At 65.2% G+C, this 115343-nt stretch carries 93 protein-coding genes, 1 other RNA gene and 15 pseudogenes (1 of these 109 cut by a window edge); 47 read left to right on the forward strand and 62 right to left on the reverse strand.

Annotated elements, in window-relative coordinates:
* The 7 genes and pseudogenes from ACVWW1_RS17155 to ACVWW1_RS17185 all read right to left on the reverse strand — a co-directional run.
* A protein-coding gene (locus ACVWW1_RS17155; protein ID WP_456656779.1) for a branched-chain amino acid ABC transporter ATP-binding protein/permease crosses the window boundary here: on the reverse strand, nt 1–240 show its beginning. Its footprint begins 1560 nt before the window's first position; the window shows 240 of its 1800 coding nt (coding positions 1–240); the start codon lies at nt 238–240; the stop codon falls past the left edge of the window.
* The gene (locus ACVWW1_RS17160) at nt 240–1097 is read right to left on the reverse strand and encodes a branched-chain amino acid ABC transporter permease (RefSeq protein WP_456656780.1); all 858 of its coding nucleotides are present in this window, start codon (nt 1095–1097) and stop codon (nt 240–242) included. The genes ACVWW1_RS17155 and ACVWW1_RS17160 overlap by 1 nt, the downstream gene beginning before the upstream one ends.
* Nucleotides 1098–1116: 19 nt before the next feature.
* Nucleotides 1117–2313: an ABC transporter substrate-binding protein gene (locus ACVWW1_RS17165; protein ID WP_224943442.1), complete on the reverse strand. Its 1197-nt coding sequence runs from the start codon at nt 2311–2313 to the stop codon at nt 1117–1119.
* A gap of 163 nt (nt 2314–2476) precedes the next feature.
* The gene (locus tag ACVWW1_RS17170) at nt 2477–3460 is read right to left on the reverse strand and encodes an NAD(P)-dependent oxidoreductase (protein ID WP_456656781.1); all 984 of its coding nucleotides are present in this window, start codon (nt 3458–3460) and stop codon (nt 2477–2479) included.
* A 13-nt stretch (nt 3461–3473) separates the two neighbouring features.
* Nucleotides 3474–5330: a TRAP transporter large permease gene (locus ACVWW1_RS17175; protein ID WP_456656782.1), complete on the reverse strand. Its 1857-nt coding sequence runs from the start codon at nt 5328–5330 to the stop codon at nt 3474–3476.
* The gene (locus tag ACVWW1_RS17180; RefSeq protein ID WP_456660602.1) at nt 5293–6015 is read right to left on the reverse strand and encodes a TRAP transporter substrate-binding protein; all 723 of its coding nucleotides are present in this window, start codon (nt 6013–6015) and stop codon (nt 5293–5295) included. The genes ACVWW1_RS17175 and ACVWW1_RS17180 overlap by 38 nt, the downstream gene beginning before the upstream one ends.
* Before the next feature lie 10 nt (nt 6016–6025).
* Nucleotides 6026–6373, reverse strand: a pseudogene (locus ACVWW1_RS17185) (TRAP transporter substrate-binding protein); the annotation flags it as partial.
* Nucleotides 6374–6554: 181 nt separating this feature from the next.
* On the opposite strand from ACVWW1_RS17185, the gene ACVWW1_RS17190 reads away from it, so the two are divergent.
* A complete protein-coding gene (locus ACVWW1_RS17190) occupies nt 6555–7298 on the forward strand; it encodes a FadR/GntR family transcriptional regulator (RefSeq protein ID WP_456656783.1) in 744 nt (247 codons plus the stop codon).
* Between the two features lie 121 nt (nt 7299–7419).
* On the opposite strand, the gene ACVWW1_RS17195 is transcribed toward ACVWW1_RS17190, so the two are convergent.
* Entirely contained in the window at nt 7420–9465 is a 2046-nt protein-coding gene (locus ACVWW1_RS17195) for an adenylate/guanylate cyclase domain-containing protein (RefSeq protein WP_456656784.1), read from the reverse strand.
* A 191-nt stretch (nt 9466–9656) separates the two neighbouring features.
* Here ACVWW1_RS17195 and ACVWW1_RS17200 point away from each other — a divergent pair.
* The 9 genes and pseudogenes from ACVWW1_RS17200 to ACVWW1_RS17240 all read left to right on the forward strand — a co-directional run bounded on the left by ACVWW1_RS17200 (nt 9657) and on the right by ACVWW1_RS17240 (nt 18478).
* Nucleotides 9657–10389, forward strand: a pseudogene (locus tag ACVWW1_RS17200) (cytochrome c biogenesis CcdA family protein).
* Nucleotides 10390–10523: 134 nt separating this feature from the next.
* On the forward strand, nt 10524–10988 hold the full coding sequence (locus ACVWW1_RS17205) for a DoxX family protein (protein WP_456656785.1): 465 nt from the start codon (nt 10524–10526) through the stop codon (nt 10986–10988).
* Nucleotides 10989–11085: 97 nt separating this feature from the next.
* Entirely contained in the window at nt 11086–12876 is a 1791-nt protein-coding gene (locus tag ACVWW1_RS17210; RefSeq protein ID WP_456656786.1) for a thioredoxin domain-containing protein, read from the forward strand.
* 321 nt (nt 12877–13197) lie between these two features.
* Nucleotides 13198–13461 (forward strand): BufA2 family periplasmic bufferin-type metallophore, encoded by a 264-nt coding sequence (gene bufA2, locus ACVWW1_RS17215; RefSeq protein WP_176529856.1) that lies wholly within the window; start codon nt 13198–13200, stop codon nt 13459–13461.
* Nucleotides 13462–13642: 181 nt separating this feature from the next.
* Nucleotides 13643–13900, forward strand: coding sequence for a BufA2 family periplasmic bufferin-type metallophore (gene bufA2 / locus ACVWW1_RS17220; RefSeq protein ID WP_456656787.1), 258 nt, complete (start codon nt 13643–13645; stop codon nt 13898–13900).
* Nucleotides 13901–14001: 101 nt separating this feature from the next.
* Nucleotides 14002–14901, forward strand: coding sequence for an MNIO family bufferin maturase (gene bufB / locus ACVWW1_RS17225; RefSeq protein WP_456656788.1), 900 nt, complete (start codon nt 14002–14004; stop codon nt 14899–14901).
* Nucleotides 14898–15683: an HvfC/BufC family peptide modification chaperone gene (locus ACVWW1_RS17230; RefSeq protein WP_456656789.1), complete on the forward strand. Its 786-nt coding sequence runs from the start codon at nt 14898–14900 to the stop codon at nt 15681–15683. Before bufB ends, ACVWW1_RS17230 begins: the two co-directional genes overlap by 4 nt.
* Nucleotides 15684–15702: 19 nt before the next feature.
* Entirely contained in the window at nt 15703–16692 is a 990-nt protein-coding gene (locus ACVWW1_RS17235) for a hypothetical protein (RefSeq protein WP_456656790.1), read from the forward strand.
* 97 nt (nt 16693–16789) lie between these two features.
* Nucleotides 16790–18478: a SulP family inorganic anion transporter gene (locus ACVWW1_RS17240; RefSeq protein WP_456656791.1), complete on the forward strand. Its 1689-nt coding sequence runs from the start codon at nt 16790–16792 to the stop codon at nt 18476–18478.
* 272 nt (nt 18479–18750) lie between these two features.
* Here the strand turns inward: ACVWW1_RS17240 and ACVWW1_RS17245 are convergent, their stop codons facing one another.
* Together ACVWW1_RS17245 and ACVWW1_RS17250 are read right to left on the reverse strand one after the other, a co-directional pair.
* Nucleotides 18751–19143 (reverse strand): hypothetical protein, encoded by a 393-nt coding sequence (locus ACVWW1_RS17245; RefSeq protein WP_456656792.1) that lies wholly within the window; start codon nt 19141–19143, stop codon nt 18751–18753.
* 30 nt (nt 19144–19173) lie between these two features.
* A complete protein-coding gene (locus ACVWW1_RS17250) occupies nt 19174–20598 on the reverse strand; it encodes an FAD-binding oxidoreductase (protein WP_456656793.1) in 1425 nt (474 codons plus the stop codon).
* A 133-nt stretch (nt 20599–20731) separates the two neighbouring features.
* On the opposite strand from ACVWW1_RS17250, the gene ACVWW1_RS17255 reads away from it, so the two are divergent.
* Nucleotides 20732–21247, forward strand: a complete 516-nt coding sequence (locus ACVWW1_RS17255) for a thioesterase family protein (RefSeq protein ID WP_456656794.1) — start codon at nt 20732–20734, stop codon at nt 21245–21247.
* Nucleotides 21248–21258: 11 nt separating this feature from the next.
* Here the strand turns inward: ACVWW1_RS17255 and ACVWW1_RS17260 are convergent, their stop codons facing one another.
* Complete coding sequence (locus ACVWW1_RS17260) at nt 21259–21432, reverse strand: DUF1328 domain-containing protein (RefSeq protein ID WP_176534919.1); 174 nt, start codon at nt 21430–21432, stop codon at nt 21259–21261.
* Between the two features lie 2 nt (nt 21433–21434).
* Complete coding sequence (locus ACVWW1_RS17265; RefSeq protein ID WP_456656795.1) at nt 21435–21620, reverse strand: hypothetical protein; 186 nt, start codon at nt 21618–21620, stop codon at nt 21435–21437.
* Nucleotides 21621–21716: 96 nt separating this feature from the next.
* Between ACVWW1_RS17265 and ACVWW1_RS17270 the strand changes: the two genes are divergently transcribed.
* The 5 genes from ACVWW1_RS17270 (at nt 21717) to ACVWW1_RS17290 (ending at nt 27617) form a co-directional block, all read left to right on the forward strand.
* Nucleotides 21717–24299 carry an ATP-dependent helicase gene (locus ACVWW1_RS17270; RefSeq protein ID WP_456656796.1) on the forward strand — a complete coding sequence of 861 codons (2583 nt, stop codon included), beginning with the start codon at nt 21717–21719 and terminating at the stop codon, nt 24297–24299.
* A 90-nt stretch (nt 24300–24389) separates the two neighbouring features.
* Complete coding sequence (locus ACVWW1_RS17275; RefSeq protein ID WP_176529847.1) at nt 24390–24803, forward strand: hypothetical protein; 414 nt, start codon at nt 24390–24392, stop codon at nt 24801–24803.
* Entirely contained in the window at nt 24800–25588 is a 789-nt protein-coding gene (locus tag ACVWW1_RS17280) for an OmpA family protein (protein ID WP_456656797.1), read from the forward strand. Before ACVWW1_RS17275 ends, ACVWW1_RS17280 begins: the two co-directional genes overlap by 4 nt.
* 347 nt (nt 25589–25935) lie before the next feature.
* Entirely contained in the window at nt 25936–26859 is a 924-nt protein-coding gene (locus ACVWW1_RS17285) for an ABC transporter ATP-binding protein (protein WP_456656798.1), read from the forward strand.
* A complete protein-coding gene (locus tag ACVWW1_RS17290) occupies nt 26856–27617 on the forward strand; it encodes an ABC transporter permease (RefSeq protein WP_092115897.1) in 762 nt (253 codons plus the stop codon). Before ACVWW1_RS17285 ends, ACVWW1_RS17290 begins: the two co-directional genes overlap by 4 nt.
* A 57-nt stretch (nt 27618–27674) precedes the next feature.
* Here the strand turns inward: ACVWW1_RS17290 and ACVWW1_RS17295 are convergent, their stop codons facing one another.
* On the reverse strand, nt 27675–28004 hold the full coding sequence (locus ACVWW1_RS17295) for a hypothetical protein (RefSeq protein ID WP_176529844.1): 330 nt from the start codon (nt 28002–28004) through the stop codon (nt 27675–27677).
* Between the two features lie 289 nt (nt 28005–28293).
* On the opposite strand from ACVWW1_RS17295, the pseudogene ACVWW1_RS17300 reads away from it, so the two are divergent.
* Together ACVWW1_RS17300 and ACVWW1_RS17305 are read left to right on the forward strand one after the other, a co-directional pair.
* A pseudogene (locus ACVWW1_RS17300) lies at nt 28294–29089 on the forward strand (L,D-transpeptidase).
* Nucleotides 29090–29349: 260 nt separating this feature from the next.
* Entirely contained in the window at nt 29350–30204 is an 855-nt protein-coding gene (locus ACVWW1_RS17305; protein WP_456656799.1) for an alpha/beta hydrolase, read from the forward strand.
* Between the two features lie 113 nt (nt 30205–30317).
* Here the strand turns inward: ACVWW1_RS17305 and ACVWW1_RS17310 are convergent.
* Nucleotides 30318–32584: pseudogene (locus tag ACVWW1_RS17310) on the reverse strand (spermidine synthase).
* 241 nt (nt 32585–32825) lie between these two features.
* Here ACVWW1_RS17310 and ACVWW1_RS17315 point away from each other — a divergent pair.
* Nucleotides 32826–34428 (forward strand): annotated as a pseudogene (locus ACVWW1_RS17315) (phytoene desaturase family protein).
* 279 nt (nt 34429–34707) lie between these two features.
* On the opposite strand, the gene ACVWW1_RS17320 reads toward ACVWW1_RS17315, so the two are convergent.
* Nucleotides 34708–34872: a Flp family type IVb pilin gene (locus tag ACVWW1_RS17320; protein ID WP_229169912.1), complete on the reverse strand. Its 165-nt coding sequence runs from the start codon at nt 34870–34872 to the stop codon at nt 34708–34710.
* Between the two features lie 171 nt (nt 34873–35043).
* On the opposite strand from ACVWW1_RS17320, the gene ACVWW1_RS17325 reads away from it, so the two are divergent.
* Nucleotides 35044–35931 carry a 50S ribosomal protein L11 methyltransferase gene (locus ACVWW1_RS17325; RefSeq protein ID WP_456656800.1) on the forward strand — a complete coding sequence of 296 codons (888 nt, stop codon included), beginning with the start codon at nt 35044–35046 and terminating at the stop codon, nt 35929–35931.
* A 1-nt stretch (nt 35932) separates the two neighbouring features.
* On the forward strand, nt 35933–36439 hold the full coding sequence (locus ACVWW1_RS17330; RefSeq protein WP_456656801.1) for a hypothetical protein: 507 nt from the start codon (nt 35933–35935) through the stop codon (nt 36437–36439).
* Nucleotides 36440–36457: 18 nt separating this feature from the next.
* Here the strand turns inward: ACVWW1_RS17330 and ACVWW1_RS17335 are convergent, their stop codons facing one another.
* Nucleotides 36458–36643 carry a hypothetical protein gene (locus tag ACVWW1_RS17335; RefSeq protein ID WP_375788285.1) on the reverse strand — a complete coding sequence of 62 codons (186 nt, stop codon included), beginning with the start codon at nt 36641–36643 and terminating at the stop codon, nt 36458–36460.
* A gap of 186 nt (nt 36644–36829) precedes the next feature.
* On the opposite strand from ACVWW1_RS17335, the pseudogene ACVWW1_RS17340 reads away from it, so the two are divergent.
* A pseudogene (locus ACVWW1_RS17340) lies at nt 36830–38662 on the forward strand (aminopeptidase P family protein).
* 263 nt (nt 38663–38925) lie between these two features.
* Nucleotides 38926–40218, forward strand: a complete 1293-nt coding sequence (locus ACVWW1_RS17345; RefSeq protein ID WP_456656802.1) for a multidrug effflux MFS transporter — start codon at nt 38926–38928, stop codon at nt 40216–40218.
* Between the two features lie 159 nt (nt 40219–40377).
* Here ACVWW1_RS17345 and ligA read toward each other — a convergent pair.
* From ligA to murB, 10 genes and pseudogenes are all read right to left on the reverse strand, one after another.
* Nucleotides 40378–42527, reverse strand: a pseudogene (gene ligA, locus ACVWW1_RS17350) (NAD-dependent DNA ligase LigA).
* A gap of 7 nt (nt 42528–42534) precedes the next feature.
* On the reverse strand, nt 42535–44205 hold the full coding sequence (gene recN, locus ACVWW1_RS17355; RefSeq protein ID WP_456656803.1) for a DNA repair protein RecN: 1671 nt from the start codon (nt 44203–44205) through the stop codon (nt 42535–42537).
* A 13-nt stretch (nt 44206–44218) separates the two neighbouring features.
* A complete protein-coding gene (locus tag ACVWW1_RS17360) occupies nt 44219–45127 on the reverse strand; it encodes an outer membrane protein assembly factor BamD (RefSeq protein ID WP_409334627.1) in 909 nt (302 codons plus the stop codon).
* Nucleotides 45128–45372: 245 nt separating this feature from the next.
* The gene (gene lpxC, locus ACVWW1_RS17365; protein ID WP_456656804.1) at nt 45373–46335 is read right to left on the reverse strand and encodes a UDP-3-O-acyl-N-acetylglucosamine deacetylase; all 963 of its coding nucleotides are present in this window, start codon (nt 46333–46335) and stop codon (nt 45373–45375) included.
* 352 nt (nt 46336–46687) lie between these two features.
* Complete coding sequence (ftsZ, locus tag ACVWW1_RS17370; RefSeq protein WP_456656805.1) at nt 46688–48472, reverse strand: cell division protein FtsZ; 1785 nt, start codon at nt 48470–48472, stop codon at nt 46688–46690.
* Between the two features lie 89 nt (nt 48473–48561).
* The gene (ftsA, locus tag ACVWW1_RS17375; protein ID WP_092115917.1) at nt 48562–49878 is read right to left on the reverse strand and encodes a cell division protein FtsA; all 1317 of its coding nucleotides are present in this window, start codon (nt 49876–49878) and stop codon (nt 48562–48564) included.
* Nucleotides 49875–50882: a cell division protein FtsQ/DivIB gene (locus ACVWW1_RS17380; RefSeq protein ID WP_456656806.1), complete on the reverse strand. Its 1008-nt coding sequence runs from the start codon at nt 50880–50882 to the stop codon at nt 49875–49877. Before ACVWW1_RS17380 ends, ftsA begins: the two co-directional genes overlap by 4 nt.
* Nucleotides 50822–51090 (reverse strand): annotated as a pseudogene (locus tag ACVWW1_RS17385) (hypothetical protein); the annotation flags it as partial. The pseudogene ACVWW1_RS17385 and the gene ACVWW1_RS17380, both read right to left, overlap by 61 nt.
* Before the next feature lie 125 nt (nt 51091–51215).
* Nucleotides 51216–52202, reverse strand: a complete 987-nt coding sequence (locus ACVWW1_RS17390) for a D-alanine--D-alanine ligase family protein (protein WP_456656807.1) — start codon at nt 52200–52202, stop codon at nt 51216–51218.
* Nucleotides 52202–53122, reverse strand: coding sequence for a UDP-N-acetylmuramate dehydrogenase (gene murB, locus ACVWW1_RS17395; protein ID WP_456656808.1), 921 nt, complete (start codon nt 53120–53122; stop codon nt 52202–52204). The genes ACVWW1_RS17390 and murB overlap by 1 nt, the downstream gene beginning before the upstream one ends.
* A 20-nt stretch (nt 53123–53142) precedes the next feature.
* On the opposite strand from murB, the gene ACVWW1_RS17400 reads away from it, so the two are divergent.
* Nucleotides 53143–53478 carry a GIY-YIG nuclease family protein gene (locus tag ACVWW1_RS17400; protein WP_456656809.1) on the forward strand — a complete coding sequence of 112 codons (336 nt, stop codon included), beginning with the start codon at nt 53143–53145 and terminating at the stop codon, nt 53476–53478.
* A gap of 56 nt (nt 53479–53534) precedes the next feature.
* Here the strand turns inward: ACVWW1_RS17400 and murC are convergent, their stop codons facing one another.
* The 14 genes and pseudogenes from murC to rsmH form a co-directional block, all read right to left on the reverse strand.
* Nucleotides 53535–54938 carry a UDP-N-acetylmuramate--L-alanine ligase gene (gene murC, locus ACVWW1_RS17405; protein ID WP_456656810.1) on the reverse strand — a complete coding sequence of 468 codons (1404 nt, stop codon included), beginning with the start codon at nt 54936–54938 and terminating at the stop codon, nt 53535–53537.
* 187 nt (nt 54939–55125) lie between these two features.
* The gene (locus tag ACVWW1_RS17410) at nt 55126–55956 is read right to left on the reverse strand and encodes a class I SAM-dependent methyltransferase (RefSeq protein WP_456656811.1); all 831 of its coding nucleotides are present in this window, start codon (nt 55954–55956) and stop codon (nt 55126–55128) included.
* Nucleotides 55957–55993: 37 nt separating this feature from the next.
* Nucleotides 55994–57094: an undecaprenyldiphospho-muramoylpentapeptide beta-N-acetylglucosaminyltransferase gene (murG, locus tag ACVWW1_RS17415; protein WP_456656812.1), complete on the reverse strand. Its 1101-nt coding sequence runs from the start codon at nt 57092–57094 to the stop codon at nt 55994–55996.
* Nucleotides 57095–57198: 104 nt separating this feature from the next.
* On the reverse strand, nt 57199–58350 hold the full coding sequence (gene ftsW / locus ACVWW1_RS17420) for a putative lipid II flippase FtsW (protein ID WP_176529825.1): 1152 nt from the start codon (nt 58348–58350) through the stop codon (nt 57199–57201).
* 663 nt (nt 58351–59013) lie between these two features.
* Nucleotides 59014–60019, reverse strand: a pseudogene (locus ACVWW1_RS17425) (IS630 family transposase).
* A gap of 658 nt (nt 60020–60677) precedes the next feature.
* The gene (locus tag ACVWW1_RS17430) at nt 60678–61643 is read right to left on the reverse strand and encodes an IS110 family RNA-guided transposase (protein WP_456655983.1); all 966 of its coding nucleotides are present in this window, start codon (nt 61641–61643) and stop codon (nt 60678–60680) included.
* A 298-nt stretch (nt 61644–61941) separates the two neighbouring features.
* Nucleotides 61942–62604 (reverse strand): DUF4291 domain-containing protein, encoded by a 663-nt coding sequence (locus ACVWW1_RS17435; protein WP_456656813.1) that lies wholly within the window; start codon nt 62602–62604, stop codon nt 61942–61944.
* Between the two features lie 63 nt (nt 62605–62667).
* Nucleotides 62668–64068 (reverse strand): UDP-N-acetylmuramoyl-L-alanine--D-glutamate ligase, encoded by a 1401-nt coding sequence (gene murD, locus ACVWW1_RS17440; RefSeq protein WP_456656814.1) that lies wholly within the window; start codon nt 64066–64068, stop codon nt 62668–62670.
* Nucleotides 64069–64076: 8 nt separating this feature from the next.
* The gene (mraY, locus tag ACVWW1_RS17445) at nt 64077–65183 is read right to left on the reverse strand and encodes a phospho-N-acetylmuramoyl-pentapeptide-transferase (RefSeq protein ID WP_016846578.1); all 1107 of its coding nucleotides are present in this window, start codon (nt 65181–65183) and stop codon (nt 64077–64079) included.
* A 10-nt stretch (nt 65184–65193) separates the two neighbouring features.
* Nucleotides 65194–66627: a UDP-N-acetylmuramoylalanyl-D-glutamyl-2,6-diaminopimelate--D-alanyl-D-alanine ligase gene (locus ACVWW1_RS17450; RefSeq protein WP_456656815.1), complete on the reverse strand. Its 1434-nt coding sequence runs from the start codon at nt 66625–66627 to the stop codon at nt 65194–65196.
* Nucleotides 66624–68081 carry a UDP-N-acetylmuramoyl-L-alanyl-D-glutamate--2,6-diaminopimelate ligase gene (locus ACVWW1_RS17455; RefSeq protein WP_456656816.1) on the reverse strand — a complete coding sequence of 486 codons (1458 nt, stop codon included), beginning with the start codon at nt 68079–68081 and terminating at the stop codon, nt 66624–66626. Before ACVWW1_RS17455 ends, ACVWW1_RS17450 begins: the two co-directional genes overlap by 4 nt.
* A 102-nt stretch (nt 68082–68183) precedes the next feature.
* Nucleotides 68184–69943: pseudogene (locus ACVWW1_RS17460) on the reverse strand (peptidoglycan D,D-transpeptidase FtsI family protein).
* Between the two features lie 14 nt (nt 69944–69957).
* Nucleotides 69958–70407, reverse strand: coding sequence for a cell division protein FtsL (ftsL, locus tag ACVWW1_RS17465; protein WP_456656817.1), 450 nt, complete (start codon nt 70405–70407; stop codon nt 69958–69960).
* 2 nt (nt 70408–70409) lie between these two features.
* Entirely contained in the window at nt 70410–71405 is a 996-nt protein-coding gene (rsmH, locus tag ACVWW1_RS17470) for a 16S rRNA (cytosine(1402)-N(4))-methyltransferase RsmH (RefSeq protein WP_456656818.1), read from the reverse strand.
* A gap of 477 nt (nt 71406–71882) precedes the next feature.
* Between rsmH and ACVWW1_RS17475 the strand changes: the two genes are divergently transcribed.
* Nucleotides 71883–72755: an N-acetylmuramoyl-L-alanine amidase gene (locus ACVWW1_RS17475; RefSeq protein ID WP_456656819.1), complete on the forward strand. Its 873-nt coding sequence runs from the start codon at nt 71883–71885 to the stop codon at nt 72753–72755.
* A 93-nt stretch (nt 72756–72848) separates the two neighbouring features.
* The gene (locus ACVWW1_RS17480; RefSeq protein ID WP_176529818.1) at nt 72849–73073 is read left to right on the forward strand and encodes a hypothetical protein; all 225 of its coding nucleotides are present in this window, start codon (nt 72849–72851) and stop codon (nt 73071–73073) included.
* A gap of 81 nt (nt 73074–73154) precedes the next feature.
* On the opposite strand, the gene ACVWW1_RS17485 is transcribed toward ACVWW1_RS17480, so the two are convergent.
* Together ACVWW1_RS17485 and ACVWW1_RS17490 are read right to left on the reverse strand one after the other, a co-directional pair.
* Nucleotides 73155–74390 (reverse strand): RNA polymerase sigma factor, encoded by a 1236-nt coding sequence (locus ACVWW1_RS17485; RefSeq protein WP_456660603.1) that lies wholly within the window; start codon nt 74388–74390, stop codon nt 73155–73157.
* 69 nt (nt 74391–74459) lie between these two features.
* A complete protein-coding gene (locus ACVWW1_RS17490; RefSeq protein WP_176529817.1) occupies nt 74460–74819 on the reverse strand; it encodes a YciI family protein in 360 nt (119 codons plus the stop codon).
* A 147-nt stretch (nt 74820–74966) separates the two neighbouring features.
* Between ACVWW1_RS17490 and rnpB the strand changes: the two genes are divergently transcribed.
* An RNA gene (rnpB, locus tag ACVWW1_RS17495) (RNase P RNA component class A) lies at nt 74967–75382 on the forward strand.
* 101 nt (nt 75383–75483) lie between these two features.
* A complete protein-coding gene (locus ACVWW1_RS17500) occupies nt 75484–75663 on the forward strand; it encodes a hypothetical protein (protein ID WP_176529816.1) in 180 nt (59 codons plus the stop codon).
* Between the two features lie 19 nt (nt 75664–75682).
* Here the strand turns inward: ACVWW1_RS17500 and ACVWW1_RS17505 are convergent, their stop codons facing one another.
* Nucleotides 75683–76414 (reverse strand): alpha/beta fold hydrolase, encoded by a 732-nt coding sequence (locus ACVWW1_RS17505; protein WP_456656820.1) that lies wholly within the window; start codon nt 76412–76414, stop codon nt 75683–75685.
* Nucleotides 76415–76603: 189 nt separating this feature from the next.
* On the opposite strand from ACVWW1_RS17505, the gene ACVWW1_RS17510 reads away from it, so the two are divergent.
* The gene (locus ACVWW1_RS17510) at nt 76604–77347 is read left to right on the forward strand and encodes a sulfite exporter TauE/SafE family protein (protein WP_207840248.1); all 744 of its coding nucleotides are present in this window, start codon (nt 76604–76606) and stop codon (nt 77345–77347) included.
* Nucleotides 77348–77397: 50 nt separating this feature from the next.
* Here the strand turns inward: ACVWW1_RS17510 and ACVWW1_RS17515 are convergent, their stop codons facing one another.
* The 3 genes and pseudogenes from ACVWW1_RS17515 to ACVWW1_RS17525 all read right to left on the reverse strand — a co-directional run bounded on the left by ACVWW1_RS17515 (nt 77398) and on the right by ACVWW1_RS17525 (nt 82497).
* Nucleotides 77398–79197, reverse strand: a complete 1800-nt coding sequence (locus ACVWW1_RS17515; RefSeq protein WP_456656821.1) for an ABC transporter ATP-binding protein — start codon at nt 79195–79197, stop codon at nt 77398–77400.
* Nucleotides 79198–79563: 366 nt separating this feature from the next.
* Nucleotides 79564–81154 (reverse strand): annotated as a pseudogene (locus ACVWW1_RS17520) (DHA2 family efflux MFS transporter permease subunit).
* Nucleotides 81155–81204: 50 nt separating this feature from the next.
* On the reverse strand, nt 81205–82497 hold the full coding sequence (locus ACVWW1_RS17525) for an HlyD family secretion protein (protein WP_456656822.1): 1293 nt from the start codon (nt 82495–82497) through the stop codon (nt 81205–81207).
* Between the two features lie 241 nt (nt 82498–82738).
* Between ACVWW1_RS17525 and ACVWW1_RS17530 the strand changes: the two genes are divergently transcribed.
* Nucleotides 82739–83386 (forward strand): TetR/AcrR family transcriptional regulator, encoded by a 648-nt coding sequence (locus ACVWW1_RS17530; RefSeq protein ID WP_456656823.1) that lies wholly within the window; start codon nt 82739–82741, stop codon nt 83384–83386.
* Nucleotides 83387–83524: 138 nt separating this feature from the next.
* A complete protein-coding gene (locus tag ACVWW1_RS17535; protein WP_456656824.1) occupies nt 83525–84595 on the forward strand; it encodes a helix-turn-helix transcriptional regulator in 1071 nt (356 codons plus the stop codon).
* 12 nt (nt 84596–84607) lie between these two features.
* Here the strand turns inward: ACVWW1_RS17535 and ACVWW1_RS17540 are convergent, their stop codons facing one another.
* From ACVWW1_RS17540 to ACVWW1_RS17550, 3 genes are all read right to left on the reverse strand, one after another.
* Complete coding sequence (locus ACVWW1_RS17540; protein ID WP_456656825.1) at nt 84608–84964, reverse strand: hypothetical protein; 357 nt, start codon at nt 84962–84964, stop codon at nt 84608–84610.
* Nucleotides 84965–85049: 85 nt separating this feature from the next.
* Nucleotides 85050–87437, reverse strand: coding sequence for an Ig-like domain-containing protein (locus ACVWW1_RS17545; protein WP_456656826.1), 2388 nt, complete (start codon nt 87435–87437; stop codon nt 85050–85052).
* Entirely contained in the window at nt 87343–87987 is a 645-nt protein-coding gene (locus ACVWW1_RS17550; RefSeq protein WP_456656827.1) for a hypothetical protein, read from the reverse strand. The genes ACVWW1_RS17545 and ACVWW1_RS17550 overlap by 95 nt, the downstream gene beginning before the upstream one ends.
* A 372-nt stretch (nt 87988–88359) precedes the next feature.
* Here ACVWW1_RS17550 and ACVWW1_RS17555 point away from each other — a divergent pair, with 372 nt between their 5' ends.
* The 3 genes and pseudogenes from ACVWW1_RS17555 to ACVWW1_RS17565 all read left to right on the forward strand — a co-directional run bounded on the left by ACVWW1_RS17555 (nt 88360) and on the right by ACVWW1_RS17565 (nt 90821).
* Nucleotides 88360–89202 (forward strand): GNAT family N-acetyltransferase, encoded by an 843-nt coding sequence (locus ACVWW1_RS17555; RefSeq protein WP_456656828.1) that lies wholly within the window; start codon nt 88360–88362, stop codon nt 89200–89202.
* A 162-nt stretch (nt 89203–89364) separates the two neighbouring features.
* Nucleotides 89365–89658, forward strand: a complete 294-nt coding sequence (locus tag ACVWW1_RS17560) for a hypothetical protein (protein ID WP_092115942.1) — start codon at nt 89365–89367, stop codon at nt 89656–89658.
* 76 nt (nt 89659–89734) lie between these two features.
* A pseudogene (locus ACVWW1_RS17565) lies at nt 89735–90821 on the forward strand (IS5 family transposase).
* A gap of 298 nt (nt 90822–91119) precedes the next feature.
* Here the strand turns inward: ACVWW1_RS17565 and ACVWW1_RS17570 are convergent.
* Complete coding sequence (locus tag ACVWW1_RS17570) at nt 91120–93792, reverse strand: flavin-containing monooxygenase (RefSeq protein WP_456656829.1); 2673 nt, start codon at nt 93790–93792, stop codon at nt 91120–91122.
* Nucleotides 93793–94063: 271 nt separating this feature from the next.
* Here ACVWW1_RS17570 and ACVWW1_RS17575 point away from each other — a divergent pair, with 271 nt between their 5' ends.
* Nucleotides 94064–94945 (forward strand): AraC family transcriptional regulator, encoded by an 882-nt coding sequence (locus ACVWW1_RS17575; protein ID WP_456656830.1) that lies wholly within the window; start codon nt 94064–94066, stop codon nt 94943–94945.
* Nucleotides 94946–95025: 80 nt separating this feature from the next.
* Here the strand turns inward: ACVWW1_RS17575 and ACVWW1_RS17580 are convergent, their stop codons facing one another.
* The 3 genes and pseudogenes from ACVWW1_RS17580 to ACVWW1_RS17590 form a co-directional block, all read right to left on the reverse strand.
* The gene (locus tag ACVWW1_RS17580; RefSeq protein WP_456656831.1) at nt 95026–95730 is read right to left on the reverse strand and encodes an SDR family oxidoreductase; all 705 of its coding nucleotides are present in this window, start codon (nt 95728–95730) and stop codon (nt 95026–95028) included.
* A gap of 80 nt (nt 95731–95810) precedes the next feature.
* Nucleotides 95811–96130, reverse strand: a pseudogene (locus tag ACVWW1_RS17585) (DoxX family protein).
* A gap of 1 nt (nt 96131) precedes the next feature.
* On the reverse strand, nt 96132–96512 hold the full coding sequence (locus ACVWW1_RS17590; protein ID WP_456660604.1) for a DUF4267 domain-containing protein: 381 nt from the start codon (nt 96510–96512) through the stop codon (nt 96132–96134).
* A 123-nt stretch (nt 96513–96635) separates the two neighbouring features.
* Here ACVWW1_RS17590 and ACVWW1_RS17595 point away from each other — a divergent pair, with 123 nt between their 5' ends.
* Nucleotides 96636–97226 carry a TetR/AcrR family transcriptional regulator gene (locus ACVWW1_RS17595; RefSeq protein ID WP_456656832.1) on the forward strand — a complete coding sequence of 197 codons (591 nt, stop codon included), beginning with the start codon at nt 96636–96638 and terminating at the stop codon, nt 97224–97226.
* 87 nt (nt 97227–97313) lie between these two features.
* Here the strand turns inward: ACVWW1_RS17595 and ACVWW1_RS17600 are convergent, their stop codons facing one another.
* A complete protein-coding gene (locus tag ACVWW1_RS17600) occupies nt 97314–97688 on the reverse strand; it encodes a hypothetical protein (RefSeq protein WP_456656833.1) in 375 nt (124 codons plus the stop codon).
* Nucleotides 97689–97736: 48 nt separating this feature from the next.
* Between ACVWW1_RS17600 and ACVWW1_RS17605 the strand changes: the two genes are divergently transcribed.
* Nucleotides 97737–98555, forward strand: coding sequence for an extracellular solute-binding protein (locus tag ACVWW1_RS17605; RefSeq protein ID WP_456656834.1), 819 nt, complete (start codon nt 97737–97739; stop codon nt 98553–98555).
* On the opposite strand, the gene ACVWW1_RS17610 is transcribed toward ACVWW1_RS17605, so the two are convergent.
* The 4 genes from ACVWW1_RS17610 to ACVWW1_RS17625 form a co-directional block, all read right to left on the reverse strand.
* Complete coding sequence (locus ACVWW1_RS17610) at nt 98529–99227, reverse strand: ABC transporter permease (protein WP_456656835.1); 699 nt, start codon at nt 99225–99227, stop codon at nt 98529–98531. The two genes, ACVWW1_RS17605 and ACVWW1_RS17610, sit on opposite strands and share 27 nt — an antisense overlap.
* Before the next feature lie 71 nt (nt 99228–99298).
* Nucleotides 99299–99682 carry a response regulator gene (locus ACVWW1_RS17615; RefSeq protein ID WP_092115949.1) on the reverse strand — a complete coding sequence of 128 codons (384 nt, stop codon included), beginning with the start codon at nt 99680–99682 and terminating at the stop codon, nt 99299–99301.
* 113 nt (nt 99683–99795) lie between these two features.
* Nucleotides 99796–101010 (reverse strand): extensin-like domain-containing protein, encoded by a 1215-nt coding sequence (locus ACVWW1_RS17620; protein ID WP_456656836.1) that lies wholly within the window; start codon nt 101008–101010, stop codon nt 99796–99798.
* Between the two features lie 741 nt (nt 101011–101751).
* Nucleotides 101752–102585, reverse strand: a complete 834-nt coding sequence (locus ACVWW1_RS17625; RefSeq protein ID WP_456656837.1) for a DUF2147 domain-containing protein — start codon at nt 102583–102585, stop codon at nt 101752–101754.
* A 183-nt stretch (nt 102586–102768) separates the two neighbouring features.
* Here ACVWW1_RS17625 and ACVWW1_RS17630 point away from each other — a divergent pair, with 183 nt between their 5' ends.
* The 7 genes and pseudogenes from ACVWW1_RS17630 (at nt 102769) to ACVWW1_RS17660 (ending at nt 107761) form a co-directional block, all read left to right on the forward strand.
* Nucleotides 102769–102987: a hypothetical protein gene (locus ACVWW1_RS17630; protein ID WP_456656838.1), complete on the forward strand. Its 219-nt coding sequence runs from the start codon at nt 102769–102771 to the stop codon at nt 102985–102987.
* 49 nt (nt 102988–103036) lie between these two features.
* Nucleotides 103037–103531, forward strand: a complete 495-nt coding sequence (locus tag ACVWW1_RS17635; protein WP_456656839.1) for a DUF2147 domain-containing protein — start codon at nt 103037–103039, stop codon at nt 103529–103531.
* Nucleotides 103532–103685: 154 nt separating this feature from the next.
* Nucleotides 103686–104018 (forward strand): hypothetical protein, encoded by a 333-nt coding sequence (locus tag ACVWW1_RS17640; RefSeq protein WP_456656840.1) that lies wholly within the window; start codon nt 103686–103688, stop codon nt 104016–104018.
* A gap of 416 nt (nt 104019–104434) precedes the next feature.
* Nucleotides 104435–104797, forward strand: a pseudogene (locus ACVWW1_RS17645) (helix-turn-helix domain-containing protein); the annotation flags it as partial.
* A 144-nt stretch (nt 104798–104941) separates the two neighbouring features.
* Complete coding sequence (locus ACVWW1_RS17650; RefSeq protein ID WP_456656841.1) at nt 104942–105556, forward strand: inner membrane-spanning protein YciB; 615 nt, start codon at nt 104942–104944, stop codon at nt 105554–105556.
* Nucleotides 105557–105711: 155 nt separating this feature from the next.
* A complete protein-coding gene (locus ACVWW1_RS17655; protein WP_229172423.1) occupies nt 105712–106038 on the forward strand; it encodes a hypothetical protein in 327 nt (108 codons plus the stop codon).
* 70 nt (nt 106039–106108) lie between these two features.
* Complete coding sequence (locus ACVWW1_RS17660) at nt 106109–107761, forward strand: FecR domain-containing protein (RefSeq protein ID WP_456656842.1); 1653 nt, start codon at nt 106109–106111, stop codon at nt 107759–107761.
* A 94-nt stretch (nt 107762–107855) separates the two neighbouring features.
* On the opposite strand, the gene ACVWW1_RS17665 is transcribed toward ACVWW1_RS17660, so the two are convergent.
* Nucleotides 107856–108683: a class I SAM-dependent methyltransferase gene (locus ACVWW1_RS17665; RefSeq protein ID WP_456656843.1), complete on the reverse strand. Its 828-nt coding sequence runs from the start codon at nt 108681–108683 to the stop codon at nt 107856–107858.
* Between the two features lie 91 nt (nt 108684–108774).
* Between ACVWW1_RS17665 and ACVWW1_RS17670 the strand changes: the two genes are divergently transcribed.
* On the forward strand, nt 108775–109197 hold the full coding sequence (locus ACVWW1_RS17670; RefSeq protein WP_456656844.1) for a hypothetical protein: 423 nt from the start codon (nt 108775–108777) through the stop codon (nt 109195–109197).
* An 88-nt stretch (nt 109198–109285) separates the two neighbouring features.
* Here ACVWW1_RS17670 and ACVWW1_RS17675 read toward each other — a convergent pair whose 3' ends face one another.
* Nucleotides 109286–109591 carry a nickel-binding protein gene (locus ACVWW1_RS17675; protein WP_456656845.1) on the reverse strand — a complete coding sequence of 102 codons (306 nt, stop codon included), beginning with the start codon at nt 109589–109591 and terminating at the stop codon, nt 109286–109288.
* Between the two features lie 156 nt (nt 109592–109747).
* Between ACVWW1_RS17675 and ACVWW1_RS17680 the strand changes: the two genes are divergently transcribed.
* Nucleotides 109748–111553 (forward strand): winged helix-turn-helix domain-containing protein, encoded by a 1806-nt coding sequence (locus ACVWW1_RS17680; RefSeq protein WP_456656846.1) that lies wholly within the window; start codon nt 109748–109750, stop codon nt 111551–111553.
* On the opposite strand, the gene ACVWW1_RS17685 is transcribed toward ACVWW1_RS17680, so the two are convergent.
* Together ACVWW1_RS17685 and asd are read right to left on the reverse strand one after the other, a co-directional pair.
* Entirely contained in the window at nt 111554–112369 is an 816-nt protein-coding gene (locus ACVWW1_RS17685; RefSeq protein WP_456656847.1) for an NUDIX hydrolase, read from the reverse strand.
* Between the two features lie 196 nt (nt 112370–112565).
* Nucleotides 112566–113433, reverse strand: a pseudogene (asd, locus tag ACVWW1_RS17690) (archaetidylserine decarboxylase).
* Nucleotides 113434–113467: 34 nt separating this feature from the next.
* On the opposite strand from asd, the gene ACVWW1_RS17695 reads away from it, so the two are divergent.
* On the forward strand, nt 113468–115132 hold the full coding sequence (locus tag ACVWW1_RS17695; protein ID WP_456656848.1) for an aminotransferase class III-fold pyridoxal phosphate-dependent enzyme: 1665 nt from the start codon (nt 113468–113470) through the stop codon (nt 115130–115132).
* Nucleotides 115133–115343 lie beyond the last annotated feature (211 nt).

The raw sequence follows: 115343 nt of genomic DNA on the forward strand, positions 1-115343 counted from the left end.
CGTCAGCAGCGCGACATAGCCGATCGCGAGATGCCCCGCGAAGCCGACGACGAGATTGAGGCCCGACACCAGCACCCAGTAGATCGCGGCGCGGGTGCCGATCAGCACCCAATAATCATTGCTGACGAAGGGCAGCAGCACGGCCAGCACGAGGATGCCGAGGAACGGCACGATGTGCGGCAGCGCCGCGCGCCATGCGGCGCTGTCGGTTCGGGGCGGCGTGGCTGCGACCGACGTCATCACACTCTCCGCGCGGTCGAGGCGCCGAACAGCCCTTGCGGCGCGGCGAGCAGCACCACGATGAACAGCGTGAACACCGCGACCGAGGAGAAGATGCCGCCGACCAGGAAGTTCGCCGCCTGCTGGAACAGGCCGAGCGCCAGCCCGCCGATGATCGCGCCTCTGTTATTGCCGAGCCCGCCGAGCGCCACCGGCACGAAGCCGTAGAAATTGAGCAGCGCGCCATTGGCGAAGAAAGCGAGCAGCAACTGCCCGCCGGAGAATCCGGCGATGCCGCCCACCACGCCGGCGAGCGCGTAGCTCGCGATACGCAGATTGCGCTCCGGCAGGCCGAGCGCCCGCGCCGCGAAATTGTCCTCCGCGATGGCGAGGAACGCGCGGCCGACCAGCGTGCGGCGGTAGAGATATTCAAGGCCGATGATGGTGACGGCGCAGGCGGCGACCGGCAGCCAGAACTTCTCGTCCCAAACACCCTCGCCGAATCCTGCGATGCGCGGGAACGGTTGCGGCTCGGTGCCCCATTTGATTGCCGTGACCTGCTGGATCATCAGCGCGACCGCCAGGGTCGAGAGCACGTAGAGATGCTGGTCGAGGCTCTTGAGCACCGGCCGCACCGCGACGAATTCGGTGATGATCCCGATCACCGCGCAGCAGAGCAGGGTCAGGACGAAGCCGACAGCGATCGGCAGGCCGAGCTTCAGCGTGAACATCGAGCCGAACACGCCGCCCAGCATCGCGAGCTGGCCGGCGGTGAAGCTCATCACCCGCGAGGTCGAGAACATCGTGTTGTAGGTGACGCCGACCAGCGCGTAGATCGCGCCCGCCGCGAGACCGGATGCAAGGATCGAGGCCAGCATCGGCTGCGCCCTCGCCCTGCTATGTGTATCCCGGCGCCAGCGCGAAGGTGCCGTCCTTGGCGGTCGAGGCTTCCGACATCACGATCTCTTCGGTCAAATAGCCGTTGTGCTGGGTCGGCGAGAAGCGGTAGTTGCCGAAATAGCCGGGATAGGTCGACAGCGAGTTCCAGTAATTGACGATGCCGGCGCTGTCGGTCGAGCCGCTTTCCGCGACCGCCTTGGCGATCAGTTCGATGCAATCGATGCCGCCCGCGATCCACCACAACAGCGTGTCGTTCAGCGCGATGTTGGCCTTGGTCAGCCGCGCGACCAGATCGGCGCTTTTCGGCGGCAGCTTGCCGGCGCTGTCATAGCTGCAGCTCTTGTAGCCGATCGCATAGACCTTCTTCCAGTTCTCCGGCTTTGCAACGAGGCTTGCAAGTTCACCAGACGCCAGCGAGGGATGTCCGACGAAGGGAACATCCCAGCTCATCGCGGCGCGGGTGTTGAACATGCGCGCCTCCATGCCGGTCGAGACGCTCCACACCACGATCGCCTCGGCGCCGGCGTTCTTGGCGCGCAGCATGTCCGGCGTCATGTCGGGCTGGGTGGCGTCGATGTTGGCCTGATAGACCACCTCGGCGCCGTCCTTCTTGAACGCCGCGACGGAGGCGCCGACCGCGGTGACGCCATAGCCGGTGGTATCGCCGATCACGGCGACCTTCTTCACCTTGAGGATCTTGAGGCAATAGTTGCGCACGGCGTCGTCCCATTGATTGTTCGACGGCGCGATGCGGAACGCATTGGGGAACTTGACCGGATCGATCAGGGTCTCGACGACGCAGGGATGCAAGTCCGGCATCTTGGCGCGCGCCATGATCGGCGTCGTGGCCAGCGCCTCACCCGAATTCAGCGGCCCCCAGATCGCGTGCACCTTGGCCTGGCTGATCAGCTCCTGCGTGGCGTTCACCGCCTTGGTCGGGTCGCCCTGGGTGTCGCGCATCACGAGCTCGATCTTGCGACCCTTCACCCCGCCCGCGCCGTTGATGGCATCGACCGCGAAGTTGACGCCGCGGTTGAACCCGACGGTCGGCGCCGAACTCGGGCCGGTAATCGCCGCGAGACAGCCGATCTTGATCGGTTCCGATTGTGCGATGGCAGGAGCCGGGAAGGAGAATGATGCGGCGCCCAATGCACCGGCGCTGCCCAACAAGACGTCACGGCGAGAAATGGCCATGTGATGCACTCCCTGTTTCCCTCTCGGCGCCCGTCATTTGTTGCGGAACGTCCGTTGATTGATTGTCCGCACGCTCTGGGGCCGCGGTTTGACAGCCTCAAGTTTGGGCCGGATGCGAAGGTCTTGTCCAGTCCCGCGGACGGCATTGGGATCAGCCGAACTTTCATGGCCTCGGCCGCCGCGTCCAGTGCTCGGCATTGACCGCGCCGACAGGGATCTCTCCGGCGACGATCTTTGCGACCTGACGCACGGTCTCCGACGATTGATGCTCGATGGCTTGCGGCGTCAGGCCGCCGACATGCGGGGTTGCAATGACATTGTGCAGCTTCGCGAGCTCCGGCGCCGGCATCTGATCGGGCGCGCGGCCGACATCCATCGCGGCGCCGGCGATGCGGCCCTCGCGCAACGCGGCCGCCAGCGCCGTCTCATCGACGAGGTTGCCGCGCGACAGGTTGATGAAGAAGGCGTGCGTCTGCATTCGCGCCAGCGCGGCCTGCCCGATCAGGTTCTCGGTCTCCGCATTGGCGATCGCGAGGCAGACGACGTAATCGGCGCGCGCCAGCAGATCGTCGAGCGGCACATGCCGGATCGCGGCATCGTCTGGCGTCACGAAGGGATCGGCGACCAGCACATTCATGCCGAGTACCTTGGCGATCCCGGCAAGATAGCGCCCGATGCTGCCATAGCCGATGATGCCGATCGTGCTTCCCGCGAGCTGGCGGCCCATCACGACCTCGGGCGCCCTGCCCGCATGATAGTCAGCGGTGGCGCGCGAGACGCCGCGCGACAGATCGACCATGAAGCCGAGCGCGAGCTCGGCGACCGACTGGACAAAGCCGGCGCTCGCCTGCGTCACCAGCACGCCGGCGGCGGATGCTGCCGCAACGTCGATATTGCGGATATCGACCGCACAGCGCACGAAGGCGCGGAGCTTCGGCAGCAGCGGAAAGATCTCCCCTCGCCCCTCCGTCATGCGATCGGCGACGATGATGTCGACATCGGCTGCGGCCTCGACGAGGGCAGCCGCGTCGAGCGCCGCGTCTCCCTCATACAGCCTGACGTTGGCGACCGCGCGCAGACCGTTCAGGCTGCGCTCGCCATAATAGTCGCGGCGCATCTGCGGGGTATGGGCGAGAAGGACTTTCACGCTTCTTTTCCCCCTAATAGCCAAGCGCATGCGGCAAGGCCGTGCTGATGGCGGGCACGAAGGCGATCACCAGCAGGCACAAGAGCAGCAGGCCGAGATAGCCCGAGATCGGCTTGATGGTCTGCTCGATCGGCACATTGCCGATCAGGCAGGCGCCGTAGAGCCCAAGACCAAGTGGTGGAGCAAAGAGTCCGAGCCCCATCGCGATCACAAGCACGACGCCGAAATGCAGGGGATCGATGCCGAGCTTGACGGCGACCGGCAGCAGCAGCGGCCCAAAGATGATCAGCGCCGCGGCGCCCTCCAGCACCGAGCCCATCACCACCAGCACCAGTATCGACAGCAGCATGAACAGCCAGACGCCGTGGCTGCCCGAGATCGCCAGCATGAGCTCGCCGACCGCGTGCGGCACCTGCTGCAGCGTCAGGATGAAGGCCAGCGACTGCGCGGCCGCGACGATGAACAGCACCAGCCCCGAACGCGTCGCCGATTGCACGAAGCAATGCGCGAGGCTTTTCGCGCCGAGTTCGCGGAACAGCAGGCTGCCGACAGCGATCGCGTAGACCGCGGCAAAGGCCGAGATTTCGGTTGCGGTGGCGAAGCCGCTCTTGAAGCCGAAGAAGATCATGAAGATCAGCCCGAACGAGGCGATCGCGCCGGTCCACAGGCCCGATACTGCGGCGCGCGGCTCGGCTTCCTGGTTCGCGGCGGGACGCTTGCCGAAGATGATCGATACAGCGATTAACGCCAGCGCCATCAGCGCGGCGGGCAGCATGCCGGCGACGAACAGTCCGCCGATCGACAGATTGGCGACGAAGCCGAGGATGATCAGGTTGATGCAGGGCGGAATGGTCTCCGCCATCACGGCGGAGGCCGCGAGCAGCGCCACGGCGCCGCCCGGGTTCTGCCGCGAGCGGCGCGCCGCTGGGATCAGCACCGAGCCGACCGCGGCAACGTCGGCCATCTTGGAGCCCGAGATGCCGGAGAACAGCACCATCGACATCACCATCACGACGTTGAGCCCGCCGCGCATCCGTCCGACCGCGCGCTGCAACAGTTCGATCAGCCGGACCGACATGCCGTTGGCTTCCATGAGGTAGCCGACCAGGATGAAGAACGGGATCGCCAGCAGCACGAAATTGTCGATGCCACGCGCCATCTGCTGGGCGAAGATCACGCCGGGCAGCGAGCCCTCCACCCAGATGAAGATCAGCGCCGCCAGCGCCAGCGCAAAGCCGATCGGCAACCCGCCGAACAGCGTGAGGAAGAAGCCGACCAGCATCAACGCCTGCGACGACGGCACCGACGACGGTGCAAGCGCATCCCAGGCCAGGTAGAGACCAGCAATGATTGCGGTCGCGACGATGCCGGCCACCATGTCGCGCAGCGGCCTGCCGCAGAACGTCTCGAACGCGAAGACCGTCATGAACCCCGCACCGACGCCCATCGGATAGAACGTCCATTCCAGCGGCAGGCCGGAGCCCGAGGTCTGGCCGGTGGTCAGCCAGCCCATCTTGACGGCGTTGAACGCGACATAGAATGCGATGATGGTGACGAGCAGCGCACCGACCGCGTCGACGACCCGCCGCACGCCCGGCGGCAGCATGTCGACGAAGAAGGCGACGCCGAGATTCTCGCTGCGCGCGAGCGCACTCGCCGCGCCGAAGAAGCTCGACCCGACCATCAGCCCGCGGGCGACGTCGTCGGACCATTCGACGGGTGCATTGAACAGGAAACGGGCCAGCACCGAAACGCACACCACCGCGAGATCGGCGGCGAGCAGGATCGCGGCGATCGCGTCACTGACGGCGAGCAGCGGCGCCGTGATCCGATCAGCGCTGCTTCTCGTCGCGACTGCGGCGACTGACATGCGCCGACCTCAGGCCTGGGTGGCGCGGATCAGATCGACGACGGCCTTCGCCTCGGGCCGCGCCTTGATGAAATTGTCGGTCTGCGGCAGCACGCGCTTGCGGAATGCCTCCTTGTCGCATTCGACGACCGTGACACCCTTCTCGGACCAGGGTCGCCAGTGCCTCCTTCTCCACCGCGAGCCCATGCGCGCGGGTGCCAGTCGCGGCCTGCTTCGCTGCGTCGAGGAAGCCCTCGCGCAGCCTGGGGGCCATGCGATTGAAGGTCGTGTCGCTGAAATAGACCGCGAGCGGCGAGAAGATGTGCTGGGTCAGCGCGTAGTGCTTCGCCGTCTCGTAGAACTTGCTGGCCAGAATGGTCGGCGGATCGTGCTCGAGACCGTCGAGCACGCCGGCCTGCAGCGCCGTATAGATCTCGCCGAACGCCAGCGGCGTCGCGGCAGCCCCCATCAGGCGCAGGCATTCGGTGATGATCGGATTGGGCAGCGTGCGGATCTTCAGGCCGGCGAGATCTTCCGGCGTCTTCACCGGCTTCTTCGCCAGCACGCTGCGGGCGCCGAAATTGTAGGCCCAGGCGATGATGTGGATGCTGCCGCCCTTGAGCAGCGCATCCTCGATCGGCTTCGCCGCTCCGGCGTCGAACGCCCTTGGTCTGCTGCTGGTAGCTGGTGAAGAGGTAGCCGAGATCGAAAGTGCCGACCAACGGCACCAGGTTCGCCGAGATCGACGAGCCCGAAACCATCAGGTCGATCACCCCGAGCTTCACCGAGTTGATGACGTCGATCTCCTGGCCGAGCTGATTGTCGGGAAAGAAGGTGACCTCGATCTGCTCGCCGAGCCCGTTCGCCTTCAGGCTCTTGACGAGGTTGTCGTAGTAGACGCGGCCGTTGGCATATTTGGGATCGTTCGGAAGCGACGACGAGCATCGCATCTTCAAGGTCGCGGCCTGCGCGCGGCCGATGATCGCGGGCGCGGCAGCGAGCCACGCCGCAGCAGCAGCCGACGACCGCAACACGATGCGGCGGTTCACATGCTTCGACGTCATGATGGTGCTCCTCCCCAGGAACGGATCGTTTTTGTCTTCGCTTTGTCTTGGCGTTCTCGTGGCCGCCCGCCGCCTGGCGCGAGCTTGGCAACGCTTTTGTCATAATGTATGACAAAACACATTCGGTTGTGCAAGAGCACCGCGGCGGCGGTGCAGGCAACCAACCGCAGCGAGGCTTCCGATGTTCCAGACCTCCAACGTGTTGCGCCGGAGCGTGCACAGCCAGGTCGCCGACCGCGTCGGCAGCAGCATCGTGCGTGGCGAGATCGGCGTCGGCGAGACGCTGCCGCCGGAAATGCAGATCTGCGAGATGATGGATGTCAGCCGCACCGTGGTCCGCGAGGCAATGCGGACGCTGACCGGCAAGGGGTTGATCGAGTCGCGGCCGAAGAGCGGCACGCGGGTACGGCCGCCCGAGCAGTGGAATCAGCTCGATCCGGACGTGCTGCGCTGGCACCTCGAGACCGCGGAGATCGATCGCTATCTGGCGAAGCTGTTCCAGCTGCGCTCCGCGGTCGAGCCCGCCGCCGCAGCGCTTGCGGCGACCCATGCCGGGGAAGACGACATCGCCCGGATCCGCGCCGGATGCGACGGCATGGACGCGGCAAGAACCAACGAGGACTTCGTCGCCGCCGACATCATGTTCCATCAGGCGATCTATTTCGCGACCCGCAACGAGTTCTTCTGGCCGATCGCGCAGATGTTCGAGATCACCTTGCGTCAGAGCTTTACGATCGCAGCCCCCGGTTCGCACCGCCCGCGCGCGCTGATCGAGCACCGCGCGGTGCTGGACGCGATTGCCGCGGGCGATGCCGAGGCTGCACGCGAGGCCACGGTGGTGCTGCTGGCGCATTCCGCCGACGATCTGGTGCGAATTCGCGGCCGCGAGTTCGAGACGGCGGCGACGCGCAAGCGGCGACGGTGATGAGTACACGGCTCTCTCCCCATTGTCGTCGCTGCGAAAGCAGGAACCCATAGCCATCGATGCTAATTGGTTTGCGACGCTGGGGCCGCAGCTCGCTTCAGCCAGAGCGAGAGCGGCGCCGCTATTTCGACCGTGCCACCGTGGTGCCGTCCCAATCCTCATCGGTGGGATTGGCGAGCTGATGCCTGCATCGCGCGATCATCTGCGCTGACGCCTCATCCGTACCACGGAGTTGCAAGGACCTCTCGAACGCTGCGATCGCTGCGGTGAAATCACCGGCGCGCCAGGCCGCAAGCCCGGCCTCGTAGGAGGCGATCCAGTCGCGCGCGATCGCGCCCTCGTCGGCCATTGCGATCAACTCGTAGATTTCCAGCCCGCCGGCGCGGCCGTAGACGGCGAGCCGGTCGAGCTCGCGGACGACGATGCGGTCACCGGCAAGACGCCGCGTCTCCGGACCGATGATGATGGTCGATCCATAGACCTTGTTGGTGCCCTCGAGGCGGCTTGCGATGTTCACGGCGTCGCCGATCACGGTGTAGTTGAGCCGCACTTCCGAGCCGATATTGCCGACCAGCATGTCGCCGGAATTGATGCCGATCCGGATCCTGACCGCCTCTCCCTTGTCGTCGGCGAGGCCGGCCTGCGCGACCGCGCGCTGGCAGGCGAGTGCCGCCCGGCAGCAATCCGCGGCATGATCCGGATTGGCCGCCGGCGCGCCCCAGAACGCCATGACGGCATCGCCGATGAACTTGTCGATGGTGCCGCTCTCCTGCTGGATCGCCGCGGAGACGATGTCGAAGTAATGCGACAGCAGCGGAATGATGCGGTCACCCAGCCGTTCCGACATGCCGGTGAAACCGGCAAGGTCGACGAACATCACGCTCATCGGCCGCACCGCGCCGCCGAGCCGCGCACCATTGCCGTCGCTGACCAGCCGCCGCACCAGATCGGCGGGAATGTATTTGCGGAACGCGGCGAGCCCCTGCGCCATGTCGCCGATCGCACCCGACAGGTTTTCGATCTCGACAAGGCGCGACGGATGCCGCTCGACCTTGTCGAGGTCGAAGCGCTCGACATGCCTGATCTCGCCGACCACCTTGATCAGGGGCGCCGCGATCAGGCGCTGCGCCAGCCAGGCCGACAACAGCCCGGCGGCCGCGATCAGCACCGCGAGCCCGATCAGGAGATTGCGGATCGTCATCCGCACCGGGCCGAGGAATTCGGATTCCGGCACCACCGTCACCAGCGACCAGCCCGGGAACGAGATCGGCGTCAGCACGGCCTGATAGGCCTGCCCGTCCCGCGTGACCTGGGACCGGTACGCCTCGCCCTCGCCGGGATCGTAAGCCTTGCCGGCCTGCCTGACCGCGGCGACCGCAACCGGCAGCAGCGGATGGTCGGTCTTCAGCGCATTCAGCTCGTCGGCGTCAGCGTCGGGAGACGCGATCACGCCGCCGTCGCGGTCGAGCAGGAAGGCGCCCGCGGACTTGCCGACCGTGAGCTGCGAGAGGAAGTTCGACACCCGGGTCAACTCGATGATGATGGCGAGCACGCCGGTGCGCTGGCCGTCGACGTCGATCGGCACCGCCAGCATCGCGGCCAGCCGCTCGCCGCGGGGCAGCGTCGTCAGCGTCGACCATTGCTGGTCACGGGCCGCGATCGCATCGCGAAACCAGGGCTGCTCCGTGACCAGATATTTGCCGTCCTCGACAGTGCTGCCCTTCGGCTTGATGTCGATGCCGGCATAGTCGTATTGATCGGCCCGCAGCTTGCGGTCGGGCGAGATGGTCAGCATCTCGACGCCGGCGTCGCCGAGCTTGTGGGCGCCAAAAAACGAACCGTCCGGCCAGCCGAACGCAACCCACGAGATGGTCGGTTGCGACTGCAACTGCGACAGGAACACGAACTGCCGCTTGCGCGCGTCGCGGGCGTCCAGCACCTTCTCGGTCAACAGCGTCCGCACCGCCGTCATCGACGAGCGCGCTTCGGTCGTGATCGACTGCAATTCGTCGCCGACGGCGGAGACGATCTGGTCGTTGATGGTGTCGGCCAGCGTCTGGCTCACCCGTTGTGCGGTGCGCCACCACAACAAATGCACGCCGACGGCGCTGACCACGATCGAGGTCAGGACGAGGGCGGAGATGGCACTGCGGATGCCGATGCGCATCGATGAGGTCCGGGATCAGCGGTTGCTTTACCGCATTACGGAACATATCCGCGATTGTTTCGCCAGCGCGGGACGCAACGCAGCCCCCGGACACGGGCCTGTGACCATAGTTGAAGGCCTCAGTGACGAAACTTCTGGATTGTTGGCTGCGTACACGCCAAGACAAGCCAGCTATCCTTGAAGGTTCCTTGATGCACGACGTCACGATCCCGGCCGCCTTGATCGCCGGTCTAGTCAGCTTCCTGTCGCCCTGCGTGCTGCCGCTGGTGCCGCCCTATCTGATCTACCTGACCGGTGCGACCATCGAGCAGGTCAACCAGGACGGCGCCACCGCGGCCTCCAAGCGCGCGGTGATGATCTCGGCGGTCATGTTCGTGCTCGGCTTCTCGACGGTGTTCGTGGCGCTCGGCGCCAGCGCGTCGATCGTCGGCGGGCTGGTGCGCGCCTGGTCGGCCGAACTCTCGATCCTGGCCGGCATCGTCATCATCATCATGGGCCTGCACTTCCTCGGCAATCACCCGGATCGGCCTGTTGATGCGCGAGGGGCGGCTGACCGCGCCCAAGCCGGTCGGGCTGTGGGGCGCCTATGTCATGGGCCTGGCGTTCGCCTTCGGCTGGACGCCATGCATCGGGCCGATCCTCGCCGCGATCCTCTCGATTGCCGCCGCGGAGGCCACGGTGACCAAGGGCGCCGGCCTGCTCGCGGTGTATTCCGCCGGGCTCGGCATCCCCTTCCTGGTCGCCGCCTTTCTGGTCGAGCAGTTCTCCTCACTGTTCGCGCGGATGAAGCGCCACCTCGACACCGTCGAGCGCGTGATGGGCGTGTTGATGGTGATCACCGGCATCGGCTTCCTGACCGGCGCGGTGTCCGGCGTCAGCGTCTGGCTGCTGGAAACCTTCCCGGCGCTGCAGAATATCGGCTAGGGGCGTAACAAGCCCGCCATGTCAGGCGAAACTCCCACCATGACGCGGCCGTAGCTTTTGGCTCGTGCCGGTTGACGTGCGTTCGCAGTCAACGCCGGCGCAGGCTGCGTGGCGGAATATTGGGAGGGTTTCGCATGAATTTCATCGTCAACCTGCTGGTTCTGCTGCCGGCGCGGATCGCCTCGCATTTTTCCTGGACCGGGCCGCTGATCATGCGGATCATCGTCGGCTACACCTTCATGCTGGCCGGCTGGGGCAAGCTCACAAACCTCGCCCAGGTCACCGAGAACTTCGCCGGCTGGGGCATTCCGTTCCCGACCATCCTCACCCCCTTCGTATCCGGCGTCGAATGCTTCGGCGGCGCGATGCTGATCCTCGGCCTGTTCACCCGCATCCCCGCCGCGATGCTCGCGGTGGTGATGATCGTCGCGATCAAGTCGGCGAAATGGGGCGACGTCGACTCGCTAGAGACGCTGCTCGGGTTTGAGGAGGCGACCTATTTCGCCGCCTTCATGTGGCTTGCGATGGCAGGTCCCGGCGCCGCCTCGCTGGACCGCCTGCTGGTCAACGCGGCCGAGGGCCGGAAGGCGCCGACCTGAGTGTAACCCGGGAGGCTGGCTCACAATCCCGTGAGCCTGCGAGCCCCGATCCCGGCGGCCCCGTAGCTCAAACGACCCTTGCCTTCGGGAGCGCGCCATGAGACTTGTCGGTACCATCGCAATTCTCGTGGCCTTGAGCGCGTCGCCATCACGCGCGGCGGACGCTCCGGCATGGACCGGCTGGAGCCACGATCTGTTCGCGCGCGCCGCGACCGAGCAGCGGTTCGTCATCCTCGATCTCGAGGCCGTGTGGTGCCACTGGTGCCACGTGATGGAGAAGACGACCTACGCCGACCCCAAGGTGCAGGAGCTGCTTGCGGCGAAATATTTCCCGGTGCGCGTCGACCAGGACGCCAATCCGGATCTCTCGAGCCGCTACGGCGACTGGGGCTGGCCTGCGACCATCGTGTTCGCGCCTGACGGCAGCGAGATCGCCAAGATCAGGGGCTACATCGAACCCGAGCGGATGCAGGCGCTGCTCAAGGCCATCATCGACGATCCCTCGCCCGGCCCGTCCGTCGGTGAGGCGTTCGAGGTCAAGCCCGCCACATCGGCGTTTCTCGGCAAGGCGCAACGCACCGCGCTGACCAGGACATTCGACGAATCCTACGACGACAAACTCGGCGGCTGGGGCGAGAACCAGAAATATATCGATGCCGACAGTCTCGACCTCGCGATCAGCCGGGCCGAAGGCGGCGACGCGACGGCAACGAGCCGCGCAAGGCAGACGCTCGACGCCGCGACCGCGCTGATCGATCCGGTGTGGGGCGGCGTGTTCCAGTATTCCGAGGCCGGCTCCTGGAGCCATCCGCATTTCGAGAAGATCATCGCGTTCCAGTCGCAATATCTGCGGCAATACAGCCAGGCCTATGCGCAGTGGAAGGAGGCGAAATATCTCGCGGCCGCGCGCAACGTGGAGCGTTACCTGACGGATTTCCTGCTCGGCCCGGACGGCGCCTTCTATGTCAGCCAAGACGCCGATCTAGATCATGAGGTCGACGGCCACGCCTATTATGCGCTTGATGATGCCGCGCGCCGCAAGCTGGGCCTGCCTCGCATCGACAAGAACCTCTATGCGCGCGAGAACGGCTGGGCGATCTCAGGCCTCGTGGCCCATTATGACGCGAGCGCCGATCCCAAGGCGCTCGAGATCGCCGAGCGCGCCGCGAAATGGGTGCTCGCCAATCGCGCGCTGCCGGACGGCGGCTTCCGCCATGGCGACAGGGATCGCGGCGGCCCCTTCCTTGGCGACACCGTTGCGATGGGACAGGCTCTGCTCGATCTCTACGCCGCGACCGGCAATCGCGACTGGCTGACAGCCGCGGTGAGGGCCGGCGACTTCGCCGCGACGTTCCGCGACGACGCCGGCGGTTTCCTCACCTCGAAAACGCCGGAAGGACAAGCCGGCGTGTTCGCCAGGCCCGCCAAGCTGATCGACGACCAGATCCAGGTCGCGCGCTTCATGAACATGCTCAATCGTTATACCGGCAGCGACGGCACCCGCGAACAGGCGGCGCATGCGATGCGCTATCTCGGGGCGGCTTCAAGCGAGGTGCCGCGGCCGATGCCCGGCGTGCTGCTCGCCGATGAGGAGCTCGCCACCGAGCCGACGCATGTCACCATCGTCGGACACAAGGACGACGGCCGCGCGCAACGCCTGCATGCGATCGCTCGCGCCCTGCCCGCACGCTACAAGCGGCTCGAATGGCTCGACCTGCGCGAGGGCAGACTGCCCAACCCGGACGTCGACTATCCCGACCTCGGCGAGCCCGCGGCCTTTGCCTGCAGCAACCGCATCTGCTCGTTCCCGGCGTTCAGCGCCGCGGAATTGCAGGCCAACGTGGCCCAGATGGCGAAGCTGAAGCCGGCGCGCGCCGCGCAGAACTGATTAAAATGCAGACTGTGCAACGCAGCAAACCGGTCGGCTCGGCGCAATGAAATACTCTTTGGCCCACGGTGTTCGACATGGACCGGGCGTCAGACCCGGACCAAACAAAATTTTCTTTTGAAGCGCTGTAACCAAATCGCCTGATACCCCGTAGCTGATCTTGGACGAGCACTCAAATCGCGGGAAGCACCGCGCCGCGGACGCCCCTGCGATCTGATTGTTCTCCGAATGTCCATCCGTTGTGCGGTCCGGGATCGAACGATCGTCGGATGCTCACGGCGCCATGTTTTTTTCTTTCAAGCAATCACCGAGGAGATCGTCATGAAGTTGAGTTCGAAGTCCGGCGCAACGCTCGCCGTCGCTGCGGCCACCCTGTTCCTCGCCGGCTCCGTGGTTTCGACCACCTCGACGCCCGCGAATGCCGCCATGGGCAAGTGCATGGCCGGCAATGCCTGCAAGGGCCAGAGCGCCTGCAAAGGCGGCGCCAATTCCTGCAAGGGCCTGAACGCCTGCAAGGGCACCGGCTTCTCGCTGAGCTCCGAAAAGCAGTGCAACGCGATGGGCGGCAAGTTCGTCAAGAGCTGATCGCAATCGTCCCAAGAGGGCCCGGCGATGGTGCCGGGCCTTTCGCGCCACGGCGCGGATAAATGATCCCAGCATGGGTAACCAAAGCGGTGCATATCCGTAGCTATCCCTGGGTGCAGCCTTCGGCCAATTCACACGGTTTGCAGGCGCACCTTCAACCATCTTGCAAAAGGAGACGCTCATGAAGCTTACAACCAAGTCCGGTGCCACGCTCGCCGCCGCAGCCGCCACGCTTTTCCTGGCCGGATCCGTGGTGTCGACACAGTCCTACGCTGCGAGCGAAGGCAAATGCGTTGGCGCCAATGCATGCAAGGGCCAGAGCGCCTGCAAGGGCGGCAATCACGCCTGCAAAGGTCAGAATGCCTGCAAGGGCCAGGGCTTTGCCGAGATGACGAAGGCCGACTGCACCGCGGCCAAGGGCAAGTTCAAGGCCGGGTGAACGGATCGGACCCAGCGGGGCCCGGTGTAGGCCGGGCCTCGTTTCCATGATAGTTTTGAAGTTGGGCGCCACGATCCTGGCGCCAGAAGCGCGGAGCCGCCATGAACGTTGCGAGCCGATCACCGGACAAGTCGGTGCTCGCAGAGCGCCCGCTGCAATCAGCCAAGCCGCCGTTCCTCGGCTTCGGCCTCGGCCTGCGTGCCCAGCACTACGACGAGATCCTGAACGGAAATCCGCCGATCGACTGGTTCGAGGTGATCAGCGAGAACTACATGCTGCCGGGCGGCCAGCCGCTGCGCATCCTCGACCGGATCTGCGCGCGTTATCCCGTGGTGATGCACGGCGTCTCGCTGTCGATCGCCTCCACCGCGCCGCCGAACTTCGACTATCTGCAAGGCCTGAAGGACCTCGCAACGCGCGTGCAACCGAAATGGGTGTCGGACCATCTGTGCTGGACCGGCGTGCACGGCAAGAACCTGCACGATCTGCTGCCGATCCCCTATACGCAGGAGGCGCTCGATCACGTCGTGAGCCGGGTGCAATTGGTGCAGGATTTCCTCGGCCGCGCTATCGTGCTCGAGAATGTCTCGACCTATGTACAGTTCAACAATTCCGAGATGACGGAGTGGGAATTCCTCTCCGAGCTGTCGCGCCGCTCCGGCTGCTGGCTGCTGTTCGACATCAACAATGTCTATGTCAGCGCCTTCAACCACGGCTACGATCCGATGGCCTTCCTCAACGGCATTCCCGCCGATCGCGTGGTGCAATTCCACATGGCGGGCCACAGCCATATGGGCACGCACATCATCGATACGCACGACCATCCGGTGTGCGAAGATGTCTGGGACCTCTATGTCGCGGCGCTGAAGCGGTTCGGACGGGTCTCGACCATGATCGAGCGCGACGACAACATCCCGCCGCTCGACGAATTGCTGTGCGAGGTCGAGCGCACCCGCGAGATCGCCGAGCAGGTGCTGCCCGTGGGCGCGCCGGCGGCATGAGCGACTTCGCGCGCCAGCAGAGCGAGTTTCAGCACGCCATCCTCAGCGGCGACGACGGCATCCTGACCGAAATCCTCGACAGCCCCAAGGAGACGCGCGCGACGCTGTTCGGCGTCTATCGCCATGCCTACGGCTCGCGGCTGGTCGAGGCGATGCGTAACGACCACGAACTGCTGCATCGCTTTCTCGGCGACGAGATGTTCGACGAGATGGGCCATGCCTACGTCAAGGCACGGCCGTCCGAGCATCCGAACCTGCGCTGGTTCTCGCAGGGATTGCCGGATCTCCTGAAGGCCACCGCCCCCTACAGCAACCATCCCGTGCTCGCCGACCTCGCCGCACTGGAGAAGGCATTGAACGACGCCTTCGACGCGAGTGAAGGCGCCGTGCTGGCGCTGGAGGCGATGGCCGGTTTCGCGCCCGAGGTCTGGAACGATCTCGTGTTCCAGCCGCATCCGAGCGCTGCGAGGGTCGACCTGTCGACCAATGCCGCAGCGGTCTGGATGGCACTGAAGAACGACGAGACGCCGCCCGAGGCGGAGACGCTCGCCGAACCCGCCCGCCTGCTGATCTGGCGTCAGGACACAACGCCGATGTTCCGCGAGCTGCCGACGGAGGAAGCGATGATGTGGGACGAAGCCTCTGACGGCGTTCCGTTCGGCGTGCTCTGCGAGATGCTCGCGACCTACGACGATCCCGACAATGCCGCGGCGCGCGGCGCCGGCTATCTGCATGGCTGGATCACGGCCGGACTTCTGATGGCGGCTTCCATCCGCAAATAGGGGCGGGCAGCACGCCGCGATGAAGAGCATCCCGACATATCGCGTGATCGCTGGCGCGATGCTGGTCGCGGCAATCCTCATCGGCATCGCATCGTGCCACGTCAGGGCGCAGTCCGAGTTCATGCGCGGCGAGGGCATGCCCTACGACGCCTTCGATCGGCTACCCAAGACCGATCTCGACGTCGCCGGCGCCACCATCCATGTCGGGTTCGCACCCGGCGAGATGGCGCTGCCGAAGGACAAGATATTCGACTGGATCAAGGCGTCCGCCCGCGCGGTCTCGATCTATTACGGCCGGTTTCCCGTCAGCTCGTTGCGGCTCTTGATCGTGCCGGTCGACGGTTCGCGCGTGCGCGGCGGCACCACCTGGGGCTACCGCGGCGCCGCGATCCGGCTGCCGATCGGCCGCGACGCGGGCGTCGACGATCTCAAGCGCGACTGGGTGATCGTGCACGAGATGGTGCACACCGCCCTGCCCGATCTCGACGACCGCTACGCCTGGCTGTCGGAGGGGCTCGCGGTTTATGTCGAGCCGATCGCGCGGGTGCAGGCCGGCGATCTCACGGCGCGGGAGATCTGGCTGGCGATGCTGCGCGACATGCCCAAGGGCCTGCCGCAGGCCGGCGATGAGGGCCTCGACAATACCGACACCTGGGGCCGGAAATACTGGGGCGGCGCGATGTTCTGCCTGTTCGCCGATGTCGAGATCCGCAAGCGCACCGGCAACAAATTCGGCTTGCAGGATGCCATGCGCGGCGTGCTCGCCGCCGGCGGCAACCACGAAAAGGACTGGCCGATCGCGCGCGTGCTCTCGACCGCCGACAAGGCCGTCGGCGTCGACGTCCTGACGCGGCTGCACGGCGAATGGGGATCGAAGCCCGTGACGCCCGATCTCGCCGCGCTGTGGCGCGATCTCGGCGTCAGGCTGCAGGGCGAGAGCGTCGAATTCGACGACAGCGCGCCGCTGGCCGATATCCGCAAGGCAATCACCGAAGCGCGCGCTGGCTAGCGACCCGCTCCGCGGTTGCACATAGGCCAACTCCGCTGGATTTTGCCGGCGCGATGTCGGACTATCGGCGAATCGCCGCAATCCTCACGGGAGACCGATGGCCGACGTTCATCAGACACGCGCCAACTGGCCCATCTTCCGTTCGCTGAGGGCGTTCCGGCCCGGCGACTTGCCGGGCGATCTGATCGCCGGGCTGACGCTCGCCGCGATCGCGATCCCCGAGCAGATGGCGACCGCGCGGCTCGGCGGCTTCTCGCCGCAGATCGGCTTCTTTGCCTTCATGGCCGGCTCGCTCGGCTTTGCGATGTTCGGCGCCAACCGCTTCCTGTCCTGCGGCGCCGATTCCACGATCACGCCGATCTTCGCGGCCGGCCTGGCGCTGATGGCGACCGCTGGGACACCCGACTATCAGTCGCTGGCGATGGCACTGGCGCTGATGGTCGGCGCGATCATGATCGCCGGCGGCCTGTTCAGGCTCGGCTGGATCGCCAATCTGCTGTCGACGCCGGTGACGGTCGGCTTCCTCGCCGGCATTTCCGTCCACATCCTGGTCTCGCAGCTGCCCGGCGTGCTCGGCCTGACCACGCCGGACGGGCCGACGCTCTACAAGCTCGGGGTCCTCGCCGAAAAGATCGGCCAGACCAACGCCTACACGCTGGCGATCGGTCTCGGCGTGCTGGCGCTGGTCGCCGGATCGGAGAAGATCAGCGCGCGAATTCCGGGCGCGCTGATCGGCCTTGTCGTGGCCACCATCGCGGTGATCGCCGGCCATCTCGAAAGCAAGGGCGTCAAGGTGGTCGGCACCGTGCCCGGGTCGCTGCCAACGCCGACGTTTCCGGACATCGCGCCGGAGCGATGGGCGAAGCTGGCATCACTGGCGATCCTGATCGCCATCGTCGTCATGGTGCAGACCGCGGCGACGACGCGCTCGTTTCTATCGGATCCGGACAAGCCGGCCGACGTCGATCGCGACTTCGTCGGCGCCGGTGCCGGCAGCCTGCTCGCCGGCCTGTTCGGCGCCTTCCCCGTCAACGCCAGCCCGCCGCGCACCGGTATCGTGTCGGAGACCGGCGGCCGTACCCAGCTCGCCGGGCTGTTCGCCGCCGCCATCGTGCTCGCGCTGCTGGCGTTCGGTGCGACGCTGCTGCAGCACGTGCCCGATGCAGCGCTCGGCGGGGTCCTGCTGTTCGTGGCGCTGCGCATCATTCGCGTGAAGCAGATCGTCGCGATCTTCCGCCAGTCGTTCTACGAATTCCTGCTGGTGGTGGCAACGACGGCCGCGATCATCGTGCTGCCGATCGAGCAAGGCGTCGCCGTCGGCATCGCGCTGTCGCTGCTGCACGGCATCTGGACCACGACGCGCGGCCAGCTGGTGGAATTCGTCCATGTGCCCGGCACCACGATCTGGTGGCCGACGGGGCCGCACGTCACCGGCGAGCGCGAGCCCGGCATTGCCGTGGTCGGCCTGCAGGCGCCGTTGTCATTCCTCAACGCAGAAGGATTCCAAAGCGGCGTGCTCAAGGCCATCGGCAGGGCGACACCCAAGCCGCGACTGCTGGTGATCGAGGCCAGCGGCATGGTCGAGATCGACTTCACGGCGGCACAGGCGCTGCGCGACCTGTTTCGCGAATGCCGCGATGACGGCATGACGGTGGCGGTGGCGCGGCTCGAATCCACCCGCGCGCAGGAGGCGTTCGAGCGCTTCGATCTCTACGGCGTGCTGCAGAGGGACCACGTCTTCCACAGCGTCGATGAAGCGGTCCGTACGCTGGGCGCGCAGGCGTAGATTGCGGGCAATCCGTAGCTCGGGTGAGCGGCTTGTCCGCCGCAGCTCGAGGAGCGAAGGCGGAAGCGATACCCGGGGAAACCGTTCCCGCATATCGCTTCGCTCATGCGGGCTACGCACCATCCTCCGTCATTGCGAGCGAAGCGAAGCGATCCATCGTGCGGCAATGCGGAAACATGGATTGCTTCGTCGCTATCGCTCCTCGCAATGACGGAGCTACATATTCAAGACCACTCAGTATGAGCGACGAGACCCGTGCAGAGCGGGAGACATCATTCCGGCTCCGCCGCGAGCGTCGGATGCTCCTTCAGCACTTCCGCCTTGATTGAGCTGGCGTGGATGGCGCGGAACAGCGCCCGGCCCGTCTTGATGTTGTTGGCCTTCATGCAGAGACCAACGATCTCGCGCACCGCTGAATCACGCACCAATTCGTCGGAGATCTTCATCGCTGTCTCCATTGCGGCCTTGGCTGCACGCTCATAGCGCTCGCGCTCGATCTGCTGCTTCTTCGGGGAACGATTGCTGGGTGAGCCGACCGCCTCGGCGCAGCCGGCCGCCTCGCGGCAGATCGCACGAATCCTCTGCGCAGCCTCGATGTCGCCGAGCGGCTGCGCGACGGGATCGTCCCAGATATCCTTCCGCTCAGCCTTGCTGAACCACCACATCGCAATGTCCAGTGGCCGGAAGATCCTATTTTAAATGGCAGGAACGATCTTTCCGGGATTGAAAATGTTTTGCGGATCGAGCGCGTGCTTCAGCGCCCGCATCGCGTCGAGCGCCTCCGGGCCGAGCTCGGCCTTCAAATATTTCTGCTTGCCCTGGCCGATGCCGTGCTCGCCGGTGCAGGTGCCGCCCATGGCCTGCGCCCGTTCGACGAGGCGGTGCATGAACTCCTCTCCGCGCGCCATCTCCTCCTTGTTGTCGACGTCGCAGACCAGCGAGCAGTGGAAATTGCCGTCGCCGACATGGCCGACGATCGGCGACAGCAGGTTGAGCCGCTTCAGATCGTCCTCGGTCTCGGTGACGCAGTCGGCAAGCCGCGAGATCGGCACGCAGACGTCGGTCGCGACCACGCCGATGCTGTCGCCGGGGCGCAGCGCCTTGACGGACCAGTAGGCGTCATGCCGGGCCTGCCACAGCCTGGTGCGGTCCTCCGGCTTGGTGGTCCAGCTGAAATCGCCGCCGCCGCACTCTGCGGCGATGTCGCGGAAATTCTTCGACTGCTCGGCGACCTCGACCTCGCTGCCGTGGAATTCGAGCAGCAGCAGCGGCGTCTCCGGCAATGACAGTTTCGAATAGTTATTGCAGGCCTTCACCTGCTCGGCGTTCAACAGCTCGATCCGGGCGACCGGAATGCCGGTCTGGATCGCGAGGATGGTGGCCTGGCAGGCGCCGCGCACCGTCTCGAACGAACAGGCGGCCGCCGCGATCGTGTCGGGGATGCCGCGGAGGCGGATGGTCAGCTCGGAGATGATGCCGAGCGTACCCTCGGCGCCGATGAACAGGTGCGTCAGGTCGTAACCGGCCGACGACTTCTTGGCCCGCGTGCCGGTCGTGATGATCTCGCCGTCGCCGCGCACCACCTTCAGCGCCAGCACGTTCTCGCGCATGGTGCCGTAGCGCACCGCGTTGGTGCCGGAGGCGCGGGTCGAGGTCATGCCGCCGAGCGAGGCATCGGCGCCGGGATCGATCGGGAAGAACAGGCCTTGGTCGCGCAGATGCTCGTTCAGCGCCTTCCTGGTCACACCGGGCTGGATCACGCAGTCGAGGTCCTCGGCATGCACCGCGAGCACCTTGTTCATGTCGCGCAGGTCGATGCAGACGCCGCCCGCCGGCGCGTTGACCTGCCCCTCCAGCGAGGTTCCGGTGCCGAACGCGATGACCGGCACGCGATTGGCGGCGCAGATCCGCACCACGTCCTGGATGTCGGCGGTTTCCTGCGCCATCACCACAGCATCGGGCGGCTGGGTCGGCAGCCAGGTGGTGGTATGGGCGTGCTGTTCGCGCACGGCCTGCGACGTCACGAGCCGGTTGCCGAACCGCGCCGCCAGCGCGTCGATCGCGCGCTTCAGGGCCTGCGGCTCAGGTCGCGTCACATTGCTCGAAATCGTTGTCGCCACGTCAAATTTCCTCCCGGCTTTAGCCGACCGTGGCAAAGCTTGTATAAGGGGTCAAGAGAGCCTGACTTGAAAAAGTGGACGCCGGCGTCACAGAAAAGTTCATGCTCGAACACCAACTAGCCGAGGATGGAGAATGACTTTAGTGACTGCCGCCAGCGAGACGCCGATTCCGCCCGCCCCGTTCAAATCTTCCGTGATGCAGATCGAGCCGCAATGGATCGATTATAACGGCCATCTCAACATGGCCTACTACAATGTGATGTTCGACCGCGCCATCGACGAGATGTGGCTGCAGCTCGGCATCGGGCCGGCCTACATGAAAGCGCGGCACTGCTCGACCTTCACGGCAGAGTGCCATGTCCGGTACTTGCGAGAAATTCATCTCGGCGATCCCGTGCAGGTTTCAGTCTACCTGCTCGGTGCCGACGAGAAGCGGCTGCACACGTTCGAGGAGCTGCGCCACGCCACCGAAGGCTGGCTTTCCGCGACGTCGGAAAACCTCACGCTGCACATCGACATGGAAGCGCGCAAGGTAGCACCGTTTCCACCTGACATCCGCACCCGCATTCAGAAGATCGTGGATAGCTATGCGGGCGTGCCGCGTCCCGAGGGCATCGGCCGCAACGTGGCGATGCCCTCGAAGAAATAACGAGCCCTTCACTAGACCCTTGTGCGGCCGCGCGCCAGTCCGACCACCGCCGACACGATGAACAGAATGATGGCGATGAAGAAGATCGCCTTGGCGATTTCGATCGAGGCGCCGGCGATGCCGCCAAAGCCCAAAATGCCCGCGATCAGGGCGATGACCAGGAATGTGACGACCCAGCTCAACATGATCACACCTCTTGCTTCGTTTCCTTGCGCGGACCCTGTGCCCGCGGCGCCGCATTTGTTGAAACAATCCTGCGGGGAAACGCTGGTTCCTGACCGCGAAACAGGGAAATTTTCGCCGACTTCAGGAACCAGACCGGTCGCGCGCTGCTGCCAAAACCGTTCCGGTCGGCGGCGATAAAACCTGTCAAAACGGCCGATCAGGCCCTATATGGCCTTCAATCCCTGTTAAGAAGGCTCCCCTTCACCGTCCCACGGTGCCATCGTGGGACTGAGACGATTCGCCAATGACCGAGCCGAGCAAATTGCCCCATCACGGCGTTCCCGAGCACCAGCCGGTGGCTGGCGGCATCGCCGCGCGTGCGCGGGCCGCGGCGGGCGCTCCGCAATATCTCAACGGCCTCAATCCGGAGCAGCGCGAGGCGGTCGAGACGCTCGATGGCCCCGTGCTGGTGCTCGCCGGCGCCGGCACCGGCAAGACCCGCGTTCTGACCACGCGCATCGCGCATATCCTGAGCCAGGGCCGCGCGCGGCCGCAAGAGATCCTGTCGGTGACCTTCACCAACAAGGCGGCGCGCGAGATGAAGCTGCGGCTCGGCCAGATGCTGGGCCAGGCGGTCGAGGGCATGCCGTGGCTCGGCACCTTCCACTCGATCGGCGGCCGCATCCTGCGCATCCACGCCGAGCTGGTGCAGCTCAAATCCAACTTCACGGTGCTCGACGTCGACGACCAGGTGCGGCTGCTGAAGCAGTTGCTGCAGGCCGAGAACATCGACGACAAGCGCTGGCCGGCGCGGATGCTGGCCGGCCTGATCGACAGCTGGAAGAACCGCGGGCTGTCGCCGTCGCAGGTGCCGGCGGGCGAGGCCGCCTCGTTCGGCAACGGCAAGGGCGGCAAGATCTACGCGACCTATCAGGAGCGGCTGAAGATCCTCAACGCGGCCGATTTCGGCGACCTCCTGCTCGAGAACATCAGGCTGTTCCGCGAAAATCCTGACGTGCTGCGGCAGTACCAGAACCGCTTCAAGTTCATCCTGGTGGACGAATATCAGGACACCAACGTCGCGCAGTATCTGTGGCTGCGGCTGCTGTCGCAGGCGCCGTCGCGGCCGGGGCGATCGCTCGCTGATGTCATTCCGGGAGACATCACCTCTCCCGCCATTCCTGGACGCCTCGAAGAGTCGAACCCGGAATCCAGTGGTGAAGCGGACTCATCTCGCGATTCCGGGTCTGCGCTTTCAGCGCATCCCGGAATGACGGAGAATGCGGCGCCACTGAAAAACATCTGCTGCGTCGGCGACGACGACCAGTCGATCTATGGCTGGCGCGGCGCCGAGGTCGACAACATCCTGCGCTTCGACCACGATTTCCCCGGTGCCAAGGTGATCCGCCTCGAGCGCAACTACCGCTCCACCGGCCACATCCTGGCCGCGGCCTCGCATCTGATCGCGCACAATGAAGGCCGGCTCGGCAAGACGCTGCGCACCGAGGATGTCGACGGCGAGAAGGTCACCGTCACCGGTTCGTGGGATTCGGAGGAGGAAGCGCGCGCGATCGGCGAGGAGCTCGAGGAGCTGCAGCGCGCGGGCGAAAACCTCAACGACGTCGCCATCCTGGTCCGCGCCTCGTTCCAGATGCGCGAGTTCGAGGATCGCTTCGTCACGCTCGGCCTGCCCTACCGTGTGATCGGCGGCCCCAGATTCTACGAGCGCGCCGAAATCCGCGATGCGCTGGCGTACTTGCGCACCATTAACTCGCCGGCCGACGATCTCGCCTTCGAGCGCATCGTCAACGTGCCGAAACGCGGGCTCGGCGATGCCACCGTGCAGCTGCTGCACGACCATGCCCGCAAGCGCCGCATTCCGCTGTTCGAGGCGGCGCGCGCCGTGGTCGAGACCGACGAGCTGAAGCCGAAGGCACGCGGGTCGTTGCGCGATCTCGTGATGCAGTTCGACCGCTGGCGCGCCCAGCGCGAGGTCACCTCGCATACCGAGCTCGCCGAGATCGTGCTCGACGAGAGCGGCTACACGGAGATGTGGCAGAAGGACCGCTCGGCGGACGCCGCGGGCCGGCTAGACAACCTCAAGGAGCTGGTGCGTTCGATGGAGGAATTCGAGAACCTGCAAGGGTTTCTCGAACATATCTCGCTGGTGATGGACCGCGACGGCGAGGCCGGCGACGAAGCCGTGTCGCTGATGACGCTGCATTCGGCCAAGGGCCTCGAATTCGACAACGTGTTCCTGCCGGGCTGGGAGGAAGGCCTGTTCCCGAGCCAGCGCACGCTCGACGAACAGGGCCGCGCCGGGCTCGAGGAGGAGCGCCGCCTCGCCCATGTCGGGCTGACCCGCGCCCGCCGCCGCGCCAAGATCTATTTCGCGACCAACCGCCGCATCCATGGCACCTGGTCGACCACGATCCCGTCGCGCTTCCTCGACGAGCTGCCGGCGCACAATGTCGAGATCACCGAATCCAAGGGCGGATCGGGCTGGGGCGGCAGCGGCGGCTATGGCGCCTCGCGCTTCGACAACCTCGAATCATTCGGCTCGAGCTATTCGACCCCGGGCTGGCAGCGCGCCCAGGCCAACCGCAATCGCGGCGGCGGGGGACGCAGCGGCGGCGGCTTCGAGGAGCGGCAGTCGTCGTTTTCCTCCGACAGCTTCAGCCGCGGCAAGCGCGGTCCAACGGTGATCGAGGGCGAGCTGGTGGCGAAGTCCACCGGCACGACGTCGGAATTTTCACTGGATGACCGGGTGTTTCACCAGAAATTCGGCTACGGCCATGTGGTGAAAGTCGACGGCAACAAGCTGACCATCGCCTTCGAAAAGGCCGGCGAGAAGAAGGTGGTCGACAGCTTTGTGGAGCGGGCGTGAGATAGCGGCTTTCCTTGGCGGCCTTCCTCCGGTGGCCTTCTCTGTTCGTAGCCCTTGACCATCGCTGATTTCACGGGTTGAGATGGCCCCATGGTCCGGGGTGGATTTTTCCTTTTTGTCATCGCGCTCACTGCGCCGTCGCTGGCGGTCGCGGAGACGATCAGCTTTGGCGATTCCGCAGCGCAGCTCGCCAAGGCCTGCGGCGCAGACATCACCGCCAATTGCCGCGGCGTCAATCTCGACTCCAACCGCCTCAAGGAGTGCCTGTCGCGCAACCGCGACGTGATCTCGCCGCAGTGCAAGGAGAGCTATTTCTCCACCCTCGATGCGATCCAGAAGCGGATCGCGGCGCGCGTGACCGTTGCCAACGTATGCACCCGCGAGATCGTCAAGGTCTGCGGCGGCTCGACCAAGGAGACCAGCAAATCGGTGCCCTGCCTCGTCGCTGCCAAGGGCCTCAGCCGCAATTGCGCCCAGGCGATCAATGACGCGGGGTATCAATGATGCGCCTGACGACGCGAGGCTTGCGCGATCTCGGCCTTTTGGCCGTGCTCGGCACGCTGGTTTTGCTTGCGATGCCGCTCGCCCCGGCTCAGGCGCAAACCGCCATCACGCGCGACGACGTCATCGCCAAGCTCAATCACTACGAGACGGACGCAACGATCGACGTCCCCGCATTGCGCCAGCAGGTGCTCGAACGATCGCGGTCGCGATCGAAGAACGAGCCGCCGCCGCAAAAGCGCCCGCCGATCGCCCCCGACCTGACCAACCTGCCGACATTCAACGCCGACATCCAGTTCGACGTCGACACGCCGATCGTGCTGCCAGACTCCTACCAGTCCGTCGGGCGCATCGCCGATGCGCTGACGCACGCTTCGCTGCTGCCGTACACGTTCCTGATCGTCGGTCACATCGAATCGACCGGACGACGCGAGAACAACGTGCTGCTCAGCCAGCGACGCGCCGACGCGATCCGCGACATCCTGGTCAACACCTTCAAGATCACGGCGAAGCGCCTGCAATCGGTCGGGCTCGGCGAAGAGCAATTGCTCGACCCCGCCCGCCCCAACGCGCCGGTCAACAACCAGATGCAGATCATGCTGGTTGGCAAGGTCGCCGATATCGCGCCGCCCGCGCACCCCGCCCCGGCGGCGGCCGCCAAGAAGCCGGCGAAACCCGGCGAAGCGGCACTGATTGGATTGAATAGCGGGGCGTCGGAACTGCGTCCCCTCCCGCCCGTATGCGATGGCCCCGGAGCGAGGGGCGCCTCCACGACTTCGGAATACTAGAAGAATACCGCTGACTTGCCCGACTGGTCAAATTGCAAATGTCCGCCGGCAGCCGCCGGCTCCTTTGCATGGGGTTGTTTTCGATATTTTGGCAGTGCACCCCTAAGGCGGCAGGCTATCGGCCTCGTTCGATAGCCCGGCCACGGTGGACACGTCAGTTGCAGAAGCCGCAAGCGCCGTATGCGATGGCCTTGCCGCAAGCGGGAGCGGTGCACGCCGCAGAATAAATTTCTCCCTCGCCGACCGATTGCAGAACGGACCATGCGTTCCTATCTGGGCTGAACCCGCATCACGCCCCGCCCGGGCCTCAATCCGCGCGCGCCCTTCCCTCACGCTGCCGATCCTCCATGTCGCCGATCATTTCCGTATCCAATCTGTCAAAGACCTATGGCTCCGGCTTCAAGGCGCTGAATGGCATCAATCTCGATATCGTCAAAGGCGAGATCTTCGCGCTGCTCGGACCGAACGGCGCCGGCAAGACCACGCTGATCAGCATCATCTGCGGCATCGCCAATCCGAGCGAGGGCCGCATTTCGATCGGCGGACACGACATCATCGCCGATTATCGCGCGGCGCGGTCGATGATCGGGCTGGTTCCACAGGAACTGCACACCGACGCCTTCGAGTCGGTCTGGGCAACCGTCAGCTTCAGCCGCGGCCTGTTCGGCAAGCCGAAGAACCCCGCCCATATCGAGAAGGTGCTCAAAGACCTGTCGCTGTGGGACAAGAAGGACAGCAAGATCATCACGCTGTCCGGCGGCATGAAGCGCCGCGTGATGATCGCCAAGGCGCTGTCGCACGAGCCGCAGATCCTGTTCCTCGACGAGCCCACCGCCGGCGTCGACGTCGAATTGCGCAAGGGGATGTGGGAAGTGGTCCGCACGCTGCAGGCGGCCGGCGTCACCATCATCCTGACCACGCATTACATCGAGGAAGCCGAGGAGATGGCCGACCGCATCGGCGTCATCAACAAGGGCGAGATCATCCTGATCGAGGACAAGGCGACGTTGATGCAGAAGCTCGGCAAGAAGCAGCTGACGCTGCAGCTGCAGAGCAAGCTCGACGCCGTTCCGCAGGCACTCGCCAGCTACAATCTCGAACTCTCCGACGACGGCCACGCGGTGACCTACGACTACGACACCAAGGGCGATCGCACCGGCATCACCAGCCTGCTCAACGATCTGCGCAATGCCGGCGTCCGGATCTCCGATCTCGATACCAAGCAGAGCTCCCTCGAAGACATCTTCGTCAGTCTCGTGAGGGCGCCATGAACTACCGCGCAATCCGGGCGATCTATCTGTTCGAAATGGCGCGCACCTGGCGCACGCTGCTGCAGAGCATCGTCTCGCCGGTGGTGTCGACCTCGCTGTATTTCGTGGTGTTCGGCGCCGCGATCGGCTCGCGCATCACCGAGGTCGAGGGCGTCAGCTACGGCACCTTCATCGTGCCGGGGCTCGTGATGCTGTCGGTATTGACGCAGAGCATCTCGAACGCCTCGTTCGGCATCTACTTCCCGAAATTCGTCGGCACGATCTACGAGATCCTGTCGGCGCCGATTTCCTATTTCGAGATCGTCATCGGCTATGTCGGCGCCGCCGCCACCAAGTCGATCGTCCTCGGCCTGATCATCCTGGCAACCGCCGGACTTTTCGTACCTCTGCATATCCAGCATCCGGTATGGATGCTGACCTTCCTGGTGCTGACCGCGGTCACCTTCAGCCTGTTCGGCTTCATCATCGGCATCTGGGCCGACGGCTTCGAGAAGTTGCAGATGATCCCGATGCTGGTGGTGACGCCGCTCACCTTTCTCGGCGGCAGCTTTTATTCCGTGAACATGCTGCCGTCGGGCTGGCGCACCATCACGCTGCTCAATCCCGTGGTCTATCTGATCTCCGGCTTCCGCTGGAGCTTCTACGAGATCGCCGATGTCAGCGTCGGGCTCAGCCTCGGCATGACCGCGGGCTTCCTGATCGCCTGCATGGTGATCGTGGCCTGGATCTTCCGGACCGGCTACCGGCTGAAGAACTGACTCGCGAAGGCAACCGTTCCGGGGCGCTCGCGCGCCTCCGGAATGACAGCCACCGCCTCAGTAGCAATGAAAATGCCCGTGGCGGTAATAGCCGCGGCAGCGGTGGCCACGGCGGTAGCCGCGATCCGGGATGCCGAACACGCCCTTGACCGCGCCCATCGCGCCACCAACGCCGGCGCCGACGGCCCCGCCAACCACGCCGCCTATCGGACCGGCGGCCCGGTTGCCTTCATAAGCGCCTTCATGCGCCCCGCGGACGATGCCCTGGGCATGGCCGGCATGGGGGACAGTCACCAGCGCCAAAGCGAGAGCTGCGGCCGCAAGCAGGAGCCGCGCGGAGAGGCCGGCTGGGACGACGGCCGCGGTCTTAACCTTGGTGTTGTTCATCTGGATTCCTTGATGCGCGACGCGAACGCGCCGCTGGGCGGGATTGTGAAACGCCCATGCGGCCAAATGGTTGCGTGGCGGCGACCAATTGGGGCCGTTGTCGCGGCCTGCTCGCGAAAATGTCAGTCCGCCGTGACAGGCCAGCCCGCCTTCGGCCTTGTTTGCGCCGCGGGCGGGATTGACGATGCACCCAGGTCCGCCACTGGAACCAAATTCGGATTCCGTGCATATTGGTTGCCGGGGACGGACAGCCGCGGCTTTGTGATCAGGCCTGGAGGCCAAAGATAAAATGCGTTCGTTCCTCATTGCGTTCACTTCCGTAATGCTTTTCACGGCCGGCGCCGCGCAGGCCAAGGTCGATATCACCATCGACAAGGACAACCAGCAGATGACCGTCGCGGTCGACGGCGTCGCGCGCTATCACTGGCCGGTCTCGAGCGGCATCCCCTCGCGCGAAACGCCGAACGGCACCCTTCCGCGCCTTCCGCATGGAAGAGGATCACTACTCCAAGGAATTCGACGACGCGCCGATGCCGCACTCGATCTTCTTCACCAAGATCGGGCACGCGATCCACGGCACCGACTCGGTCGGCCGCCTCGGCACCCCGGCCTCGCATGGCTGCGTGCGGCTGTCGCGCGACAACGCAACGACGCTCTACGCGCTGGTCCAGAAGGAAGGCGTGCTCAACACCACCGTGACGCTGACCGGCTCGGCGCAGGTCGCGCTGGCGCGCAATCCGCGCGGGCGCAACGGCACTGCGGTCGCCCGCCGCGCGCCGCAGCAGGACGAGCAGTATGGCACCGCCGCCGCGGGCGACCCGGTCGTCCTGACGCCGCAGCCGCGCGAATATCCGGCACAGGCCCGCGCCGACGATGGCTACATCTATCCGGCCGACGGCAGCTCGACCGCGCAGCGCTACCCGGCGCCGCCGTCAAGCCGACGCGTCTACGACGCGCAGGCCTCTGGCCAGCAGCAATACTACGGCAACCAGGGCTACGCGGCGGCGCCGCAAGGCTACTATCAGCCGCGGCCGTACTACCAGCAGCAGCAGCGCGGCTTCTACGGCAACAACTATCAGGACTGAGGCGCGCAATCTCCCGATCCGCTGACGGCGCCGCAGGCAGCGCGCCGTCAGTTCACGCTCCCCTCACCCGCTTGTGACCGTCGCAAAAGGCCCGCGTCGTCGTGCGCCGTGGCCCGTCGTCGCGCCGTCATCTGATTGTAAAATTAGCCCGATATTCGGCGGCAAGAGCGCCCGCCCGGCCCCTGGAGGCCGAATCAAGCGGAATGCCCATGAAACCAGGGCGAGAAGCGCGGGTCGCGTAGGCAATATCAGAGGTCGACATGAAACGGGGCATCATTGTCCTTTGCCTGTGCATCGTGGCCATGGCCGGCTATTTCACGACGGACAGATGGGCCATCCGTCACACCACGCTGACGTTCCACGACGTTCTGCGCGACGATCGCAACGTCACGGTCGAGGTCGCGGTCCGGCGCGACCGGCAAATGCAGGCGATGGCCGAGATGATCGAGCTGCCGGTCGCGATCCTGAGCCACGGCAACACCGTCAGGAACACCGAGTACTCGTTCCTCACCAACGTGTTCGCGTCACGCGGCTACCTCGTGGTCAGCATTCAGCATGATCTGGACACCGACGCGCCGATGGTGACCAAGGTCGGCGAGGAATATGTCGGCCGCCGCATGCAATATAATCGCGGCGTCTTCAACATCATGTATGCGATCGACGAGCTGAAGAAGCTCTATCCGAACGCAAACTATCGCGCGCTGACCTTGATCGGCCACTCCAATGGCGGCGACATCTCGATGTTCTTCGCCAGGCAGCATCCCGACCTGGTCAAGAAGGTCGTGACGCTGGACAATCTGCGCGTCCCCTTCATCACCGACAGCAAGATCAAGATCCTGTCGTTCCGCTCCAGGGATCCGGTGTTCAAGGCAGACCCAGGCGTCGTGCCTGACGACGAGACCTGCGCCAGACTCGGCATCAAGGTGGTCAGAACCGAATTCCAGCACAACGACCTCAGCGACCGCGGACCTGACAATGCGAAGTCGTCGATCCAGGCAGGCGTGGAGCAATTCCTCGACGAGGACGCCGGCGAGAGCGCGCCGACGATGCCGCTGCTTGCGGCTTCGGCGTCGAGCCAGGACAAGGACAAGTCGGCGGCCCCCGACAACAAGTAGCGAACGACCGCCCGGACCATTTTCGGTTCTGATTGAATCAGAACCGAAGCTCTAGCTGTTAGTTTGGCGCGTTTTCTTCACGCGAACCGGCGTCCACTTCGCTCGAAAGCGCCCTACTGCTCGCCGTCGCGCAGGCGCCGGTAGACCGCGCCCAGCACGTTCGAATAATCGTCGGTCCAAACCCGCTGCTTCTCGTTGGCATCGGTCTCAGTCCAGACGTCGGACGATGCGAGCTTGCCGACGTCCTCCTCCTCGCGCGCGGAGACCACGACCGAGGTCGAGAAGATGTACTCATTGTCGCGCCCGGAATCCTCGCTGTAGACCCAGCTCTTCATGTCGTTGGCATCGGCGATGCCGACCACGACGCTGGCAAGTTCGAGATGGCGGTTGGAGACGTGCATCACGACCGCGCCTTGCGGCGCCAGCTTCTCCTTGTAGATCGCCATCGCCTCCTCGGTCGCGAGATGGATCGGGATCGCGTCCGACGAATAGGCGTCGACGATGATGAGATCGTAGACGCCGTCCGGCTCCTTGGCGAAGGTCAGCCGCGCGTCGCCGATCACAGGCTTCAGGTTCGGTTCGCAGCTCTGGATGTAGGTGAAGTATTTCGGATCGCGCGCGGTATCGACCATCGACTGGTCGATCTCGAAGAATCGCCAGTCCTCGCCGGGGACCGATGCGCAGGTCAACGTCCCCGAGCCGAGGCCGATGACAGCCACTTTCAGCGGCGCGCCCTTGCGCTCGCGCATTGCGGTGATGGCCTGCCCGATGCCGCCATCCTTGTGATAGTAGCTGATCGGCTCTGGCTTTCCGGCGACCGGCGTGCCGTCGTCGTTCTTGAACTTCTCGGCGCCGTGGATCGTGGTGCCGTGCATCAGCACGTGATACTGCCCGTTCGGCGTCACCACGATCTTGTGTACGCCGAAGAAGCTGCGCACGGTTTCGACGCGGCCGTCGTCGGATGGATAGGCGCGCAGCACCACCAGCGCGACCACGACGGTGGCGAAGATCTTCCAGCGATTGGCATTCAGTGCGAGCGCGAGCAGCGCCGAGAGCACGCCGACTGCGCCGATAACCCACACCCGGTGGTCGTCGAACCAGTTGAAGATGCCGCCGGCCGAATAGCTCGGCGCGATCAGCGCCACCGCCAGCACCGCAAGGAACGGCCAGTACCAGGCGCTCCAGCGCGGCAGTCGCTCCGCGCCGCCGGGCGGACGGCACAGCGCTGCGAGCGCCAGCAGGATCGGATATTCGGCGATCCATGAGAAGGTTGAACGGCGCGATCAGCCCCGCGAACAGGCCGCCGACCATGCCGCCGAACGACAGCGCGACATAGAAGCCGGTAAGATATTTCGCCGCCGGGCGGGTGCGCGCGAGCTCGCCATGACAGGCCATCGCGATGATGAAGAAGCAGAGCTGATGGCCGCCGAGCGTGAGCAGCAGGTTCTGCTCGCCGCCGACCGCGAGCAGGATCACGACGCCGGCAATCGCCAGCGGCTGCGCCAGCAGCATCCATTTGTGCGGCAGCAGCGGCCGCGACTGGAACACCAGCACCCAGGTCAACAGATACAGCGACAGCGGCAGCACCCAAAGCAAGGGGGCGGCCGCGACATCGGTCGAGATATGCGCCGTCACCGCGATCAGCAGGCCGGACGGCACCGCAGCCAGGAAGATCCAGCGCGCCCGCCGCGACCAGGACGGCGCCAACGCATTGGCATCATCACCTTGCGCGTCGCGCGCGGCCGCATAAGCTGGCGACCGCAACAGCAGCACGCCGCAGCTTGCGATCAGAACGATCAGCAGGCCATAGCCGCCGGTCCAGATCAGGTTCTGGGTGCGCAACGTGAACATCGGCTCGAGCAGCACCGGATAGGACAGCAGCGCCAGGAAGCTGCCGATGTTCGAGGATGCATAGAGAAAATATGGATCAGGGCCGTTGGGGTGACCGGTGCGCACGAACCAGGCCTGCAGCAGCGGGTTGTTGGCGGCGAGCGCGAAGAACGGCAGGCCGATCGAGACCGCGAACAGGCCGAGCAGCCAGACCGCGTAGCCCGAGGTTGGCGGCTCGCCCCAGCCGCTCCTGATCGAGAGCGGCAATGTCAGCAGCGCGACGACGAGCAGCACGAGATGCACCACGATCGGCACCACGCGGCTGTTCAGCTTCATCAGCAGATGTGCGTAGGCGTAGCCGCCGAGCAGCAGGGACTGGAAGAACACCATCGCCACCGACCACACCGCCGGCGAGCCGCCGAGCCGCGGCAACACCATCTTGGGTGAACAACGGCTGCACCGAGAACAGCAGCAGGGCGCTGACGAAGATCGCGGCGGTGTAGACAACCAGCACCAGCCGGTTTCGCGAGGCGGACGGCTCAAATGTCATGAAAGCTCCGGCATGGCCCCGGCGGGCGCCGGAGGCGGACGGTCCGGTGCACCGCACCGGAGGATTTGAACTGAGCATACGGCAGTATCACGAACAAGAAATCACGGTCACGTGGACTTGACGACACCGCGCCGCGGCGCCACAGCACGTTGGATCTACCGGATTTAAGAGCGCGATCGTTGGACAAACCCGGTTTCGACTTTCCCGGATCATGCTCTAATCACTCCTTGTTGAAGCGGACATGAACGAAACAGACGTCATCATCATCGGTGCGGGGCACAACGGCCTCACCTGCGCGGCCTATCTCGCGATGGCCGGGCTCAAGGTCAGGGTCGTCGAGCGCCGCAAGGTGGTCGGCGGCGCCGCCGTCACCGAAGAGTTTTGTCCGGGCTTCCGCAACTCGGTCGCCGCCTACACGGTGAGCCTGCTCAACCCGCAAATCATTTCTGACCTGAAACTTGCCGATCACGGCCTCAAGATCGTGGAGCGGCGCGCCCAGAACTTCCTCCCCGCGCCCGACGGCAGCTACCTGCTGACTGGCGAAGGCCGTACCCAGCAATCGGTCGCAAAGCTCAGTCAGCGCGACGCAACCACAATCGGCGCGTTCTCAAGGGAACTCGAAGCCATCGCCGATGTGCTGCGCCAATTCGTGCTGCGCTCACCGCCGAACCTGGTCGAGGGTTTTGGCATCGGCGCGATGAGCGAGGCCTTCAACGCGCTTGGCACCGCCAACATCCTGCGGCGGCTGTCGCTGGAACAACAGCGCGACCTGCTCGACCTGTTCACGCGCTCGGCCGGCGAGATGCTCGACGAGCGTTTCGAGAACGACCTCGTCAAGGCGCTGTTCGGCTTCGACGCCATCGTCGGCAATTATGCCAGCCCCTACGCGGCCGGGCTCGGCCTATGTGATGCTGCATCATGCGTTCGGCGAGGTGAACGGCAAGAAGGGCGTCTGGGGCCACGCGATCGGCGGCATGGGCGCGATCACCCAGGCGATGGCGCATGCCGCGCGCAGCCATGGCGTCGAGATCGAAACCGATGCGCCCGTCCGCGAGGTGATCGTCGAGAAGGATCGCGCCACCGGCGTCATCCTCGACAATGGCGAGACGGTGCGCGCCAGATATGTCGTCTCCAACGTCAACCCGAAGCTGCTCTACACGCGCCTGGTGCCGGAGGGCGCGCTGGCAACCGAATTCCGCACGCGTATCGGACGATGGCAGAATGGCTCCGGCACGTTCAGGATGAATGTGGCGCTTGATACCCTGCCCTCGTTCACCGCGCTGCCCGGCCCGGGCGATCACCTCACCGCGGGCATCATCGTCGCGCCTGGTCTCGGCTACATGGATCGCGCCTGGCGCGATGCGCGCGAATTCGGCTGGAGCCGCGCGCCCGTCGTCGAGGTGCTGATCCCCTCGACGCTCGACGACAGTTTGAGCCCGCCGGGTCAGCACGTCGCGAGCCTGTTCTGCCAGCACGTCGCGCCGCAATTGCCCGACGGCAAATCATGGGACGACCATCGCGAAGAGGTCGCTGACCTGATGATCGCAACCGTTGATAACTACGCCCCCGGCTTCGCAGGCAGTGTGATCGGCCGCCAGATCCTGTCGCCGCTCGACCTCGAGCGGCAGTTCGGCTTGCTCGGCGGCGACATCTTTCACGGCGCGCTGACGCTGAACCAGCTGTTCTCGGCGCGTCCCATGCTCGGCCATGCCGACTACCGCGGACCGCTCCGAGGTCTCTACCATTGCGGTTCCGGGGCCCATCCCGGCGGCGGGGTCACCGGCGCCCCCGGCCACAACGCCGCGCGGGCCGTCCTCTCCGACCATCGCGCGCTGTTCGCATAAAGCTGACGGCGCATCGGGCGCCGCGGTCACGGCCGGGCCAAGCTGTGGACAGGTCTGTTGAGAAGCTGTGGGTCGACCGTGGTCAGAGGTGGCGTGCCTTGGCGGGACAATCGGTGAGCATCCCGGTGGACTGCCTGTGGAACGGAAGCCGACAACCCCGGGGACAATGCGCTTGATGTCTTGTGGACAGGCTGCGTGCGGCTCTGTGGACAACCTGTCAAAAAGAAAACACCGGGCCTCGTTGTGCCCGGTGCTTGCTCGAGAACGCCGTCTGCGAAGTTACTTGAGCGAACTGGCGACCGTGTTGAACGTCCCGCTCAAGTTCGTGCCGACGCCATTCACCGCGGCGATGATGGCGATGGCGATGCCGGTCGCAATCAGTCCGTACTCGATGGCGGTCGCACCGGATTCATTCTGTAAAAACCTAACGAAAAGAGTCTTCATTGCAGCCCTGCCCTGGGTTGTGATGCCTTGGAACGAAGGGTATTCCCGAGTTCCGCCTCCGTAGTAGTACGGCGACATCTAAGGTTGTCTGAATCGGGAACCTATCAATTCTCGCGATATTCGATTGAATCCGGCTTGAAATTTTAACGAAAACCGCGCTACCGGCCTCCGATGACCCCGTCCACACACCGCGCCAGCATCACCCTTTCAGACGAACAGTCCGCAAAACGCGTGGTCGACGCGCTTTCCGAGATGTTTTTCGAGGATCAGGCGGCTTTTGCGGCCTTCGAACGGCCGGACGCCCGTTGGGACGTCACCGTCCACTTTGCCGAGGCGCCGGACCAGGCCTTGCTGCGCGAGCTGGTCGGCCAGGTGGTAATGCGGCAGGATGTCGCATCGACTTTGGTATTTGACACCATCGAGGCAAAGGATTGGGTCAAGGCCAGCCTGGAAGATTTGGTCCCGGTCGCGGCCGGCCGGTTCATCGTCCACGGCCAGCATGACCGGCACAGGATAGCCCCCAACAAGCTCGGGATCGAGATCGAGGCGGCGCTCGCCTTCGGCACCGGCCATCACGGCACCACGCGCGGCTGCCTGCTACTGCTCGACCACGTGCTGAAGGCCTATCAGCCCCGCCGGGTGCTCGATCTCGGCACCGGGACCGGCGTGCTGGGGATTGCCGCCGCCAAGGCACAGCATCGCAAGGTGCTGGCGAGTGACATCGACCCGCCGTCGGTACGAGTCGCCGAGGAGAATGCCCGGCTGAACGGGGCAGGACATCTGGTCGATGTGATCCGTGCCACCGGCTTTGCGTCGCCGCGGTTTGCCGAGGAAGGGCCGTTCGATCTGGTGCTCGCCAACATCCTCGCCAATCCGCTGCGCCAGCTGGCGGGGCCGATGGCCCGGCACCTCGCATCGTCGGCGCAGGTCATCCTCTCGGGCTTGCTGACCCATCAGGCGCCGGCGGTCATCGCCGCCTACCGTGCCCGCGGGCTGGTGCCGCTGCGGCATCTGAAGATCGAGGGTTGGAGCAGCCTGCTGCTGCGCTCGGTCAGGTGAAATGACCGCGACCGGCAGACAGTGCGGCGACTGCACGCTCTGCTGCAAGGTGATGGCGATCGAGCAGCTGGCGAAGCCGGCCAACGCATGGTGTGCGCATTGTAGGCCGGGGCGCGGCTGCCGGATCTATCCAAGCCGGCCTGCGGAGTGCCGCGCGTTCAGCTGCGTTTGGCTGGTCAACGAACTGCTGGAGGAGCACTGGAAGCCCTCTAGGTCGAAGCTCGTCCTGACCACGTCGGACGACGGCCTCGAGGTCAGATGCGATCCGGGCTTCCCCGACGCCTGGCGCAGGGAGCCGTTTCGCAACGAGCTCAGGGAATGGGCGATATCCGGCGAGCCGCTCGACATGACCGTCGTCGTCATCGTCGGTCAGCGCATGACGCTGCTGACGCCGGAGCGCGAATTCGATCTGGGTGTCGTCGGCCCCGATGAACGGATCGTGCGTGAACTCGAGGGCACCAGGGTCGTCAATGTAACCGTGGCGAAGACGTCCGACCTCACACCGTAAACGCGATCTGCGGATTGGTTATTCGGGTGCTGCGGAATCGCGGCCGGCCGTCTCGGCCTTGTCCTGACCGGCTGCACGCCTGGCGCGCGCCGCGACCAAACGGTCAAGCATCTGCACGATGACGCCACGTTGCTTCTGCTCGATCGGCGCGATCGGCCCGCGACGGACCGGCGGCGAGATCTTCTCAAACGTGAATGCAGGCATCGTGCATCTCCTCACCGTTGAGTTGAGACACTCCTGGACGCCCCCCGTACGCTGACCGTCGATGGTGGACATCGTCCGGTCACTTCCACTATGACATGATTCAAGCATAAGTTATGCCAAAAATGTGGTCATGCCTCAGCGCATTGGCGCGAAGATCATGCTGCATCCGAAGAGAGTGCAAAGGCGATGTTCGAAGCCCATTTCCAGACGTTCGAAGAGCCCGAAGGCGGCGTGGCGCTGACCGCGCGCTTAAGCGCACTGCGCGAGGAACTGGCGCGGCGCAAGCTGACCGGGTTTGTGGTTCCGCGCGCCGATCAGCAGCAGAATGAGTATGTTGCGGCGTCCGAGGAGCGGCTTGCCTGGCTGACCGGCTTCACGGGATCGGCCGGGCTCGCGATCGTGCTGAGCAAGGAAGCCGCCCTGTTCGTCGATGGGCGCTACACGCTGCAGGCCGGCAAGCAGGTCGACCGCAAGGCCTGGCAGGTCGAGCCGCTGGTCGATCCGCCGCCGGAGCATTGGCTGACCCGGCATCTGGCAGCGGGCGACCGCCTAGGATTTGACCCCTGGCTGCACACTTCTGCGGCAGCCGAACGGCTGGCGGCGGCATGCGCCAAGGCCGGCGCCGAGCTGGTCGCCGTCGACGGCAACCCGGTCGATACGGTCTGGCACGAACGGCCGGCGCCGCCGCTCGGCCCGGTCGCGATCCACGGCGCGCAGTTTTCCGGCGAGATCGAGGCCGAGAAGCTGAAGCGCATCCGGCTCGAGATCAACAAGCTCGGGGTCGATGCGCTGGTGCTCTCCGACAGCCACGCGGTGGCCTGGACCTTCAATATCCGCGCGGCGCCGACGTCTCGCATACGCCGCTGCCGCTGTCCTACGCGCTGGTGCCGAAGGAAGGCCGCCCGCTGGTGTTCATCGATCACCGCAAGCTGTCCAACGCGACCCGCGACCATCTCGAACAGTCCGCCGATGTCGAGGAGCCGGTGGCGCTGACGCTAAAACTGACCGAGCTCGCCAGGCGCGGCGCATCGATCGCGCTCGACAGCGCGACCGCGGCCGACGCGCTGAGCCGCCTGATCGCCGGCGCCGGCGGCGAGCCGGTGCGCGGCAGCGATCCGGTCAGCCTGCTGAAGGCGGTCAAGAACCTCACCGAGATCGACGGCACGCGCACCGCGCACCAGCGCGACGCGGTGGCGCTCGTCCGCTTCCTCGCCTGGATCGACCGCGAGGCACCCTCAGGCCATCTCACCGAGATCGACACCGTCGAGGCATTGGAGACCTTTCGCCGCCAGACCGGCGCGCTCAAGGACGTCTCGTTCCCGACCATCGCCGGCACCGGGCCGAATGGCGCCATCGTGCATTATCGCGTGACGCGCAAGAGCAACCGCCGCATCGAGCCCGGCGATCTGCTGCTGATCGATTCGGGCGCGCAATATGAGGACGGTACCACCGACGTCACCCGCACCATCGCGATCGGCAAGCCGACCGACGAGATGCGCGACCGCTTCACCCGCGTGCTGCGCGGCCATATCGCGATCGCCCGCGCGATCTTCCCCGACGGCACCACCGGCGCGCAGCTCGACAGCTTCGCGCGGCAACATCTCTGGCAGGCCGGGATCGATTTCGAGCACGGCACCGGCCACGGCGTCGGCAGCTATCTCAGCGTCCATGAAGGGCCGGCGCGGATCTCGAAGCTCGGCACCACGCCGCTGAAGCGCGGCATGATCCTGTCCAACGAGCCCGGCTACTACAAGACCGACGCCTACGGCATCAGGATCGAGAACCTCGAGCTGGTGATCGGCACCGACATTGCCGGCGCCGAGAAGCCGGTCAACGCCATTCGAGACGCTGACGCTGGCGCCGATCGATCGCCGCCTGATCGAGGTGAGCATGCTGAGCGAAGCCGAATTGAGCTGGCTCAACGACTACCATGCCCGCGTCGCGCGTGTGGTGCGTCCGCATCTCGATGACAATGACACGAAGCTGTGGCTCGACGAGGCGACGGCGGCGTTGAAGTAGCGGCGTCGAGATTAGCCTTCCCAGCTCCTCACACTCGGTGTCATCCCCCGCGAAAGCGGGGGATCCAGTACGCCGCGACCCTTCCGTCAAATAACCGCCGCCCGTGGAATACTGGGTCCCCCGCTTTCGCGGAGGACGACAGCGGTGATTGTTGTTGCGTGAGGCGAAACGTCGCCCGAATTCGCATGGGCGTATGCCGAAACACACGTATTCCGCGCGAACGGGCACGCTACAGTCTTTCCGCAATGCTGGATCGGACCTGAATGCACGGCGTGATGGGCAAGCCGCCCGGCGCGGCCCAAGAGAACATCAAAGACAACAACATCGCGACATCGAAGGTCATGCTGCTGATGCTCGTCGTGATGACGGGCGTCGCGCCGATCTCGCTCTACATGCTGGTTCCGGCGCTGCCGGTGCTGGCGACCACGTTCGGCCGCGACATTGGGATCGCGCAGATGACCGTGTCGCTCTACATGGTCGGCATCGCGCTGTCGCAGCTGATCATGGGACCGCTGTCCGACAAATTCGGCCGCCGCCCGGTGCTGCTCGCGGGCCTCGGGCTGATGGTGGTGGCCGGCATCGGCTCTGACTTCGCCGGGACCCTGCCGCAGCTGATCGCCGCGCGCTTCTTCCAGGCGCTCGGCGGCGCCAGCGGCATGGTGATCAGCCGCGCCATCATCCGCGATCTCTATCCGCGCGAGCGGGTCGGCGCCATGATCAGCCTCGTCGTCGCCGCGCTGATGATCGCGCAGATGGTGAGCCCGCTCACCGGCGGTCTGCTGGAGACCACATTCGGCTGGCGCGCGATCCTCTATCTCATCACCGCGGCGTCGCTGATCACCACGATCTTCATCGCGCTCGCCCTGCCCGAAACCCGCCGCGACCGCGCCGACAGCTCCAGCTTCCGCGGCGACCTCGGCAGGCTGATGCGAAGCCGCGCCTTCGTCGGCTACCTGCTGTGCCAGGTGCTGGCGTCACAGATCATCTTCGCCTTCGCCGGCGGCGGTCCCTACATCGTGGTCACCCAGATGGGCCGCAGCAGCGCCGAATACGGCGCGTGGTTCGCGATGACGGGGTTCGGCTACTTCATCGGCAATCTGCTGTGCGTCCGCTTCGCACCGCGCCACTCGCTGGAGAAGCTGATCTGGTTCGGGCTCGCGCTGCAGGTCGGCGGCAGTCTCTTGAACCTGATCTGGAGTTTCGCCGGGCTGAACCAGGCGCCGCTCTGGCTGTTCGGCACCCAGATGATCGTGATGGTCGCCAATGCCTTCGTGATGGCCAATTCGGCCGCCGGCGCCATCAGCATCCGCCCCGAGGCCGCCGGCACCGCCTCCGGCGCCATGGGCTTCCTGCAGCAGGGCATCGGTTCGCTGATCTCACAGTTCGGCGCCTATCTCGGCGGCCACTCCACCACCACGCTGCCGCTGACATCGGCGCTCTTCGCGATCTCGCTCGCCTGCGCCTGCACCATGATCTTCGTCGTGCCGCGGCGGAACGTGGTGGTGAGCGAAGAGTTGATCGCGCAGGCCGAGGAGGATGAGCAGGGGATGATGTGAGGCGTGCGCAACACGCGCCCCACTCTCCCATCGTCATCCCCCCGCATGAGGGGGATCCAGTAGGCCGCGGCCTATCCGTTCAACAATGACTGTCTCTGGAATACTGGGTCACCCGCCTTCGCGGGTGTCGACAATGGAGAATGTGGCGCCGCTGCGCCCCTACTCCCCGATCAGCTTCAGCCATTCGTCTTCGGTCAGCACCTGCACGCCGTGCTTCTGCGCCTCGGCAAGCTTCGAGCCGGCGCCCGGTCCCGCGACGACATAGTCGGTCTTCTTCGACACTGAACCTGCCGCCTTGGCCCCTAACCGCTCGGCGGTCGCCTTGGCCTCGTCGCGCGTCATCTTCTCGAGCGAGCCGGTGAACACCACGGTCTTGCCGGCCACCGCCGAATTGCTCTTCGGCTTCTCGGCATCGATGATCTCGTCGAGTTCCCTGGTCAGACGCTCGACGATGCCGCGATTATGGCTCTCGCCGAAATAGTCCGCGATGCTCTTGATCACGGTGTCGCCGATCTGGTCGAGCGCATCCATCTCGGCGATGGCCTCCTCGTCGCCCTTGGCGACCTTGAGGCAGGCATCGTGGAACGCCTCCCACGAGCCGTAGCCGCGCGCGAGCGCCAGCGCGGTGGTCTCCCCGACATGGCGCATGCCGAGTGCATAGATGAAGCGCTCCAGCCCGATCCGGCGGCGGCTGTCGATCGCGGCGAACAGATTGCGCACCGAGGTTTCGCCATAACCCTCGATGTCCTCGAGCTTCAGCTTCGCGTTGCGCTTCGGCAGCGTGAAGATGTCGGCGGGCTCCTTGACCCAGCCCTCGTCGAAGAAAAATTGCAGCTGCTTCACGCCGAGGCCGTCGATGTCGAACGCCCGTCGCGACACAAACAGAATGAGGTGCTCGATCTTCTGGAACGGACAGGCGAACTCGCCGCTGCAGCGCAGCCGCGAGCCCTCCTCGCCGGTCGCGGTCTCCTCGCGCACCACGTCGGTGTGTAGCGGGCACGGGCACTTCTTCGGAAAGTGGAATTCCTTCGCGCTCTTCGGCCGCTTGTCGATCACGACATCGACGACCTGCGGAATCACGTCGCCGGCGCGCTGGATCACCACGGTATCGCCGATCCTGATGTCGCGTCCCTCGCGCAGCACCTCGCCCTTGTTGCCGATGCCCTTGATGTAATCCTCATTGTGCAGCGTGACGTTCTGCACGATCACGCCGCCGACACCGACCGGCTCGAGCTTGCCGACCGGCGTGAACGAGCCGGTGCGCCCGACCTGGATCTCGATGTCGCGCAGCACGGTCATGGCGCGCTCGGCCGGGAATTTGTGCGCGATCGCCCAGCGCGGCGTGCGCGACACGAAACCGAGTCGCTCCTGCCAGTCGATGCGATCGACCTTGTAGACGACGCCATCGATGTCGTAGTCGAGCTTGGCGCGCTGCTCCTCAATCTTGCGATGGAAGGCGATCAGCTCGTCGACCGAGTGGCACAATTTGGTCAAGGGGTTGGTCTTGAAGCCGCAGCGTTCGAACCAGTGGATCATGCCGGTCTGGGTCTCTTCCGGCATCGCGCTCATCTCGCCCCAGGCGTAGGCGAAGAAACCGAGCGGCCGCGAGGCGGTGATACCAGGATCCTTCTGCCGAAGCGAGCCGGCCGCTGAATTGCGCGGATTGGCGAAGATGGTGCCGCCTTCAGCCTTCTGCCGCTCGTTCAGTGCCAGGAACGCCTTCTTGGTCATATAGACCTCGCCGCGCACCTCGCAGATCTCGTGGGCACGTTGCGGCCCCTGAGCTTCTGCGGCACATCCTCCAGCGTGCGGATGTTCGCGGTCACGTCCTCGCCTTCGGCGCCGTCGCCGCGCGTCGCCGCAGTGACGAGTTCGCCGCCCTGGTAACGCAGCGACATCGAGAGCCCGTCGATCTTCGGCTCGGCCGAGAAATCGATTTTATCGTCCGGCAGCTTCAGGAAGCGTGTGATGCGTCCGACGAAGTCGACCACGTCAGCTTCCGCAAACGCGTTGTCGAGCGACAGCATCGGGATGGAATGGCGCACCTTCTTGAAGCGCCCCGACGGCGCGGCGCCAACCTTCTGCGAGGGCGATTCCGCGGTGACGAATTCAGGGAAGCGCTTCTCGATCGCGTTGTAACGCTGCCGCAGCGCGTCGTATTCGGCATCGGTGACGCTGGGCGCGTCGTCCTGATAATAACGCCTGTCGTGGCCTTCGAGCTCGAGCGCAAGCCGCATCAACTCGACCTTGGCCTGGGCCTTGGTGAGCTTGTCGACGTCGACCAGCGCTTTCGTCGCCTTGGCAGCCATGGGCAGACTAGCTCGCCGCCCTGAGCAGCCGTTCCGCCGCGGCCCTCGCCTCGGCGGTGATCTCGGCGCCAGCCAGCATGCGTGCGATCTCTTCGCGGCGGTGATCGGCGGCGAGCGCGTTGACGCGGGTCGCGACCCGCTTGCCCTTGTCGAGCGCATCCTTCGAGATCAACAGATGCTGGCTGGCGCGGGCTGCGACCTGCGGCGCATGCGTCACTGCCATCACCTGCACCTTGCCGGCGAGGCGCGCCAGCCGCGAGCCGATCGCATCCGCCACCGCGCCGCCGACACCGGTGTCGATTTCGTCGAACACCAGGGTCGGCGCCGAGCCGCGATCGGCCAGCACGACTTTCAGCGCCAGCAGGAAGCGCGACAGCTCGCCGCCGGAGGCGACCTTCATCATCGGCCCCGGCTTGGTGCCCGGATTGGTCTGCACCCAGAACTCGACGCGGTCGATGCCCTGCGGCCCCGGCGCGGCGGCATTGGCCTCGACCTGCGTCATGAATTTCGCACGCTCGAGCTTGAGCGGCGCGAGCTCGGCATTGACGGCCTTGTTGAGCTTCTCGGCCGCCTTGGCGCGCGCCGCCGACAGCTTTGCCGCAGCAGCAGCATAGCGCTTGTCGGCCTCCGTGGCGGCCGCTTCCAGCTTCTTCAACTGATCGGCGCCGGCATCGATCAGCGCGACGTCATCAGCGTATTGCGCCGCCAGCGCCGCCAGCAGATCGACCGGCGTCGAATATTTGCGCGAGGCGGCGCGCAGCGCGAACAGCCGCTCCTCGATGCGTTCGAGCTCGGCCGGATCGAAATCGGTCGCCGCCAGTGCGGCGTTGAGATGCTGGTCGGCCTCTTCCAGCGCATTGATCGCGATATCGATCGCCTTGACCGCCGGCTCGATCAGGCCGGGCGCATTGGCAGCACGCCGCTCCAGCCGCCGCACCGCGGCCGACAGGGCCGGCACCGGCGAATGCGAGCCGCCGATCGCCTCCTGCGCCTCGCGCAGATCGGTCGCGACCTTCTCGCCCTGCATCATGGTGGTGCGGCGGTTGGCGAGCTCGGTCTCCTCGCCCTCCTTCGGCGCCAGCGTCTTCAGCTCCTGGGAGGCATGGCGCAGATAGTCGGCCTCGCGCGCGGCCCGCTCCATGCCGGCGCGATGCTCGTCGAGATCGGCGTTGGCGGTCCGCCTGATGTCCCACAGTGCTTCCAGCGCGGCGACGTCCTTCTCGTGGCCGGCGAAGGCGTCGAGCAGCTGGCGGTGGGTGGAAGCATCGACCAAAGCGCGCTCGTCGTGCTGGCCGTGGATTTCGACCAGAGCCGCGCCGACCGCCTTCAGCGTCTGCACGCTGATCGCCTGATCGTTGATGAAGGCGCGGGTGCGGCCGTCGGCGAGCTGCACGCGGCGCAGGATCATCTCGCCGGTGTCGTCGAGGCCGTTCTCGGCCAGGATCCTGGCGGCCGGGTGCCCCTTCGGGACATCGAACGTGGCGGTGACCTGGCCCTGCTCGGCGCCATGACGCACCAGTCCGGCATCGCCGCGGCCGCCGAGCGCCAGCGCAAAGGCATCAAGCAGAATGGATTTGCCGGCGCCGGTTTCGCCGGTCAGCACCGCCAGGCCACGGGAAAATTCGATATCAAGCCGTTCGATCAGGACGATGTCACGGATCGACAGACGGGCCAGCATGCGAGGACAATTCCTAGCCGAGACCTATCTTCTTGAAGGTCCTGCTGATCCAGGATCCCTGATTCTCGCTCGGCTCGAGACCGCCGGACTTTACTAGATTATACGCGTCCTTGTACCAGCGGCTGTCCGGAAAATTGTGGCCGAGCACCGCGGCGGCGGTCTGCGCCTCGCCGGCGATGCCGATCGCCATATAGGCCTCGGTCAGCCGGTAGAGCGCCTCTTCGACGTGGCGGGTGGTCTGGTACTGGGTGACCACGGTCTTGAAGCGGTTGATCGCGGCGGTGAAGTCGCGCTTCTCGATGTAATAGCGGCCGACCGCCATTTCCTTGCCGGCGAGCTGGTCGCGCGCAGCCTGGATCTTGGCCTTGGCCTGGGTGGCATATTCCGATGTCGGATATTTGCGCACCACTTCTTCGAGCGCCGCGATCGCCTTCTCGGTGCGGCTCTGGTCGCGCGAGATGTCCGGGATCTGGTCGAAATGCGATGCCGCGATCAGGTACTGGGCGTAGGACGCGTCCGGGCTGCCGGGATGCAGCGTCACGTAGCGGGTGGCGGAGCCGATGCAGCTGTCGTAGTCGCCCGCCTGATAGTACGAATAGGCCGACATCAGGAGCGACTTGCGCGCCCAGTCCGAATAGGGATGCTGACGGTCGACTTCCTCGAACTTCTTCGAAGCGGCCTTCAGGTCCTTCTTCTCGTTCATCATGTACAAGCCCTCATTGTAGAGCTTGTCCGCGGGCTCATCGACGAACGTGTCGTCCTTGGCCATGAACTTGTCCCACAGCGCGCCGGTGCCGCAGCCTGAGAGCGGCAACGCCAGCACGATCAGGCCCGCCGCAAAGCGCAGCGTGCGCGCGGCCTTGGTCAGGCCGGAGACGTCAGAAGAATTGCGTTGTTCGAGCGCCATACGCATTGCCGACATGGATTGTAAAACCTGACGCCTTTGATGCGGTTAACGGCGACCCCACTCCACCCATGAACCGCGATCACGGATGCAATATCTCTCGTGCCGTTGGCGCCGGATCAAGGCAGCCGCGGGCCTGTTTAACCGAAAAATGACCGTCGACCAACCGAATAGGGAGCCAATCCGCCGGGAATAAGGCGACCCGGCGACACTCACAGCCTGCTGTGGTTATTACGGAAATTGGGCCAGACCGCCTGCGGCGATCAGGACACGTCCGGACCGTAGGCCGGGGCGACGAGGCCGCCCACCGTGCTTGCACCGGCTTCGACATGGCCGCGGAGCGGCCGCCGGGCGGTCTCCGATTCGACCACGCGCCAGGCGCTGCGGTCGGCGAGCAGCGCCTTCAGCACCGCGTTGTTGAGCTTGTGGCCACCGCGGACCGAACGGTAGCTGCCGAGCAGCGGCAGGCCGGCCAGCGCGAGATCGCCGATCACGTCGAGCACCTTGTGGCGGGCGCACTCGTCGGCGTAGCGCAGGCCCTCGGCGTTGAGCAGGCGGGCCTCGTCAAACACCACGGTGTTGTCGAAGGAAGCGCCGAGCGCGAAGCCAGCGCCCCACAGCCGCGCCACGTCATTCATGCAGCCGAAGGTGCGGGCCCGCGCGACTTCGCGGCGGAAGCCTTCCGGCGACAGATCGAAGGAGTAGGTCTGGTGACCAATCACTTTATTGGCGAAATTGATTTCGACTTCGGCGCGGAACCCGCCGGCGAACGGACGCAGCTCGCCCATCGCATCGCCGATCTTGACCTGCACCGGCTTCAGCACCTGGATGAAGCGGCGGACGCCGGGCTGGGTCACAATACCGGCCTGATCGATGGCTGCGACAAACGCCGCAGCGCTACCGTCCATGATCGGAACTTCTGCCCCATCGACTTCGATCGTGGCGTTGTCGACGCCCATGCCGCGCAACGCGGCGAGAACATGCTCCGCGGTCGAAACCAGCGGCCCTTCGCGGTCACCCAGCACCGTCGCGAACTCGGTCGCGATCACAGCGTCGGCGGTGGCGGTAACTTCGCGGTCGGCACCGTCGAGACCGGTGCGGACGAAAATAAAACCCGCATCGACAGGTGCAGGTCCCAGCGTGAGACTAACAGGAAGACCGGAATGAACGCCTACGCCAGTCACGGTGGCTTGCGACCGAAGCGTTGTCTGACGGCTGAACTTCATTCGATAATGCCCACTACCCGACTTCGCTCAACATCAAGTGGCCAAACTTCCCCAAGGCCGACTCGCATGAGCTCCCCAAGTCCCGGCAGACCATAGTCACAGCCCTAAACCGCGCCAACTCACGCTTCTTTACCGATTGTTACCCTCATCTCCGCCGCATTCGCGCCCAAGGTTAACCCAATTGCGGCAGCGAAAACGGCCCCCGGCGAGTGGCCATTTGACCACCGAAATAATAATTAATCATTTAAAATCAGTTGCTTGTTCACCTGATGCAATCGCTTGTCCGCCAAAAGGAGAAGGCCTCGGCGGTTCCCCGCCGAGGCCTTCTTCGTCGCCAATGTTGTAACAAACTTCAGTTTGCCTGCCGGCGCAGGAAGGCCGGGATATCAAGATGGTCGTCACCCTGTGGCGCCGGGGCAACAGGCGCCTGGCGGCCATGGGCGTCCAATCCCTGCGGTGCCGGGCGTTTCGCATATTCCGATACCGGCGATTCGTTCGCCGAGATCTGCTGGGCGACGCTGCGGGCCGGCTTGCGGTCGGGCAGCGGCGGCATCGTCGGCATCGCAGGACCCGAGGCACGGGCCGCGATCGGCGGCTCGGTCTCTTCGTCGCGGCGACCGAGGCCGACATTGGCCAGCCGCTGCAACAGCGACAGCCGGGTCTTCTGCGGGTGCTCCGCCTCGCCGTCACCGCTGGCCTGGCGGATCTCGGCCTGCGCCGGCATCGGCAGATCCTCGAACTTCGGCATCCGCGGGGCACGGACCGGCGACCGCTCCGCCGCCTGCGGGATGAAGGTCTCGGGCGGCATCGGCTCGTGCTGTTCGGCGCGGGCCGCCTCGTGGTCCGGGAACAGCGTCGGCTTCTGGGCAATCGGGCGCACGGTGACGTCACCGTAGGACCCCGGCTGCATCGGCGCCTGAGCCGGTGCGCTGTCCGGGGCAACCGCAGCAGCGATTGCCGCGAGCGCGGCGCGCTCGACGGCCGGACGCTGCTGGGGCGCGGCGGCAGCTGCAATCGGAGCAACCGTCACGCCCGTCGGCGGTTCCAGCTTCTGGGCGCGCTCGGCCATGCGCTGATTGTCGGCACGCAGGCGAGCGGTCAGATCGGCCAGCCGGCTCTCGGGCGAGCCGCCCGGCTGCTGCGCGGGAGCCTGGGCACGGGACGCGATCGCGGCCTGCTCGATGCCGGTTGCAACCACCGAGACGCGAATGACGCCGTCGAGCGATTCGTCGAAGGTGGCGCCGACGATGATGTTGGCGTCGGCATCGACTTCTTCGCGGATGCGGGTTGCGGCTTCGTCGACCTCGAACAGAGTGAGGTCCTTGCCGCCCGTGATCGAGATCAGCAGGCCGCGGGCGCCCTTCATCGAGCTATCGTCGATCAGCGGGTTGGCGATCGCAGCTTCGGCTGCGGTCAGCGCGCGCTTCTCGCCGGTGGCCTCGCCGGTGCCCATCATCGCCTTGCCCATTTCCCGCATCACGGCGCGGACGTCGGCGAAGTCGAGGTTGATCAGGCCTTCCTTGACCATCAGGTCGGTGATGCAGGCGACGCCCGAGTACAGCACCTGGTCGGCCATCGCGAACGCGTCGGCGAAGGTGGTCTTCTCGTTGGCAACCCGGAACAGGTTCTGGTTCGGAATGATCAGCAGCGTGTCGACCACCTTGTGGAGCTCGGAGATACCGTGCTCGGCGGTGCGCATCCGGCGCTGACCCTCGAAGTGGAACGGCTTCGTCACCACGCCGACGGTGAGGATTCCCATCTCCCGGGCGGCCTTGGCGATCACGGGCGCAGCCCCGGTGCCGGTGCCGCCGCCCATGCCGGCGGTGACGAACACCATGTTGGCGCCGGTCAGGTGATCGCGCAGTTCGTCCATGACCTCCTGCGCGGCCGCAGCGCCGACATCGGGCTGCGATCCGGCGCCGAGGCCCTCGGTGACCTGGGTGCCCATCTGGATGATGCGCTGCGCCTTCGACATGGTCAGCGCCTGCGCGTCGGTGTTGGCGACGACGAAGTCGACGCCCTGCAACCCGGCGGTGATCATGTTGTTGACGGCATTACCACCCGCGCCGCCGACGCCGAAGACGGTGATCCGCGGTTTCAGCTCGCTGATGTCAGGGGGTGTCAGATTGAGTGCCATGGTTGCCTCTCTCGATTATGCGCGCGTTGGTTCGTCCCGGCCGCTGGCCGCAGGAGCTGGTGAAAATGCAATGAGCCGGGGTGTGGTCATCAGAAGCCCTCGCGAAGCCATCGTCCGACCTTTCCGAAGTAACCGTCTGTCCCTGTCCTGAGCTGCCGCGTACGCCGCGGTTCGACATGTTCAAGATGTGCGTATTGCGGGTAGACCAAGAGGCCCGTCGGCACCGAGAACGAGGCGCCCTTCGCCTCGTTCGGCAGCCGGCCGAAGCCGAGCGGGCGGCCGATACGGACCTGACGGTTCAGGATACGGGTGGCAAGCTCGACGGTGCCGGTGAGCTGCGACGCGCCGCCGCTCAGCACGACGCGCGCCCTCGGCTCTGCCGCAAATGGAGAATCCGCGAGCCGGTCACGAACCATTTCGAAAATCTCCTCGGCGCGATGCCGGACAATGTTCGCGATCGTGGCGCGGGACACGATTTGCGGAGTCTCCCGATCATCGCCTGCAGTGGGAACGGACATCAGCTCGCGCGAGTCCGAACCACCGGTCAGCACCGTGCCGTATAAAGTCTTGATTCGCTCGGCATCCGCAATGCACGCGCCGATGCCGCGCGCAAGATCCATCGTGATGTGTTGCCCGCCGAGCGCAAATCCGGATGCGTGCACGAGGCGGCCGCCGGAATAGGTCGCGATCGTCGTCGAGCCCGCGCCCATCTCGACGACGGCAGCGCCGAGATCGGCTTCGTCATCGGTCAGGACCGACAGGCCCGCAACATAGGGGCTCGACGCCATGGCTTCGACGTTGAGATGGCAGCGCTCGACCACCAGCATCAGGTTCTTGGCAACCGTCGCGTCCGACGTCACCACATTCATGTCGACGCCGAACTGGCGCGCCACCATGCCTCTGGGATCGCGGATGCCCTTGACGCCGTCGAGCGCGTAGCCGACCGGCAGCGCGTGTAGCACGGTGCGGCCGGCGCCGGCGGCGTGGCGCATGCCGGCCGAGGTGACGCGGCTGATATCGTCCGCGGTCACCGAGCCGCCGTGGATATCGGCCGCGGCTTCAACCAGCTGGCCATGCAGCCTGCCGCCGGAAACCGACAGCAGAACGGATTCGACACGGACCTTGGCCATGCGCTCGGCCAGCGCCACGGCATGGCGCACCGCCTTCTCGCATTCGGCGAGATCGACGACGGAGCCGGCCTTGACGCCGCGCGACTGGATCTGGCTGTAGCCGATCAATTCGACCGCATGGGTGCGGCCGCGCAGCGCCTCGTTCGGCGGCGACGGCCTGAGCCGCGCGATCATGCAGGCGATCTTGCTGGAGCCGACGTCGAGCGAAGCCACCATCGCGGTGCGCTTCTGCATCGGGCGGGTCTTCGGGGTCAAATTGCGATCGAGGCCGGTCATGCGGAGTCACCGGCCTTCTTCTTGGACTTCTTGTCCTTGAACAGCTCGTCGCGCGCCTTGCCGGCTTCCTCGGACAATTGCACGATCAGCCGATCGGGCAGGCGCATGTCGACGGCGACGATGTCGCGCGAGAACAGCTTCTCGTCCTTGTCGAGCTTTGAGAGTGCGGCCAGCGCGTTGCCGACATCGTTCTCGGGCAGGCGGACGTCGAGGCCGTCCTTGAGGCGCAGGTTCCAGCGCCGCTCGCCGACGAAGATCGCGGCCTTGGTCACCGAGCGCACCTGCGGATAACGGTCGAGCAGCGCCAGGAAGTCCTGGGCGCGGGTGTCCGCGCCCTTGCCCACCACCAGCGGCAGATTAAGGAAGCGGCGCGACACATAGGGCTCGAGCACCGCGCCGTCGGAGGCGATCACCGACAGGCGGCCGTTCTGCTGCCACAGCGCGAAGGCGGTGCGCTCGACGATGTCGATCTGCAGCCGGCCCGGATAGAGCTTGAGGATCGTGGCGTCGGCGATCCAGGGATTGGCCTTCAGCTTGGCGCGCACGGTATCGGCGTCGAGGAACAGCAGCGAGGAACGGCCGTTAACGCCGCCGATCGCAAGCACCTCGTCCTGGCTCAGCTGCTTGCGGCCGTTGATGCCGACGGTGGTGATGCGGAAGCCCGCGGAATTGGCCAGCGCATTGCGGGTGTCGCTGAGCGCGGTGGTGAACTCCTCGAGATGGCCGCCCCTGACGATGCCGAAGCCCACGCTGCCGAACAGGATCGCGAGCGTCGCGACCAGGCCGATACGGCGCGGCAGATAGCGTTCGACCAGCAGGACGTAGCGGTTCGGCGGCGCGCGATCGATCATCTGCGGCCGACTGGCGGGACGCCGGCGGCCGCGCGCGAGATGGGCGCCGACATACTCGCGCAGCAGCACTGCCGCTCCAATAGCGGCTGCTCTCAGGTCAGCTTGAGGCCCCAGCGATCGCAGCGATCGGGTGAGGCGTCCTGCACCATCCATTGCACGAGCTCGTCACATGTTGCGCCCGCAAACCCTGCGGGGTCCCGGCACAAATCACGTCTCGGCTAGACCGGTGGGATTAGAGAGGCCCCCTGTTCCCTGGTTGCGATCCTCGAAGCGGTAATCCGCGACAGCTCACGCCCCGGCAGCCAAGCGCTACATGCGCCGCCAGCGTTAACCTTCGGGCTTCCTGGTAAACAAATGGTAAAGGAGTTCAGCCTGGAGTGTATTTTGATCAACGCTCTGAATACTTTGCCGCGAACCCGTTAGCATTTTAGCAACAGCGCCCGGGTTCCATCCGGCCGAGTCGGGCGGGGTCCCGCCCGGTTGGCCTTAACTCCTGGCGCGGCGGCGGCCGAGCTCGATCTGGTCACGAAGGAAGTCGGCAAAGGCGATGCCCTGTGCTTTCAATGCCTTAGGGTACAGTGATGCCGCGGTGAGGCCGGGCAGCGTGTTGGTCTCGAGGTAGACCGGGCCATTGGCCGACACGATGAAATCGCTGCGCGAATATCCGGTGCACGACAATGCGCGATGCGCCCGCAACGCGTGCTCCATGATCGCGGCGCTGACCTCGGGCGCGAAGCGGCCGGGGCAGATCTCCTGGGTCGACTTCAAAAGGTATTTGGCTGTGTAGTCGAAGCCCCCCTCCGCCGGCACGATCTCGATCGGCGGCAACGCGAACACCGTGCCGTCGGATTGCTCGAGCACGCCGCAGGTCGCCTCCACGCCCGACACGAACGGCTCGATCAGATAGTCTTCATGCTTCGCGGCATTGCGGACCGCGACGAGGTCCTGCTGTGCGTTGACGAAGATCAGCCCGTAGCTCGATCCGTCCTTGGCGGGCTTTGCGATCAGCCTGCCGTGCTGGGCGAACGCCTCATCGAGCTGTGCGATCGATATGCCCTGCGGCGCGTTGAGGCCCGCGATCGCGGCGAAGCGTTTCGCCGAAGGCTTGTCGAACGCCAGATGCGACGACGCCGAGCCGGAGCCGGTGAACGCGACGCCGCGCATCTCGCACATCGCCTGCAATTCGCCGTTCTCGGCGCGGCCACCGTGCAAGCCGAGCACCAGCACGCGCTGCTCGGCGCTTGCCCTGTCGAGTGCATGGTCGAGCGCGATGCCCCGACCATCGGGTTTGAAGTCGACCTCGAAGGGCCGCGTGTGGCCGAGCAGCTGTTCGGACGTCACCGCATGCACGGTGTCGTCAACGTCCCAGAACCAGAGGTCAGCGTCGGGCAGCGCGTGGTGCAGCGCCTGCGCGCTCGCCACCGAGACCAGCCGCTCCTTGTTGGTGCCGCCGAACAGAATGGTCACCTGCATCAGCTTTTCCCGATCCGCTTGATTTCCCAGTGCAGCTCAATTCCGCTGGTCTGCTTGACCCGCTCGCGCACCGTCTCGCCGAGGGTCTCGATGTCATGCCCGGTGGCGTTGCCGGTGTTGATCAGGAAATTGCAGTGCATCTCCGACACCTGTGCGCCGCCGACCTTGAGGCCGCGGCAACCGGCGGCGTCGATCAGCTTCCAGGCGCTGTTACCGGGCGGATTCTTGAAGGTCGAGCCGCCGGTCTTCTCGCGGATCGGCTGCGCGGTCTCGCGATGCCGGGCCTGCACCTCGTTCATGCGGGTGCGGATCGCGTCAGTATCGGTGATCCGGCCGCGGAAGCGCGCCGAGGTGAACACGATCGACGTATCGACGCCAGAGTTGCGATAGACGAACTTCATGTCGGCATTGCTGAACGTATGCTTCGTGCCGTCGCGGCCGATGCCGGTGGCCTCCACCAGCACGTCCTTGGTCTCGCCGCCATTGGCGCCGGCGTTCATGCGCAGCGCGCCGCCGATCGTGCCGGGAATACCGAAGAAGAATTCCATGCCGCCGATGTTTGCCGCTGCCGCGGTCTCGGCGACGCGCTTGTCGAGCGCCGCGGCGCCGGCGGTGACGACATCACCAGCCGCGCTGGTCTCGCCGAACGCGCGCGGCGCCAGCCGGATCACGACCCCGGACATGCCACCGTCGCGCACGATCAGATTGGAGCCGACGCCGACGACATAGACCGGCAGCTCCTGCGGCAGATGCTTCAGGAAGTAGGCGAGATCGTCTTCGTCGGCCGGCGTGAACAGCACCTGCGCAGGACCGCCGACGCGAAACCAGGTCAATTCCGCCAGCGACTGGTTCGCCAGCAGCCGCCCGCGCAGCTCCGGCATCGCGGTTTTCAGGTCGGGCGTGATGTCGGGGAAGGTCATGCGTGACCCCTCCATCCGTCATGGCCGGGCTTGTCCCGGCCATCCACGTCTTGCAGTATCTCCACATGGCAGGGGGATACGTCTATTTTCTGACCAACCGACCGAACGGCGTGCTCTATGTCGGCGTAACGAGCGATCTCGTCCGCCGGATATTCGAGCATCGTTCTGGATTCGTCGATGGATTCACCAAGCGCTACGGGTTGAAGCGGCTGGTTTACTTCGAGCAATTCGACGACATCCGCACCGCTATCCAGCGTGAACACACCATCAAGCATTGGCCACGCGCTTGGAAGGTTCGCACAATCATCACAGCGAATCCGAACTGGGACGACCTGTACGACACGATAGTGCAGTGAAGACGTGGATGGCCGGGACAAGCCCGGCCATGACGTGGTAAGATACGAGGCCTCCATCACCCCAGCGCCTTCAATTCGTCGGGCAGTGCGTAGGCCCATTGCGTGATGTTGCCGGCGCCGAGGCAGACGACGAGGTCGCCGGACTTGGCAATACCGTGAACGATCTTGGCAAGCTCGCCGGCGTTTGGCAGCGGGACAACGTTGCGATGGCCGTGGGCGCGCAGGCCGGCGGCGAAATGGTCGCGGTCGATGCCTGCGATCGGTGCTTCGCCGGCCGGATAGACCTCGGCGACCACGACCGCATCGGCATCGTTGAAGCAGGTGCAGAACTCTTCGAACAAGGATTGCAGGCGGGTGTAGCGATGCGGCTGCACCACGGCGACGATCTTGCCGTTGGTGGATTCGCGCGCCGCCCTCAGCACGGCCGCGATCTCGACCGGATGATGGCCGTAATCATCGACCACAGTGATGCCGTTCGTCTCGCCGGTCTTGGTGAAGCGCCGCTTGACGCCACCGAAGCCGGCCATGGCCTGGCGGATCACGTCATCGGACACGCCGAGCTGATGCGCGACCGCGATCGCCGCCGTCGCGTTCGACGCATTGTGGCGTCCCGGCATCGGCAGCATGATGTCAGCGATCTCGTGCGTCGCGCCCGACTTGCGATCGCGGATCGCGACCTTGAATTTCGAGCCGCCGCCCATCGGCGTCAGATCCAGGAGCTGCGCGTCGGCCTGCGGATTCTGGCCGTAGGTGATGATGCGGCGGTCCTCGATCTTGCCGACCAGGGCTTGCACCACCGGATGATCGGTACACATCACGGCAAAGCCGTAGAACGGAACGTTCTCGACGAAATTGCGGAACGCGTCCTGGATCGCCTCAAAGGTCTTGAAGTGATCGAGATGCTCGGGATCGATATTGGTGACGATGACGACGTCGGACGGCAGCTTCAGGAACGTGCCGTCGCTCTCGTCGGCCTCAACCACCATCCAGTCGCCGGCCCCGAGCCGCGCATTGGAGCCATAGGCGTTGATGATGCCGCCATTGATCACGGTCGGATCGAGCCCGCCGGCGTCGAGCAAGGTCGCCACCATCGTCGTCGTCGTCGTCTTGCCATGAGTGCCAGCGATCGCGACGCAGCTCTTCAGCCGCATCAATTCCGCCAGCATCTCGGCGCGCCGCACCACCGGAATGCGCTGCGCGCGCGCCGCCATCAGCTCGGGATTGTCGCGCTTGATCGCGGTCGAGACCACGACGACGTCGGCGCCATCGACGTTCTCGGCGGCGTGGCCGACCGAGATCTTGGCGCCCTTCTTGCGCAGCCGGTCGAGGTTGTAATTGTCCGACGCATCGGAGCCCTGCACGGTGTAGCCGAGATTGATCAGCACCTCGGCGATGCCGCTCATGCCGATGCCGCCGATCCCGACGAAGTGAATGGGTCCGATCTCGCGCGGCAGTCTCATGATCCGGTTCCTGATATCATCGTCCGTGCGCGCCTCACATCGGTCGCGCTGAGTACTGGATGCCCCGCTTTTCCCATGCGTGACAAGGGCTTTTTCCGCCCCGCAGCCGCGGAAATGTCGCTGTTGTCAGCTACCGGCCGGTGGTGGTGATCTGACGTCACGGACATCTCCATCTCGGCCCCGGCGGCTACGCCGCTCCCGGCCGCGCGGCGAACTCATCTTGCATGTCGATGACGCGAAGATAATTGCGCAGGCGGTTGGTCTCGAGTGCGCGCAGCAGCTTGTTCTGGTGATAGGGCAGCACGAGCTCGGCAAGCTGTGCACTCCAGGCGGCGTTCATGTCGAACAGCACGCCGAGGCCGAACACCGCGGGAATCTCGGCGAAGCCGAACTCCCTGCCCTGCGCAAGTTCCTCTGCCAGGAAATCATCGATCGCGGTCATCACGCCGTTGCGCACGCCACCGGCATGAGTTGCGAACGCGAACTGGCCCATGCCGCGAAATCCACGACCTTCCACCAAGCTTTCGCGATCTGGCGTGGCGCCTGCATCATAACTGTGCGTATGGCGATGCTCTGCCGGAATCTGGTCAGGCGCATAGTACGCGTCGCGGCGGCCACAGGGCCAGCCGACATCATGAAGGAAGACCAGAACGGGCTTGGCGGCGCGGCGGCTGATCGCCTCGATCTCGCGGAGCTCGTGATAAACTGTGTACCAGTTATGATCGCCGTCGACGATCCAGGCGTCGGCGGCGTCAAGCTCGCCGAACGCGTCGAGACTGGTCTTCGCGACGTGACGCACATCCGGATTGGCGTTGACCCAATCGAGGAATTCGCGCTTCGGCGCCGGATCGACGCTGGTGAGCCGGCCGCCGCGGGCCCGGCAATGATCGGCGAGCAGCGCCGACATACCGCCATACTCCGCACCGATCTCGACGATATTCTGCGCATCTGCCAGGCGCAGCGCTTCGAGGATCAGGTCCGAGAATTCCGAGACGGAGTGAATCAAAAAACCCGTCATGATCAAGTCTCCCCCGGCGTCCTGCCGGATTGGCGCGTCAAATCCCGGCCACCTTGGCAACCAGATCGGCCAGCCGCTCCGCGGCATCAAGCCGCCCGACACTGCGCGCGGCTTCCGCCATCGCGGTCAGTCTCTCGGGCTCCGCGGCGAAGGCCGAGATTTCGGCGGCGAGCCGTTCCGGCGTGAAGTCGGCCTGCGTGATGCGCAGCGCGCCGTTCGCCTGCGACAGCACGCCGGCATTGGCGAATTGGTCCTGATCGATCGCGCCCGGCAGCGGCACCAGGATCGAGGGCCGCCCGATCGCGGCGAGTTCGGCCACCGTTCCGGCGCCGGAACGCGAGATCACCAATTGGCTCGAGGCCAGCCGCGCCGGCAGGTCCGGGAAGAACGGCGCGAGCTCGGCATCGATCTTGAGCCGGTCATAGACCGCCCGCACCCGCGCCATGTCCTCCTCGCGCACCTGCTGGGTGATGATCAGCCGGCGCCATAACGCCGGCGCGAGCTTCTCGATCGCCGGCGGCACGATGTCGCTCATCACCCGCGCGCCCTGGCTGCCGCCGACGACGAGCAGCCGCAACGGCCCATCCACCTCGGGCGGGGTGTATTTCACCGCGGCCGCCGCGAGGATCGCCGGCCGCATCGGCGTGCCGACGGTGGTGGCCTTGCCGGCGAGCGCGGGATCGCGATCGAGCACGCCGGGCAGCGAGGTCGCGATCGCGTTGACGCGGCCGGAGAGGAAACGGTTGGCGCGGCCGAGCACCGCATTGGCATCGTGAATGATGCCGGGGACGCCGAGCATCCGCGCCGCGATCAGCGGCGGCAAGGTCGGGTAACCACCGAAGCCGACGACGGCCGACGGCTTCAGCCGGCGCACCACATTGGCGGCGACCAGCGTGCCGTAGCCGAGCATCAGCACGGTCCGTGCCAGCGAGATCGGGTTGCGGCTGCGCACGGTCGCGCTCGGCACGAGCTCGATGCTCTCCCTGCCGAACAGGCCGGAGTAGCGCAGCGCGCGGCCGTCGGTCGCCAGCCGCACCCGCAGGCCACGCCTGATCAATTCCACGGCGAGCGCTTCGGCCGGGAACAGATGGCCGCCGGTGCCGCCGGCCGCCAGCAGAATCAGGGGGGACTCAGCCATGGCAACAATTTATACTGTCATTGCGAGCGAAGCGACTTGTCCGTCGAAGCCTTGGCGAAGGCGGAAGCAATCCATGGCGCTCTTCGCAATGGCGATGGGACGCCTCATGCGTAGGCGCGCCGCGCGCTGGCGCCTTCCATCGATTCGATTTCGGTACGCGGCCGCTGCCGCGTCAGCGCCAGCATCATGCCGACGCCATAGGCGAGCGACACGAACGAGGAGCCGCCATAGGAGATGAACGGCAGCGTCATGCCCTTGGCCGGGATCAATTGCAGATTGACCGCCATGTTGATGGTCGCCTGCACGCCGAACAGGATCGCGAGCCCCGATGCCGCAAAGCGCGAGAACATGTCCTCGGTGGCATAGGCGCGGGTCAGCGTGCGGATCACGATGAAGCCGAACAGCGCGACCAGCATCAGGCAGAGGATGATGCCGAACTCTTCCGCCGCGACCGCGAACACGAAGTCGGTGTGGCTGTCCGGCAGGCTGCGCTTGGCGATGCCCTCGCCCGGCCCGAGCCCGAACCAGCCGCCGTTCCAGAACGCTTCCATCGCGGTGTCGACCTGGAAGGTGTCGCCGGAGGCCGGGTTCATGAAGCGCTTGATGCGGCCGGCGACGTGCGGCACCAGGAGATAGGCGCCGAACAGGCCCGCGCCGGCGGCGCCGGCGAGCCCGAACACCCAGATCATCCGCATGCCCGCGATGAAGAACAGCGCGCCCCACACCGTGAGGATCAGCATGGTCTGGCCGAAGTCGGGCTCCATCACCAGAAGCGTGACCAACGTCATCAACAGCACCAGCGCCATCGAGGTCGCCGGCATCTCCGGCCGCTTGGTCGATTCCGCAAACAGCCAGGCCGCGACGATGACGAAGGCGGGCTTGGCGGCTTCGGAGGCCTGGATGTTGACGCCGAGCAGCGTGATCCAGCGCCGTGAGCCCTTGACCTCGGGCCCGATCAGCAGCGTCAGCACGATCAGCACGATCGAGACCGCAAACACGATCAGCGCGGTGCGCCGGATCTGCCGCGGCGTCATGAACGACACCCCGATCAGCACGATCAGCGACGGCACCAGGAACATGACGTGGCGATTGAAGAAGTGGAACGGATCGAGCCCGATCCGGGTCGCGACCGGCGGGCTCGCGGCCAGCGACAGGATGACGCCGGCCAGCATCAACGCGGCGATCGCGACAAGCAGCAGCTTGTCGACGGTCCACCACCAGTCCGAGAACGGGGTGCGTTGGTCACGGGCGAGCATGGGCGTCCCCAGGTGGCAGAGATAACGTCCATTCGTGGCGCAGGATGGTTTCCAAGGGGTTAACGGGATGGGTAACTTTTGAGGGAGGTGGTTGGCGCCCCAAGCACAGTTGTCGTCCCTGCGAAAGCAGGGACCCATGCTCCGCGGCGGACCTTGTTGAAGGGACTCGTCATTCCAGCATCGCGCAACAATCAGCGTTGGTGGTTATGGGTCCCTGCTTTCGCAGGGACGACACCGAGTGTGTGGCGCGATCTCGAGTGAGTTCGGTGTCATCACCCGCGCATGCGGGTGATCCAGTATTCCAGAGACGCCAGTGTTTGAATCGAGAGGCCGCGGCGTACTGGATCGCCCGGTCGAGCCGGGCGATGACAGTTGAAGATGAGGACACGGTTGCGCATTCTCGCGACATGAATCGCCCGAGCTTTGCTCTTCGTTCCGCCCTCTCGTGAAGAGGGCGCAGGGAAAGCCGGGTGCCGATCGCACCCATGGGCCCCGTGCAAAAGGTAGAAAGCACGGGGGTAGGACCACAGGTGTAACCGGAAACAACCCGGCTTCCCCTGCGCGATGGGTTACGGCTTACTTCGTGCTCTCCCCGGCGAGACTGGGCTTGCTTGTCACCGCCTTCGCAAAACGCTTGCGCATCTTGCGAGAGGACACCTGCCGCTAGTGTGGTGGACCAGAAGTTCGCGATATCGAATCTGGATTTGGCGGAGCGTTGTACCGGCAGAAGCGTTCGATGGATGCCAGGATGTCATCGGCGGACTTAGTCCAGCGGAACGGCTTGGGATCGGCGTTGTGCCGGTCGATGAAGGAAGCGATGTCTGCCCGGAGGGCGGCAACGCTTCGATAGATGCCGCGTCTGATCTTCTTGTCGGTCAGGAGTGCGAAGAAGCGCTCGACCTGGTTGAGCCATGACGAACTGGTCGGGGTCAGGTGCACGTGCCACCGGGGCCGCTTGGCGAGCCATCTTCGGATCAATGGCGTCTTGTGCGTGGCGTAATTGTCCATGACCAAATGGACGTCGAGGTCGCGCGGCACGGCAGCCTCGATCTCGTCGAGGAACTTGCGGAACTCGACAGCACGGTGGCGTCCGTAGCACTTGCCGATCACCCGTCCACTGGCAATGTCGAGAGGCGGCGAACAGCGATGTGGTGCCGTGCCTTGTGTAGTCATGGCTTCTTCGGGCCGGTTGGCCGGGACGCATCGGCAGCATCGGCTGACTGCGGTCCAGTGCCTGGATTTGGGATTTCTCATCCACACAGAGAACGATGGCGTGCTCCGGCGGCGAGACGTAAAGGCCCACGACGTCGCGCACTTTGGCCACGAAGTTTGGATCGGTCGAGAGCTTGAACGTCTCTAGCCGGTGCGGCTGGAGCCCGAAGGCCCGCCAGATGCGTTGCACCGTCGACACCGACAGGCCGCTGGCCTTCGCCATGCCGCGGGAACTCCAATGGGTGGCGTTCTCGGGGCAACTCTCCAACGTCCTTACGATCAGGGCTTCGATGCGGGCATCGTCAACCGTACGTGGCGCTCCGGAGCGGGGCTCGTCACGCAGCCCGTCCACGCGCCGCTCCACAAAACGCCGCCGCCACTTGCCTACCGTTGACCGGCCCAAGCCCAGCTTGGCCGCCACTTCCTTGTTTTGACCGCCTTCCGCGCAGGTCAGCACGATCCGGGCTCTCAGAGCCAGCGCCTGCGCCGTCTTCCGCCGCGTCGTCAGCGCCTTCAGTTCGGCGCGCTCTTCATCACTCAATGTCAGGGAGGCAAGTTGCCGGACCGCCATCAGATCCTCCGTCACTGCTGCTGCCTCCCAGCCTTGGCACAGCGACGCGAACCTACTGCGAATCTACGATTGCGAACTTGTGACTCGGGACACTAGGGCGTCAGGACCACACGACTTCACCGTCCGCGTCATGCGCACTCGTCAGTTGCGCAATCCGCGTCCACCGCATCTCGACCCGCGTTCGTGACGATCGCGAAGCGCCCCTCGTGTCGGATGAGACGCCGGATTCATACACTGAGTTACGCTTCTGATAAAGCGAAATATTTTCGCGTGCGAGGATTGACAGGATATTGCTGAGTTGCCCGTCGTGTTGATTATGTCACAGCTGCGTAGCAACCATTAGCGTTTCCGATTGTGTGCGATTGAATTGCCCGATCGCCGTTGAGACTGACGCCGTGCTCGCGGCCATCAAGGCGTGGCCTGGCGAGAGTGGGGATGTGGCGGCATTTGAGCGACGGCCATCCTTGACGGCCGCTGTGCGCGGCGTCCTCGTGACGGCAGGTCGGGACGAAGAAACGGTGCCCCGATCGAACAAAGAAACGCTTCAGCTTGCCGGAGCGACGACTGGCAAGTGAGCTTGCCAAGGGATCGCTCGAGCCACCACGGTGTTGATGAAGATGAGCAGCTTCCTGGCGCAGGCGATCAGGGCACGCTTGTGGCCTTTGCCGGCGGCGATCAATCGTTTGTACAGGGCGATGAGCTGCGGATTCCAGCGAAAGGACGCCGCCAGCGCCGCAGCGTAGAGCGCCTGGCGCAGACGCTTGCGTCCACCGTCGATGTGACGAGCGCCGATGTGTTCGCCGCTGTCGTCGTCATACGGCGCTAGGCCCGCAAGTGCTGCAGCCTGCTCGCGGCTGACCTGGCCGATCTCGGGCATCCGGACCAGGACGGCGACCGCAGTCGGCAGCCCGGCCCCACCGACGCTGTGGATCAGGTCGAGCCGGGCGGCGAGATCGTGTTGCTCGCGGATCGCCGCCACCAGAGCCTTGAACTCAACCCGTTCGCGCTTGGCCAGACGAGCGATGTCGTCTTTCCATAGCTTTTGGATACGCGCGTCGCGACAGCTCTCGAGCCGGTTCTTGAATCGCGCGATATCTTCTCCGATCTGATCAATCAGCGTCAGATGTCCGGCCAAGGGCGGTAATCTGGCGTCGGGTGCCGGGTGGATCTTCTTGACCGCAGCGGTGCAGGCGGCGATCAGCGCGGCATCGATCCGATCGTTCTTGGCGCGCTGCCCGCGGTATTTGGCATAGGCACGCACCTGCGCCGGCTGGAACACCACGACGACAAACCGCTTGCGCCGCAGCTCGACGACGACCGGCTGCTCATAGCCACCACTCGCCTCGATCCCAACCCGCCTGACCTTGTGGCGCCCAAGCCACTCCAACAGCGTCTTGTAACCATCCGCCGTGTTCTCCACCTGCAGCTGGTCCGAGCCGTCGGCGAGCGCCACGTCGAGCTTCCGTTTGCCGATATCGATTCCGGCACAGATTGTGATACGCTTGGCCATCTTCCTCGACCCTCCCTTGTGATGCGAACCTAGAGTTCGTTCAACCATGCGGGTCCCGATGAAGTGCCGATCGCGATCTTGCTACGAACGACAGCCCTCAAGGCTTCGATGGGTATCGATCCGATCGATCAGCGGCCCAGCCCGGGCGGCCACCCGAGCTGGGCCATTCCTCTCGGAACGAGGCCAGTCTAATCCAGCGCGCTAATACAAGGATGGGTGGAGCGCAGCGATACCCATCATTGCGCCGCGGATCGGACTTGATGGGTTTCGCTGCGCTCTACCCATCCTACGATCTGCGCTAACCTGCGTGCAAATAGACACGCTCTATCGGCAGCGCAGCCTGCGCCTGATCCAGTCGGCCGCGCTCGACCAAGTCGTGAATCGTGTGCGCGAGTTCAGTCACGTCGGTGATCTTTCGAATCCATTGACCGACGTAGAGTTGCACCGCTTCGCCACCGATCCCAATCTGGATCGCGCGATGCGGCAGCGGTTGAAGGTGCAGATCGCGCTCAGGGTCCCATTGAATTCGCACAGGCGAATTGGCCTTGAGCTTTTCCCAATCATCCTTGCTCGTCGCTGGATCGGGATGACTTGGACAGCTATTCGCCAGCGCCCACTCAAGACCCTCGCGCGTGATATCAATTGCCAATATCCGGCTTTGCCCGGCGTCCTTGTAGCCCCATCCGGCACGATACATCATCCACAGAAATGACGGCTTGATCCACGTCATCCGCGTCATGCTGAAAGGCGGAGAGACGAAAGTGCCGGCGGCCAAGGCAGCGTCGGCGATCTCGTTGTTGTAGGCCTGATAGATGCGGATTGTGTGCTCGTCGTAGACGGCACGAATCTGGTGCTGCGGGATGTCATTCATAACCCGCAGCTTACGTCCCGAAGCGGCATACGGCAATTCAGGAGCCGCCAAGGCTGCTGCGTAGGATGGGTGGAGCGCAGCGATACCCATCGATATCGCGCCGGGCCGCGATGGGTTTCGCTGCGCTCTACCCATCCTACGACGTCGGAAACGTCACACCACCGGCTTGACGCCGGGCAGTGCCTGGACGATGTCGCGGAAGGCGGTGCCGCGGATTTCGAAATTGCGGTACTGGTCGAACGAGGCGCAGGCCGGAGACAGCAGCACGACGGCTTCGCTAAGCCCCGATGCGTCCGCATCGCGCGCGGCGCTGGCGATCGCGACGTCGAGTGTGCCGGACATCTCGTACGGGACGCGCTCGCCGAGCGTGGCGGAGAACTCCTGCGCCGCCTCGCCGATCAGATAGGCCTTGCGGATGCGCGGGAAATAGCCGGTGAGGCCCGTGATGCCGCCGGCCTTCGGCTTGCCGCCGGCGATCCAGTAGATGTCGGCGAACGACGACAGCGCATGCGCGGCCGCGTCCGCGTTGGTGCCCTTGGAGTCGTTGACGAACAGCACGTTGCCGCGGCGGCCGACCTGCTCCATGCGGTGCGCCAGACCCGGGAAGCTGCGCAAGGCGTTCTGCAACACGTCGGTTGCGATCCCCATCGCCAGCGCGCAGGCCGAGGCGCAAGCGGCGTTCTGGGCATTGTGCAGGCCGCGCAGCGAACCGATGCCGCCGAGACGCGCCACCTCGCTGCGCGCCGCGCCCGATGCGCGCACGATGGTCTCGTGCTCCACATAAAGACCGTCGGGCAGCGGGTTCTTCACCGAGATGCGCACCACGCGCTTGCCGGCGCGATCGAGCCGGTCGGCGATGTCGCGGCACCAGCCGTCATCGACGCCAACGATCGCGGTGCCGCCCTGCTGCACGCCGGCAACCAGCCGCTCCTTGACCGCGGCGTAGTGCGCCAGCGTGCCGTGGCGATCGATGTGGTCCTCGCTGATGTTGATCAGGATACCGACCGAGGGATCCAGCGACGGCGCGAGATCGATCTGGTAGGACGACATCTCGATCACATGGACGCGGCCCATCCGCGGCGGCTCCAGCGACAGGATCGCGGTGCCGATATTGCCGCCCATCTGGGTGTCGTAGCCGGCGACCTTCATGAGATGCGCGATCAGCGCGGTCGTGGTCGACTTGCCGTTGGTGCCGGTGATGGCGACGAACGGCGCGTTCGGCGCGTGGCGGCGCCGCTCGCGGCAGAACAATTCGACGTCGCCGATCACCTCGCAGCCCGCCTCGCGCGCCTTCAGCACGCTCCAGTGCGGCACCGGATGGGTCAGCGGCGCGCCGGGGGTCAGGATCAGCGCGGCGAAATTCGCCCACGACACGGTGCGCAGATCGGCGGTGGTGAAGCCGGCCTGCGCCGCCCTGGCGACGTTGTCGGCACTGTCGTCAGCCGCGATCACCTCGGCGCCACCGGCCTTCAGCGCCTGGCAGCTCGCGAGCCCGGAGCCGCCGAGCCCGAACACCGCGACTGTCTTGCCCGAGAAGGAGGTGACCGGGATCATGGCGACGCTCAGCGCAGCTTGAGGGTGGAGAGGCCGGCAAGCGCCAGCATCACCGAGATGATCCAGAACCGGATCACGATCTGCGGCTCGGTCCAGCCCTTCTGCTCGAAGTGATGGTGCAGCGGCGCCATCCGGAACACGCGTTTTCCCGTGAGCTTGAACGAGGTGACCTGCACGATGACCGAGACCGCCTCCAGCACGAACAGGCCGCCGATCACCGCGAGCACGATCTCGTGCTTCACCGCGACCGCGGTGGCCCCCAACATGCCGCCGAGCGCGAGCGAGCCGGTGTCGCCCATGAAGATCGAGGCCGGCGGCGCGTTGAACCAGAGGAAGCCGAGACCTGCGCCAAGCACCGCGCCGCATAGCACCGCCAGTTCGCCGGTGCCGGCGACGTAATTGATCTGCAGGTAGTCCGAGAATACCGCGTTGCCGGTCAGATACGAGATCATGCCGAAGCTCGCGGCGGCGATCATGACCGGCACGATGGCAAGGCCGTCGAGGCCGTCGGTGAGATTCACCGCATTGCCGGCGCCGACCATCACGAAGGCACCGAAGATCACGAAGAACCAGCCGAAATTGATCACGAGGTCCTTGAAGAAGGGAATCACGAGCGACGTCGACGACACGTCGCGCCCGAGCCGGACCAGCGCGTAAGTGGCGGCGAGCCCGATCGCCGCCTCGATCAGGAGCCGCAGCTTACCGGCGAAGCCGCTGTGCGACTGCTTTGTGACCTTCAGATAATCGTCATAGAAGCCGACGAACCCGAAGCCGAGCGTCACCGCCAGCACGATCCAGACATAGGGATTGAGCGGGTTGGCCCAGAGCAGCGTCGACACCACGAGCCCGGACAGGATCATCAGACCGCCCATGGTGGGCGTGCCCTTCTTGGAGATCAGGTGTGACTGCGGGCCATCGGTGCGGATCGGCTGGCCCTTGCCCTGCCGCAGCCGCAAATGATCGATGATCCAGGGCCCGAACAGGAATACGAACAGCGCGCCGGTCACCATCGCGCCGCCGGTGCGGAAGGTAATGTAGCGGAACACGTTCAGAGCGCTGCGGAATGCCCCAAACCCCGGAACGGTGTTGGACAGTTCGATCAACCAGTAGAACATTCAAGGAGTCCTATACCGCTTCTTCGTGCGCGGCCTTGTCGGGGAAGCGTTTTTCCAGCGCGCTGACAATGAGCTTCATCTTCGATCCCAGCGAGCCCTTCACCATGATCACGTCACCGGCACGGACCGCGGCGACCGCCTGCGCTTCGAGCGCCGCCGAGCTCTCGGCATAGCCTCCCCGCTTGCCGGTGGAAAGGGCATCCCACAGATTCCGCATCAGCGGACCACAACAATATACGAGGTCGATGCGGTTGGCGGTCACGGCTTCGTTGAGGCCGCGGTGCAATTCGGGCCCGGTCGGCCCGAGCTCGAGCATGTCGCCGAGCACGGCGATGCGGCGGCCATGCGGTCCGGTCGCGGCCTGGCCGAGCACGTTGAGCGCGGCGCCCATCGAGGCCGGATTGGCGTTGTAGCTCTCGTCGATCAGCGTGGCCTCGCCATGGCCGACCTCGAGCGTGCGGCGAAGACCGCGACCGGTCGGCGCCTCGAGCTGCGACAGCGACAGCGCCGCGCGCGCGATATCGGCACCAAGCAGCGAGGCGCCCGCGAGCACCGCCAGCGAGTTCATCGCCATGTGGCGGCCGGGCATGCCGATCTTGTAGGTGATGTCATGGTCCAGAATATCGGCGTGCACAGCCGAGCAGGTCGCGTGCAGCGAGAGGTCGATCAGCCGCGCCTCGGCGCGCTTGTCGGTGCCGAACGAGACGATGCGCGAGATACCGGCCTTCTTGGCATGCTTTTGCAGCCGCGCGAATTGCCCGTTGTCGCGGTTGAGCACGACCGCGCCATTGGGCTCCAGCCCTGCGAAGATCTCCGCCTTGGCATCGGCGATCGCCTCGATGCCTGCGAAGAATTCCAGATGCACCGGCTCGATCGTGGTGATGACGGCGACGTGTGGCCGCACCATCTTGACCAGCGGCGTGATCTCGCCGGCATGGTTCATGCCGATCTCGAACACGGCAAAACGCGCGCTCGCCGGACAGCGCGCCAGCGACAGCGGCACGCCCCAGTGATTGTTGAACGATGCGACCGAGGCATGGGTCTCGCCCTGCGCTGACAGCACGCGGCGCAGCGCCTCCTTGGTCGAGGTCTTGCCGACCGAACCGGTCACCGCGATGATCTGCGCGGTGAGCCGCGCGCGCGAGGCATAAGCGAGCTCGACGAGGCCGGCGAGCACATCGTCGACCACGAGCAGCGGCGCGTCGGCAGGAAACTTCTTACGCTGTGCAGTCTCGACGACAGCCAGCCCGGCGCCGGCCTTCAGCGCCGCCTCGACGAATGCATGGCCGTCATGGACGTCGCCCTTGATGGCGAAATACGCATCGCCCGGCGCGATGGTGCGGCTGTCGATCGAGAGACCGGTGATGCCGTTTGGCAATGCGCCCTGCGTGGCGGCGCGCATCGCTTGCGCCATCGCATCCGAGGTCCACAACATCGTGCTCATGCGCCCTCCTCGGCCAATGCATTCGCGACCGCTTCATGATCGCTGAACGGCAACGTCGTGCCACCGACGATCTGCCCGACCTCATGGCCTTTCCCCGCCACGACCAATGCATCGCCCGGCTCGAGGCCGGCGATCCCGGCGCGGATCGCGGCGGCGCGGTCGCCGATCTCGCGCGCGCCCTTCGCCGTCGCCATGATCGCAGCGCGAATCGCCTCGGGCTTCTCACTGCGTGGATTGTCGTCGGTGACAATGATCTGATCGGCATTCTCGGCGGCGATCGCGCCCATGATCGAACGCTTGCCGGCATCGCGATCGCCACCAGCGCCGAAGATCACGACCAGCCTGCGCTTCGCATAGGGCCGCAGCGCTTGCAGCGCCTTGGCGAGCGCATCGGGCTTGTGGGCGTAGTCGACGAAGATCGGCGCGCCATTGTGCTCGCCGACGAATTCGAGCCGGCCCTTGGCGCCTTCGAGATGCTCGAGCGTGCCGAACACGTCGTCGGCGGCGCTGCCGGTGCCGATCGCAAGGCCGGCGGCAACCAGCGCGTTCTCGATCTGGAATTCGCCGACCAGCGGCAGCCGGATCGCGTGTTTGCGGCCGCGGTGCTCGATCGCGAGCTGCTGGGCAAAGCCTTCGATCGCAGCGTCCGTGAGCCTGATGCCCTCGCTCGCATCGGCATTGCGGCCGACCGTGATGATGCGCAGGCCGCGCGCCCGCGCTGCGTCGATCACTTCAGTCGAGCAGTCATGATCGGCCGAGATCACCGCGGCTCCGCCAGGTGCGACGAGATCGCGGAACAGCCGGAGCTTTGCATTCAGGTAGTGCGCGACATCGGGATGATAATCCATGTGGTCGCGCGACAGGTTGGTGAAGCCGCCGGCTTCGATGCGCACGCCGTCGAGCCGATACTGGTCGAGGCCGTGCGAGGAGGCTTCGAAGGCGAGATGCGTGACGCCGTCGCTCGCGATCTCGTCGAGCTGGCGATGCAGCGCGATCGGATCGGGCGTGGTCAGCGAGCCGTAGACGGTGCGCTTGTCCGAGACGAGACCGATGGTTCCGATGCTCGCCGAGGAGTGACCGAGCCGCTGCCAAATCTGGCGCGTGAACGCCGCGACCGAGGTTTTGCCGCTGGTGCCGGTCACCGCCGCGATCGTCGCAGGCTGGCGCGGATAGAACGTAGCGGCGGCGAGCGCCAGCGCGCGGCGCGGATTCGGCGTGATCACGAACGGGATGCGGCCGTCACCTTGCGGCAGATGGTCGCTGGCGACCGCGACTGCGCCCGCGGCAATCGCCGCATCGACGAAGCGTGCGCCGTCGGTCCTGCTGCCGGCCAGCGCGAAGAACAGGTCGCCCGGCTTCACCGCACGGCTGTCGACCGCAAGCCCTCCGACGGCAATCGCGTCGGCACTTGGATCGATCGTGGCATCGGCGCTGAAGAGGTCGCGAAGTCTCATGATCTTCCAGTCTGGCCGGCGCCGTTCTGGCGCCGCTATCTGAGCATGATTTGTTCGGAAAACCGCTTCACACTTTTCCGGATCATGCTGTGTCCATACGCCTTACTGGGTTGTTCTGGATGCCGCAAGAATAAGGCGGTCGGACGGCGGCAGGTCGAATCGCGGTTCAACGCCCAAAAGCGGCGCAATTCGGGCGATCACATTGCCGCCGGTCGGCACCGCATTCCAGCCCGAGGTGATGAAGCCATAGGTCTCCTTCAGGGGCTGCGGCTCGTCGAGCATGATCAGCAGCTGATATTTCGGATTGTCGGCGGGCAGGATCGCAGTGAAGGCGTTCAGCACGCGCTTCTTGGCGTAGCGGCCGTTGATCACCTTCTCCGCGGTGCCGGTCTTGTGCCGCCGATATAGTAGCCCTTGACGTCGGCCTTCTTCGCGGTGCCGATCTCGGCGTTGAGCCGCATCAGGTAGCGCATCTTGTCCGAGGTCTCGGGCTTGATGACGCGCTTGGCCAGCGCCATCGCCTCCTGCTCGGTGCGCTTCAGGAAGGTCGGCGGGATCAGATAGCCGCCATTGACCAGCGCGTCGATGCCCATCACCGCCTGCAGCGGCGCCACTGCAATGCCATGACCGAACGAGATGGTAACGGTGTTCAATTCGCCCCACTTCTTCGGCACGATCGGCGAGGCGCTCTCCGGCAATTCGGTGCGCAGCCGCTCGAGCTGCCCCATCTTGCGCAAGAAGGCCTTATGCGCGTCGACGCCCATCGCCAGCGCAATGCGCCCGGCGCCGATGTTGGAGGAATAATAGAACACCTCCTTCATGTTGATCATGCGGCCCATGTTGTGATCGTCATGGATCGCGAACTTGCCGTAGTGCAGCGGGCCGCGCGCATCCCACATCGAGTTGAGATCGAACCGGCCGCTATCCAGCGCCATCGCCAGCGTAAACGCCTTGAAGGTCGAGCCCATCTCGTAGACGCCGGTGGTCAGGCGGTTGATGCGGTCGGGATCGTGCGCTTCCTTCGGATTGTTCGGATCGAAATCCGGCAGCGACACCATCGCCACAATCTCGCCGGTGCGCACGTTGGAGACGAGGCCGGAGGCGGCCTTGGCCTTGAACTTCTCCTTCGCCTTGATCAGTTCGTCGCGCAGCGCGTGCTCGACGCGCAGATCGACCGACAATTCCACCGGCTTCTGCAGCCGGTCGGTGGCGAAGCCCGCGCGATGCAGATCGGCCAGACCGTTATTGTCCAGCCACTTCTCCATGCCGGCGATGCCCTGGTTGTCGATGTTGACGAGGCCGATCAGGTGGGCGACCTCGTTACCGGTCGGATAGACACGCTTGTTCTCGCGCAGGAAGCCGACGCCGGGAAGGCCAAGGCGATGGATGTCGAGCTGCTGCTTCGGCGTGATCTCGCGCTTCAGCCAGACGAAGCCCTTGCGCGACGACAGACGGTCGCGCACTTCGCTGGTGTCGAGGTCGGGCAAGGCCGCGGTCAAGAGCTCGATCGCCTCGTCCTTGTCGATGAGGCGGCGCGGCTCGGCGAACAGGCTCGGCGCCTTGACGTCGGTGGCGAGAATTTCGCCGTTGCGGTCGGTGATGTCGGGCCGAGCGGTTGCGATCGCGTCCTGCGAGGCGGTGCGCCGCGCGCCATGACTGTCGGCGCCGACGGCGAACAGCACCAGCCGTCCGGCCAGCACGCAATAAACTGCGGCAAAGGCAAGGATCGCAAGACCGACGCGCGCGCGCGCCTTCGCGGCGCGGTCGACATTGCTTCCGTACAGCAGCGTGCGGATCAGCCGCGTGCGCCAGGGTTCAGCGGATTTTGCGGCCGGCTTGCTGGCGGGTGCCGGATCGGTCATGGCAGGTCCCGTCATTACTGATCTCCCCCGCCCTGCTCGGAATCTTCTGCGGGCGCGGACTGGTCGGCGGCCGGCTGGTCGGTCGCCGGCTTGTCGATCGATCCGGTCGTGCTGTCGGGCGCGGCGGCGGCCTCGATGGTGTCGATCATCGCGCCGATCGGATCGCGCGAACCGGGCCGCGTGAAGCTCGGCGGCCGCTCCGGCAGATTCTTCAGGGAATCGTACTGGTTGGCGTTGACCGGCTTCAGCGGCAGATGGCGTTCGGCAAGCCCCTGCAGCCGCAGCGGCGCGTCGAGCTTGGCCCATTCGGCGCGCAAGGTGGCAATCGCATTGCGCTGCTCGCGGATCTCAGCGTTGAGCTGCAGCACGCGTTCGACGCGCGCGGTCGATTCCATCTTGATGCGGTAGACGTAGGATGCCGCGAAGATCAGCATGCCGATGACGAGGAGATGGAGGAGGCGCATCGTCAGCCTCCCTGCTTCAGGTCTGACAGCCGCGGCCAGGACGGCAGGTCGTCGTCCGCATGCGCCGGCGCCGCAGTGCGCTCGGCTGCGCGCAGCTTGGCCGATCGCGCGCGCGGATTGGCTGCTATCTCCGCCTCGCCGGGCGTCACCGGCCGCTTGGTCAGGATCTGAAAGCTCGGCGCGGATTGCGCCACTTCAGGCCGATGCCGCGAGCCGCCGGAGACCTTGCCGCGCTCGCTCAGGAAATTCTTGACGATGCGGTCTTCCAGCGAATGGAACGAGACCACGGCAAGTCGCCCGCCCGGCTTCAGCACCCGCTCGGCCGCAGCGAGCGCGCGATGCAGCTCATCGAGCTCTTCATTGACGAAGATGCGCAGCGCCTGAAAGGTCCGCGTCGCCGGATGAATCTCGTTCGGCTTGGCGCGCACGACTTTCCCGACAATGTCGGCGAGCGCCTCGGTCGTCGTGATCGGCGCGTCCTTGCGCGCGGCGACGATGGCGCGCGCGACACCGCGCGAATGACGCTCCTCGCCGAAGATATAGATGATGTCGGCGAGTTGCTTCTCGGACGCGGTTGCGACCACATCGGCCGCGGTCGGGCCGCTCTGCGCCATCCGCATGTCGAGTGGACCGCCCAAGCGGAACGAGAAGCCGCGCTCGGCCTGGTCGAGCTGCATCGAGGAGACGCCCACATCCATCACGACGCCGTCGACCTGGTCCACTCCCTGCGCGGCGCAGACCTCGGCGAGATCAGAGAAACGGTCCTCGACCAGCGTCAGCCGGCCGCCGGCGCCATCGACCAGGTCGAAGCCGCCGGTTATCGCGGTGCGATCGCGGTCGATGCCGATGACGCGCGTATCAGCGACGTCGAGGATCATCCGGCTGTAGCCGCCGGCACCGAAAGTCGCGTCGACATAGATGCCGCCGGCGCGCGGCGCGAGATAGGCGACCGCCTCTCGGCCCAGCACGGAAATGTGACGGGGAGCACGCTCGCTCATGCGCCGCCCCCGGACAGGGCCGCGTAACTGGCATGCAAGCTGGCTGCGCGCCGACTCATTGCGTCTCGAATCCTCGCGCTGGCTGTTCCGGCAAAAGGCCGCTGCGCGATCCCAGCGCCAACTCCCGTACTCGGCCGCAAAACCTGATATCCGACCGGAATTGGGAGGCTTTCCATGGGATTTCGCGCAAACAGCGGACCTCGGCCGTCCCCCGAAACCGGTTCGGCACTTCACCTCTCAGTAACGGCACTTAACGTTAAGAAAACGTTGATGATCGGTTAGCGCAATCGCGCGACTTTGACCCGCATTCGAATGATACCCTCGGCCCCCGCTCCGGGCATCATTGCGCGGCTCGTGGAGCAGACCATGGAACCGACAGGCCGATTGCGCGGCCCTCACGGTAAAGGAATAGTAAACGCCTATTTGTTTATCCATATGTCAAAATGCCTTCTCCTGGTTTGGGTTTGAGTGATTCGTATGGCTTCTGGTTCGTCCTCGTCCGGCAACGCTGATTCGAAGCGTCAGCGCGTCCTTCCTGTTCCGAAGGGCGTGGCCGACGTGGAGACGTTCACGCCGGATTCCTCGATCGCCTCCGACGTGATCCCGTCGGTGAACTTCGGCGACCGCGCCAACAACCGCCAGCCCGACATGATCGTGCTGCACTACACCGGCATGCCCGACGTCGAGGGCGCGATCGCCCAGCTCTGCACGGCCGGCACCGAGGTCTCGGCGCATTACATCGTGCTCGAGGACGGCCGCATCGTGCAATGCGTGCCGGAGAGCAAGCGCGCCTGGCACGCCGGCGTCTCCGCCTGGGCCAGCGAGGACGACATCAATTCCTGCTCGATCGGCGTCGAGATCGTCAATCGCGGCCACGATTGGGGCTATCCCGACTTCCCGCTGCGGCAGATCGCGGCCGTCATCGCGCTGTGCCGCGGCATCATGCTTCGCCGCAAGGTGGTCTCGCATCGCGTGCTCGGCCATTCCGACGTTGCGCCGGGGCGCAAGAAGGATCCCGGCGAGAAGTTCCCCTGGCACTCGCTGGCCAATTCCGGCGTCGGGCATTGGGTGCAACCGGCGCCGATCGTGCGCGGCGACGCGCTGCAGCTTGGTGCGATCAGCGATGCCGTCTCCAACATGCAGGCCGCGTTCCGGCGCTACGGCTACAACATCCCGACCAACGGCAAGTTCGACGGCCCGACGATGGAGGTCGTCACCGCCTTCCAGCGTCACTTCCGCCCCGAGCGCGTCGACGGGATCGCCGACCGCTCCACCATGGCGACGCTGCACGCGCTGCTCGAGAGCCTGCCGCCGGATGCGGCGGCGCAAGTCGCGGCGAAGACGAAGTAGCGCCGCTTTTTCTGCCAAATGCGCTTGCGCAAATGGAACTTTTGACCACGTGCCGTCTTTCTTAGCTGGGGCGGTCTGAGTGGAGATTCGTCCATGTTCAAAGCACTCATCGCGGGAGCTGTCGCTATCGGCCTCGTTGCCGCTCCGACAGTGGCAGGTGCCATGTCGACCCAGGACAAGACCACGTCGACCCATCACAAGACCCACAAGGTCCATCACGCGCAGAAGAAGATGATGGCGCCCGGCACCACGACCGGCATGTCGAGTGGAACGACGACCGGGCAATCGACCGGCGCGAAGGCCAAGACAGGGTACTGAGCGTTCAACGCCGCGCGGCACGCTTACGATCGTTGACGTGAACGGCGCGCCCTCACGGACCACGCTTGAGATGAGGCGATGTCACCCCATCTCGGCGAGCCGGCGTGCGTAGAGCCGCCGCAGCGGCTCGAGCTGCGTCGCCGCGGTCGCGGCAAGATAGGCCTGCCGCGCCTCGTCCTTGCGGCCGAGGCGGCGCAGCAGATCGGCGCGCACCGCCGGCAGCTGGTCGTATCCCTTGAGGCTGCCGCGCGCGTCCAGCGCGTCGATCAGATCGAGCGCACGCGCCGGGCCGTCGACCATCGACACCGCAGCGGCATGATTGAGTTCGATCACCGGCGACGGGCTGATGCGCAGCAACACCTCATAGAGACCCGCAATCTGCGGCCAATCGGTATCCTCATAGCTCGGCGCCCGCGCATGCAGCGCGGCGATCGCGGCCTGCACGGCGTAGGATTGCGGCCGGCCTGGCATCCGCAGCGCCTCCTCGACCAGCCGCACGCCTTCGGCGATCTGCTGAAAATCCCACAACGAACGGTTCTGCTCCTCGAGCAGCACGATGTCGCCGCCTGCGGTCTGCCGGCCGGCGCGGCGCGCATCGTGCAGCAGCATCAGTGCCAGCAGGCCCTTGATCTCGCCGCGCGCCGGAATCAGCCGATCGAGCAGCCGCGCCAGCCGGATCGCCTCGCGCGCAAGATCGGGCCGCATCAAATCCTCGCCGGCGGTCGCGGCATAGCCTTCGGTGAAGACGAGATAAATCACGGTAAGCACGCCCGTGAGGCGGGGCTCCAGCGCCTCGCGCTCCGGCACCTCATAGGGAATGCCGGCGAGCTTGATCTTCTGCTTGGCGCGCAACAGCCGCTGCGCCATCGCATCCTCGCTCACCAGGAACGCGCGCGCGACCTGCGCCGTGGTCAGGCCGCACACCGTGCGCAAGGTCAGCGCAACCTGTACCTCGGCGGCAAACGACGGATGGCAGCAGGTGAAGATCAGCCTCAGCATGTCGTCGTCGAGCGTCGCATCGGCCGGCTCCGGCGATGGCTCCGCATCCAGCAACAATTGATGCGTCAATTCCTGCTGCTTGCCGCGGAACGAAGCCGCGCGACGAACGCGGTCGATCGCCTTGTTGCGGCCGACATTGACCAGCCAGGCGCGCGGATTGGCGGGGAATTCACCGATCGGCCAGCGCTGCAGCGCGACCGCGAAGGCATCCTGCAGGGAATCCTCGGCCAGATCAAAATCGCCGACGAGACGGATCAGCGTTGCGAGCGCCCGGCCCGCCTCGTCGCGGAAGATTTTCTCGATCTGGCTCGGGGTCATGGCCATCAATCGTTGCTCAGCGGCCGCGCCGGACGGCGCGGCCGCTGCATCGATGATGCGATAATGGCTTCATCGCGGGTTGTCGTAGATCATCACCGGCCTGACTTCGATCGAGCCGGTCTTGGCGCCGGGAATCCGCGCCGCAAGGCCGAGCGCGGTGTCGAGATCCTTGGCCTCGACCAGATAGTAGCCGCCGAGCTGCTCGCGGGTTTCCGCGAACGGCCCATCGGTCGTCAGCGTCTTGCCGTCGCGGACCCGCACGGTGGTTGCGGTCGACACCGGCTGTAGCCCGTCGCCCGCCTTGAAGTGCCCGCTCTGGATGATCGACTGGGTGTAGGCGCCGTACTCCGCCGTCACGGCCTTGCGGTCGTCAGCGGTCATGTGGGCGTATTCCGCGTCGCTCCGGTAGATCAGCAGCAAATATTGCATCTCGTCTCTCCTCTTGATCGGCTGGATCGCCGACACCCAGTCGAACGGGCGGCAGATCAAACGACATCTTCAGGATAAATTATTTTGGCCGCCCTGGCCGCCGTTATCCGCTTGACGGATCGGGCGGAAACGCCCATGCGGTGGGGGTCAGTCGGGCCGGACGGCCGCCCCCGCTGGTGCCGAAAGGCCGCGGGGGAGGAAAGTCCGGGCTCCATCGACATGCGGTGCCGGATAACGTCCGGCGGGGGCGACCCCAGGGAAAGTGCCACAGAGAACGAACCGCTCCCTCCTCGGAGGTAGCAAGGGTGAAAAGGTGCGGTAAGAGCGCACCGCGTTTCCGGCAACGGAGACGGCATGGCAAACCACACCGGGAGCAAAACCGAATAGGGACGGCAACGCGGTTAGTTCGCGCACGCGCGATAACACCGCAGGGCGATGTCAGGCCCGCTGTCCGGGTAGGTTGCTCGAGGCAAGGTGCAAACCTTGTCCCAGAGGAATGGCCGTCGCGTACCATTCGCAAGAATGGTGCCCTACAGAACCCGGCTTACAGGCCGGCTGATATTTTGGAGTATGAAGGGCTCGGCGTAACACGCCGGGCCCTTCGCCATATCGGACGCCACGGTTGCATCCCATTTGCTAGAATGCCCCCCGCGGAGGATCGCAGATGGACCTTCAGAAGATCATGGCGAAGGCGCGAGATATCGCCAGGACCACCGGCACGATCACGACCGAACAACTCAACGGCCTGTGCCCGAACAGCATGGAGCCCGACGATATCGCAGCGCTCTTCGCGGCTCTGCGGACCGAGGGCATTCAACTCAAGGATAGCGACTCAGAAAAGTAGAAGCCGTCGACTTCGGACACTACGCTACGATCTCCTGCAGCAGCGCCATCAGCGCCTCCGGCGCGGTGACGTTCGGCGAGTGGCTGGCGTCGATCTCGAAATAGCGCCAGGTGGCTTCATTCTTGATGCGCCTGGCGAACTGGCCGAACGTATCGGCATGGGTGGTGCGCGTGGCGTAGACGTAACTGCGCGGCAAATTCGTCTCGCCGTGCTGCAGCCTCAGTTTCTGCTCGAAGCATTTGATCGGCATGTCGACGCGACGCGCGGTGAGCCATTCGACATCTGCGGGAGACGTATCCGGCGGCGTCGGCATCGGCGGGATGCGCCAGCCGTCGCCATTGCGCGCCGCCTCGCGCATCTTGTCGATCGCCGCCTCGTTGAGATCGAACAGCGACTGGCCGTCGCGCGGCACGAAGGCGTCGATATAGATCAGCTGCGCGATGCGCTCGCGCACCCGGTCGGCGACGCCGGTCGCGACCATGCCGCCATAGGAATGGCCGACCAGCACGATGTCGTGCAGATCTTCGTAGGAGATGACGCCGAGCACGTCCTGGATATGCGCCTCGAGGTCGAGCCCCTGATGCGCCAGGTGCGCGCGCTCACCGAGCCCGGTGTAGCTCGGCGTGACGAGCCGGTGCCCGGCGGCCTGCATCAAGGGATGCATTTTCTTCCACGCCCATCCGGCCGACCAGGCGCCGTGACAGACCAGAAAGGTTTTGGACGAACGCGCAGTCGGCACACTCGCAGTCATGGGATGCTTCCACTTCGATTATCGTTGATGAGCCGCGATTTTGAAGTGTACCCGCCGGCCGCGGCGTGTAAACGTCGCGGCAAAACATGATCGTCATTCCGGGATGGTCCGAAGGACCAGACCCGGAATCTCGAGATTCCGGGTTCGATGCTTCGCATCGCCCCGGAATGACGACGAAGGAGAAGGCAACTGAACCCGGCAAGCTACGCGGTCCTGTTCTTCGGCGCGCTTGCCGGCGGTTTCGTCTCCGGTCTTGCCGGCTTCGGCACCGCGCTGATGGCGCTCGGCATCTGGCTCTATGTGCTGCCGCCGACACTTGCGGTGCCGCTGGTGCTGGTCTGCTCGGTGATCGCGCAGGTGTCGACGCTGCCGTCGATCTGGAAGAGCATCGATTTCCGCCTGGTCTGGCCGTTCGTCATCGCGGGCCTCGCCGGCGTGCCGATCGGCATTTTGCTGATCGCCCGCGCCGACCCCGGGGTTTTCAAGCTGACGATCGGCGTCTTCCTGCTGGTGTTCCCGACCCTGCTGTTCCTGCAGCGCAAGCCGATGTCGATCGCCTTCGGCGGCAAATGGGCCGACGGCGCGATCGGATTTGCCGGCGGCATTCTCGGCGGCCTCGCCGGACTGTCCGGCCCGCTCCCGATCCTGTGGGCGAGCCTGCGCGGCTGGGGCAAGCAGCAGCGCCGCGGCGTATTCCAGATCTTCAACTTCACGATCCTGGCGGCCGCGCTTCTGGTCCAGATCGCGAGCGGCCTGGTGAAGCCCGAACTGATCTGGCTCGTGGCCTGCGCGTTTCCGGGAACGCTGCTCGGCGCCTGGCTCGGCGCGCGCCTCTACCACGCGCTCAGCGACCGCAACTTCTCCGACGTCGTGCTGGTGCTGCTGTTCCTGTCCGGCGTGGCGCTGGTGTGGAACGGGCTGGCGCCGAAATAGCCGACAGCGCGCGGCTGACGGACATCGGTCCATCAGCCACGCGCCATCGCCTACTCCGCGGCCGCCTGGCCGAACTCGGTCGCCTGCCGCTCGAACAAGCCGCGGTAGATGCCGCCCCGCCGTGCGGCAAGCACCTCATGCGTGCCCTGTTCGACGATCTCGCCGCGATCGAACACCAGGATGCGATCCATGCTGCGCACGGTCGACAGCCGATGTGCGATCACGATCGAGGTGCGACCCTTCATCAGCCGCTCCATCGCCTGCTGGATCAGCGCCTCCGATTCCGAATCGAGGCTCGAGGTCGCCTCGTCCAGGATCAGGATCGGCGCATCCGCCAGGAAGGCGCGCGCCAGCGCCACGCGCTGCCGTTCGCCGCCCGACAGCTTCACGCCGCGCTCGCCCACCAGCGTGCCGTAATCCTTCGGCAGCCGCATGATGAAGTCGTGCGCATTGGCAAGCCGCGCCGCCTGCTCGATCGCCTCCATGCTGGCGCCCGGCCGGCCATAGGCGATGTTCTCCGCCAGCGTGCGGTGAAACAGGATCGGCTCCTGCTGCACGATCGCGATCTGGCTGCGCAGCGATTGCTGCGTCGCCCTGGCGATGTCCTGACCGTCGATCAGGATTTTGCCGCCGGAGACGTCGTAGAGCCGCTGCACCAGCTTGACGAAGGTCGTCTTGCCGGAGCCGGAGCGCCCGACCAGGCCGACGCGCTCGCCGGCATCGATGTCGACCGACAGCCCGTCATAGAGCGGCAAGCGATGGCCGCCATAGTGGAACGTGACGTCGTCGAACACGATGCGGCCGCCCTGGATGTCGATCGTCCTCGCATTGACCACATCGACGATGCCGAGCGGCTCGCCATGGATCTGCACCAGCTCCTCCATGTCGTTCACCGAACGCTGCAGGTTGTTGATGTGCATGCCGACATCCCGCAAGTAAGCGTGGATGATGTAGTAGCTGGTCAGCACATAGGTGACGTCGCCCGGCGTGGCGCGGCCGGCCGCCCACAGCAGGATTGCGCCGCCGATCACCGAAGCACGGAAGCATAGCAGCACCAGGAGCTGCGCCGTCGAGGTGTGGTTGTAGCGGAGCCAGGTCCGCCGCACCCGCCGGCGCCAGCGGCTGATGACGCCGTCCAGCCGCATGTCCTCGCGCGTCTCGGCACCAAACGACTTCACCACCGCGTTGCAGGTCAAGGCGTCAGCCAGCGTGCCGCCGACCTTGGTGTCCCACGCGTTGGAGACGCGCGCGGCGGGCGCGACGTAGCGCACCTGGAACACCATGGTCATCGCGACATAGATCACCGAGCCCACGGCGATCACCGCGCCGAGCGATGGCCAGTGTAGCCCGAGCAGGATCATCGAGCCGAGCAGCACCACGAGCGACGGCAACAGCGCCATCAGGATGGTGTCGTTCAACAGGTCGAGCGCCCACATGCCGCGCGTGATCTTGCGCACCGTGGAGCCCGCGAACGAATTGGCGTGCCAGTCGGTCGAGAAGCGCTGCACCTGCATGAAGGCCTGCTGCCCGACATCGGACATCGTCTTCAGCGTGAACGGCACGATGGTCTGGATACCGACCAGCCGCAGCATCAGCGACAGCGCGCCGAGGCCGACGATGGCGCCGAACGCCAGCATCGCCGCATGGCGCGCGGCGGCATCGGTGGCGCCCGCGGTCAGCGCGTCGACCAGATGGCCGGAAAACACCGGCATGAACAGGTCGGCCGCGGTCGCACCGAGGAAGCCCGCCGTCACGGCGAAGGCGCGCAGCGGCTGCTCCAGCCAGTGGCGGAACACGAATGGCAGGACGATCCGGATCGCGGCCGGTCGCTTGGTCGTCAGAGAGGTCATGGCACATTCCGGCCACGCTTCTGCAGCGCAAGCCGGCTCCACTTAAGGCGACGGGCGGACGGAATCCGGCCGCTTATGTCGCTGGAAATTGTAGATAACGTGTTGGGAAGTTTGGACGATCGGGGATCAGGCCCGATCCGCGCCGGGGGGCTAACGCGAAGGCGCGTCAAGCACCATCGAACGCGGGCGCGCGATCTGCGAAACAAACGACTTCATGCGCATCTCCCGGGTTCGAGTAAGGAATGCGCTGCTTATAAATGCATCATACGCGATTGGCAAGATGACAAGCGCGTGAGTGCGTCAATGTGGCGGCGATGCAACGCTCTGCACGCCAACGGGCGCACACCGCGTGCGAAGCCGATGCGCTCAATGCGCGTCTCCACCGCCTGCGGTCATCGACGGCGGCTTGTTGACGAACAGCACCAGGAGGCTGAGGCCGACATAGAACAGCGACAGCATGAAGAAGGCGTCGCCATAGCTCATCACCTGGGCCTGGCGATGCACGAGCTGCGAGAGCTGCTTCATCGCCATGGTGGCGGCATCACCCATGCCCTGCAGGCGCTGGGTGAAATTGTTGAGGGTCTCGACCGCGGTCGTGTTGCCCCAGGTCACGCGGTCCTGCAGCCGCGAGATGTGCAGATCGGTGCGGTCGTTGAGCACCTCGTTGATCACGGCGAGCCCGACCGCGCCGCCGAGATTGCGCATCAGGTTGAACAGGCCGGAAGCGTTCTTGACGCGGTCCTGCGGCAGCGTGGCGAGTGCGATGTTGTTGGTTGGCACCATCGCGCACATCATGCCGATGCCGCGCAGGATCTGCGGCACCAGCAGCTCGTAGAAATCGTACTCGCGGGTGATCCAGGTCATCTGCCAGGAACCGAGCGCGAAGGTGACGAGGCCGAAGGCGATGATGTAGCGCAGATCGACCTTCTGCATCAGCCGGCCGACCACCGGCGCCATGAAGAACATCGTCATGCCGGAGATGAACATGGTCTCGCCGATCATCAGCGCGCTGTAGCCGCGGATCTCGGCGAGATAGCGCGGATAGACGTAGGTCAGGCCGTAGAGCCCGATGCCGATGCAGAACTGCAGCACGCAGCCGACCGCGAAGTTGCGGTTGGAGAAGGCATAGAGATCGACGATCGGCTCCTCCGCGGTCAGCACCCGCCAGAAGAAGGCGATCGCCGAGACGAAGCAGACCGCGGCGCAGATCGCCACCGAGGCGTCCTGCAGCCATTCATATTGCGGGCCTTCCTCGAGCACATATTCGAGCGAGCCGAGGAAGCCGCCCATGAAGATCAGGCCCCACCAGTCGAACCGATCGAGCAGCGCGAAGTTCGGCTGGTCGAAATCGATCAGCGCCAGCACGCCGATGGTGATGATGACACCCGGCACGATGTTGATGAAGAACAGCCAGTGCCACGACATCAGATCGGTGATGTAGCCGCCGACGGTCGGCCCAACGGTCGGCGCCAAGGTCGCGACCAGCCCGATGATCGGCGCGACGATGTAGAACTTGGAGCGCGGAAAGATCGTGTAGGCCGAGGCGAACACCGTCGGGATCATGCCGGCGCCGAGGAAGCCCTGCAACGCGCGCCACAGGATCATCTGCTCGATCGAGGAGGCGAAGCCGCACAAGAGGCTCGACACCGTGAAGCCGAACGCCGAGATCGCAAACAACAGCCGGGTGCCGAGCGCGCGCGACAGGAAGCCGGACAGCGGGATCGCGATCACCTCGGCGATCAGATAGGCGGTCTGCACCCACGACACTTCGGTCGAAAGACGCCGACAGGCCGGCCTGGATCTCGGTGAGCGAGGCCGAGACGATCTGGATGTCCAGGATCGACATGAACATGCCGAACACCATGATGATGAAGGCGACCACCCGCTTGGGCTGGAGCCGCTCGGACTCCGAGGCGCCGGTCATCATCGAGGGAGAGGCAGTGGTCGCGTCGGCCATGGGCTCATCAGGCTCCGCGCTTCGAACCCGCGGTCCGAAGCTTCAAGGCATCACTGCGGATGGATCATCATCGGCGCGTCGAGGTCGGTATCGGCGTCGGCGTCGGCCGCGCCCTCTCGCGTGTCGACGGTGGTGTAGACCGACATGCCGGCGCGCAGCATGCCCTGCTTCGCGACGCTGTTCGGCACCCGGATGCGGACCGGCAGACGCTGCACGATCTTGGTGAAGTTGCCGGTGGCGTTGTCGGGCGGCAGCAGCGTGAACACCGAGCCCGCGGCCGGCGAGATGCTGTCGACGATGCCGGTGAACTTGCGGAAGCCGTAGGCGTCGACCTTGATCGTCACCCGTTGTCCGGTGCGGATGCGCTTGAGCTGGGTCTCTTTGTAGTTGGCGTCGATGAAGACGCCGTCGAGCGGCACCACATTGCCGAGCCGCTGGCCGACATTGATGTAATCGCCGGTATTGACCAGGCGGTTGGAGAAGGTGCCGTCGACTGGCGCGCGCACCTTCGTGAAATCGAGATCGCGCTCGGCCTTGGCGAGTTGGGTCTGCAACTCGGCGAGTTGGGCGCGGGCCTCGGCCTGCTGCGCCTTGGTGACATCGACGTTGCTCTTTGCGGCGTCGTAGGCAGCCTGCGCCGACCGCACCGCGGCCGCGCCCTGATCACGGCCGGCTTCGGAGACTTCGAAGGTGGCGCGCGAGGCAAAGCCCTTGGTACTCAGCGCCTGCTGGCGATCGAAATCGAGATCGGCGCGCTTCAGGCCGGCTTCGGCGGAGACGAGCTGCGCCTGCGCCTGCTCGACCGAGCTTTCGGCCGCCGCGACCTGGCGACCGATGCGCTCGATCGTCGCCTGCTGGGTCGCGATCCGCGTGCGCGCGGCATCGACCGCGATACGATAGTCGCCGTCATCGATCCGGAAGATCACATCACCTGCACGCACCAGCGCGTTGTCGCCAGGCAGGATCGCCGCGATATGGCCCGCGACGCGCGCGCCGAGCATGGTGTTGTTGGCCCGGACATAGGCGTCGTCGGTCGAGATGTAGAAGCGCCCGACCATCAGGTAGTAAGCGGCATAGCTCGCGGCGGCGAGCGCGAGCAGCCCGAGCACGCCCATCATCACGAATCTGCGCTTGCCGGACTTCGGCGCGGCGGCGGCGGCCGACGCCGCCTTCCCGGGCGCAGCCGCCGGCGGCGCCTCAGCGGGACGCTTGTCGCCGGGACCCTTTTCGCCGGGACTCTTGTCGCCGGGACTCTTGGCTTCGTCGGCCCATTTGGCTTCGTCAGCGCGGCCCTGCTCACCGAGATCGCCGGACGCGTCGCGCGCCATCGCGTCCGCAGCCATCTCAGGCCCGGAACGAACAATGCGTGCAGCCTGATCCCGTGCTGCGGCCATAACCGAGGCTCCCCACCAAAAATCTTGACACGCGCAATGGCCGAAGAAGGGCCGTGCGGCGCATCGTCATGCCCACTAATATCATTGACCGAACGGTTCGGTCAATCTACATTCCCGCCAAGCAGATTATAAGGCTTCGATTCTTCCCGGACTGATTCTGGGTTGAGTTCTTTCGCGAGAAGCTAAATCAATGGTTGCAGCGCCCCCACCCCCCCTCCACCTCGTCGTCGGCGACGAGGAGTCCTCGAAGCGTCGCCAGATCCTGGACGGCGCCCGCAAGGTATTCCTGGAGCTCGGCTTCGACGGCGCCAGCATGGGCGAGATCGCCCGCGCCGCGGGGGTCTCCAAGGGCACCCTGTACGTGTATTTCCCCGACAAGGCCGGGCTGTTCGCGGCGATTGTCGAGGAGGAGAAGCGCGAGCAGGGCAAGGTCGCCTTCAACTTCGATCCGGCACGTCACGTCGACACCACCCTCCCCGAATTCGGCCGTGCCTATGTCGCGGTGCTGTGCCGGCCCGGCGGCGGCTCGGCGATCCGCACCGTGATGGCGATCGCCGAGCGGATGCCCGAGCTCGGCAGCCGGTTCTACACCCATGTGATCGCCCACACCGTCGACCGCTTCGCCGCCTATCTCGAGGCGCGCGCCGCGCTCGGCGAGCTCGTGATCGACGACTATCAGCTCGCGGCCTGGCAGTTCATGCAGATGTGCCAGGCAACGCTGTTCCAGGCATTCATCTTCCAGGCCAATCCGTCGCCCTCGCCGGAGCGGATCGCAACCGTCGTCGACAGCGCGACGCGCGTGTTCTTCGCGGCATACCGGCCGAAGCAGGCGGATTGAACCCCCGCCGTCGCAAGACCGGCGAGTGACGATCCAATACGACTATTTCTTTTGGAAGGACCGCAACTTGGCGCTTGTCGCGCGACGCCACCTCGCGCGACAATTCCCTGCATGAACGGGGATATCGACCCAGATCAAATGTCCAGCGTGATGGCGCGGCTGGGGGAGGCAGTGGTCGACCCGACGGCGTGGACCGACATCATGACGTCGATCTGCGAAGCGGTGGGCGCAACCGGCGCCGTGCTGCTGCAAAGCGACGTGCGGACCCCGGACGTGCCGCGCACCGAGTCGACCGAAGAAATGGTGCAGCTCTACTTCGCACACAACTGGCATGAGCAGGATTCGCGCGCTCCAGGCGTTCCGCGAGCAATGGCCGGCGAAGTGATCACCGATCAGGACTTGTTGACGCCCGAGCAGATCCGGTCGGATCCGATGTACAATGAAGTGTTGTATCCGTTCGGCTTCAAATGGTTCGCCGGCATCGGCTTCTGGGCCGACAGCGCACCGTGGGTGCTGACGTTGCAGCGCACCGGAGAGGAAGGACTTTTCGAGACACGCGAGACGCGGCTGCTGGCTCAGCTAGGGCCGCGCCTGACGGAGACAGCGACGCTGTCGACTGCGGTCGGCCGCATCGCGCTCGCCTCCATGACCGGCATTCTCGACCGGGTGCGGCAGCCGGCCGTCGCACTCGACCGCGCAGGCCTCGTGATCGATCGCAACGAAGCCGCCGATGCCGGCTTCGATGCGGACATCAGGATCAGGGATCGCCGGCTGATCGTGCGCGACAAAGCGGCACAGGCACGGCTTGATCAAGTCATCGATCTGATCCGCGCCGCACCCGAACGCGCGGCGCTGCCGATCGAGCCGATCCTGATCCGCCGTACGCACAAGGGGCCTGTTGTGTTGCGCGTGTTGCCGATCGACGGTGCGGCACGCAACGTCTTCCTCGGCGCGCGGGCGATGCTGGTCTTCGTCAATTTGACGCCACGCGCGATGCCCGAGCCCGGCATGATCGCGCAGGCATTCGGCCTCACGCCGGCAGAAGCGCGGCTGGTGGCGCTGCTCGCGGGCGGCCTCTCGATCGCCGACGCTGCCGAACGGCTCGGGATCGTTCGCGACACGGCACGCAACCAGTTGAAGTCGGCCTTCGCCAAAACCGGCACGCACCGCCAGCCCGAACTGGTCAACCTCGTCCTTCGGATCGCCTGAAAGAGATTCGACTCAATCCACAATGATGGTCACCCGCCCGATTTCGCCCAGCACGGCCGGGCGTTGACCGCCGTACGCGCCGCTCTTGAGCACGGCCGTATACGACCCAGCCGCGCGATAGACGTGCGTCCGTTGAAAGCCGCGGATCGGTGAGATCGTGTCATCGGTCCGGCCATCGCCGAAATCGAGCACGACCACCCCCTCCGGCATCCCCGGCCCCATGCCGGTGAAGGTCACCTCGAGCGGCGCCGCGCCCGAGCTCGGCGAAGCGGCAAGAGCACTTGTCGCGTTCATCTGCGTCGTCGCGGTCATGTCGATCACACCAAGGGTGATTGCGGAGATGGCAAATGCCGGCAAACGCCACGTCATTTCGAATGTCCCGATCAACCACCCGCCGCAAGCAGATTGCGGCGGGTGGTTTTATGAATCAAGCAGCAGGACGACCTCCTCCGGCTCAGACCAGATGGAAATCGCCTGCGTGCGCTTGCAGCTCCGCCGCCTTGATCCCGGCAAAGGTGATCGTATCGCCGAACGCGTCCGTTATGACAGCGCCGGCGGCGGTATCGGCCGTGTGATTGGCCAGCATGTCGTTCACGGTGGCGAAGATCGACTTGTCGAGCTGGACGGCGTCATTGTGCGAATCGAAATCCGTGATCACGTTGGTGCCGAAATGCGGGCGGAACAGGAACGTGTCCGGCCCGTTGTTGCCGGTCAGCGTGTCCCCATCGCCGCCGATCAGGACGTCCGGGCCATTGCCGCCGATCAGGATGTCGTGCCCCGCCGAGCCGTCGAGCACGTCCTGGCCGTTGCCGCCATTCAGCGTGGTATGGCTTCCGGCCTGGTAATCGACGCCGGGATTGAACACGACGATGCTCAGCGTCGACGACGCCGTTGCGCCATGAGGATCGGCAATCGTGTAGGCGAAGGTGTCCTGCGCGACGATCTGCGACGGCAAGCCCCCCTTGTTGGCGACATAGACATAGCTGCCGTCGGCATTCAGCGTCAGCGAGCCGTAGGTGCCGGCTATGGTGTGCCCGACATTGCCGGCCGCCCCGTCGACGGCGCTGACCACCGAGTGACCCTGATCGTGGATGTCAGGATCGGTGTCGTTGGACAGCACACCGTGCGACGCGTCAACCGACAGCGTCGACTTCTTCGCCGTGCCGTTGCTGTCCGCGACCGCGATCGGCGCGTCGTTGGCGCCGTTGACGGTGAGGACGACATCCTGGGTGACGGCCCCGCCGTGCGCATCGTCGATGATGACGGGCACCGTGACGGTGAGGCTCTCGCCGACCGACAGGAAATCGAGATCCTTGTCGACGATGCTGTAGCTCCAGTCGATCTTGCCTGCGTTGGTGTTGCCGGCCTCGGGCGCGATCGTAAACGCCGCCTCGAGCGAGGCGATTTGTGCCGGCGTGAGTTCCGACGTGTAGTCGTGCGTCGCATCCTGCCAGGTCACCGTCTCGCCGGCGGCATCGATCGTCGCAGTCGGCCGGTCGTTGAGATCGGGATCGGTGAAGGCGATCGCGCCGGAGGTCGCATCCGGCGTCGAACTTCCGGTGACGCCGGGCAACTCGCTGATCGTCCCCGTCAGGTTGGAGAGTGCCGGCACCACCGACACGGGATCATTGGTGCCGGTGAAGACGACCGTGATCTGCTGGGTCGAGGTGTCGCTGACGCTCGAGCCGGTGTGGTGGTCGGCCACCGTGACGTCGTAGACCACGGTCAACGTCTCGCCCGTCGCCAGGAAGTCCAGATTCCTGTCCGCCAGGTCGAACTGCCAGTTGAGCGTCCCGCTGGTGCCGTCGACGCCAATCGAATCGGTCAGCGCCGTTGCGAGGGCCGCCTGAGTCGCGAGCGGAACCGTGACGCCGCCGGACCAGGTCGCGGTATCAAACGCCTCACTCGCGGTGTGAGTGTCGCCGGCATTCGCATCGGTGAACGTCAGTGTGCCGAGAAGTTCCTGCAGCGAGGCGGAATTGGTGGTGTTGGCCAATTCGGTCAGCGGATGCGGGGATCCCGGATCGGGCGACAGCACCGGCGGACGGTTCAGCACCTCGGTCTCGTTGAATGTGCCGTCGGCGAACTCGAATTTCTGGATGTTGGTGACGGTGTCGGTGCCGTCAGGTGACCCGCCGCGCTGGTCGGCGATCTGGATCGCGCCGCTGCCGAGCAGGGTCGCGATGTATTGCAGCCGGGTGCCGCTGTAGACCACCGTGTTGGTGCCGCCCCCGCCGTCGATCGTGTCGTTGCCGCCGTTGCCGCGAAGCACGTTGTCGGCGGCGTTGCCGACGATCGTGTCGTTGCCCGAGCCGCCATTGGCGTCCTCGATCAACGATGCGGTCTCGGTCGGGTTGTTCGGATCGATCAACGCATTGGCGATGTTGCCGCGCGCGAAATACTCGGCACCGCCCGCCCCGTCATTGCCGAGATCGGCGCGCTGCGCGTGCGCCGCGCTGGTGTCCAGAATGGTCCAGGCACCGGGATCGAGATCGATGGAGAGGTTGGTCGTGTAATTGGAGAAGTCGTAGGTGTCGGTGCCGCCACCATCCCACAGCGTCATCAGCACGAAATTGCTTTGCGGCGCGCCCTGCCCGACGCCATCGATGAACTCCTCGCCGGTGGTCGCGCTCCAGGTGTAGGTGGTGTTGCCGTTGTGCGCCGTGGCGCCATAGTTCGCGCCGTACATGTACTGCAGCGCGGCGATGTCATCCTGCATGTAGGTGGTCGGATGATCGGGCGCGTTGTCACCATTGGTCGCATTGTCGCCAGGAAACTGGCTGTAGGTCATCACCGAGTATTCGTAGGAATTGTGATCGGCCGGCAGCGCGGGGAACGTCACGCCGTGCCCGTCCTGCGTGACGTGGCCGTGCTTCAATGCCGAGATTATGGCCGGTCTCGTGCATGATGCCGGCCGCATCCTGGAAGCTGCCGAGCACCGGATTGGTGTAGCCGCCGGTGACGAACCATGCGTCGCCTTGCGCGCCCATCGCGGAGAACGGCGCGCTGCCGTTGTAGCCCAGTTCGGGCGGATTGGCCTCCGCGGTGCCGGGCGCGTTGCCGGGGACGTGCAGTCCAGTGTGCAAGGCGACACTGCTGTCGTCGGTGTAATCGATCTTGTCGGCATTGGCGTAGCGCAGCGTCGCGCCGGCGCTCGTCGTCTCCGTGAAGGTGAGATTGGTGAAGCTTGCGATGTTGGTGAGCGCCGTACGTACCGCTGTCTGCTGTGCCGCGGTGAACGCGCTGAAATTGTCGATCTCCTGATAGCCGTATTCAGCGGTGCCGGTGGGGAACGAAAACGTCAGATTCTGCGCGCCGCCCGAACCCCACTCCCATCCCCAGAGAATGCCATCGATATCTGGATTACCGGACAAATTAACAACTTGAGTCATGGGAAAACTCCGTTTTGGGTGAAATGAAAAACGTCCCCAATTCCGTTCAGTTGTCGTACTGAAGCGCGATGCAATCCTTTCTGCTGAGGGTGATTCCGATTTCAAAATTTGCGACGCAAAGGCCGCTGGATCCGGGATTCACGAGTACCGCACCTGAAATCTGCGGCCGCGCGCGAGATTGTTAGGCTTGTGGCAACTACAAGTCAAACGTGTTTCTAACTATGACAAAATCATAAATTGTTAGATGAATTCGTCGAAAATTTTGTGCGTGTCAGGTTACGTTCTGTGGGCAGTCTCATTCTGTGAGGGTAGTGTGATCGTCACAGACAAGGAGGCACGGTCCGTGACTCCAATCACACGGGATCATCGTTGATGAGCGATCTCATCATCCGACATATGCGGCCGGACGAGATCGCGCTCGCGGTGGATTGGGCCGCGGCGGAGGGATGGAATCCCGGTCTCGCCGATGCGCCCTGCTTTGCCGCCGAGGACTCGCAGGGCTTCTTCATCGGCGAGCTGGACGGCCAGCCTGCCGCGGTGATCTCCTGCGTCAATTACGGCGCGCGTTTCTCTTTCCTCGGCTTCTACATCGTGCGTCCGGATCTGCGCGGCCGCGGCTACGGTCTGAAGATATGGAATGCGGCCATCGCGCATGCGCATCCGCGCGTGATCGGGCTCGATGGCGTGGTGGCGCAGCAGGCGAATTACCAAAAGTCCGGCTTCGCGCTCGCTTACGCCAATGTGCGCTACGGCGGCACGGTCGCAGCACCTCCGGCGCCGAACACCGGCATCGTTGCGCTGACCGATCTGCCCATCGCGCTGGTCGAGGCCGATGACGCCACGGTATTTCCCGCACCGCGCCCGGCCTTCCTGCGCGCCTGGATCAACACATCAGGACATGTCGGGCGCGCGCTGATGCGCGACGGCAGGCTGGCCGGCTGGGGTGTGATCCGTCCGTGTCGCACCGGCCGCAAGGTCGGTCCTCTGGTTGCCGACGACCGCGCCGGCGCCGAGACCATCCTCTCGGCATTGCTCGCGAGCGCAGGCGGCGGCGACATCTTCCTCGATGTTCCCGCGGTCAACCGCGACGCCGTGGCGCTGGCGCAAGGCCTCGGACTCTCGCCGGTGTTCGAGACCGCGCGGATGTACACCGGCGCGATCCCGCCATTGCGGATCGATCGCGTGTTCGGCGTCACGACGTTCGAGCTCGGCTAGGAAACCCCGTGCGTTCAAATGACGCACGCTCGCGAACGCGGTTCCTGTGAAGCGGCTCATAACGCGGTTATTCAACGATGGAATACACCTCTGGTTGAGCGAGAGAGCCAGTTCGGCGTACTTCCGCGCGCTGCGCTCGTCCGCAACAGAAGGAGGTGTCGCATGGCGTTCCTGTTTTTCAATTTCCGCAGCATGGGCCTTAGCGAGGCGCTCGCGAATGTCGGCGAGCTCAAGGGCGTCGTCGCCAACACGCTGAAGCAGAACGGCTTCACCGATGTCGTCAATACCCAGTCAGAGGTTGCCGGCAACAAGAACGGCGTCCGCGTGTCCATCCTGCATCTGCACAATGTCGACCGGCAGTTCTGGCAGGTGTTCATGGCCGGCGGCGATACCGCGGCCACCAAGCAGACGCTCGACGACGTCGTGAACAAGGTGGAGCACCTCGCCTTCCTCTAGCAGTCTGCTGAAAAAGCCCTCGCAAAGGGCTGCGGTTGATGATTCAATTATCTATCATGAATCGTCGGGGGCTCGCATGCGGGGCGATTTTGCGGATCAAGGCGGGTTGTTTTCGTACATCTCGCCGGAGGCACGGGTACCTCCGAACCATCCGCTGAGGAAGATCCGAGGGCTCGTCCGCGATGTGCTGGGCGAGATGAACCGTAACTTGGGGAAGCTTTACGCGAGCGAAGGACGGCCCTCGATCCCTCCGGAGCAATTGCTGAGCGCAATGTTGCTGCAGGTGTTCTACGGCATTCGATCGGAACGCCAGTTGAATGGAGCAACTGGACTACAATCTTTTGTACCGCTGGTTCGTAGGACTTTCGCCGGACGCCCCCGTCTGGGACCCGACCACCTTCACCAAGAACCGCGACCGGCTGCAGAACGGCGAGGTGTTTGCGACGTTCATGAACCGGCTTCTGAACCATCCGCAAGTCAAGCCACTATTGTCGGACGAGCATTTCTCGGTGGACGGAACGCTGATCGAAGCCTGGGCATCACAGAAGAGCTTTCGCCCCAAAGACGGCAGCGGTGATGACGACGACGGCGCTAACTTCCACGGCCAGAAGCGCAAGAACGACACCCATGCGAGTACCAGCGACCCCGACAGCCGGCTCTATCGCAAGGCTGCCGGGCGGGAGGCGAAGCTCTGCTATATGGGCCACGCCACCATGGAGAACCGGCATGGGCTGGCGGTAGCCGGCATGGTCACGCACGCCAATGGCACCGCCGAACGCCGAGCCTCGGAGATCATGCTGAAGGCGAGAGGCAAAGTTGCCGGCTGCCGCATCACGGCCGGTGAGGACAAAGCGTACGATACGGTCGATCATGTGGCCAATCTTCGCGCCATCAACGTGACACCGCATGTGACGCAGAACCAGGCCGTCACCAAAACCGGCAAGACCCGCAACAGCGCCATCGACCAACGAACCACGCGGCATCCGGGCTATGGCATGTCGCAATCGCGCCGGGCGATGATCGAGTGCATCTTCGGCTGGGGCAAGCAGCACGGCACCATGCGCAAGACCAAACATCGCGGCATCGCTCGGGTCGCTGCCGACTTCATGCTCAATCTGATCGCCTACAACCTGATCCGCATCCCCAAACTGGTTGCAGCGTAGCCAACTTGGCGTCCAGACCACCAAAGCGCTTCAAACTCTCAAACAAATCATCCCAAAAATGGCACCCGCGACAGAACAAACGCCCAATTCCTTGGATTTTTCAGTAAACTGCTAGAGCCTCCGGTTCTGATTGAATCAGAACTGGAGCTGCGGAGTCGTGCGAAATCCCCGCAAGCAAGCCGCGGGGATTTGCGCCGCTAAAGCGCGATGAGATCAGGTTGAATCGTCATCGCGCTTTAGCTTATTGTCTAAGCATGATCTCTTCGGAAAACCGCTTCGCACTTTTCCGGATCATGCTCTAGTTCGCCGCCGCGTTGACCCGCGGCGCGGCGACGTTGTCCTGCTCCAACTCCTCGGGCAGTCCGGCGAAGTGTCGCAGCGCCTTCGCCATCTTCACGCGGCCGGCGAGGCCGGTGATGATGACGTCGACCATCACGAACGATGAGTGGAAGTGGCCTTGCGCCTTGAGCTGCTCGACCTTGACGCCGGCCTTCGCGAGCGCGTCGCCATAGGCATTGCCCTCGTCGCGCAGCGGATCGAACTCCGCAGTCGCGATGAACGCCGGCGGCAGGCCTTCGAGCTTGCCGCGCAACGGCGCGACGCGCGGATCGGTGCGGTCGGCCGGCGAGCAGTACAGGTCCCAGAACCAGAACATCAGCCCGCGCGTCAGGAAGTAGCCGGCCACGTTGTCAACATAGGACTGCCGGTCGAAGCTCGAGTCGGTGACCGGGCAGATCAAGAGCTGGCCTGCGATCTCGGGCCCGCCGCGATCGCGCGCGAGCTGGCAGGTCACGGCCGCGATGTTGCCGCCGGCGCTCCAGCCTGCGACCAGCACCGGCCCTGCCCTGCCGCCGAGCTCGGCGGTGTGGGCCGCGATCCAGCGCGTCGCGGCATAGCCGTCCTCGGCCGCGGCCGGGAAGCGATGCTCGGGCGCGTGGCGATAGCCGACGCTGACGATGATCATCCCGGTACGCCGGCACAAATCGCGGCAGAACGGATCGTCCGACAGCTCGTCGCCGAGCACCCAGCCGCCGCCGTGGAAATACACCACGATCGGATGCGGCCCCGGCGTCGCCGGACGATACAGCTTGTACGGCAGCGGACCATCGGCGCCCTGCAGCACGCCGGTGCCGACCTCGCCGACTGGACGGCCAGCAGGACGGCCCTTGTTGAACTCGTTGAGGAAGTCGCGGGCGCCCTGCGCGCCCATCGTCTCGATCGGCGGCAGGTTCATCTCACCGAGCATGTTGAGCACCAGCCGCACATCCGGCTGCAAACGCACCACCTCACCGTCATTGCACTGCTCGGCAACGCCGGGACCCGAGAGCTTGAAGCCGAGCATGCCGCGCCCGACCACCTCGTTGCAGATGCTGCGGTACGGACCGACACCGCCGGTATAGGGCATCACGCCCTGCGGCTTGCCGGGCACGTTGGCACCCGTGTACCAGGTGTTGGCGAGCCGGTGCAGCGTCAGCGTCGCGCAATCGGCCATGTGGCGTTCCCAGCCGGCCTGCGCGGTCTCGGTTGCTTCCATCGTGGTGAAGCCGGCGTCGCGCAACGCGGCGATGCGGTCGACCACCCAGTCGACATGCTGCTCGATCGACACCGCCATGTTCGACAGCACCGACGGGCTGCCGGGACCGGTGATCATGAACAGATTGGGGAAGCCCGCGACGGTGACGCCGAGATAGGTCTGCGGTCCATGCGCCCAGACATCCGACAGCGACTTGCCGCCGCGGCCGGAGATCGGATGCACCGCCATGATCGCGCCGGTCATCGCATCGAAGCCGGTGGCGAACACGATGACGTCGACATCGAAGCTGCGCTTGTCGGTCGAGATGCCGCCGGCGGTGATCGCCTTGATCGGCTCCTGCCGCAGGTTGACCAGCGTCACGTTCGGACGGTTGTAGGTCGCGTAGTAATTGGTATCGAGGCAGGGACGCTTGGCGCCGAACGGATGATCGTGCGGGGTGAGCGCCGCGGCCGTCTCCGGATCCTTGACCACGGCACCGATCTTCTCGCGGATCAGATCGCCGACCAGCCGGTTGCCGTCGACATCGACCGCTTGGTCGGCCCAGAGCTGGGTCAGGATGTGGACGAGGTCGCCCGCCGCCCACGCCTTCTCGAACCGCTCGCGGCGTTCGGCGTCGCTCAATTGCCAGCTCACCACGGTCTGCTGCGGATACGGCACCCCGGCCATCGACCAGCGCGCCTGGTCACGATAGGCCGCGCGGTCGGTCTCGAAGAAGGTCTTGCGATCTTCCGGTGCCGGACCGTTGCCCGCGGGCAGTGCGAAGTTCGGCGTGCGCTGGAATACGGTGAGTTGCGCGGCCTGTTCGGCGATCAGCGGGATCGACTGAATGCCCGACGATCCGGTGCCAATCACGGCGACGCGCTTGCCCTTCAGGTCGACACCCTGGTGCGGCCAGCGGCCGGTGAAATAGATCTCGCCTTTAAAATCCTTGACGCCGTCGATCTCCGGCGGCTTCGGCGACGACAGGCAGCCGGTCGCCATGATGTAGTAGCGGCACGAGACATTGGCGCCGTTGTTGGTCGCAATCTGCCAGCGCGCAGTCGCGTCGTCCCAGGTCGCCTGCGTGACCTTGGTGCCGAACCTGATGTCGCGGCGCAGATCGTAGCGGTCGGCGACGAAGCCGAGATAGCGCAGGATTTCCGGCTGGGTTGCGTACTTCTCCGACCAGGTCCACGCCTGATCGAGCTCGGGATCGAATGTATAGCTGTAATCGATGGTCTGGATGTCGCAGCGCGCGCCGGGATACCGGTTCCAATACCAGGTGCCGCCGACGTCCGCGCCCTCTTCGAGCGCAACAACCGAGAAGCCCGCCTTGCGCAACCGATGTAGCAGATAGAGACCGGCGAAACCGGCGCCGACGACCGCGACATCGACCTGTTGCGTGGTTCCGCTGTGCGTGGAGTCCGAAGCGCGTGCTGCAACTGCTGCGTCTGGCATGCCATTCCTCCCGTATGTTTTGATTTGACGGAAGGCTAGCCCTGCGCTTTCAATTTGTCATCACGGCAAACGCAATCTGAGGTCGCCGCAATTGTGACGCGCGCAGCCTGGAATGTGACGCGCAGCGCGTAGACGCAACTGTCCAGGCGTGGACTCATAAACGCGCAGTCACAGCCGCAACGAGGCGAGCGACCCGCAACAAAACCGCAAGATCGGTCGGGCGCGTCATGTGCGCGTGCGCTTAGCTGGTGCTGCCACGGAGGACCGAACGATGAAGGCGGCGCTGCAAGACTACCATGCCCGGATGCAGCGGGTGCTGGATCATATAGACCGGCATCTGGACGACGATCTGGACCTGGACGCGCTGAGCGGCGTCGCTGCCTACTCGAAGTATCATTTCCACCGGCAGTTCACGGCGACCTTCGGGCTGTCCGTGCATCGCTATATCCAGCTCGCCCGCATGAAGCGCGCTTCATACTCGCTGGCGTACAGCGATGCCCAAAGTGTCACGGATATCGCGATGGATGCCGGCTACGATGCACCGGATGCCTTCGCCCGCGCCTTTCGGCAACGGTTCGGGCAATCGCCATCGTCGTTCCGGAAATCTCCCGACTGGGAGCCGTGGCTCGCCGCCTTCGGGCCTCTCGACAACGCGAGGAGCAAGTTCATGCAGAAGACTTTCACCACTGACGACGTGACGATCCGCGATGTGCCCCCTACGCCGGTGGCGATCATGGAGCATCGGGGTGACCCGGCGACGCTCGATGCGACCATCCGGCGGTTCATCGCGTGGCGCAAGGCCACTGGCCTGCCCCCCAGAACAAGCCCGACCTTCAATGTCTGGCGTTCCGAGCGGCAGCCTGCGTCGCCTGCCGATTATAGCGTGGACCTTTGTGTCGGGACCGACCGGCCGGTCGAGGCGAACGGCGAGCAGATCAAGGCCGGCGAGATTCCTGGCGGACGCTGTGCGGTGCTGCGCGTCGTTGGCAACACCGACAATCTGGAGCCCGCCGCGCTCTTCCTTTATCGCGACTGGCTTCCGGCCAGCGGCGAGGAAACACGCGATTTCCCGATCTATGGCCAGCGGCTGAGCTTCTTCCCGGAGGTGTCGCAGCATGAGGCGGTCGTGGACCTGTTCCTGCCGCTGAAATAGCGCTCGGCGCCTGTCCGTTCCGATCGCAGGAAACGGACAGGCCGCGATCCATCCAATCCCGGTCTTTATGGATTCACGGTCTAGATCGACCGCATCAAGCCACCATCGACGCGGATGTTCTGGCCGGTGATGTAGCCCGCGCCGTCGGAAACGAGGAACGCGATCGTCGCTGCGATCTCCTCCGCCTTGCCGTAACGCTTCATCGGCACGCTGTCGCGGCGCGCGTCGGTTGCCGGCAGGCTGTCGATCCAGCCCGGCAGCACATTGTTCATGCGGACATTGTCGGCGGCGTAGCTGTCGGTGAACAATTTCGTGAACGCGGCGAGCCCGGCGCGGAACACCGCAGAGGTCGGAAACATCGCGCTCGGCTCGAAGGCCCAGGCGGTGGAGATGTTGACGATCGCGCCCGACTTCTGCGCCTGCATGTGAGGTGCGACCAGACGTGTCGGGCGGATCACGTTCATCAGGTAGACGTCGAGGCCGGTGTGCCACTGCTCATCGGTCAGTTCCAGCACGCCCGCGCGCGGCCCGTGGCCGGCGCTGTTGACCAGCGCATCGATGCGGCCCCAGCGCGCCATCACGCCGTCGACGGCGCGCTTCAGATCATCGTTCGAACGGTTCGAGCCGGTGAAGCCGATGCCGCCGAGCTCGGCGGCCAGCGCCTCGCCCTTGCCCGACGACGACAGGATCGCAACGCGAAATCCATCCGCGGCAAGCCGCCGCGCCGCCGCCGCTCCCATGCCGCTGCCGCCTGCGGTGACGAGTGCGACCTTCTCCAAAGCCATGACCTGGTATCCCTGTTGGTGACGAAGCTGGCGCAAGGTCTATCATCAGGGATCGCGCGGCGCGACACCCGGGGCGGCGCTCAGGACGAGGTCGCGGCAAGCGCGATCAAGACGACAAAGACGCCAAGTGGCACCAGGTGCGAAAATCACGGTGGCGCAGAACGGTGAAAACCGCGGCCGCAATGATGATCGCCCCAAGCACGAGGCCAGGAACCCGACTGACGGGAAGTCCAATCAGAACAGCGCTGATCATCTCCAGTCCGCCGGTCAAAATGCCCCACCAGCGCGGGTAGCCCCACCGAGCGAAATCGCTTTGCGTCGCGGACGTGCTGATCGCGTTGAAGAGGCCTGCGCCAAAGAAACCGGCCACGAGCAGCCAGATCGAAAGAGCATGCATCATCTCAGGGCACGCCAATGATCAGGGGCATCGCCGCCAGGACCATGATGACCGCCGTGAGACCGTGAATGCCGAAGGCGCTTTTGGTTGAGCCTTTCGCTGCAAGAATGAGCGACATGTCCCCGATGGGGATGATGGCTTCAACCAGCAGGATGATGCCGACCTCGCGCGGCGCCCCGAACACCATGAACGCCAATACGGCCAATCCCGCGGCAATGTCGCGCACCCCCTTGAGGCGAAGCCACCAAGCGATGTTGGTGCCATTTTCAGGAAGCGGCAGGCCGAAACTGCGTGTCGCGGTTGTCGGACTCACGACATAGCCGGTGCCGATCGCGATAATTCCCAGGGCCAGGAGCAACCCCGTTCCGAGCGCAAACCAATGCATCATATTATCCCATCCTAGCCTACGAACAATATCTAGCATTGCTAGATAAATAGCATTGCTAGAATTTCAAGCAGCGGTATGATATTGGTATATTTGGACCTTCAAGGTCCGGGAGATCGAGGATTGGGTACCACGGAGCGAAAAGGCAGGGACCGGGCTGCGCGCGAGCATCGCATTGTCGCGGCAGCGCGGGCGATCGCAGAGCGCGAAGGATGGGATGCCGTTACGGTCCGCCGACTCGCCGATGAGATCGAATATAGCCAGCCCGTCCTCTACTCACATTTCAAGAACCGGGATGCGATTGTTGCGGCAGTTGCAGTCGAGGGCTTCAAGGAACTCGCGATCGCGCTTCGCCAAGCAGCGAGCGGATCGACAGGACGAAACGCCCTCAAGAATGTCGCCCTGGCCTATCTCGCTTTTGCGCTGGATCGTCCCGCGCTCTACGACGCCATGTTTGTCCTGCCAACGGATTTGCGGTTCGCCGAAGCTGGCACCAGACCCGAACTGCGGGCTGCTTTCGAAGCACTCGCGGCGGTCGTCGCGCCGTTTTGCGTCGAGGTAGCTGATGTGACCGAGACTTTTTGGGCAGCCCTTCATGGGTTCGCTGCACTCGAGCGCTCAGGCCGAATCAGGCCCAGCGCGCGCAACGAACGCATCGCGCTTGTTGTCCGGGCGATCGTCGCTTCCGGAAACAGCTCGCGTGCTCGCGGCTGAGACCGTTCAGTTCAACGACTGCTCCGGCGCATCGAAACTGGCCGCCCGCTGATGAGCCTGCGCGCTGGTCTGCCGCGCGGTGTCGCACTACTTCCGGAACACCTGCTTCGAACCGGCGTCGAACCTGGCCACCGGCCGGTCCATCTGCCACAGTTCGATATCATGGCGGTCGACAAGACGGCTGGCTGATGTGACGGCCGCATCGTCATCGCTGCAATCCATATTGACCACGCCGATGGATCGGCTGTGCGGTCCGACGATATAGGCCCGATAGGTGGTCATCTTTGCCTCCATGGAGCTCTGCTGGCGAGCTTGCTCGCCGGGAAAATGAACCGGAGGACGTATGAATTCGAGGAGGAATCCCGCGGCATGATGTAAAGAAGGAATAAGTGCCGCCAGGTCACGGGCCATCGCTCGGCGCGACACCCGGCCCGCTTTGCGGCACCGGATCAATTGGGGCATGGTGACCAGCGCGTCTTCATCTCCTGCCCTCCATCACATGCTGACCACATGACACTCCTGTTCCGACACCTCGTCATCGCGGCCGTGCTGTTGTTCGCCGGTCCCGCGCTCGCACAGTCCTACTCCATCATCGTCGCCTCGACGACATCGACCGAGCAGTCCGGCCTGTTCGGCTATCTGCTGCCGCGCTTCTCGCAGGCCGCGGGCATCAATGTGAAAGTGGTCGCGGTCGGCACCGGACAGGCGCTCGACATTGGACGGCGCGGCGATGCCGACGTCGTGTTCGTGCACGATCGCGCGGCCGAAGAGAAGTTCCTGGCCGAGGGCTTTGCGACCAGGCGATACGATGTGATGTACAATGATTTCGTCATCGTCGGCCCCAAGGCCGATCCGGCGCGGATCGCCGGCGACAAGGATGTGGCGGATGCCCTGCGCAAGATCGCCGCGACCAAGTCGACCTTCATCTCGCGCGGCGACCACTCCGGGACGCATGAGGCCGAGTTGCGGCTCTGGAAAGAGGCCGGCATCGATCCCGCTTCCGCAAAAGGCCAGTGGTATCGCGAGATCGGCCAGGGCATGGGTCCGGCGCTCAATATGGCCGCGGCGTCGAATGCTTATGTGCTGTCCGATCGCGGCACCTGGCTGTCGTTCAAAAATCGCGGCGAGCTCGCAGTGCTGACCGAAGGCGACAGGCGACTGTTCAATCAGTATGGCGTGATGCTGGTCAATCCGGCGAAGCATCCGACCGTAAAAGCCGCAGACGGACAGGCCTTCATCGACTGGCTGGTTTCGCAGGCCGGGCAATCTGTCATCGCCGGCTACAAAATCGGCGGCGAGCAGCTATTTTTCCCCAACGCCGCGCACTAGCAGAAACGCGATCGTGCTGACGCTGACGCTCAGCGCAAGCAGGATCACACCAAGGCCGAGACCGAGCGCCAGCTCGCCCTTGCTGGTCTCGAGCGCGATCGCGGTCGTCATGGTTCGCGTATAGCCGCTGATGTTGCCGCCGACGATGATGATGGCGCCGACCTCCGCGATGGCGCGGCCGAAGGCGGCAAGGAACGCGGTGAGCAGCGAGGTGCGACCCAGCGAGAAAACCACCGCAAGGCTGCGCAGGCGCGACAGGCCGTCGGTGCGGATCAGGTCGGCATACTCCGCCCACAGCAGCGCGACCGGACGATGCACCAGCGCGACCACGATCGGCGTCGCCAGGATGACCTGCGCCACGACCATCGCCGTCGGCGTGAACAACAGGCCGGCGAAGCCCAGCGGTCCCGATCGCGACAGCAGGAGATAAAGCCCGAGGCCGACCACGACCGGCGGCAGGCCGAGACAGGCGTTGGCGAGCACGATCACCACCTGCCGTCCACGAAATCGGGATATCGCAAGCCAGCCGCCGGTCGGCGCTCCGATCAGAAGCGCGAGCAGGCTCGCCAACAGGCTGATGCGCAGTGACAGCGCGACGATCCCAAGCAGGACCGGATCGCGGCTCGCGATCAGTGAAGCTGCCGCCGCGATCGACTGTGCGAAGTCATTCATGCCGGCCTAGCAGCCACGTTTTGCCCCGCGCAACGCGCGCATTGCTAATTTTGCGAGGGGCGATCTATCGCTCAGGCCGGCGCGCCGTTCTTGAGCAGCTTCGCCACGGCGGCAACCAGCTCATCGGGCGAGAACGGCTTGTTCAGCAGCACGCTGTCCGGCACACCTCGGGTCGGCCACTCGTCGCCGCCGCCGCCGGTGATGTAGAGCACAGGGAATGACGGATCGATCTCGCGGGCGCCGCGTGCCACACGCCAGCCGTCGAGCCGGCCAAGCAGGCGGATGTCGGTGACCAGCGCGCTGTATTTGGTTCGGAACGCCTTCAGCAGCGTCAGGGCTTCCTCACCCGAGCCTGCGATCGCCGGCTCATAGCCGCCGTCCCTCAGGGCGTCCTCTACCATCATCTGAAGATCACGATCGTCTTCGATGACGAGAATGATCGGCACGTCTTGCAAAGCTATCCCCCAAGGAATCAGCCGGGTGCGCCCGGTTCAGCGAGCATATGCAGCAAATAGTGGCTACCGTTTGCACGGCACCCCCAGTAAAAATACGGGTATCAGACGCGTCCCTATTCGTCGGCGAATTCGTCTTCTTCGTTGACCCCCGCCTTACCCCGCGGAGTCGGCTTTCTGCCGCCAAGCGATCCTGTGACATAAGGTTCGCGCGCTGCATAGGGGCTACGGCCGCCGGCGTGCGCCGCGACCTCTTCGCCGGAGACGGCAGCGGGCTGGCAGATCAGGCGCCGGCTGGCCCGGCGCATCAGATCCACATGGATGTGGTCATAGTGATAGACGTTGGAACCCGGCGCCAGCACCGTGGTGAATTGCTGGCAGGCAGCAGCCTGGACATCGCGCAGGAAGCCCTGCTCCTCCGGCAGACCCTTCCAGCCATCCTTCACCGAGATGCGTCGGCCGTCAGAGAGCGTGAAGGCCGCGATATCGAGCGCATTGCCGAAGGCGTGCTCGGAAATATGTGCGTGCGAATTGCCGTTCATGCCGCGGCACGAATAGGCCGAGATCTGCTTGATCTCGACGACGCGCGCGCCGAACCAGCGCTGCGCCGCCGGCTGCACGGAATCGGCGAGCCAGCGCTCCAGCACCGAGACGATCGGGCACGCCAGCGTTGCGGCAGGCTTCACCGCGACCGGGCCGACCGTCATCACCGGATTGCCGTTCGACGGGCCAAGCCGTGGCGGCGCCGCGCCGGATGGCTGCTGGGAATATGGCGCGGGTGAATAAGGCGCGGCCGCGCCCTCGCGCTGCGGATTACGGGGCAGACCCGGATAATAAGGTCGCTCGCCGCTGGCATCGGGCGAGCCGTCCGGCGGCAGGTCGATCTCACCCTGCTGCGGCGGGACCCCGGGCGCCGACAGCGACACCGGTCCGTTCGGCTGGCTGCCATAGTTCGGCTGCCCGACGGCCTGTTCGGAATACGGCGCCTGCGCGGGCGGCGGGCCTGGCTGACGATTGATCGGCCAACGCGGCTGGTTGCCGACCGACGCCGGCGGACGCAGGCTGTCGTCGGCAAATCCGTAAGCCGAACTGGCTTCGCCGAGCGCGGCGACCTTGAGCGGAAACTCGGCGCCGCAGACGCCGGGGCCGGAAATCGGATCGATGCGGACGAGGTCCGGGCCTTCCTTGACCGCGCCTGATTTCAGGCAAGCGGCCTCGGCCTCGGCCCGCCACGGTTCGCGCTCGGCAGTCTGAAACAGACCGCGGCCGCAACCAGCAAGCGACACAAGGACAAGGGAGCCGACGAGATACAAACGAACTCCACGCGTCATGGCGCGGAGGTTCTGCGAATTTGATTAAAGACTCTTCAACACATTTCGACTGTTTGATTTCAGGTGTCTTTAACCATGCGGCGGAACCCGGTAGGGCAATTCGCGCGACCGCATCGATCTCGTTGGGTCATCAACTGTGGCGAATGCTTCGCATCACGTCGCAGCAGAGCGAGGCCACCGCATTGTTGTGATCGAGAAGAAGGCATTGAGGTTCAACATCCTGCGGCGTCGTCATTCACCTTTCGATTGTGTTTCAAAGCACCACAATCTTTCTGAGACCTGACAGACGGTATCCGGGACCGGCAGCCTGACCGCAACCCGCAATGCCGCGGAATTTATTTGCGGGTGCTTCAACGTCTTGATTCGCCGCCTGTTTGAGCCACGCATCGCAATGCGGCATCACAGGGGAACACCGAGCTTGGCAGCAAGGCTGACTTTTTCGGCCAGGAACCTCTTGCTAGCTTTTGCGTTAATGCGGGCAGCGTTGTGAGCCAAGGGAGCTTCCCAATGGATTTCGCGAGTCCTCTGCTGAGCAAGCTGAGCATTGTGGCCGCGTACATCGCGTTCGCCTTCGTCGGCGCCATCATTCTCGGCGTGTTCTAAAGCATTCGACCAGGCCACGAGTTCAGCGCCCGGCGGCCGCCCCCGCCGGGCGCTTTGCTTTTTGCGATAGCTTATTCCGTCACCCTGAGGAGCGCGCATCGCGCGCGTCTCATCCGGTTACAAATTGGACAGCTGCGCTCAGGAGCGCGGCTCGCCCCGGAGCTGCCCCTGTGTGATCACGCGCTGCCGTGCGTGCGAGACGCGAACCCAGTCGGCGCCGGTGCAGTAGACGCGGCCGAGCGCGCAGGACGAGACCCGCAGCTTGTCAGCGCCCTTCAATTCGATCGTGCCGTAACGGATGTTGCCGCTGTCCCGGTTGTACACGCCGCCATTCCAGCGCGCACCGTTCTTCGGCTTCATGTTGATCAGCACGGCTTCACCGAGATCGCGCGTGGTCCTGTCGAGCGCGTAGCCGCACAGCGCCACGCCGCAGAGCCGGATGCGCACCAAATTGTTGGCTTCGGTCTGCCAGTCGCCGATCGGACCGTCGTCCGGTTCGTCGGCCTCGCGCGAGACGCGCATCACCGGCGGCGCCGGACGCGCAGGCGCTGCGGGCACCGCGGCCGGCGGCGGAGGTGGAGCTGCGACGACCGGCGGTGGCTGGAGCGTCGTCACGCGCGGCGCCGACGGGGCCGACGGTGGCGGCGCGGCAGCAGGCGCGACCGGGGCGGGCTTGTAAACGATGACCGGCGGAGGCGCGGGAGGTGCTGCTGGCACAGGCGCGGGCAGCGCGCTCGCGGCCGGCGTGGCAGCGATCGCTGCGGTCGTCGCCGGCGCGGGCACCGGCTTCAGCGTGCGGCCCCCGCCGTCGTCGCGCCTGGAGCCGCCCGAGACCGAGACGCAGGACAACGAGCGGCAGCGCGTCGAATCCAGATGGACGCGGTGGCCGCCAATCGAGAACGAGATGCCCTCACCGGCATGGGCGAACGGCGTGATCAGCATCAGCGCGACGAGCAGGCAGAAGCGCTTCATCGAAGCCTCCAAAACATCCGACGACGCTAGGGGCGGCCTGCTCGCGGCGCAGTGATCTCCGTCACCGTGGCGAGCCATTCGGCTCAGCCCGGCAACGTGATGCGCATCACAGAAGCGGGAGCCGATGGCGCGTAGCTTCCGGACCAATCGATGCCTCCCCGCTCAACGCCATGGAGACTTAAGATGAAGAAGCTCGTTGCGATCGCCGCGCTGCTGATGGCCACCACATCAGCGCATGCCGGCGGCACCGGCATCACCTTCCAGATCGACGGCCAGCGCATCCATGTCGAGGCGCCGCGCAATTGCAGCGCGCTGTCCTGCATCCGCATCTCGGCGCCGGGCTATAACGGCACGATCGGCGGCATCAGCAAGAATCTCGGCTCGAAGTCCCGACGACGATGACGATGACGATGTCACCACGACGAGCTCGCCGTCACCCGCGCCCGCACCTGTGCCGATTCAGGCCGCGCCGCAGCCGGCCGCGCCGGCCGCTGCCGCGGTCCCGCCGCCTCCGCCGCCCCCTGCGCCACCGGCAACGGTTGCGACCACGGCCCCCGCGCCGGTTGACGCCGCGCCCGCTACGCCTGCACCGGCCCCGGTCGCCGCGCAGCCCGCGCCGCAGCCGCAAGCCGCTCCGATTGCCGCAGCACCAGCGGCGGCGCCAACCGGACCGATCGGCGTCTGGGCCACCGAGGAGAACAAGGGCAACGTCCGCGTCGAAGCCTGCGGCGCCAATCTGTGCGGCTATTCGGTGAAGAGCAACGAACGCATCCTGATCAACATGAAACCCGACGGCAGCAAGTGGAGCGGCCGCATCCACGATCCCGACTCCGGCCGCAACTACGACTCGACGATCGCGATGAAGGGCCCGAATGCGATGCGCGTGCAGGGCTGCGCCTTCGGCGGCATGTTCTGCGGCGGCCAGACCTGGAAGCGGGTCAGCTAGAACGCCAACCCAGCAGAATCTGATGTCCGCTGCCGCGCAAACGGCGAGCGGACATCAGGTTTTCTGCCAGTCCGACGATCGCTTCATGTCGATCGCCGGACGCGCTATAAGTGTCGCCGTGTCGAGGTTGAATCGAACCTGCAGGCGGCTTGCGATGGCGATGACGGCTCTTGAACTCGGTCTCCGGGGCGCGGTGGTCGCGCTGTTCCTGGTAGTTTGCGCGGTGCTGCTGCTGCGTTACGCGGCGGTGCATCGCGCCGCGCATCTCGGTGCCGCGATGGGCGTGGCCGGCGCGGCCTACGCGATCACGACCGCACCGTTCTTCCCCGCAGCGTCATTCGGCTGGAGCTCTCCGTTCATCGCCTTCGCGATGGGCTCGCCGGTGATCTTCTGGCTGTGGGCGCGCGCGATGTTCGACGAGCGGTTTGCCCTGCGGCCCTGGCACACGCGGCGGTATGGACGCTGCTCGCCGGCCTTGGTGTTGTGAGCCACAATTGCTGGACGATCTGGCCCGATCTCGCCGGGCCGTGCGGCCGCGCCCTGGCGCTGGCGACGATCGCCTTCGCCGTGCTCGGGATCGCGCAAATTCCGAAGGGATGGCGTACCGCCGTGACGACGGCACGCGGCCGGATCCTGATCGCGCTGCTGATCGGCATCGGCCTTCAGATGATGTTCGCCGCCGCGGCCGGACTCGCCGCGATCCCGACCCGGTCGATCAGCCTCAGCGCCGCGCTCGCGCTTGGCGCATTCGCGCTGATCGCGATCTGGATGATGCTGTTCGATCCGCCCGAGAGCCAGCCGGCGGTTGCCGGCGCCGGCGGCAGAACGGGCCAGGCAGCACCGGTCGCGCGTTCGCTCGCCAATGCCGATCCGCCTGCCTCCAGCCAGGCCGCGCTCAATCACCTCAAGCACCTGATGGCGACCGAGCGGACCTATCGGCAGGAGGGGCTGACCATCGGCGTCTTGGCGGGCAAGCTCGACATGCCGGAATACCGGCTGCGGACGCTGATCAATGACGGGCTCGGCCACCGCAACTTCAACGCCTTCCTCAACCGCTATCGGCTCGACGAAGCCAAGGCGGCGCTCGCCGATGCCGGCCAGGCCGAGGTGCCGGTGCTGACGATTGCGCTGGATGCCGGGTTCCAGTCGCTGGCGCCGTTCAACCGCGCCTTCAAGGCGGACACCGGGCTGACGCCGACCGAGTTTCGACGCCGGGCGACGGCCGCGCAAACCACGGACGCTGCGGAAATCGCTCGGTCGAGGTGAGAATTCACTCCTCGATTTCAGAAATCGATAGGCTTGCGGCCCCACAATCTGCCTAGCTGTGCCGACACGGGCGCGGATCGCGCCAAGGCGCGACATGACAATGTGACCTGGCAACGTGATCTGGCAAGCGGAGTTCGACGGCCGATGAAGCACTTTTTCACCGCGGCAAAGCTGCTGGCCCTCGACCTGGCATCGACCCTTGTCTTTCTTGTTCTGTTCCTGCTGACCCACAACACCGCGCTCTCGGTCGGTATCGGCATCGCGTTCGGCGTCACGCAGATCGGCATCCAGATCGTGCGCCGGAGGCGGATCGACACGATGGAATGGCTGAGCCTGTTCCTGGTCGTCACCGCCGGCACCGCGACATTACTCACGAATGACCCGCGCTTCGTGCTGTTCAAGCCGAGCGTGATCTACGCAATCATCGGCGTCGTGATGCTGAAGCGAGGCTGGCTCAACCGCTATTTGCCCGAGATCGCCCAGACCGTCGTGCCCGATGTCGCCGTCATGGTCGGCTACGTCTGGGCAGCCCTGATGTTCACCTCCGCCGCCGTGAACGCCTTCGTCGCGCTGACCTGCGAGATCACGACATGGGCTGTCGTGATGCCGATCTTCGGCATCGTCAGCAAGACCGTGGTGTTCCTCGGCGGCTTTGCCGCGCTTCGGCTGACCGCCAGACGCCGCATCCGCGCCATGCCCGAAGCCCAGCGCGAGGCCGTGCTCGCGCTCGAGGGGGCTCCGGCGGCGGCGACATCGTAGGCGCTGACGTTACCCGTCGGCGTGTGGTTAACGAAACAAACCGGCGTGCGACGAAACCATTTTGCCGTGCGCCCGAAGAATTACCGAAACCAAGCCTCCCTAGTGATGGCCTCCACGACGCGCTGCATCGGCGCGCTCACCACAAGGGGGACATGATGGCTTTCACCGCTTCGACGCTTCGTCACGGCAAACTGCTGGCGGCAACCGCGTTCACGCTCGGTCTGTTGACCTCGGCGTCCTATGCCTATACCGACGAGCAGCAGCAGATGTGCACCGGCGACGCGATGCGGCTGTGCAGCTCGGAAATCCCCGATGTCGATCGCGTCACCGCCTGCATGGTGCGGCAGCGCGCGCTGCTCAGCGACGGCTGCAAGGCTGTATTCCACTACGTGCCGCCGGCGACCGCTGCGCAGCCTGCAAGCTATGCGCCCGCGGCCAGGCCGGCGAAGCCACTCAACATCACGCCTCACAAGCGCGGCTAAGCAAAACCCAACAGCGAGCGAACACTGCGCTTCCTTCCGGGAGTGCGGTGCTTGATCGTTCGGGGCCGCCATGACAACGAGGCAGGACCGTTCATTCGGCGTTCAGCCTGACGCGGCTCAATTGCCGGTCCCCAATGCCTCCCGGGAATCGATGGTGATGCGCCGCGCCTTCCTTTATGCGCTTCTGCTTGGTGCCGGCGTCACGATCGGTTGGCATGCAACGGCCAATGCCGCGCCGGACCTGATGCAGCTCGCGCAAGCGCAGCCTGCACCGGCGCCTTCGGTTGCCCCGGCGCCGAGTGCGACACCGTCAACGCCAGCGCCTGCCACGCCTGCCCCCGCTCCGGCCGCCGCGTCGCAGGCCACCGCGCCCGAGCCGATCGGCAACGTCGCGACACTGACCGGCACCGCCACCGTCACGCGCAACAACACCACGACGCCGTTGCAGATCCGCGACGATATCTTCGCCAATGACGACGTCGCCACATCGGCGGCCTCGTCGCTCGGCATCACCTTCAACGACGGCACCACCTTCAACCTACGGGCCAACGCCAGGATCACGATCGACAATTATGTCTACGAGGACGGCGGCCAGCAGAACAGCGCGCTGTTCGACGTCGCCAAGGGAACGGCGGCGTTCGTCGCCGCCGCCGTCGCCAAGACCGGCGACATGAAGATCTCGACGCCGACCGCAACGCTGGGCATCCGCGGCACCACCGGCCTTGTCGAGGTGCCCGAAGGCGCGACCGCGACCAGCACCAATGTCGGCATCAAGCTCTATCCCGACGCCGACGGACATGTCGGCCGCATCGAGGTCAACGACCGCAGCGGCGCCTCGCTCGGCGTGCTGACGCGCGGAGCGAGCGGTTTTGCGATTCGCCCAGGCCTCGGCGGCGTCCGCTTCGCAGCGGTGCCGCTGACGATCTCGCAGCAACAGATGACACGTGACCAGGGTTTCGTGCGCCAGGTCCACAGTGCGCAGACGCTGGGCCGCCAGGTCGTGACCGAGCAGCGTGACTTCCGCCGCGCCAATCCCGACTTCCGCAGGGCCAATCCCGCCGCGCCCTATCCGAATCGCGGCCAGCCGGTGCAGCCAAACCCGCAGCGCCAGAACGGCCTGCCGGGCCAGAACCGCAATGCGCCGCAGCAGCCGGGTCAGCAAAACCGTCCAGGTCAGTTGCAGCAGCCCGGCCAGCCGAACCGTCCGGGCCAGCCGCGGCAACCGGGCACACCTGGCCGGCAGGGCTCGCAGCAGCAACCGGGCACGCAGCAGCAAGGCGGCGCACAACACGCGCTGCCCGGCCAACCCGGCGGCACGACGCTGCCGCACGCGCCCGGCGTCCAGACGCCAGCCGGACAGCAGCCGGCGGGACAACAGCCCGCGCGTCAGGGCGGCGCGACGCCACCCGGCGGACAACAATCGCCTGCACGTCAAGGCGGGCCTGCAACCCGGACGCACACCGTTGCCGGGCGGCGTGCGCCAGCCGGGTCAGCCGGGCGTGCCGCGACAGGGCGCGGCGCAGCCTGCGCCGCAGGCCCCTGGCCAGGCGCGGCCCGGCATTCAGCAGGCCGCGCCGAGCATCCGCCCCGGAATGCAACGGCCCGCAGTGCAGGCACGCCCCGCCTTCCAGCAACGACGTGCACCGCCGCCGCGCGGCGCGAAGCCGCCGCCCAAGGACAGGCGTCACAATTGATCGATCGCAGCAATGTCATGCTCATCTGAGCTCCACTGACGAGCTTCTGCGATCCAACGCGCGAGCGCGGCGCCGGCGAGAACGCCGGCACCACACTCCAATCGACGAATTGCGAACGGCAGGTCAGCCCCGCCTGGTAATCACGGCCTCCAGATATTCGCTGGGGATGACCAGCGTTCCATCCTTGGCGACGTTGAACCGGTCCATCAGGCCGAACAGGTCGGCGGCGAGCAGTTGCTGCTTGACGGCATCGATCGCCCCGAAGGCTTTCAGGACCGGGCCGTAATAGGTGCGGAAGATCTCGAGGAAATGCTCGCGCGACCTGTAACGGAAATTGAAGTGCCTGCATTTGGCGTCAACCCTGGCCTGCGCGCCGAACAGGACGGCGAGATGCGCCTCGGTGCCCCATAGCGCGGGAGATTTGACACCTGGCGTCGGCGGCACATATTTGCCGATCGCCTTGAACACCTGGCCGATGAAACCTTCCGGCGTCCAGCTCGCAAGGCCGATCTTGCCGCCGATGCGGCAGACACGGCGCAGTTCATTCGCCGCCTGCTGCTGGTCGGCGGTGAACATGACGCCGAAGGTCGACAGCACGACATCGAAGCTCGCGTCGGCGAACGGCAGCCTCTCCGCATCCGCCTCCTGGAACGTGACCGGCAGCCGCTCCGCGGCCGCCCGCTCACGGCCGCGCTCGAGCAACGCTCCGACATAATCGGTCGAGACCACATCGGCAAAGCGCCGCGCCGCGGCCAGCGTCGCATTGCCGTTGCCGGCGGCGACGTCGAGTACCATCTGATTGCTGCGCAGGTCGACTGCCTCGCAGAGCGTTTCGCCGACGATTTGAAGCGTGGTGCCGACGATCGCGTAGTCTCCCGAGCTCCAGGTGGCTTGCTGGCGTGCCTTGACGGCAGCGAGGTCGACGGTCGGCATTTCGGTCTGAGCGTTCATCTGTATCTCCTTTGAAAATGTGTGGTGCGGCTGGCGGCGAAGCCGCTGGCTTCGCCTGAAGTCCACGAGTTGCGCCAAAGGGCGTCGTGCAATGACTTCAATGTGCTGCGAGCTAGCTGCGACGGTCGAGAAGGACCGGGATGGTGGATGCGGCAACAATGTTCCAATCCGAACGATGCCTGCAGCCGTGCCCATTGCGCTGAGGCCTAATCGCCTGCTGCGCCTGAGCTGCACCATGCTCCCGAACGGCAGGCTCCTCGGCTCTCGTGAACACGGGCGACGACAGACCCCCGATCATCAGCCCGAGCACCGCGCTTCGAATGATCGGCCGAGAGCCGCGATTGCCGGCGCCCTTCGATCGCCCGCCGCCGAGATCGCGCGACATCAGGCAATTTGCCTGCCGCTCGCGGCGTGCAAGCATCCCTGCGACCGACTGATTGACGATCCGGCGGATGCGCAAAAGCAGAATGGAAAAATGCCTTCGCACCGGATTGCAGAAGGACTCCATGAATGAAATCGACATTATCGTTTCCTTGATCGAAGTGTGATGGCGCCCCGGATAATGGTTGGGCCGGGATGCGCCATGCGACGCCTCGCAGGCGTCATTCGGCTGCAATGGGCGGTTGGACGGGATCACCACGCACCACCACGGTGGTCGCAACCTTGTAGAATTCCTCGCCCGGCATGCCGACGCAGCGCGCATGATCGCGGATCGAGTCACCGTCACGCGCCTCGTAGATGCAGAAAGTGCCAATGCGACCATCTGCCTCATGCACGACGTAGCTGCGGATCCAGCGGACGCGGTCCGGCATCTGCTCGTCGCCGATCCTGGCGGACGCTGCGCCGGCAAGCTCCAACTCGCTTATGTTTGCCCAGGCGCTCGGACGGCGAATGACATAGAGTTCCATCGAAATCTCCTCAGTTTGCGACTGTCGGACAGCAGGCCACGATGATCTCGGGCCGTGATGAGCTATAGGCGCTGTCGATGCCGACTGTCCTTACCGCGGACTGATCATTGTCTGATCTTTGTCTGAACCTTTTCCGGCGACCCCGGACCCATACACATGGCATTCTCATTTGGACTGTTCGAGCTTGATGAAGCTGGACGCGTGCTGCTGTGCGCGCGGCAGGAAGTCGCTTTGCAGCCGCGTGTGTTCGATCTGCTGGTCTACCTTGTCCACCACCGCGATCGGGTCGTCTCCAAAGACGAGCTGCTCGAGGCGGTCTGGCCGGACGTCACGGTCACCGACAACTCGCTGCAGCGGGCGGTGAGTTCGTTGCGCGCCGCGCTGCGCAAGGGCGGCATGGAGGGCGCGATCCGGAATCTGCCGGGCAAGGGATATCGGTTCTTCGTTGAGTCCGAGATCAGGCAGCCGGAACGCATTGACCACAAGCAAGTCGATGACGCCGTCGGTCCAATCGAACTTGCCCGACGCGCAGCGGCCGGGCAATTGTGGGTGCAGGCAGCCACCCTGTTCGCGAGCGCGGATGAAGGCGGCCAGCTCAACGCTGAAGACTTGCACCAATGGGCGCTTGCCCTGCAATGCCTCGGCAGGACCGCGGCAGCGATTCCGATTCTGGTTCGCGCGGTCGCCGCGCGCAGCGAGGCCGGCGACGCTGCCGGAGCAGCGGTCGACGCAATCGCGCTTTCGGGCCTGCATTTCGAGAGCGGTCAGGCCGCGATCGGAAAGGGCTGGCTCGCGCGCGCGGAAGATTGGGCCTCGAGGCTCGATGATCCTCCGACGACGGCCCTGCTGTTATGGATGAAGTCCAAACTGGCTGCCTTCGATGGCGAGCCGGAACAGGCACTCGCGCTGGCCGACACGGCCTACACCGCCGTCCGATACAAGGATGCGCTCAACATCGAAGCTCTGAGCCTGGCCTATCGCGGCTTCTATCGGCTATGCCTCGGCGACACGCATGGCGGACTGGCCGATCAGGACCATGCCGCCGCGGTTGCACTGTCCAGCACCAATCTGGACCCGATCATGGGCGGCAACCTCTATTGCAACATTCTGTGGGCAGCCCGGATGTTCGGAGATTGGGCGCGGGCCGACCAGTGGACGCGGAGCTACCAGAATTTCTGTTCGAGCAGCGGCATGGAACTGACAGGTTCATGCCAGCTGCATCGCTCCGAGGTGCTCGGCATCAGGGGTTCGCTCGACGAAGCGCTGGCTCGGATTCAGGACGCGCTCGCGCGCCTGACCAGCGATGCGCCATGGTCGATGGGCGATGCCAACCGGGTGCTGGGCGATATCCTGGCTGCGATCGGCAATGACGACGCAGCGCTCGAAGCCTACGACAGGGCTTACACGATGGGTTGGTGCCCGGAGCCGGGCCGCGCGATGTTGCTGCTCGCAAGAGGCGAAGCGGAAGCCGCCCATGCGAGTCTCGAACAGAGCTTGATCGGCAAGACCTGGTGGACCCTGCAGCGGCGGGGAATCCTGCTCGCGCATCTGGCGCTGGTTGCGGCACACACGCATCGGACCAGTCAGGCGAAGGCCTTGATCTGCGAACTTTCGGGAAGTCCTGATCGCTGGCCGATGCCCTCGATTCGCGCGCTCACCAACGAAGCGCAGGCGATCCTCGCGCTCTCCCGGCAGGACCATGAGACAGCAATGCGGCATCTCCACCTCGCCCGCCAGCTATGGTCCAGCATCGAAGGGCGGGTTCAGATCGTGCGGCTCAGGCTGAAGATTTCCAGGCTCCAGCTGGCGCACGGGGACGTTCACGGCGCCATGGCGGAAGTTCATGCGGCACAGCTTCTGGCAAATGAACTGGGTTCGCCCAAGCGCGTTGCCGACTGCATTGCCTTGCAGCATGACATTGACGCCTGGCAGCCAGCCGCACGACGTCAGATGTGCGGGTGATCAGGCCGCGCGACGCAGCCAGTCGCGCACGCGCTCGATCAGATTCTTGCGCGGGACGGGCCGGACGGCCGTGGCAATGGGTTCGATCTCACCCGCGGGTGACGGCGATGCTTTGGATGCATCAGCCGCCGGCGCCCTCGCAATATGGGACGTCTCCGCCATGACCGCCGCCTCGGCAGGCGCCGGCGCGTCGGCGACGGCCGGCGTCTCGGCATCCACGGTCACTTCAGTGACCACGGACGCTTCAGCGACCACGGACGCTTCAGCGATCGCCGGCACCTCTGCGGCGGTCGGAGCTTCAGGGTTTGCAGTCGTATCGACGCCCGGCTCCTCTTCGACGAGCCGGGCGCGCCGTCGCTCGGCAGCCGCAACCCGCAACCGCGCGCGCCGCTCGCGCTCGGCGTCCGCCGCGGCCTGCAGCGCGATCGGTCCGACATTCTCCAGGAACGCACGTTCATAGCCGCGCGACAGCCGTTCGAGCGCCGCATCGAACGGCAGCCAGTCGACTTCCCTGATGTCGCTCATCAACGCGCGCACCGGCTTGCCGCCGGCATCCATGCGCCAGTAATGCACCACCTTGGAACGTCCGCCTGAATCATAGACCAGCGTGCCGAGGAATTCATGCACCTCGACGTCGTGGCCGGTTTCCTCCAGCACCTCGCGCTCGGCGGCGGCGCGCGGCGTCTCACCATCGTCGAGCTTGCCCTTGGGCAGCACCCACTCATTGCGCTTGCGCAGGCGCACGACGGCGAAGCGCTGCGGGGCGTCCCGCCGCAGTACAATGCCTCCCGCCGCCAGAACAGGCGTCCGCGCCATCTCGTGTCCATCAAGTTTGCGATTTAGGATCGTCGCGTGACGATCCCGGCTATTCTAAAGCATTATCCGGAAAAGTGGAAACCGGTTTTCCGGGCAGATCGTGCTCAAAGAATGGCGCGAACGAGACAGCGAGATCAGAGTTCATATTTTGACGCGCTTTCTTCACGCGAACTGGTGCCCACTTCGCTCGAAAGCGCTATGAGGGCTTCCGCAACAACGCCTCGCCGCATTTGATCCGTGCTCCCTCCGCGACATTGTCGCAGAATTCGAAATTGCCGGGCGCGAGGACAATGATGGTCGAGCCGTGCTCGAACCAGCCGAGTTCATCGCCCTTCTTGACATGCGCGTCACAGCGGAAATCCACCGGGCCCCTCGACTGCGCATTCAGCGTGACGTCGAGAAAATGCAGGCGGAGGCTCGCCACCAGGATGGCGGCGACCGGAACCAGTGTCAGCGCCTCGCCGGTTGGAAGCTTCGCGCGCAGCACCGCGCGCTCGTTCTTGCAGAACAGCCGCTCGATCCGCTTCAGCGCGATCGGATTGACGTTCCAGACGTCGCCATGAATGAACGTGACCTTGTCGATCGCAAGATCGTACGGCGCGTGGAAAGCGGTGATACATGCTGGAGGTCAGCCGCAGCGTGACGAAGCGGCCGTTGCTGTGCTGCTCGACCAGCGCGGGATCGCCGACCAGATCGAGCAGCGAATAGGGCGCGCCCTTGACCTGGAACAACTGCCCATCCTCGATCCGCCCATGCGCGCCGATGATCGCGTCCGACGGGCTCGCGATGATGGCGGGATCGGCCACCGCCGGGCGCAGGCCGGGCTTGAGCTCGCGGGTAAAGCAATCGTGCAAACTCTTGAACTCGGTCTTCTTCGCCTCGGACAGATCGAGGTCGGAGAACAGCTTCCAGCAGGCGATCGAGGCGTCGCGCACCAGGGGGTTCTCGACCTTGGAGAACCAGCCCATGAAGCGGGTGATCGCCGCCCGCGGAATCCGGTTGGTTAGCAGGAAATTGAGGTCTTCCTGCTGGGTGAATGCCGAGATCAGGCCCTTGACTGTCATGAATTTGTTAGGTGCCGAGGCTAGCGCTTCTGTCATGGAAACATCCCTTCCGATTCTCTCGCTGTCCGCCGCCGCGCTTGCCGGCGCCGCCGCAGCCTTCCCCAAAATTCAGGCCCGCCTCGCGCTGTCGCGGGCCAAGCACCGCTCGCTGACCGGACATTCCAAGATGTCCAAGATGGTGGCGCGCATGGTGCCGCACTACGAATTCGACATCGACGAATTCTTCCGCTCCGACGGAGCACCGAAGGACGTCGCGATGCAGCGGCAGGACGGCTTCTTCCGCCTCGCCGGCCTCTACGCGGATCGCTATCCCAAGGGCCGCGCGCTGACCGCCGAGGTGACGGAGCGGATCTCCGACCTGCAGTTCACCGAAACCTACCGCGTGCCGTTCCAGTACAGCCGCCTGGTGCGCGAGCATCTCGGCACCTCGGCCTTCGTCGAGGCCTCCAGCGGCGTCACCGTCACCGACCTCGACGGCAATGTGTTCTACGACCTGACCGGCTCCTACGGCGTCAACATCTTCGGCAACGACTTTTACAAGGAGTGCATCGCCGAGGGGGAGAAGCGTGCCCACGCGCTCGGCCCCGTGCTCGGCCCCTACCACCCGATCATTGCCGACAACGTCAAGCGCCTCTGCGAGATCTCGGGCCTCGACGAGGTCTCGTTCCACATGTCCGGCACCGAGGCCGTGATGCAGGCGGTGCGGCTCGCGCGCTACCACACCAAGCGGACCCACCTGGTGCGTTTCGCCGGCGCCTATCACGGCTGGTGGGGCGAGGTGCAGCCCGGCGTCGGCAATCCGGTGTCGCCGCACGAGACCTACACGCTCGCCGACATGTCGGAGAAGACCCTGCACGTGCTGCGCACCCGCAAGGACATCGCCTGCGTGCTGGTCAATCCGCTGCAGGCGCTGCATCCGAACGGCAACGCGCCCGGCGATTCCGCGCTGGTCGATTCGTCGCGCTCCTCGAGATACGACCGCGCCGCCTACACCGAATGGCTGAAGAAACTGCGCGAGGTCTGCACCGAGCGCGGCATCGTGCTGATCTTCGATGAGGTGTTCGTCGGCTTCCGCCTCGCCGCCGGCGGCGCCCAGGAATATTTCGGCGTCAAGGCCGACATGGCGACCTACGGCAAGAGCCTTGCCGGCGGGCTTCCGGTCGGCGTGGTCTGCGGCCGCAAGGATTTGATGCGGCGCTTCCGCGACGACCGGCCGGCCGACATCTGCTTTGCCCGCGGCACCTTCAACTCGCATCCCTATGTGATGACGGCGATGGACGAGTTTTTGAGCCGGCTCGCCAGCCCGAACTTCCGCTCGATCTACAACGGGCTCGACGAGACCTGGAACGGCCGCGCCACGGCGCTCAACGACCGGCTCAAAGCGCAGGACCTGCCGGTTCGGGTCGGCAACATCTCGTCGATCTGGACGGTCTATTACACCGAGCCGTCCCGCTACAACTGGATGCTGCAATACTATCTGCGGGCCGAGGGACTGGCGCTGAGCTGGGTCGGCACCGGCCGGCTGATCTTCAGCCTGAACTACACCGATGCCGACTTCGCCGAGGTCGCCGACCGCTTCGTCGCGGCAGCCGAGAAGATGAAGCGCGACGCCTGGTGGTGGCACAAGGAAGGTCTCACCAACAAGAACATCAAGCGGCAGATCCTGAAAGAGATGGTCGCCGTGAGGTTCGGGCGCTGAGGCGAGCCACCGCTCTCGCGCTCCCTCGCCCCGCCCTTGCGGGGAGAGGGTTGGGGTGAGGGGCCGCATCCACAAAATCGGTAACAGACGGACTTGCGGTGAGCCCCCCTCACCCGGATTGCATCTGGCGATGCAATCCGACCTCTCCCCGCACGCGGGGCGAGGTGAAGAGAGTGCACAGACGAGAAGCTTCAAGACGAGACCTTGTGGT

The organism is Bradyrhizobium sp. JR3.5, assembly GCF_054057015.1.

Coding starts and splice junctions, on each gene's coding strand:
- ACVWW1_RS17160 (WP_456656780.1), bottom strand. CDS start 1,097: ATGCTGGCCTCGATCCTTGCATCCGGTCTCGCGGCGGGCGCGATCTAC.
- ACVWW1_RS17165 (WP_224943442.1), bottom strand. CDS start 2,313: ATGGCCATTTCTCGCCGTGACGTCTTGTTGGGCAGCGCCGGTGCATTG.
- ACVWW1_RS17175 (WP_456656782.1), bottom strand. CDS start 5,330: ATGTCAGTCGCCGCAGTCGCGACGAGAAGCAGCGCTGATCGGATCACG.
- ACVWW1_RS17190 (WP_456656783.1), top strand. CDS start 6,555: ATGTTCCAGACCTCCAACGTGTTGCGCCGGAGCGTGCACAGCCAGGTC.
- ACVWW1_RS17195 (WP_456656784.1), bottom strand. CDS start 9,465: ATGCGCATCGGCATCCGCAGTGCCATCTCCGCCCTCGTCCTGACCTCG.
- ACVWW1_RS17205 (WP_456656785.1), top strand. CDS start 10,524: ATGAATTTCATCGTCAACCTGCTGGTTCTGCTGCCGGCGCGGATCGCC.
- ACVWW1_RS17210 (WP_456656786.1), top strand. CDS start 11,086: ATGAGACTTGTCGGTACCATCGCAATTCTCGTGGCCTTGAGCGCGTCG.
- bufA2 (WP_176529856.1), top strand. CDS start 13,198: ATGAAGTTGAGTTCGAAGTCCGGCGCAACGCTCGCCGTCGCTGCGGCC.
- bufA2 (WP_456656787.1), top strand. CDS start 13,643: ATGAAGCTTACAACCAAGTCCGGTGCCACGCTCGCCGCCGCAGCCGCC.
- bufB (WP_456656788.1), top strand. CDS start 14,002: ATGAACGTTGCGAGCCGATCACCGGACAAGTCGGTGCTCGCAGAGCGC.
- ACVWW1_RS17230 (WP_456656789.1), top strand. CDS start 14,898: ATGAGCGACTTCGCGCGCCAGCAGAGCGAGTTTCAGCACGCCATCCTC.
- ACVWW1_RS17235 (WP_456656790.1), top strand. CDS start 15,703: ATGAAGAGCATCCCGACATATCGCGTGATCGCTGGCGCGATGCTGGTC.
- ACVWW1_RS17240 (WP_456656791.1), top strand. CDS start 16,790: ATGGCCGACGTTCATCAGACACGCGCCAACTGGCCCATCTTCCGTTCG.
- ACVWW1_RS17245 (WP_456656792.1), bottom strand. CDS start 19,143: ATGTGGTGGTTCAGCAAGGCTGAGCGGAAGGATATCTGGGACGATCCC.
- ACVWW1_RS17255 (WP_456656794.1), top strand. CDS start 20,732: ATGACTTTAGTGACTGCCGCCAGCGAGACGCCGATTCCGCCCGCCCCG.
- ACVWW1_RS17260 (WP_176534919.1), bottom strand. CDS start 21,432: ATGTTGAGCTGGGTCGTCACATTCCTGGTCATCGCCCTGATCGCGGGC.
- ACVWW1_RS17270 (WP_456656796.1), top strand. CDS start 21,717: ATGACCGAGCCGAGCAAATTGCCCCATCACGGCGTTCCCGAGCACCAG.
- ACVWW1_RS17275 (WP_176529847.1), top strand. CDS start 24,390: ATGGTCCGGGGTGGATTTTTCCTTTTTGTCATCGCGCTCACTGCGCCG.
- ACVWW1_RS17280 (WP_456656797.1), top strand. CDS start 24,800: ATGATGCGCCTGACGACGCGAGGCTTGCGCGATCTCGGCCTTTTGGCC.
- ACVWW1_RS17285 (WP_456656798.1), top strand. CDS start 25,936: ATGTCGCCGATCATTTCCGTATCCAATCTGTCAAAGACCTATGGCTCC.
- ACVWW1_RS17290 (WP_092115897.1), top strand. CDS start 26,856: ATGAACTACCGCGCAATCCGGGCGATCTATCTGTTCGAAATGGCGCGC.
- ACVWW1_RS17295 (WP_176529844.1), bottom strand. CDS start 28,004: ATGAACAACACCAAGGTTAAGACCGCGGCCGTCGTCCCAGCCGGCCTC.
- ACVWW1_RS17305 (WP_456656799.1), top strand. CDS start 29,350: ATGAAACGGGGCATCATTGTCCTTTGCCTGTGCATCGTGGCCATGGCC.
- ACVWW1_RS17320 (WP_229169912.1), bottom strand. CDS start 34,872: ATGAAGACTCTTTTCGTTAGGTTTTTACAGAATGAATCCGGTGCGACC.
- ACVWW1_RS17325 (WP_456656800.1), top strand. CDS start 35,044: ATGACCCCGTCCACACACCGCGCCAGCATCACCCTTTCAGACGAACAG.
- ACVWW1_RS17330 (WP_456656801.1), top strand. CDS start 35,933: ATGACCGCGACCGGCAGACAGTGCGGCGACTGCACGCTCTGCTGCAAG.
- ACVWW1_RS17335 (WP_375788285.1), bottom strand. CDS start 36,643: ATGCCTGCATTCACGTTTGAGAAGATCTCGCCGCCGGTCCGTCGCGGG.
- ACVWW1_RS17345 (WP_456656802.1), top strand. CDS start 38,926: ATGCACGGCGTGATGGGCAAGCCGCCCGGCGCGGCCCAAGAGAACATC.
- recN (WP_456656803.1), bottom strand. CDS start 44,205: ATGCTGGCCCGTCTGTCGATCCGTGACATCGTCCTGATCGAACGGCTT.
- ACVWW1_RS17360 (WP_409334627.1), bottom strand. CDS start 45,127: ATGTCGGCAATGCGTATGGCGCTCGAACAACGCAATTCTTCTGACGTC.
- lpxC (WP_456656804.1), bottom strand. CDS start 46,335: ATGAAGTTCAGCCGTCAGACAACGCTTCGGTCGCAAGCCACCGTGACT.
- ftsZ (WP_456656805.1), bottom strand. CDS start 48,472: ATGGCACTCAATCTGACACCCCCTGACATCAGCGAGCTGAAACCGCGG.
- ftsA (WP_092115917.1), bottom strand. CDS start 49,878: ATGACCGGCCTCGATCGCAATTTGACCCCGAAGACCCGCCCGATGCAG.
- ACVWW1_RS17380 (WP_456656806.1), bottom strand. CDS start 50,882: ATGGATGGTGCAGGACGCCTCACCCGATCGCTGCGATCGCTGGGGCCT.
- ACVWW1_RS17390 (WP_456656807.1), bottom strand. CDS start 52,202: ATGCAGGTGACCATTCTGTTCGGCGGCACCAACAAGGAGCGGCTGGTC.
- murB (WP_456656808.1), bottom strand. CDS start 53,122: ATGACCTTCCCCGACATCACGCCCGACCTGAAAACCGCGATGCCGGAG.
- ACVWW1_RS17400 (WP_456656809.1), top strand. CDS start 53,143: ATGGCCGGGCTTGTCCCGGCCATCCACGTCTTGCAGTATCTCCACATG.
- murC (WP_456656810.1), bottom strand. CDS start 54,938: ATGAGACTGCCGCGCGAGATCGGACCCATTCACTTCGTCGGGATCGGC.
- ACVWW1_RS17410 (WP_456656811.1), bottom strand. CDS start 55,956: ATGACGGGTTTTTTGATTCACTCCGTCTCGGAATTCTCGGACCTGATC.
- murG (WP_456656812.1), bottom strand. CDS start 57,094: ATGGCTGAGTCCCCCCTGATTCTGCTGGCGGCCGGCGGCACCGGCGGC.
- ftsW (WP_176529825.1), bottom strand. CDS start 58,350: ATGCTCGCCCGTGACCAACGCACCCCGTTCTCGGACTGGTGGTGGACC.
- ACVWW1_RS17430 (WP_456655983.1), bottom strand. CDS start 61,643: ATGGCCAAGCGTATCACAATCTGTGCCGGAATCGATATCGGCAAACGG.
- ACVWW1_RS17435 (WP_456656813.1), bottom strand. CDS start 62,604: ATGGGTATCGCTGCGCTCCACCCATCCTACGCAGCAGCCTTGGCGGCT.
- murD (WP_456656814.1), bottom strand. CDS start 64,068: ATGATCCCGGTCACCTCCTTCTCGGGCAAGACAGTCGCGGTGTTCGGG.
- mraY (WP_016846578.1), bottom strand. CDS start 65,183: ATGTTCTACTGGTTGATCGAACTGTCCAACACCGTTCCGGGGTTTGGG.
- ACVWW1_RS17450 (WP_456656815.1), bottom strand. CDS start 66,627: ATGAGCACGATGTTGTGGACCTCGGATGCGATGGCGCAAGCGATGCGC.
- ACVWW1_RS17455 (WP_456656816.1), bottom strand. CDS start 68,081: ATGAGACTTCGCGACCTCTTCAGCGCCGATGCCACGATCGATCCAAGT.
- ftsL (WP_456656817.1), bottom strand. CDS start 70,407: ATGCGCCTCCTCCATCTCCTCGTCATCGGCATGCTGATCTTCGCGGCA.
- rsmH (WP_456656818.1), bottom strand. CDS start 71,405: ATGAGCGAGCGTGCTCCCCGTCACATTTCCGTGCTGGGCCGAGAGGCG.
- ACVWW1_RS17475 (WP_456656819.1), top strand. CDS start 71,883: ATGGCTTCTGGTTCGTCCTCGTCCGGCAACGCTGATTCGAAGCGTCAG.
- ACVWW1_RS17480 (WP_176529818.1), top strand. CDS start 72,849: ATGTTCAAAGCACTCATCGCGGGAGCTGTCGCTATCGGCCTCGTTGCC.
- ACVWW1_RS17485 (WP_456660603.1), bottom strand. CDS start 74,390: ATGACCCCGAGCCAGATCGAGAAAATCTTCCGCGACGAGGCGGGCCGG.
- ACVWW1_RS17490 (WP_176529817.1), bottom strand. CDS start 74,819: ATGCAATATTTGCTGCTGATCTACCGGAGCGACGCGGAATACGCCCAC.
- ACVWW1_RS17500 (WP_176529816.1), top strand. CDS start 75,484: ATGGACCTTCAGAAGATCATGGCGAAGGCGCGAGATATCGCCAGGACC.
- ACVWW1_RS17505 (WP_456656820.1), bottom strand. CDS start 76,414: ATGACTGCGAGTGTGCCGACTGCGCGTTCGTCCAAAACCTTTCTGGTC.
- ACVWW1_RS17515 (WP_456656821.1), bottom strand. CDS start 79,197: ATGACCTCTCTGACGACCAAGCGACCGGCCGCGATCCGGATCGTCCTG.
- ACVWW1_RS17525 (WP_456656822.1), bottom strand. CDS start 82,497: ATGGCTGCGGACGCGATGGCGCGCGACGCGTCCGGCGATCTCGGTGAG.
- ACVWW1_RS17530 (WP_456656823.1), top strand. CDS start 82,739: ATGGTTGCAGCGCCCCCACCCCCCCTCCACCTCGTCGTCGGCGACGAG.
- ACVWW1_RS17535 (WP_456656824.1), top strand. CDS start 83,525: ATGTCCAGCGTGATGGCGCGGCTGGGGGAGGCAGTGGTCGACCCGACG.
- ACVWW1_RS17540 (WP_456656825.1), bottom strand. CDS start 84,964: ATGACGTGGCGTTTGCCGGCATTTGCCATCTCCGCAATCACCCTTGGT.
- ACVWW1_RS17550 (WP_456656827.1), bottom strand. CDS start 87,987: ATGACTCAAGTTGTTAATTTGTCCGGTAATCCAGATATCGATGGCATT.
- ACVWW1_RS17555 (WP_456656828.1), top strand. CDS start 88,360: ATGAGCGATCTCATCATCCGACATATGCGGCCGGACGAGATCGCGCTC.
- ACVWW1_RS17560 (WP_092115942.1), top strand. CDS start 89,365: ATGGCGTTCCTGTTTTTCAATTTCCGCAGCATGGGCCTTAGCGAGGCG.
- ACVWW1_RS17570 (WP_456656829.1), bottom strand. CDS start 93,792: ATGCCAGACGCAGCAGTTGCAGCACGCGCTTCGGACTCCACGCACAGC.
- ACVWW1_RS17575 (WP_456656830.1), top strand. CDS start 94,064: ATGAAGGCGGCGCTGCAAGACTACCATGCCCGGATGCAGCGGGTGCTG.
- ACVWW1_RS17580 (WP_456656831.1), bottom strand. CDS start 95,730: ATGGCTTTGGAGAAGGTCGCACTCGTCACCGCAGGCGGCAGCGGCATG.
- ACVWW1_RS17590 (WP_456660604.1), bottom strand. CDS start 96,512: ATGCATTGGTTTGCGCTCGGAACGGGGTTGCTCCTGGCCCTGGGAATT.
- ACVWW1_RS17600 (WP_456656833.1), bottom strand. CDS start 97,688: ATGCCCCAATTGATCCGGTGCCGCAAAGCGGGCCGGGTGTCGCGCCGA.
- ACVWW1_RS17605 (WP_456656834.1), top strand. CDS start 97,737: ATGACACTCCTGTTCCGACACCTCGTCATCGCGGCCGTGCTGTTGTTC.
- ACVWW1_RS17610 (WP_456656835.1), bottom strand. CDS start 99,227: ATGAATGACTTCGCACAGTCGATCGCGGCGGCAGCTTCACTGATCGCG.
- ACVWW1_RS17620 (WP_456656836.1), bottom strand. CDS start 101,010: ATGACGCGTGGAGTTCGTTTGTATCTCGTCGGCTCCCTTGTCCTTGTG.
- ACVWW1_RS17625 (WP_456656837.1), bottom strand. CDS start 102,585: ATGAAGCGCTTCTGCCTGCTCGTCGCGCTGATGCTGATCACGCCGTTC.
- ACVWW1_RS17630 (WP_456656838.1), top strand. CDS start 102,769: ATGAAGAAGCTCGTTGCGATCGCCGCGCTGCTGATGGCCACCACATCA.
- ACVWW1_RS17640 (WP_456656840.1), top strand. CDS start 103,686: ATGGCGATGACGGCTCTTGAACTCGGTCTCCGGGGCGCGGTGGTCGCG.
- ACVWW1_RS17650 (WP_456656841.1), top strand. CDS start 104,942: ATGAAGCACTTTTTCACCGCGGCAAAGCTGCTGGCCCTCGACCTGGCA.
- ACVWW1_RS17655 (WP_229172423.1), top strand. CDS start 105,712: ATGGCTTTCACCGCTTCGACGCTTCGTCACGGCAAACTGCTGGCGGCA.
- ACVWW1_RS17660 (WP_456656842.1), top strand. CDS start 106,109: ATGACAACGAGGCAGGACCGTTCATTCGGCGTTCAGCCTGACGCGGCT.
- ACVWW1_RS17665 (WP_456656843.1), bottom strand. CDS start 108,683: ATGAACGCTCAGACCGAAATGCCGACCGTCGACCTCGCTGCCGTCAAG.
- ACVWW1_RS17670 (WP_456656844.1), top strand. CDS start 108,775: ATGACTTCAATGTGCTGCGAGCTAGCTGCGACGGTCGAGAAGGACCGG.
- ACVWW1_RS17675 (WP_456656845.1), bottom strand. CDS start 109,591: ATGGAACTCTATGTCATTCGCCGTCCGAGCGCCTGGGCAAACATAAGC.
- ACVWW1_RS17680 (WP_456656846.1), top strand. CDS start 109,748: ATGGCATTCTCATTTGGACTGTTCGAGCTTGATGAAGCTGGACGCGTG.
- ACVWW1_RS17685 (WP_456656847.1), bottom strand. CDS start 112,369: ATGGCGCGGACGCCTGTTCTGGCGGCGGGAGGCATTGTACTGCGGCGG.
- ACVWW1_RS17695 (WP_456656848.1), top strand. CDS start 113,468: ATGGAAACATCCCTTCCGATTCTCTCGCTGTCCGCCGCCGCGCTTGCC.